The sequence below is a fragment of the Pseudomonas sp. CFBP 5748 genome, assembly GCF_053850495.1.
Genome location: NZ_JBSPTN010000010.1, coordinates 37730 through 153072, shown reverse-complemented (window position 1 = coordinate 153072; position 115343 = coordinate 37730). Strand labels below are relative to the sequence as shown.

The 115343-nt window shown below is 61.4% G+C and carries 98 protein-coding genes and 1 tRNA gene (1 of these 99 cut by a window edge); 55 read left to right on the top strand and 44 right to left on the bottom strand.

Annotated elements, in window-relative coordinates; translation table 11 throughout:
* The 5 genes from ACWNZ1_RS22235 to ACWNZ1_RS22215 form a co-directional block, all read right to left on the bottom strand.
* A protein-coding gene (locus ACWNZ1_RS22235; RefSeq protein ID WP_456027888.1) for a type VI secretion system Vgr family protein crosses the window boundary here: on the bottom strand, positions 1-572 show its 5' portion. The gene continues 736 nt to the left of window position 1, outside the view; only the first 572 of its 1308 coding nucleotides appear in the window; its start codon is at positions 570-572; its stop codon lies off the left edge, out of view.
* 234 nt (positions 573-806) lie between these two features.
* Positions 807-2720: an arginine decarboxylase gene (gene speA / locus ACWNZ1_RS22230; RefSeq protein WP_135843505.1), complete on the bottom strand. Its 1914-nt coding sequence runs from the start codon at positions 2718-2720 to the stop codon at positions 807-809.
* 211 nt (positions 2721-2931) lie between these two features.
* On the bottom strand, positions 2932-3303 hold the full coding sequence (locus tag ACWNZ1_RS22225; RefSeq protein ID WP_025211628.1) for a translation initiation factor Sui1: 372 nt from the start codon (positions 3301-3303) through the stop codon (positions 2932-2934).
* A gap of 170 nt (positions 3304-3473) precedes the next feature.
* Positions 3474-4031: an NUDIX hydrolase gene (locus ACWNZ1_RS22220; RefSeq protein ID WP_135843504.1), complete on the bottom strand. Its 558-nt coding sequence runs from the start codon at positions 4029-4031 to the stop codon at positions 3474-3476.
* A 4-nt stretch (positions 4032-4035) separates the two neighbouring features.
* Positions 4036-5103, bottom strand: coding sequence for a DUF2333 family protein (locus tag ACWNZ1_RS22215; RefSeq protein ID WP_135843503.1), 1068 nt, complete (start codon positions 5101-5103; stop codon positions 4036-4038).
* A 287-nt stretch (positions 5104-5390) separates the two neighbouring features.
* Between ACWNZ1_RS22215 and gcbA the strand changes: the two genes are divergently transcribed.
* The 5 genes from gcbA (at position 5391) to accC (ending at position 11674) form a co-directional block, all read left to right on the top strand.
* Entirely contained in the window at positions 5391-7061 is a 1671-nt protein-coding gene (gcbA, locus tag ACWNZ1_RS22210) for a diguanylate cyclase GcbA (protein WP_135843502.1), read from the top strand.
* A gap of 52 nt (positions 7062-7113) precedes the next feature.
* Positions 7114-9060, top strand: a complete 1947-nt coding sequence (locus ACWNZ1_RS22205; RefSeq protein WP_135843501.1) for a methyl-accepting chemotaxis protein — start codon at positions 7114-7116, stop codon at positions 9058-9060.
* 269 nt (positions 9061-9329) lie between these two features.
* Positions 9330-9782: a type II 3-dehydroquinate dehydratase gene (gene aroQ / locus ACWNZ1_RS22200; protein WP_024781400.1), complete on the top strand. Its 453-nt coding sequence runs from the start codon at positions 9330-9332 to the stop codon at positions 9780-9782.
* A 48-nt stretch (positions 9783-9830) separates the two neighbouring features.
* Complete coding sequence (gene accB, locus ACWNZ1_RS22195) at positions 9831-10295, top strand: acetyl-CoA carboxylase biotin carboxyl carrier protein (RefSeq protein WP_003197423.1); 465 nt, start codon at positions 9831-9833, stop codon at positions 10293-10295.
* Between the two features lie 17 nt (positions 10296-10312).
* Entirely contained in the window at positions 10313-11674 is a 1362-nt protein-coding gene (gene accC, locus ACWNZ1_RS22190; protein ID WP_135843500.1) for an acetyl-CoA carboxylase biotin carboxylase subunit, read from the top strand.
* Positions 11675-11751: 77 nt separating this feature from the next.
* Here the strand turns inward: accC and ACWNZ1_RS22185 are convergent, their stop codons facing one another.
* Positions 11752-15726, bottom strand: a complete 3975-nt coding sequence (locus tag ACWNZ1_RS22185) for a dermonecrotic toxin domain-containing protein (protein WP_456027887.1) — start codon at positions 15724-15726, stop codon at positions 11752-11754.
* A gap of 191 nt (positions 15727-15917) precedes the next feature.
* On the opposite strand from ACWNZ1_RS22185, the gene prmA reads away from it, so the two are divergent.
* The 7 genes from prmA to ACWNZ1_RS22150 all read left to right on the top strand — a co-directional run bounded on the left by prmA (position 15918) and on the right by ACWNZ1_RS22150 (position 25615).
* The gene (gene prmA / locus ACWNZ1_RS22180) at positions 15918-16796 is read left to right on the top strand and encodes a 50S ribosomal protein L11 methyltransferase (protein ID WP_135843498.1); all 879 of its coding nucleotides are present in this window, start codon (positions 15918-15920) and stop codon (positions 16794-16796) included.
* Positions 16797-16826: 30 nt separating this feature from the next.
* On the top strand, positions 16827-18056 hold the full coding sequence (locus ACWNZ1_RS22175) for a DUF3426 domain-containing protein (RefSeq protein ID WP_135843497.1): 1230 nt from the start codon (positions 16827-16829) through the stop codon (positions 18054-18056).
* Between the two features lie 184 nt (positions 18057-18240).
* Positions 18241-19248, top strand: coding sequence for a tRNA dihydrouridine synthase DusB (gene dusB / locus ACWNZ1_RS22170; RefSeq protein WP_135843496.1), 1008 nt, complete (start codon positions 18241-18243; stop codon positions 19246-19248).
* Entirely contained in the window at positions 19245-19565 is a 321-nt protein-coding gene (fis, locus tag ACWNZ1_RS22165; protein ID WP_025211617.1) for a DNA-binding transcriptional regulator Fis, read from the top strand. The genes dusB and fis overlap by 4 nt, the downstream gene beginning before the upstream one ends.
* Before the next feature lie 83 nt (positions 19566-19648).
* A complete protein-coding gene (purH, locus tag ACWNZ1_RS22160; RefSeq protein ID WP_135843495.1) occupies positions 19649-21256 on the top strand; it encodes a bifunctional phosphoribosylaminoimidazolecarboxamide formyltransferase/IMP cyclohydrolase in 1608 nt (535 codons plus the stop codon).
* Positions 21257-21441: 185 nt separating this feature from the next.
* Positions 21442-22737, top strand: a complete 1296-nt coding sequence (gene purD / locus ACWNZ1_RS22155) for a phosphoribosylamine--glycine ligase (RefSeq protein ID WP_256454181.1) — start codon at positions 21442-21444, stop codon at positions 22735-22737.
* A gap of 100 nt (positions 22738-22837) precedes the next feature.
* Positions 22838-25615, top strand: a complete 2778-nt coding sequence (locus ACWNZ1_RS22150) for a hybrid sensor histidine kinase/response regulator (RefSeq protein WP_135843493.1) — start codon at positions 22838-22840, stop codon at positions 25613-25615.
* A 38-nt stretch (positions 25616-25653) separates the two neighbouring features.
* On the opposite strand, the gene ACWNZ1_RS22145 is transcribed toward ACWNZ1_RS22150, so the two are convergent.
* The 3 genes from ACWNZ1_RS22145 to ACWNZ1_RS22135 form a co-directional block, all read right to left on the bottom strand.
* On the bottom strand, positions 25654-26304 hold the full coding sequence (locus tag ACWNZ1_RS22145) for a hypothetical protein (RefSeq protein ID WP_280944654.1): 651 nt from the start codon (positions 26302-26304) through the stop codon (positions 25654-25656).
* Positions 26301-27026: a hypothetical protein gene (locus ACWNZ1_RS22140; RefSeq protein WP_280944653.1), complete on the bottom strand. Its 726-nt coding sequence runs from the start codon at positions 27024-27026 to the stop codon at positions 26301-26303. The genes ACWNZ1_RS22145 and ACWNZ1_RS22140 overlap by 4 nt, the downstream gene beginning before the upstream one ends.
* A 62-nt stretch (positions 27027-27088) precedes the next feature.
* Positions 27089-27898 carry a hypothetical protein gene (locus ACWNZ1_RS22135; protein ID WP_256454179.1) on the bottom strand — a complete coding sequence of 270 codons (810 nt, stop codon included), beginning with the start codon at positions 27896-27898 and terminating at the stop codon, positions 27089-27091.
* 252 nt (positions 27899-28150) lie between these two features.
* Between ACWNZ1_RS22135 and ACWNZ1_RS22130 the strand changes: the two genes are divergently transcribed.
* Entirely contained in the window at positions 28151-28747 is a 597-nt protein-coding gene (locus tag ACWNZ1_RS22130; RefSeq protein WP_003186248.1) for a MarC family protein, read from the top strand.
* Here ACWNZ1_RS22130 and ACWNZ1_RS22125 read toward each other — a convergent pair whose 3' ends face one another.
* From ACWNZ1_RS22125 to cobG, 5 genes are all read right to left on the bottom strand, one after another.
* Complete coding sequence (locus tag ACWNZ1_RS22125) at positions 28748-35803, bottom strand: TcdA/TcdB catalytic glycosyltransferase domain-containing protein (protein WP_280944652.1); 7056 nt, start codon at positions 35801-35803, stop codon at positions 28748-28750. It abuts the gene before it with no gap.
* 221 nt (positions 35804-36024) lie between these two features.
* A complete protein-coding gene (gene cobJ, locus ACWNZ1_RS22120; protein ID WP_256454177.1) occupies positions 36025-37719 on the bottom strand; it encodes a precorrin-3B C(17)-methyltransferase in 1695 nt (564 codons plus the stop codon).
* A complete protein-coding gene (locus tag ACWNZ1_RS22115; protein ID WP_256454176.1) occupies positions 37719-38453 on the bottom strand; it encodes a precorrin-2 C(20)-methyltransferase in 735 nt (244 codons plus the stop codon). The genes cobJ and ACWNZ1_RS22115 overlap by 1 nt, the downstream gene beginning before the upstream one ends.
* Positions 38450-39076, bottom strand: a complete 627-nt coding sequence (locus ACWNZ1_RS22110) for a precorrin-8X methylmutase (protein WP_047227378.1) — start codon at positions 39074-39076, stop codon at positions 38450-38452. The genes ACWNZ1_RS22115 and ACWNZ1_RS22110 overlap by 4 nt, the downstream gene beginning before the upstream one ends.
* Positions 39069-40388 (bottom strand): precorrin-3B synthase, encoded by a 1320-nt coding sequence (gene cobG, locus ACWNZ1_RS22105; RefSeq protein WP_406550202.1) that lies wholly within the window; start codon positions 40386-40388, stop codon positions 39069-39071. The genes ACWNZ1_RS22110 and cobG overlap by 8 nt, the downstream gene beginning before the upstream one ends.
* A gap of 334 nt (positions 40389-40722) precedes the next feature.
* Between cobG and ACWNZ1_RS22100 the strand changes: the two genes are divergently transcribed.
* The 25 genes from ACWNZ1_RS22100 to ureC all read left to right on the top strand — a co-directional run bounded on the left by ACWNZ1_RS22100 (position 40723) and on the right by ureC (position 64625).
* On the top strand, positions 40723-41622 hold the full coding sequence (locus ACWNZ1_RS22100) for a zeta toxin family protein (protein WP_256454174.1): 900 nt from the start codon (positions 40723-40725) through the stop codon (positions 41620-41622).
* 95 nt (positions 41623-41717) lie between these two features.
* Positions 41718-42929 (top strand): precorrin-6y C5,15-methyltransferase (decarboxylating) subunit CbiE, encoded by a 1212-nt coding sequence (gene cbiE, locus ACWNZ1_RS22095; RefSeq protein ID WP_456027886.1) that lies wholly within the window; start codon positions 41718-41720, stop codon positions 42927-42929.
* Positions 42922-44019, top strand: coding sequence for a cobalt-precorrin-5B (C(1))-methyltransferase (locus ACWNZ1_RS22090; protein ID WP_256454172.1), 1098 nt, complete (start codon positions 42922-42924; stop codon positions 44017-44019). Before cbiE ends, ACWNZ1_RS22090 begins: the two co-directional genes overlap by 8 nt.
* Entirely contained in the window at positions 44016-44738 is a 723-nt protein-coding gene (locus ACWNZ1_RS22085; protein WP_256454171.1) for a cobalt-precorrin-6A reductase, read from the top strand. The genes ACWNZ1_RS22090 and ACWNZ1_RS22085 overlap by 4 nt, the downstream gene beginning before the upstream one ends.
* A gap of 359 nt (positions 44739-45097) precedes the next feature.
* On the top strand, positions 45098-45457 hold the full coding sequence (locus ACWNZ1_RS22080; RefSeq protein ID WP_053185407.1) for a DUF6124 family protein: 360 nt from the start codon (positions 45098-45100) through the stop codon (positions 45455-45457).
* A gap of 235 nt (positions 45458-45692) precedes the next feature.
* Positions 45693-45893: a helix-turn-helix domain-containing transcriptional regulator gene (locus ACWNZ1_RS22075; RefSeq protein ID WP_406822751.1), complete on the top strand. Its 201-nt coding sequence runs from the start codon at positions 45693-45695 to the stop codon at positions 45891-45893.
* 153 nt (positions 45894-46046) lie between these two features.
* Positions 46047-46445, top strand: a complete 399-nt coding sequence (locus tag ACWNZ1_RS22070) for a DUF2946 domain-containing protein (protein ID WP_265072644.1) — start codon at positions 46047-46049, stop codon at positions 46443-46445.
* Between the two features lie 46 nt (positions 46446-46491).
* Positions 46492-46971, top strand: coding sequence for a copper chaperone PCu(A)C (locus ACWNZ1_RS22065; protein WP_053185402.1), 480 nt, complete (start codon positions 46492-46494; stop codon positions 46969-46971).
* Positions 46972-47028: 57 nt separating this feature from the next.
* Positions 47029-47412, top strand: a complete 384-nt coding sequence (locus ACWNZ1_RS22060) for a DUF2946 domain-containing protein (RefSeq protein WP_265073084.1) — start codon at positions 47029-47031, stop codon at positions 47410-47412.
* 83 nt (positions 47413-47495) lie between these two features.
* The gene (locus ACWNZ1_RS22055) at positions 47496-49622 is read left to right on the top strand and encodes a TonB-dependent copper receptor (RefSeq protein ID WP_456027885.1); all 2127 of its coding nucleotides are present in this window, start codon (positions 47496-47498) and stop codon (positions 49620-49622) included.
* 130 nt (positions 49623-49752) lie between these two features.
* Positions 49753-51132, top strand: a complete 1380-nt coding sequence (locus ACWNZ1_RS22050; RefSeq protein WP_135843481.1) for a PepSY-associated TM helix domain-containing protein — start codon at positions 49753-49755, stop codon at positions 51130-51132.
* A 201-nt stretch (positions 51133-51333) separates the two neighbouring features.
* Entirely contained in the window at positions 51334-52122 is a 789-nt protein-coding gene (locus ACWNZ1_RS22045; protein WP_135843480.1) for an ABC transporter ATP-binding protein, read from the top strand.
* The gene (locus ACWNZ1_RS22040; RefSeq protein ID WP_256454166.1) at positions 52119-53066 is read left to right on the top strand and encodes an ABC transporter substrate-binding protein; all 948 of its coding nucleotides are present in this window, start codon (positions 52119-52121) and stop codon (positions 53064-53066) included. The genes ACWNZ1_RS22045 and ACWNZ1_RS22040 overlap by 4 nt, the downstream gene beginning before the upstream one ends.
* Positions 53063-54073 (top strand): FecCD family ABC transporter permease, encoded by a 1011-nt coding sequence (locus ACWNZ1_RS22035; protein ID WP_135843478.1) that lies wholly within the window; start codon positions 53063-53065, stop codon positions 54071-54073. The genes ACWNZ1_RS22040 and ACWNZ1_RS22035 overlap by 4 nt, the downstream gene beginning before the upstream one ends.
* 324 nt (positions 54074-54397) lie before the next feature.
* Positions 54398-55663, top strand: a complete 1266-nt coding sequence (gene urtA, locus ACWNZ1_RS22030; RefSeq protein ID WP_025211599.1) for an urea ABC transporter substrate-binding protein — start codon at positions 54398-54400, stop codon at positions 55661-55663.
* Between the two features lie 160 nt (positions 55664-55823).
* A complete protein-coding gene (urtB, locus tag ACWNZ1_RS22025; protein ID WP_135843477.1) occupies positions 55824-57326 on the top strand; it encodes an urea ABC transporter permease subunit UrtB in 1503 nt (500 codons plus the stop codon).
* A complete protein-coding gene (urtC, locus tag ACWNZ1_RS22020) occupies positions 57326-58405 on the top strand; it encodes an urea ABC transporter permease subunit UrtC (protein WP_256454165.1) in 1080 nt (359 codons plus the stop codon). Before urtB ends, urtC begins: the two co-directional genes overlap by 1 nt.
* The gene (gene urtD / locus ACWNZ1_RS22015; protein WP_135843475.1) at positions 58402-59262 is read left to right on the top strand and encodes an urea ABC transporter ATP-binding protein UrtD; all 861 of its coding nucleotides are present in this window, start codon (positions 58402-58404) and stop codon (positions 59260-59262) included. Before urtC ends, urtD begins: the two co-directional genes overlap by 4 nt.
* An 88-nt stretch (positions 59263-59350) precedes the next feature.
* Positions 59351-60049 carry an urea ABC transporter ATP-binding subunit UrtE gene (gene urtE, locus ACWNZ1_RS22010; RefSeq protein WP_135843474.1) on the top strand — a complete coding sequence of 233 codons (699 nt, stop codon included), beginning with the start codon at positions 59351-59353 and terminating at the stop codon, positions 60047-60049.
* A gap of 30 nt (positions 60050-60079) precedes the next feature.
* A complete protein-coding gene (locus ACWNZ1_RS22005) occupies positions 60080-60931 on the top strand; it encodes an urease accessory protein UreD (protein WP_135843473.1) in 852 nt (283 codons plus the stop codon).
* Between the two features lie 165 nt (positions 60932-61096).
* The gene (gene ureA, locus ACWNZ1_RS22000; RefSeq protein ID WP_047227360.1) at positions 61097-61399 is read left to right on the top strand and encodes an urease subunit gamma; all 303 of its coding nucleotides are present in this window, start codon (positions 61097-61099) and stop codon (positions 61397-61399) included.
* Between the two features lie 9 nt (positions 61400-61408).
* A complete protein-coding gene (locus ACWNZ1_RS21995) occupies positions 61409-61942 on the top strand; it encodes a GNAT family N-acetyltransferase (protein ID WP_135843471.1) in 534 nt (177 codons plus the stop codon).
* Between the two features lie 5 nt (positions 61943-61947).
* Positions 61948-62481, top strand: coding sequence for a GNAT family N-acetyltransferase (locus ACWNZ1_RS21990; RefSeq protein WP_135843470.1), 534 nt, complete (start codon positions 61948-61950; stop codon positions 62479-62481).
* Complete coding sequence (locus ACWNZ1_RS21985; RefSeq protein ID WP_014336352.1) at positions 62478-62783, top strand: urease subunit beta; 306 nt, start codon at positions 62478-62480, stop codon at positions 62781-62783. The genes ACWNZ1_RS21990 and ACWNZ1_RS21985 overlap by 4 nt, the downstream gene beginning before the upstream one ends.
* Positions 62784-62924: 141 nt before the next feature.
* Complete coding sequence (gene ureC, locus ACWNZ1_RS21980) at positions 62925-64625, top strand: urease subunit alpha (RefSeq protein WP_280944648.1); 1701 nt, start codon at positions 62925-62927, stop codon at positions 64623-64625.
* A gap of 140 nt (positions 64626-64765) precedes the next feature.
* On the opposite strand, the gene ACWNZ1_RS21975 is transcribed toward ureC, so the two are convergent.
* Both ACWNZ1_RS21975 and ACWNZ1_RS21970 read right to left on the bottom strand, forming a co-directional pair.
* The gene (locus ACWNZ1_RS21975; protein ID WP_135843468.1) at positions 64766-65065 is read right to left on the bottom strand and encodes a chaperone modulator CbpM; all 300 of its coding nucleotides are present in this window, start codon (positions 65063-65065) and stop codon (positions 64766-64768) included.
* 50 nt (positions 65066-65115) lie between these two features.
* A complete protein-coding gene (locus ACWNZ1_RS21970) occupies positions 65116-66054 on the bottom strand; it encodes a DnaJ C-terminal domain-containing protein (RefSeq protein ID WP_024617360.1) in 939 nt (312 codons plus the stop codon).
* Positions 66055-66349: 295 nt separating this feature from the next.
* Here ACWNZ1_RS21970 and ACWNZ1_RS21965 point away from each other — a divergent pair, with 295 nt between their 5' ends.
* A complete protein-coding gene (locus ACWNZ1_RS21965) occupies positions 66350-67624 on the top strand; it encodes an Hsp70 family protein (RefSeq protein ID WP_135843467.1) in 1275 nt (424 codons plus the stop codon).
* 127 nt (positions 67625-67751) lie between these two features.
* Here the strand turns inward: ACWNZ1_RS21965 and ACWNZ1_RS21960 are convergent, their stop codons facing one another.
* From ACWNZ1_RS21960 to ACWNZ1_RS21945, 4 genes are all read right to left on the bottom strand, one after another.
* Complete coding sequence (locus ACWNZ1_RS21960) at positions 67752-68765, bottom strand: AI-2E family transporter (RefSeq protein WP_092171427.1); 1014 nt, start codon at positions 68763-68765, stop codon at positions 67752-67754.
* A 212-nt stretch (positions 68766-68977) separates the two neighbouring features.
* Positions 68978-69259 (bottom strand): PsiF family protein, encoded by a 282-nt coding sequence (locus ACWNZ1_RS21955; protein ID WP_135843466.1) that lies wholly within the window; start codon positions 69257-69259, stop codon positions 68978-68980.
* A 207-nt stretch (positions 69260-69466) separates the two neighbouring features.
* Positions 69467-70357 (bottom strand): lipase family alpha/beta hydrolase, encoded by an 891-nt coding sequence (locus ACWNZ1_RS21950; RefSeq protein ID WP_135843465.1) that lies wholly within the window; start codon positions 70355-70357, stop codon positions 69467-69469.
* Between the two features lie 135 nt (positions 70358-70492).
* A complete protein-coding gene (locus ACWNZ1_RS21945; protein WP_135843464.1) occupies positions 70493-71131 on the bottom strand; it encodes an FMN-dependent NADH-azoreductase in 639 nt (212 codons plus the stop codon).
* Between the two features lie 123 nt (positions 71132-71254).
* Between ACWNZ1_RS21945 and ACWNZ1_RS21940 the strand changes: the two genes are divergently transcribed.
* Both ACWNZ1_RS21940 and ACWNZ1_RS21935 read left to right on the top strand, forming a co-directional pair.
* Positions 71255-72208: a LysR substrate-binding domain-containing protein gene (locus tag ACWNZ1_RS21940; RefSeq protein WP_178084293.1), complete on the top strand. Its 954-nt coding sequence runs from the start codon at positions 71255-71257 to the stop codon at positions 72206-72208.
* 57 nt (positions 72209-72265) lie between these two features.
* Positions 72266-72796: a ferritin-like domain-containing protein gene (locus ACWNZ1_RS21935; protein ID WP_265072641.1), complete on the top strand. Its 531-nt coding sequence runs from the start codon at positions 72266-72268 to the stop codon at positions 72794-72796.
* A 130-nt stretch (positions 72797-72926) separates the two neighbouring features.
* Here the strand turns inward: ACWNZ1_RS21935 and ACWNZ1_RS21930 are convergent, their stop codons facing one another.
* The gene (locus tag ACWNZ1_RS21930) at positions 72927-75002 is read right to left on the bottom strand and encodes an AsmA family protein (protein ID WP_265072640.1); all 2076 of its coding nucleotides are present in this window, start codon (positions 75000-75002) and stop codon (positions 72927-72929) included.
* Here ACWNZ1_RS21930 and ACWNZ1_RS21925 point away from each other — a divergent pair.
* From ACWNZ1_RS21925 to ACWNZ1_RS21890, 8 genes are all read left to right on the top strand, one after another.
* Positions 75001-75150 carry a hypothetical protein gene (locus ACWNZ1_RS21925; protein WP_158296346.1) on the top strand — a complete coding sequence of 50 codons (150 nt, stop codon included), beginning with the start codon at positions 75001-75003 and terminating at the stop codon, positions 75148-75150. The two genes, ACWNZ1_RS21930 and ACWNZ1_RS21925, sit on opposite strands and share 2 nt — an antisense overlap.
* Before the next feature lie 239 nt (positions 75151-75389).
* The gene (locus tag ACWNZ1_RS21920) at positions 75390-75941 is read left to right on the top strand and encodes a hypothetical protein (protein ID WP_280944646.1); all 552 of its coding nucleotides are present in this window, start codon (positions 75390-75392) and stop codon (positions 75939-75941) included.
* Positions 75942-76096: 155 nt separating this feature from the next.
* Complete coding sequence (locus ACWNZ1_RS21915) at positions 76097-76729, top strand: TetR family transcriptional regulator (RefSeq protein ID WP_135843459.1); 633 nt, start codon at positions 76097-76099, stop codon at positions 76727-76729.
* Positions 76730-76988: 259 nt separating this feature from the next.
* Positions 76989-77489 (top strand): urease accessory protein UreE, encoded by a 501-nt coding sequence (ureE, locus tag ACWNZ1_RS21910; protein WP_256454161.1) that lies wholly within the window; start codon positions 76989-76991, stop codon positions 77487-77489.
* Entirely contained in the window at positions 77486-78160 is a 675-nt protein-coding gene (locus ACWNZ1_RS21905) for an urease accessory protein UreF (protein ID WP_135843457.1), read from the top strand. Before ureE ends, ACWNZ1_RS21905 begins: the two co-directional genes overlap by 4 nt.
* A 9-nt stretch (positions 78161-78169) precedes the next feature.
* Positions 78170-78784, top strand: a complete 615-nt coding sequence (gene ureG, locus ACWNZ1_RS21900; protein ID WP_135843456.1) for an urease accessory protein UreG — start codon at positions 78170-78172, stop codon at positions 78782-78784.
* A gap of 31 nt (positions 78785-78815) precedes the next feature.
* Positions 78816-79388, top strand: coding sequence for a HupE/UreJ family protein (locus ACWNZ1_RS21895; RefSeq protein WP_135843455.1), 573 nt, complete (start codon positions 78816-78818; stop codon positions 79386-79388).
* 172 nt (positions 79389-79560) lie between these two features.
* Positions 79561-80694, top strand: coding sequence for an AGE family epimerase/isomerase (locus tag ACWNZ1_RS21890; protein WP_256454160.1), 1134 nt, complete (start codon positions 79561-79563; stop codon positions 80692-80694).
* A 119-nt stretch (positions 80695-80813) separates the two neighbouring features.
* Here ACWNZ1_RS21890 and ACWNZ1_RS21885 read toward each other — a convergent pair whose 3' ends face one another.
* The 8 genes from ACWNZ1_RS21885 to amaB all read right to left on the bottom strand — a co-directional run bounded on the left by ACWNZ1_RS21885 (position 80814) and on the right by amaB (position 90875).
* A complete protein-coding gene (locus ACWNZ1_RS21885; protein WP_135843453.1) occupies positions 80814-81578 on the bottom strand; it encodes an SDR family oxidoreductase in 765 nt (254 codons plus the stop codon).
* Between the two features lie 854 nt (positions 81579-82432).
* The gene (locus tag ACWNZ1_RS21880) at positions 82433-83149 is read right to left on the bottom strand and encodes an ABC transporter ATP-binding protein (protein WP_135843451.1); all 717 of its coding nucleotides are present in this window, start codon (positions 83147-83149) and stop codon (positions 82433-82435) included.
* Positions 83146-84018, bottom strand: a complete 873-nt coding sequence (locus tag ACWNZ1_RS21875; RefSeq protein WP_135843450.1) for an ABC transporter ATP-binding protein — start codon at positions 84016-84018, stop codon at positions 83146-83148. Before ACWNZ1_RS21875 ends, ACWNZ1_RS21880 begins: the two co-directional genes overlap by 4 nt.
* Positions 84015-85298 carry a high-affinity branched-chain amino acid ABC transporter permease LivM gene (gene livM, locus ACWNZ1_RS21870; RefSeq protein WP_135843449.1) on the bottom strand — a complete coding sequence of 428 codons (1284 nt, stop codon included), beginning with the start codon at positions 85296-85298 and terminating at the stop codon, positions 84015-84017. Before livM ends, ACWNZ1_RS21875 begins: the two co-directional genes overlap by 4 nt.
* Before the next feature lie 3 nt (positions 85299-85301).
* Positions 85302-86216, bottom strand: a complete 915-nt coding sequence (locus tag ACWNZ1_RS21865; protein ID WP_135843448.1) for an ABC transporter permease subunit — start codon at positions 86214-86216, stop codon at positions 85302-85304.
* A gap of 223 nt (positions 86217-86439) precedes the next feature.
* Positions 86440-87573, bottom strand: a complete 1134-nt coding sequence (locus tag ACWNZ1_RS21860; RefSeq protein ID WP_135843447.1) for an ABC transporter substrate-binding protein — start codon at positions 87571-87573, stop codon at positions 86440-86442.
* A gap of 370 nt (positions 87574-87943) precedes the next feature.
* Positions 87944-89227: an L-pipecolate oxidase gene (gene amaA / locus ACWNZ1_RS21855; protein WP_135843446.1), complete on the bottom strand. Its 1284-nt coding sequence runs from the start codon at positions 89225-89227 to the stop codon at positions 87944-87946.
* 157 nt (positions 89228-89384) lie between these two features.
* On the bottom strand, positions 89385-90875 hold the full coding sequence (gene amaB / locus ACWNZ1_RS21850) for an L-piperidine-6-carboxylate dehydrogenase (RefSeq protein WP_135843445.1): 1491 nt from the start codon (positions 90873-90875) through the stop codon (positions 89385-89387).
* A 178-nt stretch (positions 90876-91053) separates the two neighbouring features.
* On the opposite strand from amaB, the gene ACWNZ1_RS21845 reads away from it, so the two are divergent.
* From ACWNZ1_RS21845 to nadE, 3 genes are all read left to right on the top strand, one after another.
* The gene (locus tag ACWNZ1_RS21845) at positions 91054-91959 is read left to right on the top strand and encodes a LysR family transcriptional regulator (RefSeq protein ID WP_135843444.1); all 906 of its coding nucleotides are present in this window, start codon (positions 91054-91056) and stop codon (positions 91957-91959) included.
* A 148-nt stretch (positions 91960-92107) separates the two neighbouring features.
* Positions 92108-93334, top strand: a complete 1227-nt coding sequence (pncB, locus tag ACWNZ1_RS21840) for a nicotinate phosphoribosyltransferase (RefSeq protein WP_135843443.1) — start codon at positions 92108-92110, stop codon at positions 93332-93334.
* Positions 93335-93338: 4 nt separating this feature from the next.
* Positions 93339-94166, top strand: coding sequence for an ammonia-dependent NAD(+) synthetase (nadE, locus tag ACWNZ1_RS21835; RefSeq protein WP_135843442.1), 828 nt, complete (start codon positions 93339-93341; stop codon positions 94164-94166).
* A 110-nt stretch (positions 94167-94276) separates the two neighbouring features.
* Here the strand turns inward: nadE and azu are convergent, their stop codons facing one another.
* A complete protein-coding gene (gene azu, locus ACWNZ1_RS21830) occupies positions 94277-94723 on the bottom strand; it encodes an azurin (protein ID WP_135843441.1) in 447 nt (148 codons plus the stop codon).
* Positions 94724-95065: 342 nt separating this feature from the next.
* On the opposite strand from azu, the gene ACWNZ1_RS21825 reads away from it, so the two are divergent.
* Positions 95066-95653 carry an LOG family protein gene (locus tag ACWNZ1_RS21825; RefSeq protein WP_135843440.1) on the top strand — a complete coding sequence of 196 codons (588 nt, stop codon included), beginning with the start codon at positions 95066-95068 and terminating at the stop codon, positions 95651-95653.
* Positions 95654-95721: 68 nt separating this feature from the next.
* Positions 95722-95913: a hypothetical protein gene (locus tag ACWNZ1_RS21820; protein WP_135843439.1), complete on the top strand. Its 192-nt coding sequence runs from the start codon at positions 95722-95724 to the stop codon at positions 95911-95913.
* Between the two features lie 72 nt (positions 95914-95985).
* Here the strand turns inward: ACWNZ1_RS21820 and ACWNZ1_RS21815 are convergent, their stop codons facing one another.
* The 14 genes from ACWNZ1_RS21815 to rnr all read right to left on the bottom strand — a co-directional run bounded on the left by ACWNZ1_RS21815 (position 95986) and on the right by rnr (position 114778).
* Positions 95986-96363: an NUDIX hydrolase gene (locus tag ACWNZ1_RS21815; protein ID WP_256454157.1), complete on the bottom strand. Its 378-nt coding sequence runs from the start codon at positions 96361-96363 to the stop codon at positions 95986-95988.
* Between the two features lie 42 nt (positions 96364-96405).
* On the bottom strand, positions 96406-97299 hold the full coding sequence (locus ACWNZ1_RS21810; RefSeq protein WP_256454156.1) for a transglutaminase family protein: 894 nt from the start codon (positions 97297-97299) through the stop codon (positions 96406-96408).
* Positions 97299-99785, bottom strand: a complete 2487-nt coding sequence (locus ACWNZ1_RS21805) for a circularly permuted type 2 ATP-grasp protein (protein ID WP_135843436.1) — start codon at positions 99783-99785, stop codon at positions 97299-97301. The genes ACWNZ1_RS21810 and ACWNZ1_RS21805 overlap by 1 nt, the downstream gene beginning before the upstream one ends.
* Positions 99786-99873: 88 nt before the next feature.
* Positions 99874-103149, bottom strand: coding sequence for a transglutaminase family protein (locus ACWNZ1_RS21800; protein ID WP_135843435.1), 3276 nt, complete (start codon positions 103147-103149; stop codon positions 99874-99876).
* Positions 103150-103323: 174 nt separating this feature from the next.
* Positions 103324-103785, bottom strand: coding sequence for a hypothetical protein (locus tag ACWNZ1_RS21795; RefSeq protein ID WP_456027884.1), 462 nt, complete (start codon positions 103783-103785; stop codon positions 103324-103326).
* Positions 103782-104708, bottom strand: a complete 927-nt coding sequence (locus tag ACWNZ1_RS21790) for an NAD synthetase (RefSeq protein ID WP_135843433.1) — start codon at positions 104706-104708, stop codon at positions 103782-103784. The genes ACWNZ1_RS21795 and ACWNZ1_RS21790 overlap by 4 nt, the downstream gene beginning before the upstream one ends.
* Positions 104709-104988: 280 nt before the next feature.
* Positions 104989-107289, bottom strand: a complete 2301-nt coding sequence (locus ACWNZ1_RS21785; RefSeq protein WP_135843432.1) for a YgiQ family radical SAM protein — start codon at positions 107287-107289, stop codon at positions 104989-104991.
* A gap of 186 nt (positions 107290-107475) precedes the next feature.
* The gene (dnaB, locus tag ACWNZ1_RS21780) at positions 107476-108873 is read right to left on the bottom strand and encodes a replicative DNA helicase (RefSeq protein WP_135843431.1); all 1398 of its coding nucleotides are present in this window, start codon (positions 108871-108873) and stop codon (positions 107476-107478) included.
* Between the two features lie 136 nt (positions 108874-109009).
* Positions 109010-109456: a 50S ribosomal protein L9 gene (gene rplI, locus ACWNZ1_RS21775; protein WP_047227319.1), complete on the bottom strand. Its 447-nt coding sequence runs from the start codon at positions 109454-109456 to the stop codon at positions 109010-109012.
* Between the two features lie 18 nt (positions 109457-109474).
* Entirely contained in the window at positions 109475-110368 is an 894-nt protein-coding gene (locus ACWNZ1_RS21770; RefSeq protein WP_256454154.1) for a hypothetical protein, read from the bottom strand.
* A gap of 36 nt (positions 110369-110404) precedes the next feature.
* A complete protein-coding gene (gene rpsR, locus ACWNZ1_RS21765; protein WP_002551829.1) occupies positions 110405-110635 on the bottom strand; it encodes a 30S ribosomal protein S18 in 231 nt (76 codons plus the stop codon).
* 28 nt (positions 110636-110663) lie between these two features.
* Positions 110664-111092, bottom strand: a complete 429-nt coding sequence (gene rpsF / locus ACWNZ1_RS21760; protein WP_003186395.1) for a 30S ribosomal protein S6 — start codon at positions 111090-111092, stop codon at positions 110664-110666.
* A gap of 309 nt (positions 111093-111401) precedes the next feature.
* Positions 111402-112163 carry a 23S rRNA (guanosine(2251)-2'-O)-methyltransferase RlmB gene (rlmB, locus tag ACWNZ1_RS21755; RefSeq protein WP_135843429.1) on the bottom strand — a complete coding sequence of 254 codons (762 nt, stop codon included), beginning with the start codon at positions 112161-112163 and terminating at the stop codon, positions 111402-111404.
* Positions 112160-114778: a ribonuclease R gene (gene rnr, locus ACWNZ1_RS21750; protein ID WP_135843428.1), complete on the bottom strand. Its 2619-nt coding sequence runs from the start codon at positions 114776-114778 to the stop codon at positions 112160-112162. The genes rlmB and rnr overlap by 4 nt, the downstream gene beginning before the upstream one ends.
* Positions 114779-115005: 227 nt before the next feature.
* Here rnr and ACWNZ1_RS21745 point away from each other — a divergent pair.
* Positions 115006-115092 (top strand) — tRNA-Leu (locus ACWNZ1_RS21745).
* Positions 115093-115343 lie beyond the last annotated feature (251 nt).

Genomic DNA, 115343 nt, shown 5'->3' with positions numbered 1-115343 from the left:
GCCTCGCCGACAGGGGGAAAACTGCCTGTACTGTCCGCAAATACCAGGCAATGCCTGTCCCGAGCCTGCTCGAAATGGAAGTGGATGCCCGCCTGGGCGCACACCCGCTGGAGAAACTGCAAGTCCGACTCCCGATACTGGGTGCAGAAGTCCTGCAGCGGATAGTCACCGCTCAAATCCAGACACAGGCTGCGGCCACTGATGCCATGGGCCTTGAGCACCTGGCGGATGATCTGCGGCACCGAACGGGCATTGAACACACGCTGACTGAAGCGCTGCGCCAGGCAAGCCAGCTTCGGCCCGATACGCACCTGGCAGCTGGCGTCATGACGCAGTTGTACAAGCTCGTGGAGCTGACCATGAATGCCCCGGCCCGCAGCCCCGAAACTCAACCAGACGCTGCGGTACAACAAGCCCGCCAAGTCCAGGGTCGGATCGTTGATCAACAACTGCGCTTCATAGACAAAGGGTTCGCTGATGGCTTCGCTACCCGTGAAGGCCACGACGACAAAGGGTTCGGGCAGACCGGCTATCTCCAGACGAAATGCTGGCTCGCGGGCTGGATCGGACATCGGCGTTTCTCTACAGGAGGGGCGGCCGGGGATTCTCGCTGAGAGCCATGGCCGAGTAGAGGGCCCAAGTACAAGTTAGGAAAGGGACTACACGAAATAAGGACATCGCCGGTTAGATGAACCGAGTTGCGGAATGAACAGCCGGCACAAATAAAAACGCCCTCCGGGATTGTCCGAAAAAACCCGCAAAATACGGTGTATTTTCTGACAGCCCCGGAGGGCGTTAACGGCCCATCAGGAAGACAGGTAGGACGAACGCGTCAGCCCCAGGCGCAACGCATCCAGGAACTGGGTGCGTTCGGCGGCGCTGATGCGGGCACTGGCGCACTTGTCGCGGTAGTGCGTCATCAACTCCTCCGGCGACAGGTGCACATAACGCAGCATGTCTTCGATGGTGTCGTGGGTTTCGATACCGGCGTGGTAAACGCTGCCATCGGCGTTCTGGTAGATGTTCACCGAATCGGTGTCACCGAACAGGTTGTGCATGTCGCCAAGAATTTCCTGATAGGCGCCCACCAGGAAGATCCCCAGCAGGTAGTCCTCACCCGGATTGAGGGAGTGGACCGGCAGGCTGGTCTCGATGCTCTGCTCGTCGACGTACTGCTTGATCTTGCCGTCGGAGTCACAGGTCAGGTCTTGCAGCACGGCGCGGCGCAGCGGCTCTTCGTCAAGACGATGCAACGGCAGGATCGGCAGCACCTGGCCGATGGCCCAGGTGTCCGGCAGGCTCTGGAACACCGAGAAGTTGCAGATGTACTTGTCGGCGAGCTTGTCGTTGAGTTCATCCAGCACCTGGCGATGGGAACGCTGGCGAGCTTTCAACGAGTTGTGCAGGCGACGGCACACGGCGAAGTAGCATTGCTCGGCCAGGGCTTTTTCAGCCAGGGTCAGCTTGCCGTCGGCGTACTGGGTGGCCACGTCGCTCATGTAGTGGGTGGCGCGCCAGTAGGTCTCGGTGACCATCTCGATGTCGGTCGGGCCCAGCAGGTCAACCAGCCACTGCACGGTTTCCGGCAGGCTTTCCTTGTTTTCGATCACCGGCACGTCATCGTTGTGTTTCTCGACGTCGGTCACCTGCACCACCAGCATGGCGTGGTGGGCGGTCAGCGAGCGGCCGCTTTCGGAGAAGATGTGCGGATGCGGCAAACTCTGGGCATCGCAGAACTCCTTGAGCATGCCGACCACGACACCGGCGTAATCGTCCATGTCGTAGTTGATCGAGCTGGCATTGCGCGAGTGGGTACCGTCGTAGTCCACGCCCAGGCCACCGCCGACATCGATGTGATCCACCGGCAGGCCGAGGTTGCGCAGCTCACCGTAGTAACGGATCGCTTCCTTGAAACCGTGCTGGTAGTCCGCCAGGTTGGCGATCTGCGAACCCATGTGGAAGTGCAGCAGGCGGATACCCTGGTCCAGGCCGGCGGCGCGGAAGCGCTCTACCACCGACAGCAGTTGTGCGGCAGACAAGCCGAACTTGGACTTCTCGCCACCGGTGTCGGCCCACTTGCTCGACGCCAGGGACGACAGGCGCACCCGCAGGCCAACCTGTGGCTTGACCTTGAGCACGGCGGCCTCTTCGATCACCAGGCCGACTTCGGACTCTTTCTCGATGACGATGAAGACGTTGTGACCCAGCTTCTGGCCCATCAGCGCCAGGCGGATGAACTCACGGTCCTTGTAGCCGTTGCAGACGATGGTGCCACCCTTCGGTGCCAGGGCCAGCACCGCCAGCAACTCCGGCTTGGAGCCGGCTTCCAGGCCGATGGAGACGTTCTGGGTGGCGATGATGTTTTCGATCACCGCTTCCTGCTGGTTGACCTTGATCGGATAGAGCGCGGTGTACTGGCTCTGGTATTCCAGGCGCGCGATGTTGCTGTCAAACGCGCCGGTGAGCTGGCGCACACGGTCCTGCAGGATGTCGGGAAAGCGCACCAGCAAGGGCAGCGACAGGCCGCTCTGGCGCAGCTGGTCGACTTGCTCGAACAGGTCGATGGGCGAGCTGTCGGGGCCGTTGGGACGGACTTCGACGCGACCGGCGTCATTGATCGCGAAATACCCGGCCCCCCAATGGCGAATCCCGTAAACACTGCGGCTGTCCGCAACTGTCCATTGGCTGCCATCGTCTTTGCGTGTGCGTCGTACGGACATCGAAGTCCCCTATAAAGAAGTCAAAATGCACCATCCGGTCGGAGGCTGGCGCAGTCTAAAGAGTGAAAATGACGAATTGTCTGTCAGCAAGGTAGACCCTGCTCGCAGCGCTGAGTTTAGAAGCCCGTTCAGAACAGGCTCTGTGAAAACCATGTAGGCGACGCCGAACGTTGGGTTCGGATCAAGCCGAGGGTGGTTTTCACAGAGGCTGCTAGCCGCCGGATTTTTTCGCCTTGAAACCGTGCTTGGTCAGTTCCGCCAGCAACAGCTCGACGTGATCGCCCTGGATCTCGATGATGCCGTCTTTCAACGCGCCACCGGTGCCACAGCGTTTCTTCAACGTGGTGGCCAGTTCCTTGAGCGCGTCTTCGGCCAACGGCACGCCGGTGATCGTGGTCACCGTCTTGCCGCCGCGGCCTTTGCTTTCACGGCGCACGCGAGCGATGCCATCACCTTCAGGGATGGCGGTCTGTTTGCAGATGCAGGCATCCACCGGTTGACGGCAATCAGGGCAGTGACGACCGGCGTCGGTAGAAAATACCAGGCCGCCCAGGGCGGCGAAGGATGCGGCTTTTTTGGCCACCGGCAATCCTCTTGGGAGGACAAAGACTGGTCGAGGGGGAGAACGTACCTCGGCCGCGAAGCCCCACTCAGGCAGGGGCAGCGCTACTGGACCGCAGAGGCGATTCAGCTTGAAAAGTCGCGCAGTGTAACGGCAAAAAGCCGACTTGCTAAGGGCCAATCGGCGCCAATTTATAGCTTCTTTGCGACGCCATCGCCATGGACGCGCAAATAACGTTCCAGCGCCGCCAGCGAGTCCGGGCAGTAAGGCTTGCGCTGGATTTCATCGAGCACTTGGTCGACGGCCAGGAAACGCGCCTCGAGAACTTCCTCAGGTTGCAGGATCAGCGGACCGTCCCACACGGCCGAGAACGCCGAGCACCACAGGCGGCTGCCGGTGTCTTCGAAATAGAAATGGTCATGGGCCGTCAGCTCCACGCCGCTCACGCCCAGCTCCTCCGCCAGCTCACGGGCGGCCGACTCGGCGTAGGTCTCGTGCGCCTGGACCATGCCTCCTGCCGCCACGTCCCAGAAACCCGGGTAGATCGCCTTGCTCAAAGTCCGCCGGTGAACGCACAGCTCACCGGCCGAGTTGAACAGCAGGATGTAGGTGCCGCGGCCGATCAGGCCGCGCTCACGCAGATCGGAACGCACCAGGCTGCCGAGCGGGTTGTCGTGTTCGTCGACCCAAGCGATCAGCTCGGCATCCGAGGCCGCCCGATGAGCGACCTCCCGGCTGCTTTCGTCCATGGAATCAGCCCTGGTTCAGCAATTGCCGCAAGTCGATCACCGCCGCGTTGGCGCGGGAGATGTAGTTGGCCATCACCAGCGAGTGGTTCGCCAATACACCGAAGCCGCTGCCGTTGAGAATCATCGGGCTCCAGACCGGCTCCTGGGAGGCTTCCAGCTCACGAATGATCTGCCGCACGCTGACCGTTGCATTCTTTTTCGCCAGCACATCGGCGAAATCCACTTCGATGGCGCGCAGCAAGTGCGACAGCGCCCAGGCCTGGCCGCGGGCCTCATAGAACACGTTATCGATTTGCAGCCACGGGGTTTCGACCACCTCTTCATCTACCTGCGGCACTTGGCCCGGAATCGGGACTTCGGTTTTCAGCGAGGTATTGAGCTTGACCCGGCCGACACTGGCCGACAGGCGTTGGGACAGCGATCCCAGGCGAGTGCCGACATCACCCAGCCAGTTGTTCAGGTTGTCGGCGCGGGCGTAGAACAAGGCATTTTTCTGGGTCGGGTCGGACAGCCGGGCCTGATAGCGGCTCAGGGAATTGATACCCTCCTGGTATTCCGACTCGCTGGAGGGCAACACCCAGCTGCGGTTATCGAAGTTGAAACGCGGCTCGGCCTTGGCCAGGTCGGCGTCTTCGGCGGACTGGGACTGGGAACGGGCGAAGTCCTTGCGCAAGGCGCGGCTCAGGTCGCGAACCTGCACCAGCACGCCGTATTCCCAGCTCGGCATGTTGTCCATCCACAGGCCTGGCGGGAAGCGGTCGTTGGAAATGTAGCCGCCGGGCTTGTTCAGCAGAGTCCCGGCCACGGTCTTGAGGGTTTCGACGGTGGTGTAGCCCACCACCATTTGCCGGCCGTCCTTCTCGGCCGCCGCCTGGGCATTTTGCTGCACCGGGAACAGGGCGGGTTCCTGGCTCCAGTACCAGCCGACGGCAATGGTCACCAGCAGGTACAGGCCGATCAGCGTGGCCAGTGCCCGGCTGAAAAACAGCCCACCCAGGTAGCCGCGGGTAGCCGATTTCGGTTCGGCGGCACGTTCAGGCGCGCTGCCCGCGCGGTTTTTCCAGTCCAGCATGGCGATGTCCCTTCAAATCACTTGAGTTCACGGTTCGACCACAACCCTACGCCATCGTGCCTGATTTGAAACGCGATAATGCGGCGCAAATCATGCCGGCCACGACAGGGCAATCGATCTGCCACTATAAAGGAAGCGCCGTCATCGGCCTACGAGACTGATGGGTCATAAACTGAATTTCGCCCCTAGACATAATATTGACGTATGACACTCATGACGGGGAGAAAGAGGTGCTAGCATAGAGCCACCAGTCGATCTCAGCATGCACCCTAACTAGTAGTCAGGATATGACCGAGCCAGAAGACCCCAGCCGTGAGCGCCTCAAGCACCACTTTGCCCAGCGGGTAATTCATCAGGCTCGTCAGATCCTGGAGATCTGGCAGCGCCTGCAACGCAGTGAATGGTCCAGCACCGACCTGTCGGAACTCAGCGAAGCCAATCTGCGCCTGCTGCGTTTTGCCGAGCGTTTCGAACAGCCGGAACACTCCCAGCTTGCCGAAGGCATCAGCCAGTCACTGCAAGCAGTGGACGCCAATCGCGGGCGCCTGAGCAGCCACCTGATCACCGAAATCAACCGCTTGATGCAGCGCCTGTCCCGCACCGGCCTGCGCCACGGCGACCAGCTCGAACAAACCTTTCTGCCGCCGCTGCGCAAACCCATCTACGTAATGCTGCAGGACCATGACCGCGCTGAACGGCTGGCCAAGCAGCTGGAATTCTTTGGCCTCAGCGCCCTGGCCCTGGACAGCGTCGCAGCGTTTCGCACCTCGATGGTCGAGCGCCTGCCCGCGGCCATTGTCATGGACGTGGACTTCAGCGGCCCAGGCATCGGCCTGAAACTGGCCGCCGAAGCCCAGGAAGGCCTGGAGCAGCCGCTGCCGTTGCTGTTCTTCAGCCTGCTGGAAACCGACACCCCGACACGCCTGGCGGCCGTGCGCGCTGGCGGCCAGGAATTTCTCACCGGCACCCTCGAAGCCTCAAGCCTGCTGGAAAAAATCGAAGTGCTGACCTGCGTCGCCCAGTACGAACCCTACAAAGTGCTGATCATCGACGACTCCCGCGCCCAGGCCCTGCACACCGAACGCCTGCTCAACAGCGCCGGCATCGTCACCCGCACGTTGATCGAGCCGATCCAGGCCATGGCCGAGCTGGCGGACTTCCAGCCCGACCTGATCATCCTCGACATGTACATGCCCGCCTGCACCGGCACGGAACTGGCGAAGGTCATTCGCCACAACGACCGTTACGTCAGTGTGCCGATCATTTACCTGTCCGCCGAAGACGACCTGGACAAACAGCTCGACGCCATGAGCGAAGGCGGCGATGACTTCCTGACCAAACCGATCAAGCCCCGACACCTGATCACCACCGTGCGCAACCGTGCGGCGCGGGCCCGTAATCTCAAGGCACGGATGGTACGCGACAGCCTCACCGGGCTGTACAATCACACTCATATCCTGCAATTGCTCGAAGATTGCAGCTTCCGGGCTCGTCGCGAAGGCAAGCCCCTGAGCTTTGCGATGCTGGACATCGACCATTTCAAACGGGTCAATGACAGCCACGGCCACCCCATGGGCGACCGGGTGATCAAGAGTCTGGCGCTGTTTCTCAAGCAGCGTCTGCGCAAGACCGACTTTATCGGCCGCTACGGCGGTGAAGAGTTCGCCATCGTCATGCCCGATACCGATATCGATGCCGCCTGCAAGGTGCTCGATGAAATCCGCCAACGCTTTGCCGAAATCCATTATCCGGCTCAGCCCCAAGACTTGTGGTGCACCTTCAGCGCCGGCGTGGTGGAGATGAGCGACGACTCCGACAGCCTGATGATGGCCAGCCAGGCGGACGAAGCGCTGTACCGCGCCAAGCACGCAGGACGCAACCGCGTGCAGAGCGCCCGGCAATCAAAGCAAAGTGCCACCTTTTCATCAGAATCCACTGACTCGGTCATAAACCTGTAACGCAAACGCAATAACTTCAGGCACTTACGATTCTGCCCCTGGTAGACCTTTGATGCGCCTGAAGCTGCTGACCAATCTCAACACCCTCCTTTTAGTCGCCGTGTGCCTTGGCTTGGGCGCCACGCTGTGGTGGTCGCAAATCGCCCTGGAGCGCCCCTATCTTCTGATGGAACGTTACCTGGGCCTGTCGCGGCAGTTCCAGGGCGAGGTGGCGCGCAATATCGGGGCGTACCTGGACAGCGGCGACGCCTTGCGCCTGAGCGCTGCCACCCAGGCTTTGGAGACCCTGCAAAAAGACCTGGATCAATTCCCGCCGGAACTGGCCAAGACCCTGCGCCCGAGCCTGTCGAACCTTGACGGCTTCAGCAAGACCGATCTGCTGGCCGCCGGCAAACTGGCGGGCGATCCGCAGGCCTTGCTGCTTCAGGCTGAACGTGAACTGAGCGCCAGTCTCGACCAGCTCGCCCAATATGCCAATGCTGCCCCCGCTTACTTGCCCCCGCTGTTCGCCGCATCACAACACCTGGGCCGGTTGTCCCTGGCCCGGGACAAACTGGTCAGCAGCGGTCGCAGCGAACTGGCCGCCGACGTCGAACGGGAGCTGGCGAGCATCCGCGCGCAGGCCGAACGCCTCGATAGTCTGCCGCTACTGGGCGTGACAGCCAGCAGCGAATCCGGCAGTGATGATTTCGCCGCGCTGATGGGCCTGGAGGCCCAGGAAAAAGCCGCTGCCGAAGATGCCGGCATCGCCCTCAAGCGCGAACTCAATAGCCTGCTCAGCCGCTACCCCGCCGAACTGGGACGCACCCGCGAGCTGATCCAGAAGCGCAGTGAACTGAGCAGCGCCACCCACTTGAAAATCGCCGATGTACAACAGGCAATCGATGCCATGGAGCCTGCGGTTCGTGCTCAACATGGGCAGATTCAAGGAGAGGTTCGCGTGATCCAGGGCGTGATGATCGGCCTGATCCTGCTGATCGCGCTGCTGATCGACACCTTGCAGCGGCGCCTGGCCCGGACCTTGACGCAACTGGCACCGGCCCTGTCGACCTGGGCCGAAGGGGATTTCAGCCGCGACATCCATGTGGGCGCCAGCAATCGCGAGTTGCAGGACATCGAAGCGTCGCTCAATCGGCTGCGGGCTTATCTGGTGGACCTGGTGGGGACCATTCGCGTCAACGCCGAGCAGGTCGCCGGCAGCAGCCGAACCCTGGCCGAGTTAAGCGGCGAGCTGCACAGCGGTGCCGAGCACCAGGCCGGCGACACGGCGTTGATCCGCGACTCCCTCAGCGAACTGGAAGCGACCATCCAGCAAGTCGCCGGCGATGCCAGCCAGGCCGCCGACGCCAGCCGCAGCGCCGGACATGCCGTGGAGCAAGGCCAGAAGGTCATTGGCCTGAGCCTCACCGGTCTGCACGCGCTGGTGGGGGAAGTGCAAGGCAACGCGCAGATGATCGAACAACTGGCGGAGGAGTCCGCCACCATCGGCGGCGTGCTGACCGTGATTCGTTCGATTGCCGACCAAACCAACCTGCTGGCCCTCAACGCCGCTATCGAAGCCGCTCGCGCCGGAGAAATGGGCCGCGGCTTTGCCGTGGTGGCCGAGGAAGTCCGCTCCCTGGCCCAACGCACCGCCGGGGCCACGGCCGAAATCCAAACGCTGATCGCCCGCCTGCAACTGGCCGCACGCCAATCGGTGGATGGCATGCGCGCCCAGGTCGAACACGCCGAAGCCACCGCCAGCCAGGCACAAGCTGCCGACGGTGCGCTGGATAAAATCGTCGGGGCCATCCAGACCATTTCCGACACCGCAGTGCGCATCGCCGATGTCACCGCCCAACAAAGCGGTGCCGTCAGCGAAATCCGTGATCACAGCGAGCGGATTCACCAACTGGGTGGGGATAACCTGCTACGCATCGGCCAAGGCCGGGAACAGGGCGACAACCTGCTGGTGCTGGGTGGGCGGCTGCACACGGCGGTGCAGGCGTTCAGGGTTTAAGCACCACAGATCCATGGTGGGAGCGGGCTTGCTCGCGAAAGCGGTGGGTCAGTTTGCATCGGTGTTGGATGTACCGCCGCCTTCGCGAGCAAGCCCGCTCCCACAGGGTTCGATTTCAAACCGTATGACCGGATCAGAGACCTCGGTCACAAATTTCGCGCAAACATCGGTCATCGTGCTGGCTATTGCAGAGAACTGGACAGTCACAAAGACTTTGCGGCATAGTCGCCGGGTTCTGACACCTGCTCACAGATAACAAGGAACAGCAGATGGCGACCCTATTGGTCCTGCACGGACCCAACCTGAACCTGCTGGGCACCCGCGAACCGGGCGTCTACGGGGCCGTGACACTGGCCCAGATCAACCAGGACCTGGAGCAGCGAGCCCGCGCCGCCGGCCATCATTTGCTCTACCTGCAAAGCAACGCCGAATATGAATTGATCGACCGCATCCATGCCGCGCGCGGCGAAGGCGTGGACTTCATTTTGATCAATCCCGCAGCTTTTACGCACACAAGTGTCGCATTACGTGACGCGCTGCTGGCGGTGAGCATCCCATTCATCGAAGTGCATTTGTCCAACGTGCACAAACGCGAACCTTTCCGCCATCACTCTTACTTCTCCGATGTAGCGGTGGGAGTGATCTGCGGCCTTGGCGCCAGCGGTTACCGACTGGCCCTGGAGGCCGCTCTAGAGCAGCTTGAAAAACAGGCAACAGCTTGAACAACAAGCGTTAAACGCCCCTGACCGACCCTTGGGAGTTGATGATTCATGGATATCCGTAAAGTTAAGAAACTGATCGAATTGCTGGAAGAGTCCGGCATCGACGAGCTCGAGATCAAGGAAGGCGAAGAGTCCGTACGCATCAGCCGCCACAGCAAGACCCCGGCCCAGCAGTTCTATGCACCGGCACCGATGCACGCACCGGCCGCCGCCCCTGCTCCGGCAGCAGCGCCCGTTGCCGCCGCCGCTCCGGCAGCTCCGGCAGCACCAGCGCTCAACGGCACCGTGGCTCGCTCGCCAATGGTGGGCACGTTCTATCGCAAGTCCTCGCCGTCCTCGCCGTCCTTCGTTGAAGTCGGCCAGACCGTGAAGAAAGGCGACACCCTGTGCATCGTCGAAGCCATGAAGATGATGAACCACATCGAAGCTGAAACCAGCGGTGTGATCGAATCCATCCTCGTTGAAGACGGCCAGCCGGTTGAGTACGACCAACCGCTGTTCACCATCGTTTGAACCGCGGAGAGCTTTCGATGTTGAAACCTGCGAAGTTGGAAAAAGTACTGATCGCCAACCGCGGTGAAATTGCCCTGCGGATCCTGCGTGCCTGCAAAGAGATGGGCATCAAGACCGTCGCCGTTTACTCCAAGGCTGACAAGGAACTGATGCACCTGGGCCTGGCCGACGAATCCGTCTGCATCGGTCCGGCGTCGGCTGCGCACTCCTACCTGCACATCCCGGCGATCATCGCCGCTGCCGAAGTGACCGGCGCCACCGCCATTCACCCGGGCTACGGTTTCCTGGCGGAAAACGCCGACTTCGCCGAACAGGTCGAAAACTCCGGTTTTGCCTTCATTGGCCCGAAAGCCGACACCATCCGCCTGATGGGCGACAAGGTGTCGGCCAAGCACGCCATGATCGCTGCCGGTGTGCCTACCGTTCCGGGTTCCGACGGCCCGCTGCCTGAAGACGAAGAAACCGCCCTGCGCATCGGTCGCGAAGTCGGTTATCCGGTGATCATCAAGGCCGCTGGCGGCGGCGGTGGTCGCGGCATGCGTGTGGTGCACAAGGAAGAAGACCTGATTTCCTCGGCGAAACTGACCCGCTCCGAAGCTGGCGCGGCGTTCGGCAACCCGATGGTCTACCTGGAAAAATTCCTGACCAACCCACGCCACGTCGAAGTCCAGGTGCTGTCCGACGGCCAGGGCCAGGCCATCCATCTGGGTGACCGCGATTGCTCGCTGCAACGTCGTCACCAGAAGGTCCTCGAAGAAGCGCCGGCACCGGGCATCGACGAGCAGGCTCGCGAAGAAGTCCTGGCACGCTGCGTCAAGGCCTGCATCGACATCGGCTACCGCGGCGCCGGTACCTTCGAGTTCCTGTACGAGAACGGTCGTTTCTACTTCATCGAAATGAACACCCGAGTTCAGGTGGAGCACCCGGTTTCGGAAATGGTCACCGGTATCGACATCGTCAAGGAGATGCTCAGCATCGCCGCTGGCAACAAGCTGTCGTTCACCCAGGACGATGTGGTTATCCGCGGTCACTCGCTGGAATGCCGGATCAACGCCGAAGACCCGAAAACCTTCATGCCAAGCCCAGGCACGGTCAAGCATTTCCATGCCCCGGGCGGCAATGGCGTACGTGTCGACTCGCACCTGTACAGCGGCTATGCGGTTCCGCCGAACTACGATTCGTTGATCGGCAAGCTGATCACCTACGGGGCGACCCGCGAAGAAGCCATGGCGCGCATGCGTAATGCGCTGGACGAAATCGTCGTGGACGGGATCAAGACCAACATCCCGCTGCACCGCGACCTGGTCCGTGACGAAGGCTTCTGCAAAGGCGGCGTCAACATCCATTACCTGGAACACAAGCTGGGCAACCAGCACTGATGTTTCAAGTGATGTAAAAGAGACCCCGGTCATTGGCCGGGGTCTTTTTTTGCCAGTCTTTCAGACACGCGAATGAATCAACTCAGCGCCACGGTAGGGAACGCGTGCGCTTCGATCTGCGCCGCCGTCGCCGGCCTGCCCTGCGGGGTGTGAACCGCACCATTGGCATTGGCTACCAGTGGTTCGCTGCGCAAGCGCGTCATGAACCCACGGGCACGCACCGACACCGGATCAGAACTCTTTTTCGCCCTCGCCAGCACTGGGATGTAGTAGCGCTCAACCTGACTCTGTGAGGTCTTGAATACCGAGGTGACCCCACTGCGCAGATCCAGTGACACGCCGTAGGTATTCCCGAAGCAGGAAGAATACGACCAATGATCCCAGGTAGGCTGCAGCCCCTTGCGCCTCATCGCCGATCTCACCCGCCCGCCAATATCGGCCCCCGTCAACCAGTCTCCCCCCACTAGAGTGGCGCGGATATCCTTGGCGGCCCCTCCCAGGCGCTGCGTCACATCACGAACACTGCGCTCGATCAGCGCGCGGATATTGTGATCGAAATGAATGACAGCCCCCACCCTGGTGGTCGGGTTGTACAACGAAGCGATCACACAGGTCTGCGCGTTCAACGAGAACAGATAATTGTCCGCCGCCGCTTCGCTGAACCTCGCCACCACCGCCTCGCCTTGCAACGCGCCTCGCGCCACATCCGGGAAGATATGCCCGGGAAACGCCTCCCGCAGATCGCTCACTCGCCCCAGGTTGCGTACGTCATCATTGCCGCCGCTCATGCCGACGGTTTTACGTGCCCATTTGCCATTCGCCATCCGGTACACGGGCGGTTTGTAAAACGCGCCGGGCCGACGGGCATCCACCAGGCACAAACCATCGAAATAGATATCCCCCCTTACCTGGTAGTACCGGCCTTTATGCCGTATGTAGAAGGCATTTCGCGGCTGCGTTGCGCTGGACGGGCTGAGATAGGTGCCCTGGAAAGCCCCCTCGGTCACCCGCTGCAAATTCTTGGGCGGTTTCCTGACCGCTTGTTTCGGATTGAAACGGATGGGTTGGATCAGCGGCCCGGCTTCCCTGGCGGCGACCGATGGCACATGCCTCAAGCGCTGGGCGGCCAGTGACATCGGCCTCACGGCGAGCTTCAGGCTCCTGACAGCCTGTCCCAGCAATGGGGCCATGCTCGTTGCCCCCAGCATGCCGAACAGTGCCCCCCAAGTCGCTTGCAGCCAATGGCCGAGCGCCCGATCCGTGTCGCCCTGCACATGCGCCTCGATCGCCTGCCTGGAACTGAGGGCAATAAAACCGGCATCCAGCAGCAGGGCAAAGGGCGGATAAACCATGCACACGGGAGCGGAGGCAAAGAGCAGCCCCTTGATCACCTGATGCCTGATCACCTCGCCGCGACTGTTGGTGACGTCCTCCACGTCAGTGACAGCGCGTTCGATGTAGGCATCGAACTCCGCCGAGATATCCATCACCCGATTGAACTCGCGCACCGCATCGAGGCCGACGCTCGTTGCCGCCAACCCCATCAGCGAGCTCCTGGCGGCGGCACGGGCACCGACTGCCACGCGCTCCAGCACGTAATCACGCAGGCGTGCGGCGACCGCCCCGGGGAAGTCCTGGTATTGGCGAAACATGACGCCATCCGGAGCGTCGGGGGTGTACAGCCAATAGGCCCCCTTGGGATCAAAGTAGGCAAAGACATAGACACCCAATACGAGATGGCCGCCGACGGTAAACCTGAACACGCCTTCGCGCTGTGCGACGGCCGCTGAACTCACTGCACCGTTCACAGGCATCGACTCACTCAGGAGCGTGATTTGCCGAGTGAGCCACCAGAACTCACGAGCGTTCAGCAAGGACTTGCCCGTCGCGACACGCAGGTCGCGGTCCATTCTGGTCAGCAACAGGTTGCGATAGGCCGTGCGTCGCTTGGTGTATTCGGGAGCATTGGCATCGAGAAACCGGGCGCGAACCTGGCGCGCATACTGCTCGCCCACGTAAGCCCGTCGAATGTAGGTCGCCAGCTCCGCACTGCGGACCTGCCCCAGGTCCTGCCCAACCGATGAGCGCACGCCCTTCCTGGGGTTGTCGATGCCCCAATTGTCGTCATACCCATGGATGGCAAGTTCCAGCAGGCTGGCGACCTTCGTCTTGCCATCCGCCAGCCCCGGGCTGTAGTCGATGAGCACCGTTGCGGGGTCGACCACTTCCTGCACACCCGTGCTGCGCATGTACGGCGCGATGGCTTGGCTGACAGTACGCTTGGCGAAATCCACAAAGACTTCATAGCCCGCAAGCTGCTCGTTGAAGACCTGCTGATGAACCCGAAACTCCTGGCTCAAACTGCTGATGATGCGCCGGGAGTCAAGCGGCAGGGCGGCGTACCACCGAGGCGATTCGTCCTGCTCCACCTGCGCCAGGTTGTTGGCCAAGCCCATGGCAACGGACGCTTCGAGGCAGGCCTTGAAGGCAGTCGTCGTGGCCCTGGGATCTTTGTTCAGATCCCATGCCGTCGGCTTGTCCGCCACGGCGGCAAAGTACTCCCGGGCCACATCACGCTCGGCCACAGAGAGTTGCTGCAGCAGGTATTGGCGACCCGCTTCACGTTCAATCCATGCACCTATTTGCGCACTCACGGCCCGAAGCGAGGGCAACTCGATCCACTCCTGGCCATCAGGCTTGCCGGGGGCGTACAGCAACAGCTCGCTGAGCTCACCCGACCGGTCTTCGCGGTAGAACAACAGCAGGTCGGAACACTTCAGCTCGTTTGGAAGGGCAAGGCAGGACACACGCCAAACGGTGACCGATCGTCCCGAGGCCTCAGGTTCCCACAGGGCTTTCAGAGCCTCGTGGTGAGGCGCCTGCAAATGACCTGCACAACGAGCGATAAACGCGCTTTGCTCCAGTCGCGCCACGAACCAATCGAGCATGGCGTCTTTCAGATCCGGGCGTTCATATTGACTGAGCAATGCCGACAAGTACCCGGCAGGGGCATCCACATCCGCCAGCAGTTGGGTAATGAAGGCTGGCGAAAGTGGCTGGTTACGCAACATGCCGCCGTTTTCCACCAGGAATACCGACACGCTGTCCGGCCTTACCGGCCCTGCTGCCAGCAGCTCGCTCAGGCTGTGGACTTGCACCGGCTGGTCAATGATGGAGCGCCACTGCAATTGCACGCGAATGCTGTCGGGCTCGACCTCCATGTCCAGTTCGCGCCGGACATAGTCCTTGGCCAAGTGCCGGGCGAACGCACGCAACGAACCCAGGCCATCGAGCAGTTCATCCACCAGCACCTGAGCTTGCGAGGTCTGCTCCTGAAAAGCCCTCAACCTTTTATGTTCAGCTTTGCTCAGCCCCCGCAACCAATCAGGCAATTGCAACCGGGTTAGCGCCTTGAGATTCTGGCGCTCGCCAGCGGTTGCCAAGGCGGCCAATTGATTTGTCCGACGCCAGGAATCCTGGAGTTTTTCGATGTTTTCCCGTAACCCGTCGACATCCATGCCGAGCAACTGGTCAGGCTGGAACAGCCTGTCGATCGCGACCCTATGCTCGCCGAGCTTTTGTCTGATCAGCTCCTCAAGCGCAGCGTCGCCCTCTGTCATTTGCCAATGGCGGCGTAGATAGTCCTTGTAGTGCTGGATAAACCCCGCGGCGGTTCCCTCCACCGCCTGGGCGATAACCTCCCGGCGCTCGACCGGGAACCCCAGGTCAGCACCGTCCGGCCAGCGATAGGGCGCATTCTGTTCTTCGTCAGTGACCACAGGCTTGTGGTCGATCATGCGTTGCAACACCGTGTCGAGCAGGGTGCCAATGAAGTGCGGGTCAATGTTGCCCTGGTAATAGTGAGTGCGCAGCTCGACCAACACATACTCTTCGAGCACCTCCAGCAAGCTCATCTGGGTTTGCAGTCGCGCCTCGATAGCCGCCTGCCACCGGGACAATTTCTCCAAAGTTGCCTGTACCGTTGCCACCTGCGGGGAAGCTACCGGCCCCGCGCCGTTCACGTTTGTTTGCCGCTCGGCCGTGTTGTCCATCACATTCCTCCCTGTTGTGTGGACCCGCACCTTATCCGCCCGACAACACGGCCATGCCATACATATATATATCGAAACACCAACCCCGCCGGCACAGACTCACTTATCCACTTTGACCGCGACCTGGCGTACACTGCGCGCCTTTGCAGCCCTGCGCTGCCCCCTGTAGATTTTTTCCAAAGGTGCCCGCCATGCCTTGGCTGCAAGTACGTCTGGCCATCAGCCCGGAACAAGCCGAAACCTACGAAGACGCGTTTCTTGAAGTAGGCGCGGTATCGGTGACCTTCATGGACGCCGAAGACCAGCCGATCTTCGAGCCGGAGCTCAATACCACGCCGCTGTGGTCCCACACCCACCTGCTGGCCCTGTTCGAAGGCGGCACCGAGGCCGCCAGCGTGCTGGCCCATCTTGAGCTGCTGACCGGCAGCCCGCTGCCCGAGCATCACAGCGAAGTGATCGAAGACCAGGACTGGGAACGCAGCTGGATGGACAACTTCCAGCCGATGCGCTTCGGCCAGCGCCTGTGGATCGTACCGAGCTGGCACGCGGCGCCAGAGCCCGAGGCCGTGAACCTGCTGCTGGACCCGGGCCTGGCGTTCGGCACCGGCACGCATCCGACCACCGCGCTGTGCCTGGAATGGCTCGACGGCCAGGACCTGAAGGGCTGCAACGTCCTCGATTTCGGCTGCGGCTCGGGGATCCTGGCGATTGCCGCGCTGCTGCTGGGCGCCAAAGAGGCGGTCGGTACCGACATCGACGTCCAGGCCCTGGAAGCATCCCGCGACAACGCCGGACGCAACAACATTGCCGAAGCACTGTTCCCGCTATACCTGCCGCAGGACTTGCCACAAGTCCAGGCCGACGTATTGGTGGCCAATATCCTGGCCGGCCCGCTGGTGTCCCTGGCGCCGCAATTGTCCAGCCTGGTCAAGCCGGGTGGGCGCCTGGCATTGTCGGGCATCCTCGCCGAGCAGGGCGAGGAAGTCGCCGCCGCCTATGCCACGGACTTTGCCCTGGACCCGATCGCCAATCGCGATGGCTGGGTGCGCATTACCGGACGTCGGCGCTAGAATGGCCGCCTGTATCAACCGGATTGCCGCATGACTGACAGCTTCGTCACCCAGTGTCCGCATTGCCACACCAGTTTTCGCGTCAACCATGGTCAATTGACCGTGGCCCGCGGAGTGGTTCGTTGCGGCTCGTGCCTGCAAGTGTTCAATGCCGCGCGGCAATTGCTGGAACAACGTACTGGCAAGGAAACCGTCAGCCCCCTGGCGCCGCCGATCAAGACGCCTGCCGCAGAAACGCCACCTCGGGCGATCAGCCAGAAACAATGGACCGCCGCCGAGCTCGACCTCGATGATCTGGACAAGGAACTGGCACGCCTGGAACGGCGTGACAAGCGGGCACCGGACACCTTCGGCCGACGCCGCGAAGACAACCTGAGCGCGCAACGCGACCACCTCTCGAACGAGCAGGAGCCGTGGTCCGATAGCCTGTACAGCGAAACCACTACCGAGCGCGCCGAAGCCGTCACCCTGACGCCCGTCGAGTCATTCGCACCCCATGAACCCGCCCGGCCACCGCGCACCGAGCCGTCGTTGTCCCTGGCACTGGAACCGCTGGAGCCGGATGACGAGCCTGTCACCCTGCTGCGCCTGGAACCAGACGACGAGCCCCACGAACATCTCGAACGCCTGTCTGCCACCGACGATCACGACGAGGAACCGGTGCCGCCGGTGCCGTTGCGCAAGACGCGCGAGCGCCATGAACCGGGAATACGCGCCGAGGCCCTCCACGACCTGGACGACGACCCGCTGCAACTGGACTGGCGCAAACGCCGCTCGCCCTGGGGTCGACGCTTGCTGTGGGGCCTGTTGATACTGCTCGCCAGCGCAGCCCTGGCCGGCCAGTACATTGCCTACCATTTCGAAGAACTGGCCCGCCAGGACCAGTACCGCCCATGGTTCCTGCAAATCTGCCCGACCATCGGCTGCGACGTTCCGTCCAAGGTCGACATCGCCAAGATCAAGAGCAGCAACCTGGTGGTACGCAGCCATCCGGAGTTCAGCGGTGCCCTGGTGGTAGACGCGATCATCTACAACCGTGCGCCCTTCTCCCAGCCTTTTCCGCTGCTGGAGCTGCGTTTCGCCGACCTGAACGGGCACCTGATCGCCAGCCGCCGCTTCAAGCCCGGGGAATACCTGGGTGGCGATCTCGAAGGCCGCGGCGAAATGCCGCCGCAGACGCCCATCCACATCGCACTGGACATCCTGGACCCAGGACCTAAAGCGGTGAACTACAGCTTGAGCTTCCATTCGCCCGAGTGAAGCGGCCAGGGTCGGCCGATTGACGGCAGCTTTCTGACTGACCCCACCCGGACCAAACCGCTGGCGATAACAAAATAGCTGTTCAGATTTTATCCAATTCGACCTTTATCCAGTCATCGAGAGCGGGTATCATGCCAACCCTTTTTCGAAGTCTCATGATCCGGCCCCACTTCAGGGAAGTCCTATGTCGGCGGTACGCATCGGCCCATATACATTGCAGAACGGCCTGATTCTCGCCCCTATGGCGGGCGTCACCGACCAGCCCTTTCGTCAGCTGTGCAAACGACTGGGCGCAGGTCTGGTGGTTTCGGAAATGGTCACCAGCGACATGAGTTTGTGGAACACCCGCAAATCGCGTCTGCGCATGATCCACGAAGGTGATCCCGAGCCCCGCTCGGTACAGATCGCCGGTGGCGACGCCCAGATGCTGGCGGAGGCGGCCCGGGCCAATGTGGCACTGGGCGCGCAGATCATCGACATCAACATGGGCTGCCCGGCGAAGAAGGTCTGCAACAAGGCTGCCGGCTCCGCCCTGTTGAAAGATGAAACCCTGGTCACCGAGATCCTGCGGGCCGTCGTCGCCGCAGTCGATGTGCCGGTGACCCTGAAGATCCGCACCGGGTGGGACCGGGAGAACAAGAACGGCCTGACGGTGGCGAAGATTGCCGAACAGGCAGGTATCACGGCGTTGGCGGTCCATGGCCGCACCCGTGCCGACCTGTACACCGGTGAAGCCGAGTACGACACCATCGCCGCGATCAAGCAGGCGGTGTCGATCCCGGTCTTTGCCAACGGCGACATCGATTCGCCCGAGAAAGCCCGGTATGTGTTGGACGCGACCGGTGCCGACGGACTGTTGATTGGCCGGGCCGCCCAAGGGCGCCCATGGATTTTTCGTGAGATCGAACACTTTCTGCGCACCGGCGAAAAGCTCGCTGCGCCGCAGTTGTCCGAGGTGGAACGTATTCTGCTAGAGCATCTGGCCGCGCTGCATGCCTTCTACGGAGAAGTCATGGGTGTACGCATCGCTCGCAAGCATGTGGGCTGGTATCTCGCAACCCTGCCGGGCGCCAGGGAGTTTCGCGCCCGTTTCAATCGTTTGGATGGTACACAAGCACAATGCGCCGACGTTCAGGGGTTCTTCGCTGAGCGTTACAAGAGCCTGACAGGGGACGAAGGGGTGGCCGCATGACGATGATGACCGAGACTTTAGTGAGTGGAATAACACCCGTGAGCGACAACGTGAATTTGAAACAGCACCTCAACACGCCCAGCGAAGAAGGTCAGACCCTTCGCGGGAGTGTCGAGAAGGCGCTGCACAATTATTTCGCCCACCTTGAGGGCGCTGCCGTCACGGATGTGTACAACCTGGTGCTTTCCGAAGTCGAGGCACCTCTGCTCGAAAGCGTGATGAACTACGTCAAGGGCAACCAGACCAAGGCCAGTGAGCTGCTGGGCCTGAACCGCGGCACCCTGCGCAAGAAACTCAAGCAGTACGATCTGCTGTAAGCATTCAATCAAACCAGAAAGGCGCCCGCGTAAAAAACGGTCGCCTTTTTTGCTGACTTCCCTTGCTTTTGATGGAAATTGAAATGACCGACCAGACCACCCGCCTGCCGATCCGCCGCGCCTTGATCAGCGTCTCCGACAAGACCGGGATCCTCGAATTCGCCCGCGAGCTGCAACAGCTGGGCGTCGAGATTCTCTCCACCGGCGGGACTTTCAAGCTGCTGCAGGACAACGGCGTCGCCGCAGTGGAAGTCGCGGACTACACCGGTTTTGCAGAAATGATGGACGGTCGGGTCAAGACCCTGCACCCGAAAATCCACGGCGGGATCCTGGGTCGTCGCGGCATCGACGACGCCATCATGAACGAACACGGCATCAAGCCGATCGACCTGGTAGCCGTCAACCTCTACCCGTTCGAAGCCACCATCAACAAGCCAGGCTGCGACCTGCCGACCGCCATCGAGAACATCGACATCGGTGGCCCGACCATGGTCCGTTCGGCAGCCAAGAACCACAAAGACGTGGCCATCGTGGTCAACGCCAGCGACTACGCCAGCGTGCTGGACAACCTCAAGGCCGGCGGCCTGACCTACGCCCAGCGTTTCGACCTGATGCTCAAGGCCTTCGAACACACCGCCGCCTACGACGGCATGATCGCCAACTACATGGGCACAGTGAACCAGGCCGCTGAAACCCTGTCGACCGAAGGCCGCAGCGAATTCCCGCGCACCTTCAACACCCAGTTCATCAAGGCCCAGGAAATGCGCTACGGCGAGAACCCGCACCAGAGCGCGGCGTTCTACGTGGAAGCCAAGCCTGCCGAAGTCGGCATCGCCACCGCCACCCAACTGCAAGGCAAGGAACTGTCGTTCAATAACGTGGCCGACACCGACGCCGCGCTGGAATGCGTGAAGAGCTTCGTCAAGCCCGCCTGCGTGATCGTCAAGCACGCCAACCCATGCGGCGTGGCCGTGAGCCCGGACGCCGAGGGCGGCATCCGTCAAGCCTACGAACTGGCCTACGCCACCGACACCGAATCGGCCTTCGGCGGCATCATCGCCTTCAACCGTGAACTGGACGCCGCGACCGCCAAGGCTATCGTCGAGCGCCAATTCGTCGAAGTGATCATCGCCCCTTCGGTCAGCGAAGAAGCCCGCGCCATCGTCGCCGCCAAGGCCAACGTGCGCCTGCTGGCTTGCGGCCAATGGTCGGCCGACCGTGCACCGGCCTGGGACTACAAGCGTGTCAACGGCGGCCTGCTGGTACAGAGCCGTGACATCGGCATGATCGGTAGCGAAGACCTGAAAGTGGTGACCAAGCGCGCCCCGAGCGAACAGGAAATCAACGACCTGATCTTCGCCTGGAAAGTCGCCAAGTACGTCAAGTCCAACGCCATCGTCTACGCCAAGAACCGTCAGACCATCGGCGTCGGCGCCGGCCAGATGAGCCGCGTGAACTCGGCCCGCATCGCCGCGATCAAGGCCGAACACGCAGGCTTGCAGGTACAGGGCGCGGTCATGGCCTCCGATGCATTCTTCCCGTTCCGCGACGGCATCGACAACGCGGCCAAGGTCGGCATCACCGCGGTGATCCAGCCAGGTGGCTCGATGCGTGACGCTGAAGTGATTGCTGCGGCCGACGAGGCTGGCATCGCCATGGTCTTTACTGGCATGCGTCACTTCCGTCACTAACATCGATCAATGTGGGAGCTGGATTTGTGCGGGAGCAAGGCTTGCCCGCGATAGCATCACCTCGGTTCGCCTGATCAACCGAGTTGCCTGCGTCGCGGGCAAGCCTTGCTCCCACACAAACTCGCTCCCACAGAAAAGCATCTCTGTGGTGCTCAACAGAATCAGCGTCATCCGAGGTTTTTGAAATGAATGTTTTGATCATTGGCAGCGGTGGCCGTGAACACGCCCTGGCTTGGAAAGTGGCTCAGGATCCCCGTGTGCAGAAGGTCTTCGTAGCACCAGGCAATGCCGGCACCGCCATCGAAGCCAAATGCGAAAACGTCGCCATCGACGTGCTGGCCCTGGAACAACTGGCCGATTTCGCCGAGAAGAACGTCTCGCTGACCATCGTCGGTCCGGAAGTGCCGTTGGTCGCCGGTGTGGTCGACCTGTTCCGCTCCCGCGGCCTGGATTGCTTCGGTCCGACCGCCGGCGCCGCGCAGTTGGAAGGCTCGAAAGCGTTCACCAAGGACTTCCTGGCGCGTCACAAGATCCCGACCGCCGATTATCAGAACTTCACCGAAATCGAGCCGGCCCTGGCTTACCTGCGCGAGAAAGGCGCACCGATCGTGATCAAGGCCGATGGCCTGGCCGCCGGTAAAGGCGTGATCGTTGCCATGACCCTGGCCGAAGCCGAAGACGCCGTGCGCGACATGCTGGCCGGCAACGCCTTCGGTGACGCCGGTTCCCGGGTGGTGATCGAAGAGTTTCTCGACGGCGAGGAAGCCAGCTTCATCGTCATGGTCGATGGCAAGAACGTCTTGCCGATGGCCACCAGCCAGGACCACAAACGAGTCGGCGATGGCGACAGCGGCCCGAACACCGGCGGCATGGGTGCCTACTCCCCGGCCCCGGTGGTCACCTCCCAAGTGCATCAGCGGGTCATGGACCTGGTGATCTGGCCAACCGTGCGTGGCATGGCCGAGGAAGGCAACGTCTACACCGGCTTCCTGTACGCGGGCCTGATGATCGACAAGGCTGGTAACCCAAAAGTCATCGAATTCAACTGCCGTTTCGGCGATCCTGAAACCCAGCCGGTAATGTTGCGTCTGCAATCGAGCCTGGTGCTGCTGGTCGAAGCCGCCCTGGCCCAGGCGCTGGACAAGGTCGAAGCCCAGTGGGATCCGCGCCCAAGCGTCGGTGTCGTATTGGCAGCCGGCGGTTACCCGGGCGACTACGCCAAAGGCAGCGCAATCCGTGGCCTGGAAGCAGCGGCCCAGCTGGAAGGCAAGGTGTTCCACGCCGGTACTGCGTTGCAGGACGGCCAAGTGGTCACCGCCGGTGGTCGTGTGCTTTGCGCCACCGCCATGGGCGCCAATGTCGACGCTGCTCAGCAGCAAGCCTACAAGCTTGCCGCCGAGCTCGACTGGGAAGGCTGTTTCTACCGCAAGGACATTGGCTACCGCGCCATTGCCCGCGAGCGTGGCGAAAATCTGGAATAAATCCGGTCATTCAGCCAGACAAGGGTCTATGGCCCTTGCCTGTCTACTCGGGCGCCGCGCATAGTTATAATCTGGCATCAACCTACGAAGGGATTTCGCCGTGCGCTGGCTCAGGATTGCCATAGGCTTAACCGTCACCCTGCTGACGCTGCTCTGTATGTTCCCCGCACAGGCCGCGCCCGGTAGTGGCTGGGCGGTATTGCTCGACGAACAGGGCGACCTGAAGCTGAGCGACATCCGCTCTGCCCGCTACACCAATCAATTCAGCCCCATCGACCTCGACCGCCTCAGGGCCGCCGAGCCTGGCGGCGCACTGTGGCTGCGCTTCCGGCTGGCCCCCGACAGGCATGAACAAATACTGCGCATCTTCGCGCCCGACCTGTCTCGCCTGAATCTCTATGTGCTGGACGGCGACGCCCTGATTGACCAACAAGTCAGCGGCGATACCCTGCCACGTACCGAACTCCCCGTGCCCACCAGCGATTTCATGCTGGCGCTGCCCCACAGCGATAAACCGCTGGACGTCTACCTGCGACTGGCGTCCCGGCACGAACTGCGCCCCTACGTCACGCTGCAACCGGCGGTACTGGCGGCGGCGAATCAGAACCAGACGCTGATCTATGGGTTGTTGTTCGGCTGCATCGCCATGCTGATCCTGCACAACCTCACCCGCTACGCCTATACCCGTTCACGCAGTTGCCTGTGGCTGGCGGCCTGTGAAGGGCTGCTGATGCTGAGCCTGGTGCTGCTGCTGAACCTGGCGGGGCCCTGGCTGCCTGACTGGCCCGCGATCCAGACCCCCGGGGCCTACCTGGCCCTGCTGCTGACCGCGCCCTGCGGCCTGATGTTCGCCTACCGTTTCTTCGCGCCCCTGGGACCGCATCCGTTGAACCGGCTGCTGCTGGGGGACATTGTGTTCGTCATGCTGTGCAGCTTGCTGCTGTTGTTCGTCAACACCCTGCCGCTCAATATCATGACCTATGCCCTGGTGGCCCTGGCTGGCCTGAGCATGCTGTTCGTCAGCGCCTGGCATTGGCAAAAGGGTTACCGCCCGGCACGGCTGTTTGTCGCGGCGATGGTGGTTTTCAACCTCGGTACGCTGATCACCCTGCCGGCCCTGCAAGGGCTCACGGAAGTCCCTCCCCAGGGGCTGATCGTCACGCTGCTGGTATTTATCTGCATCAGCGGCCTGTTGATGAGTGTCGCCCTGGGTGAACGCCAGCGTTCCATCAACGAGAGCCGTTTCAGCATCAGTCGCGACCTGGCGGCCAGCAATGCCGAGATCAATGCCAAGGCCGAGTTCCTGGCCAAGATCAGCCACGAGATCCGCACCCCGATGAACGGGGTGCTGGGCATGACCGAACTGCTGCTGGGCACCCCCCTGTCGGTCAAGCAGCGTGACTACGTGCAGACGATCCACAGCGCCGGCAATGAACTGCTGACGTTGATCAACGAGATCCTCGACATTTCCCGACTCGAATCCGGGCAGATCGAACTCGATGATGTGCAGTTCGACCTCAATGCCCTGATCGAGGACTGCCTGAGCATCTTCCGCGCCAAGGCAGAACAGCAGAATGTCGAGCTGATCAGCTTCATCCAACCCCAAGTACCACGGGTCATCAGCGGCGATCCGACGCGCCTGCGCCAGGCACTGCTGAGCCTGCTGGAAAACGCCTTGAAAAAAACCGACGAGGGCGAGGTGTTGATCGTCGTGGCCCTCGACGAGCGCAGCAATCAGCCGCGCCTGCGCATTGCCGTGCAGGACAGTGGATCGCCGATGGACGCCGAAGAGCGCGACACGCTGATGCATGCCGAGCTGCACAGCAAGAATTTCCTCTCGGCCACGCGCCTGGGCGGCAACCTGGGCCTGGTCATTGCCCGCCAGCTGATCATATTGATGCACGGGGAATTCGGCATCAAAAGCGGCAGCAGCCAGGGCAGCACCTTATGGCTGACGTTGCCGCTGGACCCGGATCGCCTTGAACATCCGACCTCCGACCTCGATAGCCCGCTGCAAGGGGCGCGCGTGCTGATCGTCGACGACAACGACACCTGTCGCAAGGTGCTGGTGCAGCAGTGCAGCGCCTGGGGCCTGAATGTCAGCGCGGTGCCGTCGGGCAAGGAAGCCCTGGCGCTGCTGCGCACCAAGGCTCACTTGCGGGACTATTTCGACGTGGTGCTATTGGACCAGAACATGCCCGGCATGACCGGCATGCAACTGGCGGCCAAGATCAAGGAAGACCCGAGTCTGAACCACGACATCCTGTTGATCATGCTCACCGGCATCAGCAACGCGCCGAGCAAGATTGTCGCGCGCAACAGTGGGGTCAAGCGCATTCTCGCCAAACCAGTGGCCGGCTACACCCTCAAGACCACCCTGGCGGACGAGCTGAACCAGCGCAACAAAGGCCAGGCGCAGAACGTGCCGGTGAACGCGGGCCCGGTTACCCCGGTGAAGGTACCCAGCGACTTCCGCATCCTGGTGGCCGAGGACAACAGCATTTCCACCAAGGTCATCCGCGGCATGCTCGGCAAGCTCAACCTGCAACCCGACACCGCCAGCAATGGCGAAGAAGCCCTCAAGGCCATGAAGGAGCAGCGCTACGACCTGGTCTTGATGGACTGCGAAATGCCAGTGCTCGACGGTTTTTCCGCCACCCAGCAACTGCGCGCCTGGGAAGTGGGCAACCAGCGGACCCGCACCCCGGTGGTGGCGCTCACGGCGCACATCCTCGCCGAACACAAGGAACGTGCGCGTCAGGCCGGGATGGATGGACACATGGCCAAGCCGGTGGAGTTGTCGCAACTGCGCGAGCTGATCGAGCACTGGGTGGCCCAGCGCGATCAACAGAACAGGTCAGCGGCGCACACGTCCTAAGTGGCGACAGGACGGTCAACGGCGCGCCGCCACGCGGCTTAAAGTTCCAATGCGTGCAAATGGCGGTTGGTTTCAGCGATCACAGCGGCTGCAACTTTTGCTCTGAAGGTTGCGTAATGCAGCGTGCTAAATGTAACGACTGCCATTTCTTCCTGGCTGCTTTCCACCACTTCCTCTATTGGCCAAAACAGAAATCCGGAGACCGTTCTGCGGGTGCTGAACTGTTTGTGATAGAGGCCTATCTCTATTTTTCCGGAGGACTTGGACGTACAAGGAATCACCTGGAAGAATCCCGTATCACGCAGCAGGCTTGTTCTTTCGAACACCTCAAGGGCCTCGGGATTACGCTCCAGGGCTCCTAAGGCGTGACTCGCCTGCCGTGAAAAACTCCCGCCAAACGACTGGGATATTTGCCGTGAAACGCTATCGGCCATTAATCCCTGTCCAGCCTGCTCGGGCCTGACAGGACGCGCCGAATCCCATCCCAAGTACCTGAGCTTATTCTTGTAGTAGTCGAACCAGTTGCCTACCAGGCCGTCCCTGTATGCCGAACGTGTTGCCAATTGCGCGTACAGGTTGCTCAGGTAGATATCTTCTCGGTCCTGGAGGGACAGCCTCTCATCAAATGACACGATACTCCCGCCCACGACGGCAGCCCTCGGTACGTCACTGCGGCCCATGTCATTCATAAACACACAGCCCTCGACACCTGATGCTCAACAGCGTCAGAAATATCAAAAATATTCTCGGTCGCCTTACCCCCCAGTTTTTTGACAATCGCATCGCGCAGGGGCGCATAGAGCGCATCTGACAAATTCGCCTGGAAACACCTCAGCTGAATATTGCCCAGTACTTGATCGGTGGAGAAGAGTGCCCCAAGAGGATTGGAAGTCACCTGCCCGGCTTCAAAGTCGACGCAGACACTGTTCAGCACAGGACCTGGCTGCGCCAGAATGACTTGCAGCCTGACCCTGTAACCTCTTTCAACGGTTGTTTTGGCAGGCTCCGGCTGTCTAGGCCCCTGAACATGCTCGCGCAATAGATCAATGGCCGGCAGGGTGCAAGACAATTGAGCGACGCGATTCAATAAGCGAGTGACGTCCGTCACAATAGTTCGATCAACATGCGCCTCCAGTTGTTTTTCCACCCAGGCAATTATGTTGCATTTTTCTGAGGCATTAAGTGTAAATCTGTCCCACGCTACAGCCCTCTGCAACCAACCGTTCTGTAGAACTTCCCGATAGGCACCATACCATTCACCCGGCTGCGAAAGAGCTGGATATTTCTTGTTGGCGACCAGCTGCGCAAATAGCACCGAACTCAGTACATCACGCCTTTCCTGTTCCAGCATATCGTTTGCCAGCAAGACAACAGCCCCGGCATTAATAAAAACCGAATACTGATCTTTCATATCATCACCTGCTTCGCCAATGGATGGCGACTACTGTGTAGTCGCCAAAAGTTCACAAGAGATCAGATCTCGTACTCTTCGATTCTTTTCTGCGCACGATCACCCAACCTGGCAATTATCGTGGCTCGGGTACGATTAATAACTGCCGGTACCATGGTCATATGGCATTCGCCGCGATACAGATCGACCGAACCGCTGTCCCAGTCCACAAACAGAACTTTGGTCTGATTGGTCCGATTGATGAAGCGCACGGCGCCCAGGGCCAGAATAACTTCGCCGTCCGGAGTTTCGTGGCAGGCCGCCACACCAAATCCTCCCGCACCGGAGTCTCTGATGTTCTGATCAAAAACCCGAAGCGGTTTACCACCGGTTTGCAGCGCAGCTATTGCATCACCGGCCACTTTAAGCATCAGCATTGAGGTTGGGCCGGGAACAGTAGCTGCGGCCACGGCCGAACCCAGAATTTTCAACGCCAGCTGATCCATTTGGAAGCTCTTGCCGGAAGCCGCAACCGTGTCGTAATACCGTTGCAGAATAGTCCAGCCGCAATCCTGCATGACGTTAAGAAATAGTTGATACCACTCTTTACCCTGTTCGTCCCGCGGGTACTGCCTGTTAGCCACTAACGATGCAAACAGATAGGAGTGCTGAATATCCGCTTGATTCTGCTCCGTCATGCCCGATACAAATGCCAGGATACTGTCCCCGACAATGGAAGCACGGTCGGGTTTTTCGACAGTCTCATTGAACCCAACTAAACCCACCTTGGCGGCACGCGAAGAAACAACAACATTGTCCGACGTGACATCATAATTACTCAGGCGATCAAGACGGTCCGTCAACGTTACAACTGAATCAAAGTTAACGCTCATACATAGTTCCCTTATTCAATTAAGATCCTCCATGGATCCCAAGCACAAAATGACGTAATCCAGCCCCGAACAACAAGCGCAAAACTGTAACCACACATAATACCTGCGACACTAAAAACCCCCTGCCCTCCTGAAACAACATCGCCACAATAAAGAGAAGTTTTTCTGCACTTAAAACGCTCACGGTAAGCCGACAGGCACCCCGGCGCCTGATAAACTCCACGCCAATTTCATTCGTCGTGAGCCTCGACCATGCTCCATGTGCTGTTCAGCGTTTACCTGAAGATGTTGGTGCTCTACAGCCCCTTCTTCGTGTTGTCGTGTTTTATCGGCCTGACTCGCGGCTACTCACGCAAGGAACAACGCCGCCTGGCCTGGAAGGTCGCGACCGCGACGCTGGTGTCCAGCGTATTGCTGTACTTGTTCGGGCGGGTGATTTTCAGCGTGTTCGGCATCACCGTGGACGCGTTCCGTATCGGCGCCGGCAGCGTGCTGTTCATTTCGGCACTGGGCATGGCCCAAGGCAAGTCGGCGGTCCAGACCGACAACGTGCAGCAGGACGTGACCATCGTCCCGCTGACCATTCCATTGACCGTCGGCCCCGGCACCATCGGCGCCCTGCTGGTGATGGGCGTGAGCCAACCGCACTGGGACGATAAGCTCATGGCCATCATCAGCATCGCCCTGGCCAGCTTCACCGTCGGCGTGGTGCTGTACCTGTCCAGCCGCATCGAGAGGATTCTGGGCGACCAGGGCTTGCAGATCGTCAGTCGCCTGATGGGGCTATTTGTCTGCGCGCTGGCGGCGCAGATCATCTTTACCGGGGTCAAGGGCTATCTGGTGCCGTAATCAACCCACCTCATTGGTTTCCACCACAGACGACACGTTCGACAACGCCTTGAGCGTGACGCCGCCCTGGACATCCGGCAAGGCATCCAACCGCTCTATCAGGGTCGAAACGGCATAATGCCGATTCCCGCCAAAACTGAGCAGGACTTCCCCGCGCAAGTTGATATCTGCCGCATACACCTCGCGAACAATCACACTGTGCCCACTGTCTGGATCAATGATCACCAGGTGTTCATGGACGCGACTGAGCAACAACGGGTCAGGCTCATCCAGGTCCCAGATCAATTTGCCGGGGATTGTCACCGCGCTGCCCAGTGAATGTCGGCAGTCGAGGATGACCGACTTGACCCGCAACCAGGCCGCTCTTGACAGCCGGTAACTCACCGCGCCTTGCCCCATGCGCAGGATCAGGGTCGTGACATCGTCCGGCATCAGCGCCAGGAGATCATCGATCTTCACCTCCTGGCCCTCGACAACCAGCACCTCGCCTTCACGCTGGACATAACTGAGTGGTCCCATTTGCCCCGTGCCGGGCAAGGTCAACAGCTGTCCATTCTTGCTTTCATGAAGTAATACCTGGGTCTGCCGCTGGGTTCCCAATAACGCGAAGGATTCCGGAATGGCGGCCCTGGGAACCCGGATGACACGCCCGGTCCTGGCGACGAACCACTTCAGGCTCTCAGGCTCCTCCACCGACAGCAGTGCGCTATGGAACGGCTGGGCCGCCAATAGCCTGAGCCCCTCTTGCTCCCGTCCATCCTGTGCGACCACCCATTGACGAGTGACACCGGTAATCAACGCCGGCTCCTGGTCGCGTAACGCGAGCACCACCCCCTCGAATGTCACGCCACGCAGCCCCACACCTTCGGCCTTCAGCTCGACAAACTGCCAGGGCGCCCATTCACGTTCCGCGCGGGGCAATGCATCAGCCTGCAGCACGCGTGAGCCCTGGCCAAATATCGCCGCCAACTTCTGTGGATCGATAAAAGCCTGGCGATAGACTTCGCCACTCGAAACATCGAATAACCAGGCCGCCTCGCCATCCGGGGTGGCGCCGAGCAGGCGTACTTCCTTGGCGTGCCCCAGTTCAGCCAGCAACAGCCTGTTGCCGACATACCAGGCACACAACTTGGCGTCGTCATTGAAGTTGCTCAAACCGATAAGGGCAAAGCACTCGCTCGCGTATTGCCGGGCCAGCGACTCCAACGCCAACCACCAATGCACCCGATCCTTGAACCATGCCTCGTTCACGCCGCCCAGCTCGAGATCGCCCAGGCTCGTCAGGTTGAAGAACCGGCCATCGGATGTCAGCGCCACGTATCCACTCTCGACAGCGATCACATCCTCCAGCTTGTCGGACTGCAACCATCTGTTGGACCACTGCCCTTTGCCCGCGACCAAGGTTCGCTGCCTACGACAGAGTTCCTTTCTGAGCCGGTCATAAACCACGAACATATCACTGTCGTCGGCCAGCGTGAGCAGCGTCAGATCGGTCATGTTCTTGATCGAATCGGCCCAGCCACGGTGCTGGTTGGGTCTGGACGAAGGACGAATGATCAAGCCGTCTCTGTCGCGCACCCAGGCCATGTCCCGTAACTGCGCCTCACTCTTCCAGCAGACCGAAACGAAGGGCGCCGGTTGCCAATTGACGGTGGCAAAGCTGTCCTCGTTGCGAACATACGGGACAAAGGGGTAATCGCTGCCCAAGACCTGCGACCAGTCGGCCAGTGTCTCGCTGGCGCTGAAAATGGACTCCAACGCCGGATCCAGATCGCGCGTGACTGAACTGAGCAGCAATTGCCCCTCATGAATCACATACACCAGTACATCGTAGGTCTGATCCTCGCGAGTGATTTGCTGTACGACATGAATCACCCCCTGCGCATCCGCCTCGACACGCTGGATGGTGGCAGTCACATTCCTTGTGCTGCGCAACCAATAGCGATGGCTCAGCAGCCCGGTGACCGCGTCGGCTTGCCAGATGATCAGATTCTGCGGGTCGTAGAAATAGCAGGAACCGCCCGCCACCGCTCCCAGCACCGCTTCATCGACGCCCGGCAACTCGTCACGCATGAACAGGAAACGGTCGTCCTTGGCGTCATACCAGGCCGTGACGTAGCGGGGTTCGTCCGGCTTCTCGAACGGCACCAGGTAACGATGAACCGGTGTATACGGCATCACCAGGCGGTGCTGCCTGGCCAGGGTCTGGAAGTGCTCCTGCAACGCCTGCCGATCCATGCTCGCAGGCACCTCCTGCTCGACAACCACGAGCTTGCCCGCCTCCATCTTGAACACTTGATCCTGGCTGATCCGCAGCAGCACGTCATGACGCCCCGATCCACTGAGCGTCACTTGAACGTCACCGATGAACAGTCTTGCGTAACGCTCGATCCGGATATCACTCTCCTGGGCCCAAGGGGCGTCCAACACCCAACTCGAGTTCAACGGACGCGTCGTATCGAGGGTCAGGCTCACGCCGGGATGGAGCACCAATGCACAGCGCTTGCCGGCACCCTGGATCTCATAGGTGATTTTTCCGTGCCAATCCGGTGGCAGCACGGGCACCACCAGAGAGCGATCGATGCCATCGAGCAACACCTTGATCGCTGTCGGTCGATAATCCGGGACCAGGCGATAAAGGATGTAGTCACTGGGGAACGAGTAGAAGGAAAACAGAAACAGCCATCCTCTCTGCGCGGTCTTTTTCTCCAGGCGCCGCGCCGTGTCGAACCCGGTGTCATGGCGCAGTCTGGCGAAGGGTAATGCCTTGTACTCGTAGCGATAACAGGTTTGCGGTGTGCAGGGCAGGACGATGACTGAACCCGCGGGCGGCGCGAATTTGGCTCGCCCCGGTAGATTCAGATACCGACGGACATCGATCGCCCGCTCGTAATCGTCATCAAAGGTAGGCACCCCGAAATGATCGCGCAACGGATACAGTTTGGGGCTGTCCAGCATCAGCTCGGCGCGGGTCAGGTCCAGTGTATGAACGATCAGCGACGAACGCGGCAGCCATGCACCACCGCTGGCATCAGGGCGATAGGGCTGGAGATGGGCGGTTGCCACCTCATCGAAAAACAGCCCGACCTGCTTGGCTTCTTCGGCAATGGTGGCAAAACCTTGGGCCAGTGCCGCCACTCCCACCGCCAACCCGCCCAGCATCACGGCAGCACCGCCCAGCAATGCTCCAGCGGTGGTGGCACCGACGGCGTAGGCACCCACCGACAACATCAGGCTGGCCGAGTCGAACGCCAGTTGGGTACCGAACTGAGCGCGCTCGACTTCGGTTTGTGCAGCCGACAACTGGTAGATGTCGAATCCGACATTCGCCAATTGCAGCAATCCCCCGGTCGCTTCGCTCACGCTGCTTCCCACTGCCGCCTTGACCACTGGCGCGACGGTACGGGCAATCAGTTTCTCCTGGGCCAGTGCCTGTCGAACCAGGCCGACCAGGCCGGCGATATCGGCCACGTTGCCATGCACCCATTGCGCGTAATTGACATAGGCATGCAAGCGGACCGCCAGGCTCAATGGCCGCTCAGGCCCCTCTCGGCTCCGCAAGGCGTTCATCAGCGCTTGTATGGCGAAGCCGGCGTTCAAGGTGTGGACGCTGCCCACCTCGGTCGGATCGCTCGGCACGGAAGGTCTGTTGGCCAGGACCGAAAAGCGTTCCGAGAGGTAGTTCTTTATCCGCAGGAGTCGATGGTCGTCGGTCACGATCCGTACCAACTGCTCAGGCTTTTGCGGATCGATCAGGTTCATCCGGTACGACCCGTTCGACATGACCTCCAGGGTTTCGAACAACGGCACAAGGTGCGGCGCCAACTGATTGGCTTGCTGAAGATGGGTCGTCACTTGCTCGATCTGCTGGCCCCACCAATGGCCATCCAGCGCCAGCAGACAGCTACCCAGTCGAGGATTGCTTTGCAGCGATTGCCCACGTGCGTTGGCCACCCGCTGCCTGATGGGGCGTTGCGACGGTCCGGACAAAGCCCCGGGTTGCAGCAGGTGCTTGACCGTGAACCCATCGGAGAGTTGCCAGGCCGCGACCTTTTCACTTTGCAGGTCGATCAGATCGAATTCAGGCCGAGCTTCGCTGCCATAGGCGGCGTAATAACGAGCCATGCCCTCTTTCTGGAAAAAATGCTCCAGACCACGTCGGAACGCATCCGGCTGCTCGAATTTACACAAACCAAAATTGGGGTCGAAAAAATGATAGGTGGCGCGTTCCGCACTGACGGTCTTGGCCACCAGCATCGAATGATTGTCAGAGTTGAGCATCAGCGTACGCGGGCCGGCGTGTTTCTCCAGAGCGGCGGTGACCTGATCGAGGCTAGCCTGTCCAAGCGTGCGACCAACGTCACTCATCGGTACGTCTCGCAGCTCTTCCAACGCTTGTAGAAAGCCTTGGGAATCGTCTTGCCCCGGCTCCAGCACCGCCAGAAAGAAGCGCTCGCGCAAGTGCCCGGAGGCGGCATCACCCTGCGCAAGTGCCGCACTCATCACCAGCGCCAGGGGATAGCAACGCCCACCAATCGTTTCGCCATCGCGGTTGAGCAGCAAATCCTGGGGAACCATCTGCACACCGTTATGCCCGAACCCATCAAGCAATTGCCCTGACCGCTCGATGACCTGGATACGGTGCTCAAGGGTGGCCACCTTCTGGATCCGCCCGACATGCCGCCCCCATTGATACAGGGTCCGCGCCTCCTTCAAGGCGGTTTTTTTCAGTTCCAAAGCGCTGTCGGATGGCATCGACGCGTACGTCGGATCACTCCCCAGGCCACTCATGAACCTCGCGGCCTTGCGCTTGTACAACTGGCGCTCGATGACCGCGTAACGCCCGGAAACGCCCTGCTCGGCGACGCCATTGGCCAGGTTCTCCAGCTCACTGGTGGCCGCATTGAAATGTGGGTTGTCCAGGGAATCCAGCCCCAACAACACGCCCAGTGCCAGTCTTTGCAAAGGACTCGCTTCAATGAAACGACGAGAGCCATTGGCGATGTCACTCAGCACCTCATCGATCCCCTGGTCGCGCATTTTTTTGTCACTCAGGAAGACCGGAACAAGCGCGTCGGGCGCCTGACTCTTGATGAGCTCGCGATCATCGAAACTCAGCGGCAGCGGCTTTTCGAAGCGGATCTCACCGTCATGCCCCTGCCTCATCGCCTCGATGAATGGCTCGCCGAGCCCCTCGACCAGTCGCTCAAGCACATCGGTCAGCAGCACCGCGCGCCCTTCGATCAGCGGCCATCCCTGCTGAAACTCAATCGTCGAATGCTTGAGCAACTGCGCGATATCGCCCTTGTAGCGGGCCTTGTACTGACCTTCGCGCCAACGCGCCTGCTCATTGCTGACCCATTTCTCGGGATCGTTTCCATTCTCTTTCCAGGAGTGATCCTGCTCCTCTTCCGTGGCGCCATTGACCGTCAGATAAGGGGCAACGCCAGCCTCCTCGTGCAAAGTCTTGGCAACTGCCGCGCTCAAGTGCGCATTCGCGTAGTCGGCCATGCCGTCGCGCATGGCGCCGGGCCCCGTCAGATGGACAGTTCCTTCGCTTTCGAAGCGAATGCCGTCGCCGAAGTGGGTCGCTACGCCCGATATCCGCGCTATCGCCCTGAGCACTTCGCCCATCGGCAGGCGGCTCAGCGGCCCATGGTTTTTTTCGAATACTTCTTCCACCAGGGTCAACATGCCGGCAACGTCGCTCAATGCGACATCGCGCTGGGCAGCCAACTGGACCGACGCGTCAACCAACTCGTAGTTGGAGCGCAGACGGTCGATCACGCTTTGAAGAATCTCGGCGCCCGGATGGGCCATCAGAAATGCATTGGATAACGACAGTTCCATGCTCAGGGCACGCAACGCGAAAGGTCGGGCCGACCGCTGCGCCGGCAACTCGAAGACCTCACTCAAGCTTGGCCGGCTTCGCGCGAACGCTTCCAGTGTTGGCAGATGTTCGGCGGGAATATGCGCGCGATAACGGGAGGAAGCCTGGCGGCCGGGCATCCATTCGGGATTCTCGTTCAGCAGTAATTGCAGGGTCCCCAGACGGGCATCATGGCCAAAACCGCTGATGTCGACTCCGCCCAGGGTTGCCGATAACGGCGGAAGGTGGTCGATATCGGTATACCCGCCACCTTCGGCAAACAGGACTTCCGCGCGCACGACATCCGATGCCGACGCCATATTGCCCAGCAACCGCATCTCCCGGTCATAGACATCCTGCAACTGCAACGAAACTGCACCGGCAGCAAGGTCACGCAACTTGAAGCCGTCCATGCCCAGGATACTGCGACGATTGCGTTCCAACTGTTGGCGCAGCACTTGCGCATCCTGACCATAGGCGCGGGTCAGTAAATCCAGCCGGGCTTCGTCGGCTGATCCGCCCTTCGCCACGGCGGCATTGATATGGGCTTGCATCTGTTGTTTCAGGACAATGGCCCGTTCGTTATACAGGGCACCCAGATCAACTTCGGCAATACGCTCATCTACATCATGTAAAAAGACATCGGCCTTGGCGGCTTCGACAATAAGCTTATTGGTTTGCCACGCCAGTAACGCATCACTGTCATACCAAAGATTCAGGGCATAGCCGTGCCGTGCCAACACCTGTCGCCATACATTGAGATAATCGCGCTGGATGTCGCCAAGTCCGCCACCGAGCCAGACGAAGTGCAACGTCTTGGGCACCTCCGCTGGCAACTTTCTCATTTGCTCGCTACTGAATTGAAGGCGTGCTTCGTGATGCTCGATTTTGTCGTATATCTGCGCCAGATCCACACCAGCCCCGGCGGGACCAGACACACGCCCGTCCTGGCTACGCTTGACCCTGCGGTTGCCCAATAGCTGGGCCAGCGTCTGTTTCAAAAGCCCCAATGGTTCGAGCAGCCTGTGGGATTCCGGCGTAGCGATACAGGCAAAGTAATAACGGAGGACCGCCTCGTATTGTTCGCTTTTTTTATACGGCGACAACGCCTGTTCAAGATCTGACAACTTGAAAAGACTGATGAACTTTACCAGGCCGTCGCTGTTTTTAACTTCTGCATCCTGCATAAAAACACTCCTCGTCCAACTTGAATAATAGCAAGACTAAAATAAATAAAGATCCACCGCCGCACCAGGCAGAATTAAGAAACGATAGAAGGCAGACAAACTAACGCCTAAAACCCAACAACTCAAACAGGAAGGCTTTCAATGCATTTCAAAGATTCAAGATTCAATGACGAGAATCGAGAGTTGCAATCGAACAGGGCGGCCAGGCAGGCCGCCCTCATTCAGGAGGCTGGCTTGGATCCATACCAGCGAGGCGTATAGACCCAGCTGGCGCCGGACGCGCGAGGGAACACGCAGGTAGTGGAGGAACCGATCAGCACCATGGTGCGCATGTCCACTTGATCCGGGGTCAATGCCCCCAGCGTGGTGACACGCAACGTCTGCCCCGGACGACCGATATCGCGCCCCAGCACCACAGGCGTTTGCGCCGTGCGATGTTGCCCGACGATCTCCAGCGCCCGACCCAACTGCCATGGCCGGGAACGGGAGATCGGGTTGTAGAAGGCCAGGGCCAGGTCGGCTTCGGCCGCCAGGTCGAGACGCTTCTCGATGATCGACCAGGGCTTGAGATTGTCCGACAGCGACATCACGCAGAAGTCATGACCCAGCGGAGCACCGGCTTGGGCGGCGGTGGCCAGGGAGGCGGAGACACCCGGCAGGATCTGCAAATCGACGTTGTGCCAATGGGAATCCGTCGACTCATGCAATGCTTCCAGGACGGCGGCAGCCATGGCGAACACGCCCGGGTCGCCGGACGACACCACAACCACTGACCGCCCCTGGGCCGCCAGTTCAAAGGCGTGTCGGGCCCGCTGCATTTCTTCGCGGTTGTCGGTGCAGTGCTGCACCTGATCGCCCCGGAAGGGCCCGGCCATGCGCACATAGGTTTCATAGCCCAGTACATCGGTGGCACGGTCGAGTTCGGCGCGCACCGCCGGCACCATCAACTCCGCAGCGCCCGGGCCGAGGCCGATCACGGCCAGGCGCCCGCGCGGGCGACCGATCTGCTGCGGATCGAGGGGTTGCTCGGTCACGGCGATGGCATGACTGCCCATGACCTGTAGCGATGCCGGTTGGCCGAGGACGTCGCTCAACCACGTTTCGAGGTTGCTATTGGCTGCGGCAAAACGCAGCGGCACACCCAAGGTCGAAGCCATTTCGTGCAACTCAGGACGGGCCATGTCGCTGTCCGCCGCCAACAGGCACGCCAGCGACTGCGGCGCGAGGCCGGCCTCCTCCAGGATCGTGCCAATGTCCGCCGACGCCCCTGCACTCAACGCCACCAGCACATTGCGCGGATAAATCCGCAGCTCATCCGCCGCTGGTGTTCCCGCAGCACTGTCGATACGGATCGCCAGCCGTGCCTGTATATCCTCAGGCAACTGCGCCTGATCCAGCCACGGCGCGGCGCCTTCGATGCGCACCGATTCACCGGCCAGCAGATCGGAGACAAAACGCTTGCCTTGCTCCAGGTCGCCGAGGCTGTAGCCACTCGGCGGATTGAGCAGGCAAGTGCCAAAACGCAATTCGCCGCTGGTGGTGATCGCCGGGGCGACTTGCAGCGCGGCGGCGATTTCCCGGGCCATGACATTCACCCCGCCCAGGCCGCCCAGCAGCGGGACCACGGCGCTGCCATCCTCGGCCACCGCCAGCACCGGCGGCTCGACGCCTTTTTCCAGCAGTAGCGGCGCCAGGGTGCGGATGACGATGCCGGCCGCGCACAAGGCGATGATCGGCGTGTCCTGTTGGTAGAGCTCACGCAACGTCGCGCCGAATTCGAGGTATGAACGATCCGCGCCCTCGACCCGTCCGCTCAGGCCGTGAATCAGGGCATCAGGGTAGCGCTGCTGGATCCGCCGGGCGGTGGCGAGGCTGCCCGGGCCGAGGATGACGATGGCCGCTGTCTTGGATGTCATCAGCCTTGCCACCGTTCGCCCGGCACGATGATCAGCGAGAAGTACGGCGAGGACATCGGCTCGACGTCATCCAGCGGGACGATTTTCTGGTTGGCCATGGTCGCCCGTTCGACGTACAGCGCGCGCCCGTCCAGGCCCAGTTCCTGGAGCACCTGTCGAACCTTGGGGAAATTGCGCCCCAGTTTCATGATCACCGCCGCATCGGCATCGGCCAAACGCCGCTTGAGTTCTTCATGGGGCAGAACACCGGAGAGCACCGACAGGCTCTGGTTGCGATAGACCAGCGGCGCACCGAGCACCGAGGCGCCACCGAGCATCGAGCACACGCCGGGAATGACTTCGGCGTCATAGCGCTCGGCCAGGCGATCGTGCAGGTACATGTAGGAGCCGTAGAAGAACGGATCGCCCTCGCAGATCACCGCCACGTCGCGCCCGGCATCCAAGTGCACGGCCAACTGTTCGGCGGCGGTGTCGTAGAAATCGGCGATCACTTGCTCATAGGACAACGGCGCCGGCAGGGCTTCGGTGGTGACCGGGTAGACCAGCGGCAGCAAGGTCTGCGCCTCCTGCAAATGCGCCTCGATGATGCCGAAGGCATTGCCCTTCTTGCCCTTGGCGACGAAGTACGCCACCACGGGCGATTCGCGCAGCAGGCGCAGGGCCTTGACGGTAATCAGTTCCGGGTCACCGGGGCCCACGCCGAGGCCAATCAGACGTCCAGGCTGCTGCATCATTCAATCTCCGTGGCGAGGGCATTGACGGCCGCGGCGGCCATGGCGCTGCCGCCGAGGCGGCCTTGCATGATCACGAACGGCACGCCACGGCTGTTGGCCGCCAGCATCGCCTTGGATTCAGCGGCGCCGACGAAGCCCACCGGAAAGCCGAGGATCAGCGCCGGTTTCGGCGCGCCAGCGTCGAGCATTTCCAGCAGATAAAAAAGCGCGGTCGGCGCGTTGCCGATGACCACGACGCTGCCTTCCAGGTGCGGACGCCACAATTCCAGGGCGGCGGCCGAACGGGTGTTGCCCAGTTCAAGGGCCAACGCCGGCACGCTCTCGTCGCGCAAGGTGCAGATCACCGGGTTGTTCGCCGGCAGCCGAGCCCGGGTCACGCCTTCGGACACCATCCGCGCATCGCACAGGATCGGCGCACCCGCGGCCAACGCCTGGCGCCCCGCCGTGCCCGCGCCTTCGGAAAACTGCAGGCCATCGACGGCCTCGACCATGCCGCAAGCGTGGATCACTCGCACCGCGAGTTTTTCCAGGTCGGCCGGAATGCGCGCCAGGTTGGCCTCGGCGCGAATGATCGCGAAGGAGTTGCGATAGATCTCCTGACCGTCGCGGATGTAATCAAGCATCAAGGGGGCTCCGGGGGCGAGCGTCGAGCCAGTGGCCGAGCGCTTCAATAGTCAGATTGTGTGCCTGCAACGCGCCGAAACCCGGCAGCGTGGCATCGCGAAAATACAGGTCGTAACGACCGGGGGCGACCGCCAGCAAGGTGGCAGGCGCGATATGAGCCGCCGCGCAGGAACGCGGGCAACCCGATAGATGGACCTTCAGGGCATGACCCTGGCGTTGCAGCAGCTCGGCCAGTCGGCGGGCATCGGCCTTGGTATCGGCCAGGGCTTTGCCGCAGCCACTGGAACCGGTGCAGGCGATGAGTTGTGCCAGGGGCTGATCGACCGAGCACAACAGGCCCAACCCCTCAAGCCGCGCCAGCACTTCGTCGGCGTCCTCGCGGCGCACGTTGGGCAGCAGCAGGCTTTGCCAAGGGGTGAAACGAAGGCTTGCGTCGCCCTTCTCCCGCGCCAATTGCGCCGCCTCCCGCAGCATACCGGCATCGAGTCGGCCAAGGGGCGCCGCCGCGCCGACGTAGACGCGATCGTCATGCTGGGGATGAACGCCGATGTGCAGTCCGTCGTTGGCCCCGCCCCGTTGCCAATCCAGGCAAGTTTGCAGCGGCACGCGGCGGGCCAATCGGGTCATGAATTCATCGGTGGGGATTTCAGCCAACAAGTGACGGATGCGGATCTGGTCCGGGCGCGCCAGGTCGAGGAACAGTTCCAGCACCGCCACCACCAAGGCATGCCCCTGGGCCAGGGGCACCCTGCCCGCCGGTTTATCCAATGGGCAACCGGCCAAGCCGAAGGCCAGCCAAGGCTCGCCATCACGGACCAGCGCCGACAACCACAGGTCGTGGTGATGTTCGAGCATCGCCAACGCTTCCCCACCGTCCAGTTGCACGGCGAACTTGGCCGACAGCTCATGGAAGCGCTCGTGGGTTTGCAGGGTGAAGAGGATCTGCTCCGCCAATGGACGGGTGTCGAACAGCATCTGCCGGTCGATCCCGGCCGAGGGGCTGAGCATCAGGTTGCGCACGTCATCGCCGGCCGGGTTGCGCGGGCCAAGCCCGGCGGCCAGCAACGGCTCGATGAGGGCCTCGTGGCCAAGGCCAATCCCGCGGATCTGCAGGTTAGCCCGGTTGGTCGCCTCGATCACGCCACTGGCGAACCGCCCGGCCACAGAGGCCACGGCGTCGGCCTGATCCGCCAGGATGGCGCCGCCATTGAGCTTGATCCGACAGATCCCCCCGTCCAGCGCCTGGACGACACGCAGCAACCCCGGGCAACCGGAGGGGCGTACAACGCTGGGGAATGGACGTTCGCTCAAGGCAGGACCGGCAGGTAAGAAAACGCCACGACGGCGAGGGGTCATCATTATGCCTGCTTTGCCGGGGGTCATGAAAAGCTTGCTGGTCGGATTGCTGACAATGGGTTGAATTGCCAAGCGCGCCCTTTTCTAAAAGGTCGTGCGAACTCGCTCGCAATGGATGTTTTCCGTTCACCGAATCGCAACTGAGCGTAGCGCGTGCACCTTCGCATCGTAAGAATTTTTACCTTTAAAAACAAAAAGATATCTTGAAATCCATTCGCACTTGAACCAGCAGCGAAAAACCGCTGTATTCAGTGGGCAGTCACTTCATCTTCGATAAGGAAATCAGGATATGTCACAAACTCAGAATTACACCCCCCAACAGCTCACAGCAGCATTCGATGAGATCGCCCTCTCACTGTTCAACGACATCACCGCCGAGCCGGTCCCCAAAATACTTGTTGTCGCGGGCCTCCAAAGCTCGGGTAAAACCTACCTGTTGGAAAAAAACCTGCTGCCCTCCGGGCGCTACAATAATTATGTCCGGCTGTACCTGCCCGAGTATCGAGAAAAACATCCCTACTACAAGCAATTGATGGAAAAAGGCATCCTGTACGCTTATGAGCACACCGAAGCATTCATTCGGGACATCGGCAAGAAAATCTTCGAGAGGGCCTTCACCCAAAAATACAACATCATCATGGAGGCCGCGTTCGACAGTCAGGGTTTTGCAGATTTTCCTCCGTTGGCAACGGCGGTCGGTTATCAGTTCGAAACGCATGTCGTCGCCTGCTGCAAGGACTTCGCTCATTTGTCCAGCATCAAGAGAGCGTTTAAAAGCATTCAGGCGGGGGAAATGGAAAGGTTCGTCACCGTGCCGATGCTCGACGCAAGCCTGGACCTCGCCAAAGCGGCCCTTCCGGCGCTGGAGATGGCCGCTCAAGCAGTCAGCGGTTCGAGGTTCTATTTCTACGAGCGGGGGTTTGGCGCGCTCAAAGAACGACAACTACGCGCGCAAAGCACCTATACCAGGGACGCGGGGGGAACCTTGACCCTAACCGGGGACCAGCAAAATTATGCAAGCCTTTTTGAAAAAACCACTCGTCGCCCTCTCTACGAATTGAAAGACCGCGAAGAAATGGTCAAGGAATGTCATCAGGCTCTGCTCGCCGCTCAGATATCCACCACACCGGTGCCCGACTCGCTCTATCACGATCTCTACAGTTATATCCTCAGGTACGTATACCGATAACGCCGACCCAACCTTCGGAGGGGCACGGTATGATGGCGGCCCGGTCGACTGTGGGATAAGCCCGCCGACCAACCCCATCCATTCGAGGAACAGAGATGACCCCCTGGCTGACCGTAGTGGGCATCGGTGAAGACGGCTTCAAGGGCCTGGGCCGAACGGCTCGCCATGCCTTGCTGCGGGCGTCACGCATTGTCGGCAGCGACCGGCAACTGGCGCTGCTGCCACTGTGTATCCGCGGCGAACGGGCGCTGTGGCCGAGCCCGTTTTCCCTGGAACCGTTGCTCGCGCGGCAAGGTGAACCAGTGTGTGTACTGGCCAGCGGCGATCCGATGTTCTACGGCGTGGGCGCCAGCCTGGCGAAACAGCTGCCGAGCGAGCAGATGCGGGTCATCCCGGCGCCCTCCTCCTGTTCACTGGCCGCGGCGCGCTTGGGCTGGCCGTTGCAGGACGTGGTCACGCTGTCACTGGTGGCGCGTCCCCTGGCGGCGCTCAATGGGTATTTATCCACAGGCGTCAGGCTGTTACTGCTGAGCAATGACCGCCACAGCCCCGCCGCCGTGGCGACCTTGCTGCGCGAGCGGGGATTCGGCCCGAGCACCATGACCGTGCTGGAGCATCTGGGCGGTGCGGCGGAACGACGGATCGACGGTTGCGCCGCGCAATGGTCCGCTGACAGCGTCGCCGACCTGAACCTCATCGCCATCGAATGCCGCGCCGAACCGTCGACACCGCGCCTGTCACGCCTGGCCGGTTTGCCCGATACCGCCTTCGAACATGACGGCCAGTTGACCAAACGCGACGTGCGCGCCATCACCCTCGCCCGCCTCGCCCCGACCCCCGGCGAGTTGCTCTGGGATGTCGGCGCCGGCAGCGGCTCCATCGGCATCGAATGGATGCGCACCCACCCCAGTTGCCGGGCCCTGGCCATCGAAGCTGACGAAGGCCGCCAAGGCTTGATCGAACGCAACCGCGACACCCTCGGCGTGCCCGGCCTGCAACTGATTCGCGGCAGCGCCCCGCTGGCGCTGGCGAACCTGGAGCGGCCGGACGCGGTATTCGTCGGCGGCGGCGTCACCCGCGAAGGCGTGCTCGACGCCTGCTGGACCCAGCTCAAGCCCGGCGGTCGACTGGTCGCCAACGCCGTGACCCTGCAAAGCGAAACGACCCTGATGCACTGGCGCGAACGTCACGGCGGTGAACTGACCCGCATCCACATTGCCCAGGTCCAGCCCTTGGGCGAGTTCGACACCTGGCGCCAGGCCTTGCCGATCACCTTGCTCGACCTGGTCAAACCCCTCGATGCGTGACGAAACCGCCGAACAACCCGCCCCCTTGCGCAGCGGCCTGACCACCGGCAGTTGCGCCACGGCCACCAGCCTGGCGGCCGCTCGATTACTGCTGCGCGGCACCGAAGCCGATGCCGTGGAAATCGTACTGCCCAAGGGCAAGCAGGTGCAGATGCGCCTGGAGTTCTGCCGGCTGACCGAACAAGGCGCCGAAGCCGGGACGATCAAGGATGCGGGCGATGACCCGGACGTGACCCACGGCGCCCTGTTGTTTTCCCAGGTGCGCTTGACCGCCGAGCCCGGTGTACGTTTCGTCGCGGGTCGCGGCGTCGGCACGGTGACGCGACCGGGGTTGGTGCTGAACGTCGGTGAACCGGCGATCAACCCGGTGCCGCGCAAAATGATCAACGATCACCTGGGCCGTCTGGCCGAGGAAAGCGGTTATACCGGCGGTTTCGAAGTCACGGTCAATGTCGAGGACGGCGAAGCCCTGGCGCTGAAAACCATGAACCCGCGCCTGGGCATCCTCGGCGGCCTGTCGATCCTCGGTACCAGCGGCATCGTCCGGCCGTTCTCCTGCGCGGCCTACATTGCCTCGATCCACCAGGGCATCGACGTGGCGAAAACCAACGGCTATCTGCACATCGCCGCCTGCACCGGCAACGCCAGCGAAGACACCATGCGCCGGGTCTACAACCTGCCGGAAATCGCCCTGATCGAAATGGGCGATTTCGTCGGCGCCGTGCTCAAACATGTGCGCAAGGTCCCGGTGGATAAGCTCAGCCTCTGCGGCGGCTTTGGCAAAATCAGCAAACTCGCCGCCGGCCACATGGACCTGCACAGCCGTCACTCGAGCATCGACCTGCCACAACTGGCCGAGTGGGCCGCCGCCATCGGTGCCGATGAGGTTTTGCAGCAAGGCATCCGCGCGGCCAACACCAGCCAGCAAGCCCTGGCAATGGCCAGCGCCGCCGGCATCGCCCTTGGCGATGCTGTGTGTGAGCACGCGCTGGCCTTCGCTCGCAGCGTGGTGCCGGCCCAGGTCCAGGTCGAAGTCTTCGCCATCGACCGCCAGGGCGGGATCGTCGGTCACGCCGGAGCCTTGTTATGAAACGTATCCTGCTGCTCGGTGGCGTCACCGAGGCCCTGGCCATCGCCCGCACGCTCGGGCCCCAGCACATCTACAGCCTGGCGGGCATCGGCCGCATCCCCACCGACCTGACCTGCCAGGTGCGCGTCGGCGGCTACGGCGGTGCCGAAGGGCTGGCGCACTTCATCCGCGCCGAGGGCATCGACCTGCTGCTGGACGCCACCCACCCCTACGCCGCCCGGATCAGCCACAACGCCGCCCACGCCGCCCGCGCCTGCGCCATCCCCTGCTGGGCCCTGCGCCGCCCGGCCTGGCAACCCCGGGCCGGCGATGACTGGCGCGAAGTGGCCGACTGGGCTGAACTGATCCAAGCCCTGCAACCCTTCCACCGCCCCCTGTTCACCCTCGGTCGTGAGCCGCTGCAACACCTGCATGAAATCCCGCCCGAGCAATTCTGGACCTTGCGGGCGCTGGAGGTTTATCCGGGTAACGAACGCTGCGAAGTGATTGGGGCCCGTGGGCCGTTTCACATTGACGGTGAACGCGAACTGTTCGAACGACGGCAGATCGATGTGCTGGTCAGCAAGAACAGCGGCAGCACGGCTACCGAGCCGAAACTGGAGGTGGCGCGGGAGCGAGGGGTGCCGGTGTTGGTGTTGAAGCGGCCGGTGTTGCCGGAGGTGGATCGGAAGTTTGGGACGGTGGATGAGGTGTTGCGGGGGCTGCGGCAGTTGGTCTGACAGAAAACTGCACCGTCCTACAAGCCTGTCCTGTCAGAACTACGTCAGCAGGCTACATCACCTTGCGTCGCTGCCTACAACTACGCCAGAATCCGCCGGCTTGTGCGCCTTGGAGGCCCTCGGTAACTTGATTCCCGTCACTGCCCTTCAGTGATCGGGTTTAGTCGCCCGAGGTTTTCAGCGGGTTCACAAGCTTCGTCAGTCAGGTATTTCATCCCTGCACTTGATGGTGGTTGTGCGCAGGGCGCCTTCGGGCGCGCCGGTAATGCTGGACTCCCCGGTCGACTAACCTGCGCACAGCCGCCGCCCTTCGTTTAGTCGCGAAACGGTTGCGGCTCCATAACATGGAGTTTCCAGCAATGTTCAAGAACACACCGAATCCCCCAACCCCAGACGACCACACATCCCGTTGCCAGTCGGCCAACGCCAAAAAACTCGACGATGCGGCCACCCGCGCCTTGGACTATTACCTCAAGCCGTCAGCCGACAAAGAACCATCCGACAGGCTAGATACACTTTTCGTCATCGCACCTAACATCGACGCCGAATGCCTGCTCGCCAACCTCAGCGAAACCCTGGCCTCGGCCAATGCCATGGTCAGCGACCTCGCATTCGATCTGGAGGGCTCGCGACGACATATCGCGCAAGGGGTCCAGCAGATGATTGAGCTGGGCCAGTTGTTGGCGAATCGGGCATTGGATGTGGTCGACCCGAGATAAGCGACAGGACGTTGGGTTTGATCAAAATCGATTGGTCAAACCCACCCCTGTGGCGAGGGGATTTATCCCCGCTGGGCTGCGAAGCAGTCCCAAAACATAAGCTCACAGTTTTGTCTGGCGGACTGCATTCACTGCTCTTGGGGCTGCTACGCAGCCCAACGGGGATAAATCCCCTCGCCACAAGGATCTCATGCACCGTCAGAAGGTGGATGACATTACCAATGGAGAGTCAGTCATGGTCGAAAAACTCACGCGTTTCGACGCTGCCACCTATCTCAATACACATGAGGAAATGGTCGCTTATCCGGTTGCGTGTTTCGAAGAGGATGCCGGTGATGGGATACTGATTCGCGCGGCCCTTAACGACGTCGTTCAGGCAACAGGGAGGATGCAAGTTGCTACCAATGAGGATATGGAACGATCGAGAGCCAACTGATCAACATCCCTCGCCACAAAAACACTCACTCGAAGATCTGTTGCTACTGTTAACACCAGCCCTGCGACCCTACACCGCACGTGGCCTTTTTACTTCTCAACCCCGATCAGGCTAAATACCGCCACCTGATCGCCCAACCGAGCGGATTGCCCCATGTCCCGACAACGGCTTGCATTTGCCTGGATCGCCTGCTTCGCAGTGCTGTTCAACATGCTTGCCATGCCGCTTTCCAACAGCGGTGGTGCGACCGCCGATGCGTCAGCCGAGCAACTGCTGTGGGGCAGTTTCTGTTCCTCCAGCGGCACAAAGATGCTGGCGATTTCCCTGGGCAAACTCGAACAAGACACACCGCAGAAAGACAGTCACTCGACCATGCAGCATTGCTGGTGCTGCTCAGGCTCAGCGCCGTTGGTGGCGCTCGCCGGGCATGTCCCGCAGTTGTATCTGGATGCACAACTGGCCCATCGCAGTGCCGCTCACTCGACGCTCGACAGCCCCACGCCACGCCAGCAATGGCCCAGCCTCAACCCCCGCGCCTCGCCTCTGGCCTGATTCTTCCCGCATCAAACTGCGCCCTGAATCGTTCCGGAGAATCGCCATGTTGAACAGACTTATCCTGCTGGCTGCCCTATTGCTTCCCGTCGGCTTCGCCCAAGCTCACCAGTACAAGGTGGGCGAGCTTGAGATCGCCCATCCGTGGTCCCAGGAGTTGCCGCCCAACGCACCGACCGTGGCCGCGTATTTCGTGATTCACAACGGCGGCACCACCGCCGACAAGCTGCTCAGCGTCGACTCGCCGATTGCCGGCAAGGCCGAGCTCCACGAGCATGTGATGCAAAACGACCTGATGAAAATGCAGCCGGTGCCCATCGTTGATATCGCCCCCGGTGCGACCGTCACCTTCGCGCCGATGGCGTATCACGTGATGCTGCTGGACCTGAAGGACCGCAGCCTGCTCAGCGATGGCAAACGCTTTGCCATGACCCTGCATTTTGAAAAAGCCGGGGATGTCACGGTCGACGTCGCGGTGCAGAAAAAAGCACCCGACGGCACCAAGACGCACATGCACGCCCAGTAGTCGTAGCCGCCCGTGCAACCTCTTCGCGCCAGGCAGTCCATGCCCCGCCGTCAGCCCATGAGCCTGACACGCGGCAGCTGGATCAGCCTGTTCGCCATGCTGATGATCTTTATCGGCCCGCTGATTTCCCAGTCGATGCCGATGGGTCAGCGTATGTCCATGCCTGTGTCCATGGACATGAACATGGAGATGGGCATGTCGGCGCACGAAGCGCCGGCAGCCGAACACTGCCCGCCCCAGAGCGAGCACCATGCATTGTGGGAAAAGTGCGGCTATTGCAGCCTGCTGTTCAATTGCCCCGCACTGCCTGGCGGTCACACCTTCGCGGTCTTCGACACACCCCACACCAACACCTACACCAGCCCTTCCCCACGCCTGGGCCATGCCCGGCCTGCGTTCTTCCCCGGTGCCCGCACCCGCGCACCGCCCCTCGACGCGTAAGCCCGACACTTACCCAACCCGGTCGTACAAGACAGCCCCAGGCTGCCCGACCGCGTCGTCTACGTTTGTTCGATGGAATCATCATGTCCAGGTTTTCTGCTGGCATCGCTTTGGGCGCTGCCCAGGTTCGCTGCCCCCTGAACGAGCCACGAGTTCGTTTACGCCAAACCATCGCCGCCCTGTGCGGCCTGCTGCTCACCCCACTCGTACTTGCCGATGAGCACGAGCATCACGACAAGCAGGTCGAAGAACTGAGCCCGACGGTCATCACCGCCATCGCCCCCAGCTCGCCCCTGACCGTCGTCACCAATCCCAAGGACCCGCGCCAACCGGTGCCGGCCAGTGACGGCGGCGACTACCTCAAGACCATCCCCGGCTTCGCCCTGGTGCGCAACGGCGGCACCAATGGCGACCCGGTGTTGCGCGGCATGTTCGGCTCACGGCTGAACATCCTCACCAACGGCAGCATGTTGTTGGGTGCTTGCCCAGGCCGGATGGACGCGCCGACGTCCTACATATCGCCGGAAACCTACGACAAGCTCACCGTCATCAAAGGCCCGCAAACCGTGCTCTGGGGCCCCGGCGCATCGGCCGGGACGGTGCTGTTCGAGCGCGAGCCTGAGCAGTTCGGCGAACTCGGCACCCGGGTCAACGCCAGCGTGCTGGCCGGCTCCAACGGCCGTTTCGACAAAGTGGTGGATGCCGCCGCTGGTGGGCCGCTGGGTTATGTACGGGTGATTGGCAACACCGCCCATTCGGACGATTACCGCGACGGCAACAACGACACCGTACCGTCGCGCTACGACAAGTGGAACGGCGACGTGACGCTGGGCTGGACACCGGACGCCGACACCCTGTTGGAGCTGACCGCCGGCAAAGGCGACGGCGAAGCGCGCTACGCCGGGCGCAGCATGGACGGCTCACAGTTCAAGCGCGAAAGCCTCGGGCTGCGTTTCGAGCGTTCGAACATCGGCGAGGTGCTGGATAAGGTCGAGGCGCAGGTCTACTACAACTACGCCGACCATGTGATGGACAACTACACCCTGCGCACACCGTCCGGCACCGGGATGATGGCCGGGCCCATGGCCTCCAACGTCGACCGCCGCACCCTGGGGGCGCGTATCAAGGCCACCTGGCGCTGGGCCGATGTGCAATTGATCAGTGGCCTGGATGCCCAGACCAACGAGCATCGCCAGCGCAGCAGCATGGGTGTCGACACCTACAAGGACCTGCCGCGCACCAAGGACGCCGATTTCCATAACTACGGCGTGTTCGGTGAGTTGACCTGGTACGCCGCCGACCGCGACAGAGTGATTACCGGCGCCCGGCTCGACCGCGCCTCGGCCAAGGACTATCGCCAGAGCATCGGCTCCGGCATGTCCGCCCGGCCCAATCCGACTGCCGACGAGACCCGTGCCGATACTCTGCCCAGCGGTTTCGTCCGCTATGAACACGACCTGGCCGACAGTCCCACCACCCTCTATGCCGGCGTGGGCCACGCGCAACGCTTCCCCGACTACTGGGAGCTGTTCTCGCCGAACGCCGGCCCCAGCGGTTCGCTGAATGCCTTCGACTCGATCAAGCCGGAGAAAACCACCCAGCTCGACTTCGGCCTGCAGTACAAGACCGAAACCCTCGAAGCCTGGGCGTCGGGTTATGTCGGGCAGGTGCGCGATTACATCCTGTTCGACTACACCCCCGGCATGATGGGCACCACCTCCCGGGCCGAGAACATCGACGCGCGGATCATGGGCGGCGAACTGGGCGCGGCCTACAAGCTGACCGAGCGCTGGAAAGCCGATGCGACCCTGGCCTACGCCTGGGGCAAGAACAGCAGCGACGGCAGCGCCCTGGCGCAAATGCCACCACTGGACGCACGCCTGGGCCTGACCTACAGCGAAGACCGCTGGAGTGCCGGCGCTTTGTGGCGTGTGGTGGCGGCGCAGCACCGGGTCGACGAGAACAAGGGTAACGTGGTGGGCAAGGACTACGGCAAAAGCTCGGGCTTCGGCGTGTTCTCACTCAACGGCGCCTACCGCATCAACCAGCACTGGAAGGTCAGCAGCGGCGTGGACAACCTGTTTGGCAAAGCCTACGCCGAACACTTGAACCTGGCCGGCAACGCCGGGTTCGGTTACCCGGCGAGCGACCCGCAAGCCATCAACGAACCGGGGCGCACGCTCTGGACCAAGGTGGATATGAGTTTCTAACCAGCACCGGAGATCTGTCAGCGAGGACACCCACTGTGGGAGCGAGCAAGCTCGCTCCCACAGGGTTTTCGGTCCACCTTGACTGACCGCACAACATAACAACCCAATTTGCCCTGCGGAGCGCTTTGCAATGAGCCAACCGAAACCCAATTTCTACAACCTGGCCTGGCGCTGGCATTTTTACGCCGGGCTGTTCGTGGCGCCTTTCATGGTGATGCTGGCCCTGACCGGCATCATTTACCTGTTCAAGCCGCAACTCGACCCGTTGATGTACGGCAGCCTGCTGAACGTGCCCGCCGGCCATCACACCCTGGCGGCGGACGACTTGCTCAAGCAGATCCGCCAGGCCTACCCCGAAGGCCAGGTCAAACAGTACCTGCCGCCGCCCAACGCCGAGCGCAGCGCGCAGTTCGTGGTGATCGACAAAGGCCGGGAACTGAACGTGTTCATCGACCCGTACCATGGCGATGTCCTCGGCGAGCAGGATGCGAAAAACAACCTGCAAGCCATGGCCCGGGCCATCCATGGCGAGTTGCTGATCGGCACCGTCGGTGATCGCCTGGTAGAAATGGCCGCCGGCTGGGGCGTGGTGCTGGTGGTGTCCGGGCTGTTCCTGTGGTGGCCGCGCGGACAATCGTCGGCCGGTGTGCTGTGGCCACGCTGGAGCAGTCGTGGCCGCTTGTTCTGGCGCGACCTGCACGTGGTCATCGGCTTCTGGGGGGCGGCGCTCCTGCTGGTGATGCTACTCAGCGGCATGACCTGGACCGGCTTCTGGGGCAAGCAATACGCCAACCTCTGGAATCGCTTTCCGGCGGCGATGTGGAACGACGTGCCCAAGTCCGACGTGGAGGCAGGCAGTCTCAACAACGCCCACCGCCAGACCGTACCCTGGGCCGTGGAAAACACGCCGATGCCAATGTCCGGCGACCATGCCGAACACATGGCCCACGGCGGCATGCACGACGGCCCCGCCGCCCCGACCGTCAGCCTGCAAGCGGTGCAGGACATCGCCAGCGAACGCCAGGTCACGCCCGGCTACAGCATCACCTTGCCGACCACGTCCACCGGTGTGTTCACCATCGCCGTGTTCGCCGACGACCCGCGCAATGACGCCACCCTGCACGTGGACCAGTACACCGGCAAGGTCCTGGCCGACGTGCGCTGGACGCACTACAGCGTGGTGGCCCGCGCCACCGAAACCGGGGTGATGCTCCACGAAGGCAAGATGTTTGGCCCGCTGAACCAGATCATTGTGCTGCTGATTTGCCTGATGATCCTGCTCAGCGCTGTCAGTGGCGTAGTGATCTGGTGGAAGCGCCGGCCAGAGGGCAAGTTCGGCGTACCGCCACTGCGTCACGATCTGCCGACGTGGAAAACCGGGGTGTTCATCATGCTGGCCCTGGCGGTGGTGTTCCCGTTGGTTGGGGCTTCGCTGGTGGTGGTGTGGGTGTTGGATCGGCTCGTCACCCGCTTCAATCGCCAGCCTGAGGTTGTCTCATCTTCAAGCTGAAGACGGTGCATTAACGGAAGGCACGCGAAACCTCTACAATCGCGCCCGTCTTTCGAACTGTGAACACCATCCAAATGTGGGAGCGGGCTTGCTCGCGAAAGCGGTGTATCTGTCACATTAATGTTGGATGTGCAGACGCCTTCGCGAGCAAGCCCGCTCCCACAATGGGATTGTGTTTCGGCCCAATAATTGAGTGTATGCATGACCTCGCTAACCCTCTCCCACCTCGCCTGGACGCCCCTGGGCCATGGCCACTGCCATCACCAGTTCCAGCTGCGTGACGTGACGTTGCAGGTGGCGGCCGGGGAGTTCGTCGGGTTGATCGGGCCCAACGGCAGCGGCAAGACCAGCCTGCTGCGCTGTGCCTACCGTTTCAGCCGGCCGGAACACGGCGAGGTCAAACTCGAGCATCACAACGTCTGGAAACAGTCCTCGCGCTGGTGCGCCCAACGCATCGCCGTGGTGCTGCAAGAGTTTCCCGACGCCTTCGGCCTGACGGTGGAAGAAGTGGTCGCCATGGGCCGCACGCCCCACAAAGGCCTGTTCGATGGCGACAACCTCGAGGACCGCCGCCTGGTCCTCCAGGCCCTGCAATCGGCGGGGCTTGAAGGTTTTGGTGAGCACGGCTTCGCCACCCTTTCGGGCGGTGAAAAGCAACGGGTGATCCTCGCCCGGGCCCTGGCCCAGCAGCCGCAGTTGCTGATCCTCGACGAACCGACCAATCACCTCGACCCCCACTATCAATTGCAATTGCTGCAACTGATCAAAGGCCTGGGCATCGGCACCCTCGCCAGCCTCCATGACCTGAACCTCGCCGCCGCCTTCTGTGACCGACTGTACGTGATCGAACACGGGCGCATCGTTGCCAGCGGCACACCCAAGGATGTCCTGACCACCGAGCTGTTGCGCGAGGTGTTCGGCGTCGACGCGCTGGTGGATGAACACCCGCTGTCCGGCTACCCACGAATTACCTGGATAACCCAACCATGACCCTGCGTTCCCTGCTGTCGCTTGCCCTGCTGCTGGTCAGCGCCCATGCCCTTGCCGAAGCGACCCGTTACCCATTGACGGTGCAGAGCTGCAACCGCCAGGTGGTGTTCAACGAGGCACCTCGGCACGCCGTCAGCCATGACATCAACATGACCCAGATGATGCTCGCCCTGGGCCTCAAGCCGCGCATGGTCGGCTACAGCGGCATCAGTGGCTGGAAGTCGGTGACGCCCGAGATGGCGAAGATTCTCGATGGCCTGCCGGAACTGGCGGCCAAGTACCCGTCGGTGGAAACCCTGCTCAGTGCCAACGTCGATTTCTTTTTTGCTGGCTGGGACTACGGCATGCGGGTGGGCGGCGACCTGACGCCACAGACCCTGCAACCGCTGGGCATCAACGTGTATGAGTTGACCGAATCCTGCGCGTTCGTGATGAAACGTCCGCCAGCCTCGCTGGAAGACACCTACAACGACCTGCGCAATCTCGGCAGGATTTTCGACGTACAGGATCGCGCCAACGCACTGATCGCCACGATGCAGGCCCAGGTGGCCGATGTGCGCAAACATCTGCCAGCCGACCAGCCGCGAGTGTTCCTGTATGACAGCGGCGAAGATCGCGCCATGACTTCCGGCCGCCTCGGCATGCCCCAGGCCCTGATCGACGCGGCTGGTGGACGCAACATTCTGGATGACGTGGAGACCAGTTGGACCCGGGTGAACTGGGAGAACGTGGTGGAGCGCAACCCGCAGGTGATCGTGATCGTCGACTACGGCGAAGTCAGCGCCGAGCAGAAGCAGCAATTCCTGCTGGACAACCCGGCCCTGCAATCGGTGGAGGCGATCAAGCACCGACGCTTCATCGTGATCCCCTACGTGCAGGCCACGCCGGGCATCGATAACGTGCTGGCGGTGCAAACCCTGGCGCGGGGTTTTCACCGCCAATGAACGGTCGTCGCTATGGCGCCCTGCTGGTGCTCCTCGGCGCGCTGATGCTGGTGTCGTGCGTGGTGTCCCTGGGTTTTGGTCCAGCGCGGGTGCCGGTGGCGGTGGTCTGGGACATTTTGCTGAACAAGGCTTTTGGTGTCGGTAACGCCTATTGGACTCCAGGCCAGGAACATATCGTCTGGCTGATCCGTGTACCGCGCTTGCTGCTGGGTGCTTTGGTGGGCGCGGGGCTCGCGCTGATCGGTGCGGTGCTGCAAGCGGTCACCCGCAACCCGCTGGCCGATCCGCACCTGCTGGGAGTCACGTCCGGCGCGACCCTGGGCGCGGTCATCGTGGTGCTGCATGTCGGCGAGATCATCGGCTTGCTGACCCTGCCACTGGCCGCGTTCATCGGCGCGCTGCTGAGCATGCTGCTGGTGCTGGCCATTGCCAGTCGCCAGGGTCGCCTGGAAAGTGATCGGCTGTTGCTGTGCGGCGTGGCGGTGTCATTCGTGATGATGGCGGCGGCCAATCTGCTGCTGTTTTTGGGTGACCATCGCGCCAGTTCCGCGGTGATGTTCTGGATGCTCGGCGGCCTGGGCCTGGCGCGCTGGGAACTGCTGGCTGTGCCGGCCACCAGTGTGTTGCTGGGGCTGGTGTTACTGCTGGGCATGGCCCGCCCGCTGAATGCGCTGATGGCCGGCGAACAGACCGCCGTGACCTTGGGTTTGAACGCGGCGAAAGTACGGTTGTGGATCTTTTTGATCGCGTCGCTGATGACCGGTGTGCTGGTGTCCATCAGCGGCTCGATTGGTTTTGTCGGGCTGATGGTGCCGCACATTGCCAGGCGGCTGGTCGGTGCCGAACATCGGCGGCTGTTGCCGGCCTGCGTGCTGCTCGGCAGCCTGTTCCTGGTGTGGGTGGACGTGGCGGCGCGGACACTGATCGCCCCCGAGGATTTACCGATTGGTGTCGCCACCGCCGCCATCGGCGGCCTGTTCTTCATCGGCCTGATGCGCCGCCGCTGAGCTCTACCTGACTTGCAAAACAACCTGTGGGAGCGAGCTTGCTCGCGATAGCGGTAGATCAATCAGATTAGAAGTGACTGACACACCGCCATCGCGAGCAAGCTCGCTCCCACAGGGGACTTGCAACCCTCTCGCCCCAATGTGGCGCACCTCCTCGCACCAGCCCCCGCAATGCGTTCATTCATGGTGCATTACCTCGCGCGCATCCCCCGCCAACCCCGCATTTCCAATGCCTTTTGCCGACCGGGCACACCCCTTGCAAAAGCGCCTTCAGCGTTTGCATCTGCCCTCGAAAAAAACTCAAAAGACCACGGAGATCGCACAATGAAGCGTCGTAGCTTGATCAAGGCTTTTACACTCTCGGCAAGCATTGCCGCGATGGGCATGGCCTGGACCGTCCAGGCCGCCGAAACCATCAAGGTCGGCATCCTGCATTCGCTGTCCGGGACCATGGCGATCTCCGAAACGTCCCTCAAGGACATGGCGCTGATGACCATCGATGAGATCAACGCCAAGGGTGGTGTGAACGGCAAGAAGCTCGAAGCGGTGGTCGTGGACCCGGCGTCGAACTGGCCGCTGTTCGCGGAAAAGGGCCGTCAACTGCTGACCCAGGACAAGGTTGCCGTGGTGTTCGGCTGCTGGACGTCGGTGTCGCGTAAATCCGTGTTGCCGGTGTTCGAAGAACTCAACGGCCTGCTGTTCTACCCAGTGCAATACGAAGGCGAAGAGATGTCGCCAAACGTGTTCTACACCGGCGCGGCGCCGAACCAGCAGGCGATTCCGGCGGTGGAATACCTGATGAGCGAAGAAGGTGGCAGCGCCAAGCGCTACTTCCTGCTGGGCACCGACTACGTCTACCCGCGCACCACCAACAAGATCCTGCGCTCGTTCCTGCACTCCAAAGGTGTGGCGGACAAGGACATCGAAGAGGTCTACACCCCGTTCGGCCACAGCGATTACCAGACCATCGTGGCGAACATCAAAAAGTTCTCGGCCGGCGGCAAGACGGCGGTCATTTCCACAGTCAACGGCGACTCCAACGTGCCCTTCTATAAGGAACTGGCGAACCAGGGCCTGAAGGCCACCGACGTACCGGTCGTGGCGTTCTCCGTGGGCGAGGAAGAACTGCGCGGCATCGACACCAAACCGCTGGTGGGCAACCTGGCGGCGTGGAACTACTTCGAGTCCGTGGATAACCCGGCGAACAAGAAATTCGTTGATTCCTGGAAGGCCTATGCCAAGGCCAAGAACCTGCCAGGCGCGGATAAAGCCGTGACCAACGACCCGATGGAGGCCACTTACGTTGGTATCCACATGTGGGCGCAAGCGGTGGAAAAAGCCAAGTCCACCGACGTCGACAAAGTCCGCGAAGCCCTGGCCGGCCAGACCTTCGCCGCGCCGTCGGGCTATACCCTGACCATGGACAAGACCAACCACCACCTGCACAAGCCGGTGATGATCGGCGAGATCCAGGCCGACGGTCAGTTCAACGTGGTCTGGCAGACCGAAGGCCCGATCCGCGCCCAACCGTGGAGCCCCTTCATCGCCGGCAACGACAAGAAGCCTGACTATGCGGTGAAGAGCAACTGAGCCCATGGGTGTCGGCCCCGGATATCGAGGCCGACACAACTCCCTTGTGGGAGCGGGCTTGCTCGCGAATGCGGATTCACATTCAACATTTGAGTCGTCTGACACACCGCCTTCGCGAGCAAGCCCGCTCCCACAAAAAGCACTGCGCAAGGCCTAGCATATGCCCACCGCCCTTTACCGCCTCATCCTCGCCCTGGTGCTGCTGTTGCCGCTGGAGGCCCACGCCGGTGACACCGAAGACTTCGTCGCCGCCAATCCGACCCAGCAGGCCAAGCTCCTGGAAACCTGGGCCGCGCAGCCTGAGCCGGAGCGTGTCGAACTGATCAATGCCTTGCAGCAAGGCCAGTTGACCGTCGACGGCCAACCCAAGACTCTGCGCCTGAACAACCGCTTGCGCGGGCTGATCGAAACCGCCCTCGCCAGCCATCAACTGCTTGCCGTCGATGCCCACGTGCGCCTGGGCGCCGCGCAGCAATTGCAAAAAAGCGCCCGTCCAGCCCAACTGGCTTTCCTCGACCGACAACTGGCCGGCGAGCAGGACGAAGACGTGCACGCCGCCCTGAGCCTGGCCCTGGCAAACCTGCAACTGGTGGACGCCAACCCGAGCGTGCGCCTGGCCGCCGTGCGATTGCTGGGGGAAACCGGCGACCCACTGGCCCGTACCCGCCTCGAAGGCCTGCTCGAACCCGGCGTCGAAACCGATGCCAACGTACGCACCGCCGCTGAAACCAGCCTCAGCCAGGTCAAGCGCAAACTGTTGGTGGGCGAGTTGTTGGGCCAGGCCTTCAGCGGCATGTCCCTGGGCTCGATCCTGCTGCTCGCCGCCCTCGGCCTGGCAATCACCTTCGGCTTGCTGGGGGTGATCAACATGGCCCACGGCGAGATGCTCATGTTGGGGGCCTATTCCACCTACGTGGTGCAGATGCTGTTCCAGCGCTTCGCCCCGAACGCCATCGAGTTCTACCCACTGATCGCCCTGCCGGTGGCGTTTTTCATCACCGCGGCCATCGGTATGGCTCTGGAGCGCACGGTGATTCGCCACCTCTACGGGCGTCCGTTGGAAACCCTGCTCGCCACCTGGGGCATCAGCCTGATGCTGATCCAACTGGTGCGCCTGCTGTTCGGCGCGCAGAACGTCGAAGTCGCCAACCCGGCCTGGCTGTCGGGCGGGATCCAGGTGTTGCCGAACCTGGTGCTGCCGTACAACCGCATCGTGATCATCGCCTTCGCCCTGTTCGTGGTGGTGTTGACCTGGCTGCTGCTGAACAAGACCCGCTTGGGCCTGAACGTGCGCGCCGTCACCCAGAACCGCAACATGGCTGCCTGCTGCGGCGTGCCCACCGGCCGCGTGGACATGCTCGCGTTCGGCCTCGGCTCGGGCATCGCCGGACTCGGTGGCGTGGCCCTGAGCCAGATCGGCAACGTCGGCCCGGACCTGGGCCAGAGCTACATCATCGACTCGTTCCTGGTGGTGGTGCTCGGTGGCGTCGGCCAGTTGGCCGGTAGCGTGTTCGCCGCCTTCGGCCTGGGCATCGCCAACAAGATTCTCGAACCGCAGATCGGCGCCGTACTCGGCAAGATCCTGATCCTCGCGCTGATCATTCTGTTCATCCAGAAGCGTCCGCAAGGCCTCTTCGCGCTCAAAGGACGGGTAATCGACTGATGAACCAGCCCCTGATGCTCACGGCCACGCAAAAGGCCGGTCCCAAAGTCACTCTCGCCGTCGGTGTGCTGATCCTGGCCGTGCTGCTGAGCCTGCCGCTGCTGTCGCTGTTGGCGGCGGACAACCCGCTGCATGTTTCGGCATATACCCTGACCCTGGTGGGCAAGATTCTCTGCTACGCCATCGTCGCCCTGGCCCTGGACCTGGTCTGGGGTTATGCCGGCTTGCTCTCCCTCGGTCATGGCCTGTTCTTCGCCCTGGGCGGCTACGCCATGGGCATGTACCTGATGCGCCAGGCTGCCGGTGATGGCTTGCCGGCGTTCATGACCTTCTTGTCGTGGACCGAACTGCCCTGGTACTGGGCCGGTACCGACAGCTTTATCTGGGCCATGTGCCTGGTGGTGCTGGCACCGGGGTTGCTGGCGTTGGTATTCGGTTTCTTCGCCTTCCGCTCGCGGATCAAGGGCGTGTATTTCTCGATCATGACCCAGGCCCTGACCTTCGCCGGGATGCTGCTGTTTTTCCGCAACGAAACCGGGTTTGGCGGCAACAACGGCTTCACCAACTTCCGCTCGATCCTGGGCTTTGGCATCACCGAGCCGGGCACCCGGGCGGTGCTGTTCCTGAGCACGGTATTGTTGCTGGTGGCGAGCCTGTTCATCGGCTGGCGCCTGGCCCGCAGTAAATTCGGTCGTGTGTTGACCGCCCTGCGCGACGCGGAAAACCGCCTGATGTTCTGCGGCTACGATCCCCGTGGCTTCAAGCTGTTCGTCTGGGTGTTGAGCGCGGTGTTGTGCGGCCTGGCCGGGGCGTTGTACGTACCGCAGGTGGGCATCATCAACCCCAGCGAAATGTCACCGACCAACTCCATCGAAGCTGCCGTGTGGGTCGCCCTCGGCGGGCGCGGAACGCTGATCGGACCACTGCTGGGCGCCGGTGTAGTCAACGGCATGAAGAGCTGGTTCACCGTGGCGTTTCCCGAGTATTGGCTGTTCTTCCTTGGCGCGCTGTTCATCGTCGTGACGCTGTATCTGCCTAAAGGCGTGATCGGCTTGCTGAAGAAGAGAGGCGAACAATGAGAATCACACCGACGGCCGATTTCATGCTCGAACCCATCCTCGAACCCAACAAAGACCAGGGCAGCAGCCGCGACGCCATCGGCCTCGGCCAGGCGGCCGGCGTTGGCCTGAACACCCGTCACGGCACGATCCTGACCCTGGAAGACATCAGCGTCAGCTTCGACGGCTTCAAGGCCCTGAACGATCTGAACCTGTACATCGGCGTCGGCGAATTGCGCTGCATCATCGGCCCCAACGGTGCGGGCAAGACCACACTGATGGACGTGATCACCGGCAAGACCCGGCCCAGCCATGGCAAGGCCTGGTTCGGCGAAACCCTGGACCTGACCAGCATGAGCGAGGTGCAAATCGCCCAGGCCGGCATCGGTCGCAAGTTCCAGAAACCCACGGTATTCGAAGCCTTGAGCGTGTTCGAAAACCTGGAACTGGCGCTCAAGACCGACAAATCGGTATGGGCCAGCCTGCGGGCCAAACTCACCGGCGAACAACACACGCGCATCAGCGAAGTGCTGGAGACCATTCGCCTCACGTCGTCGGTCAATCGCGCCGCCGGGTTGCTGTCCCATGGGCAGAAGCAGTTCCTGGAGATCGGCATGCTGCTGGTGCAGGACCCACAACTGTTGCTGCTCGACGAGCCGGTGGCGGGCATGACCGACGCCGAAACCGAGTTCACCGCCGAGCTGTTCAAATCCCTGGCGGGCAAGCACTCGCTGATGGTGGTGGAACACGACATGGGCTTCGTCGGCGCGATTGCCGACCACGTCACCGTGCTGCACCAGGGCAGTGTGCTGGCCGAAGGGTCGCTGGAACAGGTGCAGGACAATGAGCGAGTGATCGAGGTGTATCTCGGTCGGTAGCCCTGCGAACACATTCCCTCTGTGGGAGCGGGCTTTGCTCCCACAGAAAGCCATTGTTCCCAAAGGGGACTTGAGAGGGATTCAAGACATGCTGCAAGTCGACAAACTGCACCAATACTACGGCGGTAGCCACATCCTGCGCGGCTTGTCGTTCGACGCGAAGGTTGGCGAGGTGACGTGCCTGTTGGGTCGCAACGGCGTGGGCAAGACCACCTTGCTCAAATGCCTGATGGGCCTGTTGCCGGCCAAGGAAGGCGCGGTGAGTTGGGAAGGCAAGCCCATCACCACCTTCAAGCCGCATCAGCGGGTGCATGCCGGCATCGCCTACGTGCCCCAGGGCCGGGAGATTTTCGGGCGGCTGACGGTGGAAGAAAACCTGCTGATGGGCCTGTCGCGTTTTCCCGGTTCCGAGGCCAAGGAGGTGCCAGCGTTTATCTACGAATTGTTCCCGGTGCTGCTGCAGATGAAGCAGCGCCGTGGCGGCGACCTGTCCGGCGGGCAGCAACAGCAACTCGCCATTGGTCGGGCCCTGGCCAGCCGTCCACGGCTGCTGATTCTCGACGAGCCCACCGAAGGCATCCAACCGTCGGTGATCAAGGAGATCGGCGTGGTCATCAAGAAACTGGCGGCCCGGGGCGACATGGCGATTTTGCTGGTGGAGCAGTTCTACGACTTCGCCGCCGAGTTGGCCGATCAATACCTGGTGATGTCCCGGGGCGAGATCGTGCAGCAGGGGCGCGGAGAAAATATGGAAGCCGAGGGTGTGCGCGGGCTGGTTACGATCTAGTCTGTAACGTCCTGACGATAAGCAGAAATCATGAATCTACCTGTCTCTGCATTGGTGCCTTCGGGCCTGTTCACCCCCAGCTGGCACGCTGAGCTGGAATTGGGCTACGCCCGATTCGGCGACTGCACGCGTCCGGTACAGCGTCGCCACAAAGGCCCGCTGCGGGTGCAGAAGCACCTGTACGCCGAAGGCCCCGAAGTGTGCCAACACATCATCGTCCACCCGCCTGGCGGGATTGCCGGCGGCGACCGGCTGGACATCTCGGCCCACGTCAGCCCGGGCGCCTGGGCGCAACTGACCAGCCCCGGCGCGGCGAAGTGGTATCGGGCTGCCGACCCGGCGTATCAGCAACTGACCCTGAGCGTGGCCGCCGGTGCGACGCTGGAATGGTTGCCCCAGGAGACCATCGTCTTCAGCGCGGCCCAGGCCGAACTCAGCACGAGCATCGACCTGCACGGCGATGGGCGGCTGTTCTACTGGGACATGGTTGCCCTCGGCCGGCCGGCCAGCGGCGAGCGATTCGACCTGGGGCATTTCCAGTCACGGCTGGACATCCGTCGCGACAGCCAGTTGCTGTGGCATGAACGCCAGCGCATTGTGGGCGGTGATGGCTTGCTCGACTCGCCCATCGGGCTGGGCGGCGATCCGGTGTTCGCCACGCTGTTGGTGACTGGCGAGATCGACAGCGAGCTGCTGGAGCAGTGCCGATCCCTGGGCCATGACGTGCGCGGCGACCTGACCCAATTGCCCGGCCTGGTCGTGGCTCGGTGCCTGGCGAAAGAGGCGTTGCTGGCGCGGGGGTGGTTGATTGCGTTGTGGCGTTTGCTCAGGCCTGCGTTGCTTGGAAGAGAGGCCGTACCACCCAGAATCTGGAGTACCTGAATTTGCTTTTCTGTGGGAGCAAAGCTTGCTCGCTATGAACAATAACCCGGTCCTTCTGATCGACCGAGGCGCTGCTATCGCGAGCAAGCTTTGCTCCCACAGGGTCGATCCCACAGGTATTTGTGTTTTGAGTTTGAATTTTTTATCTGCCCTTATGGATTGCACATGGACCTGACCCCACGCGAAAAAGACAAGCTGCTGATCTTCACCGCCGGCCTCGTTGCCGAACGGCGGTTGGCCCGTGGCTTGAAGCTCAACTACCCAGAGGCCATGGCCTACATCTCCGCAGCGCTGCTCGAGGGTGCCCGTGACGGCCAGACCGTGGCCGAGCTGATGCATTACGGCACCACGCTGCTGACCCGCGAGCAAGTGATGGAAGGCATCCCGGAAATGATCCCGGAGATCCAGGTCGAGGCGACGTTTCCCGACGGGACCAAACTGGTCACCGTCCACCAGCCCATCGCCTGAGGCCGCGCCATGACTTACCACGTTCGTGACGCCCTACATACGGACCTTCCAGCGATCCGTGACATCTACAACGAAGCCGCCCTGAATACCACGGCGATCTGGAACGAACAGGCCGTGGACCTGGGTAATCGCCAAGCCTGGCTCAGCGCCCGGCAATCCCAGGGCTACCCGGTGCTGGTGATCGTCGATGCCGATGAAAACGTGCTCGGCTATGCTTCGTTCGGCGACTGGCGACCATTCGACGGGTACCGGCACACCGTGGAGCATTCGGTGTATGTGCGCAACGATCAGCGCGGCAATGGTCTCGGCCCGCGGTTGATGAGCGCACTGATCGAGCGTGCCAGGGCCTGCGGTAAACACGTCATGGTCGCCGCCATCGAAAGCGGCAACGCCGCCTCGATTCGCCTGCACGAGCGAGCCGGCTTCATCACCACCGGGCAGATGCCCCAGGTGGGTACCAAGTTCGGCCGCTGGCTGGACCTGACTTTCATGCAGTTGGTCCTCGATCCCGGGGCGCAACCGCCTGCCTTTGACAAGGAGTGATGCCTATGAACCCCGCCCAGTTGCGTCGAGTCCACGCTGAAAGCTTTGCCCATTATCGCCAGGGCCTGATCGATCTGTTGCTCGACGCCGTCGGCTATGGCGCCAGCGTGGGGTTCATGGCTGACCTCAATGCCGCCCAGGCACGCGCCTACTTCGACGAGGTCCAGGCCAGTCTTGACCAGGGCAGCCTGCTGCTGTGGGTGGTGGTCAAGGATGAGCAAGTGCAGGCCAGCGTCCAGCTTGCCCTGTGCCAGAAGCCCAACGGGCTCAACCGTGCCGAAGTACAAAAACTGCTGGTACGCGGCGATGCCCGCCGCCGGGGCTTGGGCCAGCAATTGATGAGCGCCCTGGAGCTCGGCGCCCGCCAGCACAAGCGCGGCCTGCTGTACCTCGACACCCAGGCCGGCTCCGAGGCCGAGGCGTTCTACCGCGCCATGGGTTACACCCGCGTTGGTGAACTGCCGGACTACTGCCTGAGCCCGGACGGGACCTCCACTCCGACCGCCATTTACTACAAGACTTTGGGGCAACCGCAATGATTCCAGGCCAATACCAGGTCCAGCCCGGCGACATCGAGCTCAACGTCGGCCGCCGCACCTTGACGCTGAACGTCGCCAACAGCGGTGACCGGCCGATCCAGGTCGGCTCGCACTATCACTTTTTCGAAACCAACGATGCCCTGACCTTCGACCGCGCCGCCAGTCGTGGCATGCGCCTGAACATCCCGGCTGGCACCGCCGTGCGCTTCGAACCCGGCCAGAGCCGCGAAGTGGAACTGGTGGACCTGGCCGGGCATCGCCGGGTGTTCGGGTTTGCCGGGCGGGTGATGGGCGACCTTTAAGCCATGGAGGCCTGTACTGGCCTCATCGCGAGCAAGCTCGCTCCCACATTTTGATCGCGTATCCCTGTGGGAGCGAGCTTGCTCGCGATAAGTGAGCGCAGCGAACGGTTTCAACATTCAATTGAATCTCAAGGCAAGCACATGAAAATCTCCCGCCAAGCCTACGCCGACATGTTCGGCCCCACCGTCGGCGACAAGGTCCGCCTGGCCGACACCGAACTGTGGATCGAAGTGGAAAAAGACTTCACCACCTACGGCGAAGAAGTGAAGTTCGGCGGTGGCAAGGTGATTCGCGATGGCATGGGCCAGAGCCAGCTGTTGGCCGCCGAGGTCGTGGACACCTTGATCACCAACGCGCTGATCATTGACCACTGGGGCATCGTCAAGGCCGATGTCGGTCTCAAGGACGGGCGCATCGCGGCCATCGGCAAGGCCGGCAACCCGGACATCCAGCCCGACGTAACCATCGCCATCGGCGCCAGCACCGAAGTGATCGCCGGCGAAGGCATGATCCTCACGGCGGGCGGTATCGATACCCACATCCATTTCATCTGCCCGCAGCAGATCGAAGAAGCATTGATGAGCGGCGTCACCACCATGATCGGCGGCGGCACCGGCCCGGCCACCGGGACCAACGCCACCACCTGCACCTCCGGGCCATGGCACCTGGCGCGCATGCTCCAGGCCGCCGATGCCTTCCCCATGAACATCGGCTTCACCGGCAAGGGCAACGCCAGCCTGCCGGAGCCGTTGATCGAACAGGTCAAGGCCGGGGCCATCGGCTTGAAGCTGCACGAAGACTGGGGCACCACGCCGGCGGCCATCGACAACTGCCTGAGCGTGGCCGACCAGTACGACGTACAGGTGGCGATCCACACCGACACCCTCAACGAGTCCGGTTTCGTCGAAACCACCCTGGCCGCGTTCAAGGGCCGGACCATCCACACCTACCACACCGAAGGCGCCGGTGGCGGTCACGCACCGGACATCATCAAGGCCTGCGGCTTCGCCAACGTGTTGCCCAGCTCCACCAACCCGACCCGGCCGTTCACCCGCAACACCATCGACGAACACCTGGACATGTTGATGGTGTGTCATCACCTGGATCCGAGCATCGCCGAAGACGTGGCGTTCGCCGAAAGCCGCATCCGTCGCGAGACCATCGCCGCCGAAGACATTCTCCACGACCTCGGCGCGTTTTCGATGATCAGCTCCGACAGCCAGGCCATGGGCCGCGTCGGCGAGGTCATCACCCGAACCTGGCAGACCGCCGACAAAATGAAGAAGCAACGCGGCGCCCTGCCCGGCGATGGCGAAGGCAACGACAACTTCCGCATCAAGCGCTACATCGCCAAGTACACCATCAACCCAGCGATCACCCACGGCATCAGCCATGAAGTGGGCTCCATCGAAGTCGGCAAGTGGGCCGACCTGGTGCTGTGGCGCCCGGCGTTTTTCGGGGTCAAACCGACGCTGATTCTCAAGGGTGGGGCCATTGCCGCCAGCCTGATGGGCGACGCCAATGCCTCGATCCCGACGCCGCAGCCAGTGCACTACCGACCAATGTTCGCCAGCTACGGCGGCTCGCGGCACGCCACCAGCCTGACCTTCATCAGCCAGGCCGCCGCCGAGGCGGGACTACCGAAGCAGCTTGGGCTGAAGAAGAGAATCGCCGTGGTCAAGGGCTGCCGCGATGTGCAGAAGACCGACCTGATCCACAACGACTATCTGCCGAGCATCGACGTCGATCCGCAGACCTATCAGGTCAAGGCCGATGGGGTGTTGCTGTGGTGCGAGCCGGCTGACGTGCTGCCGATGGCGCAGCGGTATTTTCTGTTTTGAATGGAATGAGGGCCTGAGAGCAAGACTTGTGGGAGCAAAGCTTGCTCGCGATACAGGCGCCTCAACTCTTGAGAACCGAGTTGAACTCATCGCGGGCAAGCCTCGCTCCCACAGGTTGGCGCTTGCTTATAGACCGCTTTTCACTCCACCAACCGCCCCAACCGCTGCTTGAGCATGCGGTTTTCGCTGCGCAGTTGCTGCACCTCTTCCAACAGATCCAGCGCCAGGGCAACGCCTTCCCACTCCAGATCCAACTCGCGGCGCAGCTTGGCGGCGCGGCGGGCCAGGACCAGTTCGTAATCAGTGAAACGCCAATCGGTCGGCGCAGTACCGTGGGGTTCGAGGATGCCATGGGCGACGATTTCGATCACATGGATATCTTGCAAGGCGGCGGCCTCACAAAACTCCATCAGGTTCAGTTCAATGATCGGGTTGTTCATGGTCTGCTTCTCCCAATGCTTTAACTGTCGAGTCTAGCCCCTCAAAACAGTCAAAAGTTCTCCCGCGGATCGAACGCAGCCTTCTTCGCCAGTTCCGCCCACAACGCCTTGACCGCCTCGTCGCTGGCCTTGGGCATCACGGCCTTGAGCTGCACGAACAGGTAGCCGCGCTCGCCGGCCTTGTTGCGCAGGCCGTGGCCCTTGGCGCGCATGCGCTGGCCATTCTGGCTGCCGGCCGGGACCTTGAGGTTGATCTTGCCAGTGAGGGTCGGGACTGCCACTTCGGTGCCCAGCGCCAATTCCCACGGTGCCAGGGGCAAGGTGATGATCAGGTCCTGGCCCTCGACGTCGAACTTGGGGTGCGGAGCGAAGCGAATCGTCAGGTACAAATCACCGTTGGCGCCACCGCCGATACCTGGCGCACCCTGGCCCTTGAGGCGGATGCGTTCGCCGTCGGTCACCCCCAGCGGAATCTTCACGTTCAGGCTTTTGCTGGTGTTGCTCACATGCTGGCCGGCCGCGTTGTACTGCGGCACCTGGAAGCTGACTTTTTTCGACTCGCTCGACAGGGTTTCTTCCAGGAAGATCGGTAATTCCATTTCCACGTCTTGCCCTCGACGGCCGGCGCTGCGACCTGACTGCCCGCCACCGAAACCCGGCCCGCGATTACCGAAAATCGAACTGAAGAAGTCCGAGAAATCCCCTGTGTCCTGACCGCCAAAACCGCCACGGCTTTGCCAGCCTGGCGGGCCCTGGAACGGCTGGCCGTGCTGGCCATAACGACGCAGATCGTCGTACTCGGCGCGCTTGTCAGCGCTTTTCAACGCTTCATAGGCTTCGGAGACGTCCTTGAACTTAGTCTCGGCGTCCTTTTCCTTGCTCACATCCGGGTGGTACTTGCGCGCCAGTTTGCGATAGGCGGCCTTGATCGTGGCGTCATCCGCCGTCGGCTCCACACCCAGGATCTTGTAATAGTCTTTGAAGTCCATTGAAGGATCACCATCCGTTATCGATATCGCACCGCCACCCGCAGCATGCTCGTGGTACAAGTCCAGGGGTTTGACCGATCTCAAGGTTTGTGACCGGGCGGCGCTTCAGAAGTTTATCGGCAGCCGGCGGCGGTTCTTGTATCGCCCTGTGCTGCCAGGCCCATGCCAGCAAGTTTGGGGGTAAAAGAGCCGCTTTCAAGGCCAACGGTTATGAATTAGCGGATAACCGGCCTTCGAATCCGCGCCGCACTGACATACACTGCGCGGCCGTTTTTTCAACTGGAACCCGAAAGACATGAAAAACGCATCCCCGGCCCGTGCCTGCGGCATCGACTTTGGCACGTCCAACTCCACCGTCGGCTGGCTGCGCCCCGGCATGGAAACGTTGATCGCGCTGGAGGACGACAAGATCACCCTGCCCTCGGTGGTCTTTTTCAATCTCGAGGAGCGCCGCCCGGTCTACGGCCGCCTGGCGCTGCACGAATACCTGGAAGGCTATGAAGGCCGACTGATGCGCTCGCTCAAGAGCCTGCTGGGTTCCAAGCTGATCAAGCACGACACCAGCGTGTTGGGCACGGCCATGCCGTTCAAGGATCTGCTGGGGCTGTTCATCGGCCAACTGAAGAAACGTGCCGAGGCCACCGCCGGTCGGGAATTCGAAGAAGTGGTACTGGGCCGTCCGGTATTTTTCGTCGATGACGACGAGCTGGCTGACCAGGAAGCGGAAAACACCCTGGTGGACGTGGCTCGCGCTATCGGCTTCAAGGAAGTTTCATTCCAGTACGAGCCTATCGCGGCGGCCTTCGATTATGAATCGACCATCGAGAAAGAAGAGCTGGTGCTGATCGTCGACATCGGCGGTGGTACTTCGGACTTCTCCCTGGTGCGCCTGTCACCCGAGCGGCGCACCCATGACAACCGTCACGCCGACATCCTCGCCACCGGCGGCGTCCACATCGGCGGTACCGACTTCGACAAGCAACTGAGCCTGCAAGGTCTGATGCCCCTGTTCGGCTACGGCAGCCGCATGAAAAGCGGCGCCTACATGCCCACCAGCCATCACATGAACCTGGCGACCTGGCACACCATCAACGCCGTGTACTCGCAGAAATCCACCCTGGCCCTGGGCAGCATGCGCTACGACATCGAAGACACCGGCGGCATCGACCGGCTGTTCAAGTTGATCGAACAGCGTGCCGGGCACTGGTTGGCGATGGAAGTGGAAGAAACCAAGATCCAACTGACTCACGCCGACCAGCGCCATGTGCCACTGGACCGGATCGAGCCGGGCCTGAGCGTAGACTTGAGCCGGGCGCTGTTTGAATCGGCCATCGACGGCTTGCTGGAGCGGGTACGCGGCAGCGTCACGCAACTGCTCAACGATGCCAACGTGCGCGTCGATCAGGTGGACACGGTGTTCTTCACCGGCGGTTCCAGCGGCATCCCGGCCCTGCGCAACAGCGTCTCGGCAATGCTGCCCCAGGCCCGGCATGTGGAAGGCAACATCTTCGGCAGCATCGGCAGCGGGTTGGCGATCGAGGCGATGAAGCGCTACGGCACCCAGGTCTGATCCAAGACCGAGGCGCGGCCTTCGCGAGCAAGCCCGCTCCCACAGGAGACCGAGTTCCTTCAGAAAGAATGCGGTTCAAATGTGGGAGCGGGCTTGCTCGCGAAGATCAGCCAACACATTTGCTGGATCAAACCATCCCTACCTGCTTCAACTCACTCTTCAAATAGGCATAGTAAATCGGCCCCGCCACCACCCCTGGCAAACCGAACGCCGCCTCGAACACCAGCATTGCCATGAGCAATTCCCAGGACTTGGCGCTGATCTGCCCGCCAACGATCCGGGCGTTGAGGAAGTATTCGAGCTTGTGAATCACGATCAGGTAACCCAGCGCCGCCACGGCGACCCAGATCGACAGCGACAACGCGACGATGGTGATCAGGGTATTGGACATCAGGTTGCCAATGACCGGCAGCAACCCCAGCAGGAACGTCATGACGATCAGGGTCTTGGTCAATGGCAGGTGGATACCGAACAGCGGCAGCACCACCGCCAGGAAGATCCCGGTGAAAAAGGTGTTGAGCAGGGAAATCTTGATCTGGGCGAAGACGATGTTGCGAAACGCCTTGACCAGTAGATTCAAGCGATCGAACAGCGCGGCGGCCAGGGGCTTGCGCTTGGTCAGGTCGGGGATGCGTTGCAAGGCGACGATCGCCCCCAGCACCATGCCGATCAGCAACGTCACGAACATGTGTGCCGCGTCCTTGCCCACCAGTTGCAGGTCGCTCAGGTGCTTGCTCACCCAGTCGCCGATCGCCACCCGGAACTCGGCGGCACTGGCCGGCAGATAGGCGTCGATAAACGGCGGCAACTGCCCACGTGCACGGTCGACCACCGCCATGAACTTGTCCAGGGAAGCGCCTGGATTTTCCGCTTCATGCAGCAGGAAGCTGAAGGCACCGGCGAAAATCAAGGTCAGCACACTGACCACCAGCGTGCCCAGCAACGCCACCGCCAGCCAGCGTGCGCGCCGGCCTTCGATCAATCGTTGCAACTGTGGGGTGAGCATGTTGACCAGTTCGAACACCAGCAACCCGGCCAGCAGGCTCGGCAACAGGCGCAGCGGCAGTACCAGCAGCAACCCACCAAAAATGATCACCCAACTGATCACCAACAACACATGACGCTGAGAAAACGTTGGCATACAGCCTCAGGACGAAACGGCGTAAAAGGATTGGCAGTCTGCCAGCCTTCCACCAGCAGCACTAGAGATTGTATCGGCCGACCTTGATCGCAGTTCAGAAGTTTCTGGCCGCGCCTGCAAGGTCTCATCGCGAGCAGGCTCGCACACAATGGACCGTGCAACGCAGATCTACTGTGGGGGCCTGCTCGCGATGGGGCCCCCACAGGCGCCATTTATTTTTTCTTCAGGCAATCACTCATGAACGCCTTGCGGGCATCGCCCTTCAATGCCTGCTCAGTCGCCGTGGCGTTGCAGGTTTTCATGCGTTCCTGGGGCGTAGCAGGGGCAGCCTTGAGGCAGGTGCTCATGAAGGCTTTGCGCTCATCGCCTTTGAGGGCCTTGGCGGTGGCATCGGCGTTGCAGGTGGTCATCTTGGTTTGTTGAGCGGTGGCGGCGAAGCCTTGGGAGCACAACAGCAAACCGATCATCAACAAAGGGACACGCAGCATCTTCATGGTGTTTCTCCTGGTTGCCGCACGATGGGTGGGGCGATGAGCTGCATTGTAGACAAAGCCTGTTACACCTTCATCTGTGTTCAGTCGTAGACCCGCGGTGCCCTGACTGACGCTATCGCGAGCAAGCTCGCTCCCACAGGGGATTTGTGAACGCCATCAATGTGGAAGCGGGCTTGCTCGCGAAGAACGATAACCCGGTCCGCCTGGCTATACACCGGCAGCCTTCAACCGCTCGGCATGCTCGACAAACAACCGGACCGGCTCGGCCCCTTTGCCCACCAGCCCCAGCGATTGGTTGACGATGTCGAAGTGATCCAGCGGATAGTCATCCCCAATCACCGTGCCCAAGTGCGAGCTGTAGCGCCCGACCAGACCGTCGCAGTGCCCCGCCTCGCGCACAAAGGTGCGGGCGAATAGCCGGCAGCTGCGATTAGTGCCGTCGAACAGGTTGCCCCCCTTATCGGTCCTGCCCGGCTGCAAGGTCCCGGACCAGGAGTAATAACGCACACCGTTGACCTCTTCCGGCCCCTGCCCGCCCCAGGTTTGTGGCAAGCCCTGTGGATAACGTTGGTTGAACAGCGCCGCGCCCGCACTCGTGAGAGAGGCATGGGAAGCCTGGATATCCACCGGCAGCTTCGGCCCGCGATAGCCGGTTTCCATCAGGCTCATCAAGGCATTGATCAGCCGCAGCAAGATACTGAGCAGGCGGCCCCGGGCACTGTCGGCCGGGTAGTGGAGTTGCAGGTAGTCGGCCAGTTCTGAGCCGTGATTGGGGCCGGCCACCGATGTGACCGACGCCACCAGGTCCGGGCGTTTGGCGGCGGCGTAGCGGGCGGTGAGACTGCCCTGGCTGTGGCCGATCAGGTTGACCTTCTGCGCACCGGTTTGTCGCAGGATCTGCTCGATCTGCGCCAGCAACTGCTCGCCACGTACTTCGGATGAATGCAGCGGCGAAACCTTCACCGCCACCACCACCGCCCCACCCCGACGCAACGCCGAAACGATCCCATACCAGTACGGATACAACACCAGGCGGATGAACCCCAACATGCCCGGGACCAATATCAGCGGGTAGCGCGTGGCGCAGCGTTGCGACATGGAGACATCCTTGTGATCAAGAGGTGGTCAGCATCGATATCGATGATGACCAGTCTATGACACTCGCGCCACTTCAAGTACGTGTGAATCCGTGGCCAGGGTCTGCTCCCGGTTGGGCTGCGTAGCAGCCCCCTTTCAAAAGGTCCGCGCCAGCGCCAGCAAGCGCTCCTCGGCCTCGGCGCAAGACAAGGCAAAGCTGCGCTCGGCCGACTCTTCGCCTTCGGCGGCAACCACCGTCACATCAGTGATGCCGATAAACCCCAGGACCGTACGCAGCAGCGCATCGGCGTGATTCATCCCCTCCAACTGACCGCCGGGACCGAAACCGAAATCGCCGCGGCTGGTCACGATCAGGGCTTTTTTGCCCAATACCAGCGGCTCGTAGTGAGACACACCGTTATCCAGGCTGTGGTTGAACGTCAGCCCGATGCGCACGATCTGGTCGATCCAGGCCTTCACGCCGCTGGGCACGCTGAAGTTGTGCATGGGCGCGGAAATCACCAGCCGGTCATGGGCCTGCAGTTCCGCGACCAACGCGTCGCTCAGCGCCAGGTCCGCCTGCATGGTCAATGATCGGGCTTGGGGTTCGGGGTGGAACGCCGCCGCGATGAAGGCCTCATTGACCGGCGGAATCACCGTCCGTCCCACTTCGCGACGAGTGGGTTGGGACTGCGGATGGGCGGCCTGCCAGGCGGATAAAAATGTTTCGGCCAGCCGCCGGGAGTGCGAGCGCTCGCCACGGGGACTGCCATGTACCACAAGAATTTTGCTCATCTGAATCTCCTTTGCTACGGCTACAATCAATACTGCTTGTGGCTTTTAGCTTGAAGCTCAGCGCCGTCAGCCGACAAATGAGCGTAAGTTCACCTGGATGAGTTAATTTCATCCATTGTAATTCTGGAGATTGCCATGTTCGCCAACCTGCCCCTCAATGCGTTACGCGCCTTCGAGTCCGCTGCGCGCCTGCTCAGCTTCAAGGCGGCTGCCGCGGAGCTGTCGGTGACACCCACGGCGGTCTCCCATCAGATTCGCTCGCTGGAAACCTGGCTTGGCTTGATGTTGTTCGAACGCCTGCCACGCCAGGTGCGACTCACGGAAGGCGGGCAACGCTTGTTCCAGAGCCTGCACGGGGCGCTGCTGGAAGTGGCGCAAAGCGTCGACACCCTGCGCCCGCAACGCAGCAACAGCCACCTGACACTCTCCACCACCGCAGCGTTTGCCGCTCTGTGGCTAGTGCCACGCCTGGGCCGGTTTTATGCCCGCCATCCGAACATCAACGTGCGCCTGGACACCCATTGCGAAGTGATCGACCTGCACCAGGACGCCAGCATCGACCTGGTGGTGCGCTACAGCCTGGATAGCTACCCGAACTTGTACGGTCAGTGCCTGTTCGACGAAAGCTTCGGCGTCTATGGCTCACCGGAACAGGTGGCCATGGCGGCCCGGCGGCCGCCGACCTTGATCAGCGTGCACTGGCACAACTCCAAGCTGTATGCCCACGGCTGGGATGCCTGGTGCGCCCAGGCCGGAGAAAACTGGCTCGCTTCGCAGCCCTGCGTGCGCGAGTACGACGAGGAACATTACGCCCTGCAAGCGGCGATTGCCGGGCAGGGCCTGGTGTTGGCGAGCAATATCCTGGCTTCCGAAAGCGTCGCTAGCGGTTTGCTGGTGGGTTATCGCCCGCAGATCCAGGTCAACGGCGCCGGCTACAGCGCCCTGTGCGTACCAGGTCGCGAACGCCATCCGCCGGTGCGGGCGTTCTTCCAGTGGCTGGGGGAAGAGGCGCGGCTGTCCGGCTACCCGCTGAAAAACCCAGTAAAACTTTTTCAGGACCGCATCACTCAGATTTAGAGTGATCGCGCCTGCAGAGCGTGACGCCTCAACCGGATCAGCCTCCAGGAGAACGAGATGAGCGACATGCACTTATCCGACGTAACCACCCTGCGCGAACGCGCGCGGCAAAACGTGCAGAACGGCGCGGTGACCGAGGGCTACAGCGCCGATCGACAAGAAGTCATCCGCCTGCTCAACGAATCATTGGCCACCGAACTGGTGTGCGTGTTGCGCTACAAGCGCCACTACTTCATGGCCACCGGACTCCGGGCCAGCGCGGCCGCCAGTGAGTTCCTCGAACACGCAACCCAGGAAGCCGAACACGCCGACAAACTCGCCGAACGCATCGTGCAACTGGGTGGCGAGCCAGAGTTCAACCCCGACCTGTTGAGCCGCAATTCCCATGCTCAGTACGTGGCGGGCAATACCCTCAAGGACATGGTCTACGAAGACCTGGTAGCGGAGCGGATCGCCATCGACAGCTATCGGGAAATCATCCAGTACATCGGCGAAAAAGACCCCACTACCCGGCGCATCTTCGAAGACATCCTGGCCCAGGAAGAAGAGCATGCTGATGATATGGCCGACATTCTGGCCGACCTTTAATACACTTGAAGGCCCCTTCGCGAGCAAGCCCGCTCCTACACTCGACCGCGCTCCTTCAGACAAAACTCGGTTGAATGTGGGAGCGGGCTTGCTCGCGAAAGGGCCCTAAGCCTCACAACAAATCCGGCGTTTAACGAGTGGGCTTCACCGTCACCGGCGCCTTGCCCGCCTTCATCTGCTCCAACAACGGCGCGCACTGGTTTGGCTCGCCACCGCTGGGGGCAACCAGCGCCAGCAACCCGGCCGCCGGCGCCGCAATCACACCCAGTGCCACCATCCCGGCACCGCGCAGCATCAGCGGCACCGCCTTGACGCCAGCGGCGGGCTTGGCGAACGTGCCCCGCACGTACAATGGCGAGCGCAAGGAAATCAGCCGCCAGCCCTTGGACTCAGGCGTGACGGTCAGGTCGAGTTTTTCCGTGGCCATGTTCGCCGTGCCGTCGATGTAGATGATCGCGTTCTCGGTATCGAATACGAACAGGCGAGTGGTCGCCAGGCCCGTCTTGATGTCGAAGTCCGCCGCTGCGCAATTGATCTTCACTTCCTTGTCGCCAAAGATTTTCCCCACCACGTAGTTGCCGACGTTCAGCCCGGCCAGCTCCATCAACTCACGACTGATAGCACCATCGTTGATGAGCATTTTCAGCGTGCCGTTGGACGTACCCAGCAACGCCGCCACCGAATTGCCACGCCCGCTGATATCGGCATCGCCGTTCAGCTCGCCGAAACTGGTTTTCATGGGTTCAAAACCTGGGAACAGTTGCTTGAGCTTGAAGCCCCGCGCAGTCAACTTCGCCTGGCCTTCCAGGGGTTGAGTGTGTCCATTGAGGCGGATCTGCGCGTCGAGACGACCACCCGCTACGCCGAAGCGCAGCGGCTCAAGGCTTAGCTGACCATCGTTGAGCACCAGGTGAGTGTAGAGATCCGTGAACGGCAATTGCTCGCTGTGGACGATGCGTTTGCCGGTGAACTCCACATCGGCGTCCATCGCACTCCAGCGCTCGGTGCGAAACGCCTCCACGGGCAAGACCTTGTCGGTCGGCTGCTTGCTGGCGCCGCCACGGGCCTTTTGCTCGGCGTTGGAATCGGCGCCGATCAGCGGTGCCAGGTCACTGAACAACAGTTGATTGGAGACCAGCGCGCCACTGAGTTTCGGCCGCGGCTGGCTGGCCACGTAGGCCAGGTCGCCATGGATATCGCTGTCGCCGATCTTGCCGTTGAACGCCTCATAGCGAAACAGCGCCCCGTCAGGCTCATGGAGCTTGGCGATCAGGCGCCCATCGGTTGAATAAGGTGGCGAGTCCGGCAGGGTCACACCGGTCAATGGATAGAGATGGGCCAGGCTGGTGCCGGCCAGTTTCAAACGCAAATCCAGGGCCCCGAGGTTCATCGGGTCGGTGAGAGTGCCGGCCAGTTCAACGCCGGTCTGACCAATCTTCGCCTGGGCCTGAAGCGGAAAGGGTTGTGAAGCGTCCTGCAACGCCAGCAAACCGCCAACCTTGCCGGAACCGGTGAGGTTTTGCCCGTGGTACTGCCCGTTGACCTTGAAGGCAAACGCGTAGTCCTGGGGCGCCGCCCCCTGGTCCAGGGCTTTTTTTGCGGCCTTCTCACCGACGATATCGCTGAACGGGATGGGTTTGCCCAACGGGTCGATCAACAAGTCCAGGCGGGTCTTCAGCGTCTGGTCATCAAGAATGACGTGACCTTTGTCAAAGCCGATGGCACCGATGTCCACCACCCAACTGGACGGCTCGGCATCTGGATCTTTGGGGTCGAACTGAAAGGTCCAGTTGGCGCGGCCGTCGGCCAGGCGTTGCAGGTTGGCGTCGGGCTCAGTCAGGTCGATACGGGGAATCGCCACTCGCCGGACCAGCAAGGCCAAGGGCGAGATGCGCAATTCAACACGCTTGAGCGTCGCCATCTGTGGAGTCTTGGACCAGTCCGGATTACCCAGGCTCAAGTCTTCGGCCACCACATGGGGCCACGGCACCCAAGCCCGCCAGCCTCCCTCCTGCGGCTCACGCTGCCAGATCACCGCCAGATTGCCGTTGATCGCGAACGGTCGGTGCAACTCCTCGGAAACCTTGGCGTTGAGCGGGGGCTTGATCCGGTTCCAATCGAAGAACGCGATGACCAGCACCAGCACCGCCAGCAGGACAACAAGGCTGGCAAAGCTCCAGGCGAGGATTTTTGAGGTGCGCGTCATGCACAAGGCTCCTGATGACAATACGGCGTCCGAACTGCAACGCTTTTCGAAAGACGAACCTGTAGTCGGCTCGTTGTTAATGGTAGGACTGGCGAAACGGCCAACAGGTTTAACACCAAGGGCGATGAACGGTACAAAAAAAGCCTGAAATCCTGACCAATCAGACAACCAACTGTTACCTCCCCCGCACTTTTACGAGGCGAACATGGGTACAAAATACCCACCACGGTGCAAAGCAGCACCTCGGAAACGCCCGTTCTAGAGCCTTCCCCCAGAACAATCAATTCCGTTGATTATTACCATTGCGTTTATGAACTTTTATATCGACTTATCGAGAGTAGCATTGCCCTCGTACCCACTTTATCGCCCCCCCAAGGAGCAACGATCATGAAACGCCAATTACTGATGAGCCTTTCCCTTTCACTGCTGGCCTCGACTGCTTTTGCACTGCCAGCCTCCGAACAAGCCACGCCACAGGTCAAGGACAGCCATTCTGTCTACAGCCAGACCGTTGCCGAAGGCGGTCGTGATCGCCTGGAACAAAACGGCTTGGTTGAAGATGGTTCTGACCGTACCCCACAAGGCCAAACCGTGGCCGCTGATGGTTCCGACCGCACCCCACTGGGCCAGACCTTGGCAGCTGACGGTTCCGACCGCACCCCACAAGGCCAGACCTTGGCAGCTGACGGTTCCGACCGCACCCCACAAGGCCAGACCTTGGCAGCCGACGGTTCCGACCGCACTCCACAAGGCCAGACCTTGGCAGCCGACGGTTCCGACCGCACCCCACAAGGCCAGACCTTGGCAGCTGACGGTTCCGACCGCACGCCACAAGGCCAGACCCTGGCAGCCGACGGTTCCGACCGCACCCCACTGGGCGAAACCCTGGCAGCTGACGGTGGTGACCGTGTGATCGAACGCAACAGTGCAGTGAGCTGAGCCCATGGTGGTCCTGAAAAAAGCCCGATTCCTCCAATCGGGCTTTTGACTTTTAAAAGCTTGGTCTTCCCCGCTTGACCCCCTTCTACCGTTCGACGCCGGCAAAGCCGATTTGCTAGAGTGCATCGCTCCCGTAAACCAGAAGTCAGCCCGCAATGCTGCCCCGTGCCGAACAGAAACAACAGACCCGAATTGCCCTGATGGATGCAGCCCGTCATTTGATGGAGTGCGGCCGGGGGTTCGGCAGCCTGAGCCTGCGGGAAGTCGCCAGGACGGCGGGCATCGTGCCCACCGGATTCTACCGGCACTTCGACGACATGGATCAACTGGGCCTGGCATTGGTCAGCGAGGTCGGGCAGACCTTCCGCGAAACCATCCGCCTGGTGCGCCACAACGAATTCGTCATGGGCGGCATTATCGATGCGTCGGTGCGGATCTTTCTCGACGTGGTGCAAGCCAACCGCTCGCAGTTCCTGTTCCTGGCCCGTGAACAATACGGCGGCTCCCTGCCGGTACGCCAAGCCATCGGCCGGCTGCGCGAAGGCATCAGCTCGGACCTGGCCGCCGACCTGGCACTCATGCCAAAACTGCAGCATCTGGATCTGGCCGGGTTAAGCGTGATGGCCGACCTCATCGTCAAGAGTGTGTTCGCCACCCTGCCGGACATCATCGACCCGCCTGCCGAAGCCTTGCCCGAGCACCTCACCCCGCAGGTGAAAATCACCCAGCAACTGCGGTTTATCTTTATTGGGCTCAAGCATTGGCAAGGGTTGGGCAGCACCGAGTAACCCCTGTGGGAGCGGGCTTGCTCGCGAAGACGGTGAGTCAGGCAACATTGATGTGGCATGGGACACCGCCTTCGCGAGCAAGCCCGCTCCTACCCGTTACCTGCAAGCCACAAAATGGCGCACCACCACTAGGCCAAGCACCAAAAAAGCGCACCAAAAAGCACCTTCTCCGGCCTTCCTAGCGCTATTTCCTACACCCCCTTCGATTGGCAAGCCCCTTGCTCTAAACACAGCACCGTTCATTGCTGGAAGCCTTCCGATGTTGGTGATTCACCGCAGAATCGACACTCAACCCCGCTGGGACGCCGAGCTGCACCTGGCCTTCGACGCCCGCAGCAAAAGCCGCCTGCGCTGTTTCAGTGCCGAGGGGGAGGACGTTGGGTTGTTTCTGGAGCGAGGCCAGCCGCCGCTGCACGATGGTGAATGCCTGCAAGCCGAAGACGGTCGCATCGTGCGTGTCTGTGCCCGCCCCGAACAATTACTGCATGTTACCTGCACCAGCGCGTTCGAACTGACCCGCGCCGCCTATCACCTGGGCAATCGCCACGTCGCCCTGCAAGTGGGCGATGGCTGGTTGCGCCTGCTGGACGATTACGTGCTCAAGGCGATGCTCGAACAACTGGGCGCCGTCGCCGAACCCATCGAAGCACCGTTCCAGCCGGAACATGGCGCCTATGGTGGCGGCCATCATCATTCGCGGCACGGCGACGAAGACTTCAACTACGCGCCACGCCTGCATCAATTCGGCGTGCGCACATGAACCCGGCCTGGGCGCTGCTGCGCCTGGCCAGCCCGCAACTGCCTATTGGCGGCTACAGCTATTCCCAAGGGCTGGAAATGGCGGTGGATAACGGCCAGGTCAAAAACCCCGACGACGCACGCCGCTGGATCAGCGATCAACTGTTGCTGAACCTGGCGCGCTTCGAAGCGCCCTTGCTGTTGGCGCACTGCAGCGCAGCCGCCGCCGACGACTGGGACACCCTGCTGCAACACTGTGAAGAACACCGCGCCAGCCGGGAAACCCGCGAGCTGTATCAGGAAAGCCGGCAGATGGGCTACTCGTTGCAGCAGTTGCTTGGCGGCCTGCCGGAACTGGACGCCGCCGCCCGGGGCTTCCTCGAACAACGCAGCGAACCGCACCTGGCCCTGGGCTGGGCCCTGGCTGCCCGCGCCTGGCATATCAGCCCCCAGGACGCCCTCGCCGCCTGGTTATGGAGCTGGCTGGAAAACCAACTGGCGGTGCTGATGAAAACCCTGCCCCTGGGCCAGCAAGCCGCCCAGCGCCTGACCAGTGAATTGCTGCCACTGCTGCAACAGGCCCAGCACAACGCCTCGAACATCGACCCCGATCAATATGGCAGCGCCGCGTTTGGCCTGTCCCTGGCGTGCATGGCCCATGAGCGCCAGTACAGCCGCTTGTTCCGTTCCTAGGAGAGACCCATGAATACACAACCTCTGCGCGTCGGTATCGGCGGCCCGGTGGGTTCCGGCAAAACCGCCCTGACGCTGGCCCTGTGCCTGGCTCTACGTGAACGCTACAACCTGGCGGTCGTCACCAACGACATCTACACCCGCGAAGACGCCGACTTCCTGGTGCGCAACGAGGCCCTGGCGCCGGAGCGGATCATCGGCGTGGAGACCGGCGGTTGCCCGCACACGGCGATTCGCGAAGACGCGTCGATCAATCTCGAAGCGGTGGATCAGTTGAACCGGCGCTTCCCGGGCCTGGACCTGATCCTGGTGGAGTCCGGTGGCGACAACCTTTCGGCGACCTTCAGCCCCGAGCTGTCGGACCTGACCATCTACGTGATCGACGTCTCGGCCGGCGACAAGCTGCCACGCAAGGGCGGGCCGGGCATCTGTAAATCCGACCTGCTGGTGATCAACAAGATCGACCTGGCGCCGCTGGTGGGCGCGTCCCTGGAAATGATGGACAGCGACACCAAACGGATGCGCAACGGCAAGCCGTTCGTGTTCAGCAATCAGAAGACCGGCCAGGGCCTGGACGCCATCATTGCGTTCATCGAGCGCCAAGGCCTGCTGACCGCTGCCTGATTTTTTCCACTGACAACAAGGAAGCTCATCCATGACATTCAAACGCATCCTCGGCGCCCTCGCCCTGCTCCTGACTCCAGCCCTGGCCTTCGCCCACCCTGGCCACGGCGACAATGGCCTGATCGCCGGCCTCGGCCACCCGGTCGGCGGGCTCGATCATTTGCTGGCGATGCTGGCGGTTGGCTTGTGGGCCGCGCAACAACAAGGCGCGGCGCGCTGGGCACTGCCGTGCACCTTCGTTGGCGCCATGCTGATCGGCGGTTTGCTGGGCTTTGAGGGCCTGAACCTGCCAGCGCTGGAAAGTGGGATTGCCGCTTCGGTACTGGCCCTCGGCCTGGCGGTGGCATTGGCGGTGCGTCCGCCGTTGAGCCTGGCGGTTGCTGCAACGGCTATGTTTGCGCTGTTCCATGGCGTGGCCCACGGTTTGGAGCTGCCAGCCATGTCGAGCCCGTGGGCCTATGCCGCGGGCTTCGTCGCAGCCACGGCGGCGCTGCATGGCGCTGGTTTCGCCCTGGTTCGCGTGTTACCGCGAGCGGCTGCACCTCTGGTGCGGCTGGCCGGGGCGGCTTCGGCGGCGACTGGGGTTTGGTTGTTGGCGGGCTGATTCTTTAGCGCCTGCCCGGCCGCTATCGCGAGCAAGCTCACTCCCACAGTTTGGTCGATCCCTGTGGGAGCGAGCTTGCTCGCGATGACGGACTTACAGGCACCACCTCTCTGGAGTCGGTCACTCTGCTACCATGTCGCGCAATCGCCCCCTGCCGTGACGACGTCCGCCAATGCCTGATGCTTCCCGCCCCGCTCCCCAGCCTGAATTGACCGCCCTGTTCACAACGGTGCGTCAGCATTTTCACGACGTGATCGTGCCAATGTGGCAAGGCCCGGGCTGGAATGCCGAATTGGCATTGCCCTATGAATCCCTGGACGCCGAACACACGCCGCTGCCCCCCCAGCGCTACCGCGCCATGGCGTGTGCGCGGCAGTTGTATGTGTTCGCCAGCCTGATCGGCGAAGTACCCCAGGCCGAGGAACGAGCTGGCGCCCTGTTCCGCTCGCTGCAACGGCATTTCCACGATGCCGAGCACGGCGGCTGGTTCTACAGCATCGACCCGCAAGGCGCGCCGCTGGACACCGGCAAAGACCTCTACACCCACGCCTTCATCCTGTTCGCCTGCGCCCATTACTGGGGCAAAGTCCGCGAGCCGCTGGTGGAATCGGTGCTCAACGCCGCTCTGGAAGTCATCGCCCGACGCTTTGCCACCGGCGACGGCCTCTACGAAGCCAGCCTCAAACGCGATTGGTCAACGCTCGGATCCGGCCCGTTGCAAAACCCGTTGATGCACCTGGCCGAAGCCTTCCTCGCCACCCTCTCGGTTCGCGAAGACACCCATGTCCGCCAAGCGTTGCTGAGCCTGTGCGACGGAATGTTCAAGCGCTTCATCGACCCGCAGCAGCGCGTCATGATGGAAAAGCCGCTCAAGGCTGTGGATAACTGGTTCGAGCCGGGACACCAGTTCGAGTGGTATTACCTGCTCGCCTCATCGCCCCTATTGCGCAACGGTAAGCTGCACACCGCCCTGGAACGCAGCTTCAGCTATACCGAGCAACAAGGTGTAAACCCGCAGTCGGGCGCAGTGTGCGCCATGCTGGGCCTGGAATCGCAAGGCACGCCACGCGACGCCAGCCAGCGCATCTGGGCCCAGGCCGAGTACCTGCGCGCGCTCACATTGCGCCCGGGCAGCCAGTCAGCGTTGCTGCGTCAATTGCAGGCGCTGCAACAACAGTTCCTGCATGCCAAGGGCTGGAATGAATGCCTAGACACCGACGGCATCGTCAGCCGTCGGGACATGCCGTCCACCACGCCGTATCACCTGCTGACCTGCTATCGCGGGTTGGCCGAATATCTAGGCTGATCGGTAAATCGCTATCGCGGGCAAGCCTTGCTCCCACAGGGATTCGGACAGCCCGGCTCCCCAGAGATGAATCTGGCCTGTGGGGGCAAGGCTTGCCCGCGATGAACGATAACGCGGTCTTATCCCTTATTGCGCTCGATCGCAAACCCACCCCAAGTCTGGCTCACCGGCATCAGCTCCAGTCTGTTGATGTTGATGTGCGCCGGGGCGTTGAGTACCCAGAAAATCGTATCGGCGATGTCCTGCGGCTGGATCGGCTCGGCCCCCGCATAAGTGGCGTTGTAGCGCTCCTGGTCACCACCGAAGCGCACCAGGGAAAACTCGCTTTCGCACAGGCCCGGCTCAATATTGCTCACTCGCACGCCCGTGCCCTGCAGGTCGCAACGCAGGTTCAGGGAGAACTGTTTGACGAACGCCTTGCTCGCGCCATACACATGGCTGCCGGGGTACGGATAGTTGCCAGCGATGGAACCCAGGTTAATGATCCCGGCGCCACGACCATGGGCAATCAGCCGCGGTAGCAACAGGCGAGTGCTGTAGATCAGGCCTTTGACGTTGGTGTCGACCATCGTGTCCCAATCATCAAGGTCGCACTTGGGCGCCGGGTCAACGCCCAGGGCCAGGCCGGCGTTATTGATCAGCCCGCGCAACTTGGCGAAGGACGGAGGCAGGTTGGCAATGGCTTCTTCCATGGCCTTGCGATCACGCACATCCAACACCAGGCCATGGACTTCGGTCTGCTTCGACAACTCGGCACACAGGGCACTAAGGCGCTCTTCACGACGACCGGTCAGCACCAACTTCCAGCCTGCCTCGGCAAACCGACGGGCACAGGCTTCACCAAAACCGGAGGTCGCACCGGTGATAAACAGGGTGTTGGACATCGTGTTCTCCTTGCTTCGGGCTTAAGGCAGCCATTTGAATGGAAATCGGCCAACAGCATGCCCGGCCTGACAGGCTACGGGCAAGGCTTGTGGAAACGCACTTTTTGCAAAGCGACTGCTCATAAAACAACCAACTGCCGCCAAGCCTTATCAAACAAGGCTCGCAGCCAATTGCCCGCACCTTATCCACAGGCACGTCCACAGTAATCGGGGGCAAGTGCAAACTCTGAAAGCCGCTGTGCATAAGGCTTTGCGGGGTGTTTGGAAAATTTTTTCGCTTGACCGTGCAACACAGGTTGTGCAGTTCAGGTTATCTGCTATAAGTCGGCGCCCTGGGAGGGATGGCTCCAAGCCAGTAACGACGGCCCTCAGCGCGGTCTTTCCAGAGTTTAGTCACAGACTTATCCACAGGCTCGCACACCGGTTTTCGAGCCCTTTGCTGTGTGCATAAATGTGTTGACAAGCCTCACTCCAGCCCACTCAAAAACGCCTGATCAAAAAACGATCACATGCCTGAAAGCCACGGTTTTAAAGGCTTACAGCCAGCTACTCCCACGTTACCCACAGTCGGTTCCACAGCAAACGGGGACAAGTCAAAACTGTGACAAAACAACTATTTGCGGTGACTTTATGTCGCGGTTTCGCAAGGGGTCAGGATTGTTGTCCACAATTCTTCACTACAAAAAAAATCCCTGTGGGAGCGAGCTCGCTCGCGAAGGCGGTGGGTCAGTGCCCCATCAAGTGACTGACGTTCCGCTATCGCGAGCAAGCTCGCTCCCACAGGAGATTTTTGGTGGATTCGAGAGGTAAAAAAACCGGCGATCACTCGCCGGTTTGTCATTGCTGCCCCCGCCTCAATGCCCGCCCAGATACGCGTTGCGCACCTCTTCGTTGGCGAGCAGTTCCTTGCCGGTGCCGGTCAGGCGGATTTCACCGTTAACCATCACATAGGCTCGGTCCGACAGCTTGAGGGCGTGGTTGGCATTCTGTTCCACCAGGAAAATGGTCATCCCGGTGGCCGCCAGTTCACGCAGGGTGGCGAAGATCTGTTTCACCACGATCGGCGCCAGACCCAGGCTCGGCTCATCGAGCAGCAACAACTTCGGCCGGCTCATCAATGCCCGGGCGATGGCGAGCATTTGCTGCTCGCCGCCGGACATGGTCATGGCCCGCTGGTTGCGGCGTTCCTTGAGCCGTGGGAACAGCTCGAACATGCGCTGCATGTCTTCGCTGGCGTACTTGTCACCGATGGGGATGGTGCCCATCAGCAGGTTTTCCTCGACGGTCATGTCGGGGAATACCCGCCGCCCTTCCGGTGACTGCGCGATGCCGTGGGACGCGATGTAATGGGACGATTTGTGGGTGATGTCCACGCCCTGGTAAATGATCTGCCCGCCCGCCGCTCGCGGTTGGCCGAAAATCGACATCAGCAGCGTGGACTTGCCGGCACCGTTGGAGCCGATCAGGCTAACGGTCTCGCCTTCGCCAATGTGCAGCGAGACTTTTTTCAAGGCCTGGATCGGCCCGTAGAACACGTCCAATTCCTTGAGTTCGAGGATAGGTCCACTCATACCAGCTCCTCTTCGTCGGCACCCAGGTAGGCCGCGATCACTTTCGGATCGTTGCGAATCGCCTCGGGACCGCCCTCGGCAATCACGGTGCCGTGGTCCAGCACCACGATGTGGTCGGAAATGCTCATTACCATGCCCATGTCGTGTTCGATCAGCACCACGGTCAGATCGTGCTCGTCGCGCAGCAGCCGGATCATCGCGCTCAGCGCTTCGGTTTCCTGAGGGTTGAGGCCGGCGGCCGGTTCGTCGAGGCAAATGATTTGCGGACGGGTGCACATGGCCCGGGCAATCTCCAGGCGCCGCTGCTGGCCGTAGGAAAGCTCCCCGGCGAGGCGGTTGGCACAATCCACCAGGTCCACCACTTCCAACCAGTAGAAGGCGTGGTCCAGGGCATCGCTTTCGGCCTGGCGGTAGCCCTTGGTGTTAAGAATGCCCGCCACCAGGCTGCGGTTGACCCACATGTGCTGGGCCACCAGCAGGTTTTCCAACACCGACATTTCCTTGAACAGGCGAATGTTCTGGAAAGTGCGCGCCAGGCCGGCGCGGTTCACCAGATGGGTGCCGCCGAACATCTTGTAGTACATCCGGCTGGCGAAGGATTTCGGCGACACGAAGTCGGTTGGGCGAAACGCCTCGCCCAACAACTTGATGACATCGGTCTGCTCACCACGCACGTTGAGTTCGATCTTGCCGCCCGTGGCCTTGTAGAACCCGGTCAGGCAGTTGAACACCGTGGTCTTGCCCGCGCCGTTGGGGCCGATCAGGGCGAAGATCGAGTTACGTTTGACTTGCAGGCTGACGTCGTTGAGGGCCTTGATCCCACCGAATTGCATCATCAGGTTTTCAACGCTGAGTACGACTTCGCTCATGGCGCTACTCCTTTACGCGGCGTCACACCCGTGCGGCTGATGCGGATCAGGCCGCGAGGCCGCCAGATCATCATCAACACCATCAGTATGCCAAACAGCAGCACCCGATATTCCGCGAAGCCGCGCAGCAGTTCCGGGGCCACGGTCAGCACAAACGCCGCAATCACCACGCCGATGGTCGAGCCCATACCACCCAGCACTACGATGGCGAGAATCAGGGCCGACTCGAAGAAGGTGAACGATGTCGGGTTGACGAAGCCTTGGTAGGTGGCGAAGAAAACCCCGGCCAGGCCAGCCGTCGAGGCGCCGATGGTGAACGCCGAGAGTTTGACCAGGACGTGGTTCAGGCCCATTGAGCGGCAGGCGATCTCATCTTCGCGCAAGGCTTCCCAGGCGCGACCGACCGGCATGCGGGTCAGGCGATGCTTGATGTACAGCACAGCCAGCACGACGAGGAACAACACCGCGTAGATGAAGTAGTACTTCACGTCCGGGTTGTAGGCGATGCCGAAAAACTCATGGAAAGGTACGCCACCGTCCTTCGCCCTTTTGCCGAATTCGAGACCGAAAAAGGTTGGCAACGGCGCCGGCATGCCGTTCGGGCCGCCAGTCAGGGACAACCAGTTATTGAGCACCAGCCGAATGATTTCACCGAAGCCCAGGGTCACGATCGCCAGGTAGTCTCCGTGCAGGCGCAGCACCGGGAAACCAAGGATGCAACCGGCCAGGCCCGCCGTGATCGCCGCCAGGGGCAGCACCGTCCAGAAGCCCAGCCCCAGGTATTGATACCCCAGTGCCAGCCCATAGGCGCCGATGGCATAGAACGCCACATAACCGAGGTCAAGCAGGCCAGCCAGGCCGACCACGATGTTCAAGCCCAGGCCCAACAGCACGTAGATCAGCCCAAGGATGACCACGCCCAGCAGATACGAGTTGGAGAAAAACGGAAACACCACGGCAATGACGATCACCAGCGGGATGATCCAGCGCAACCGGGTTTTGTAATCGGGCGGCAGTACATGAACCCCGGAGCCCGTGCTTTCGAAGCCGTCAAGAATCTTCAGGCCCTTGGGGCTTTGCAGGAACAGGCTCAGGGCAAAACGGCCCGCCATGACGATGGCGACAATCCACGCCACACGGGTCGGTTGCAGGTTGAAGCCGTAGCCGTCCAGGACCACGCCGACAATCGGGCCGAACACAATCAGGGCGACAAGGCCGGCAAGAATCGCGTCAACCAGGCTTCTTTTGATATCAATGGTTTTTTTAGTGGTTGATGACATCGCTTACACCTTCGACACAAGAGGACGGCCGAGCAGGCCTTGGGGCCGAAAGACCAGAACGAGAACGAGCAGCGAGAAGCTGAAGACGTCTTTGTAGTCCGAATTGACCAGGCCGGAGAACAGCGACTCGGAGATCCCAAGAATGATCCCGCCGAGCATCGCACCAGGCAGTGAGCCGATGCCGCCGAGTACCGCTGCGGTAAATGCCTTGATCCCGATGATGAAGCCGGCATAGAAGTCGAACGTGCCGTAGTTCATGGTAATCAGCACGCCGGCCAGTGCGGCCATCGCGGCCCCGATGATGAAGACGTAGGAAATCACTCGGTCGGTGTTGATCCCCAGGATCGAGGCCATCTTGCGGTCTTGCTGGGTCGCGCGGCACATGCGGCCGAGCTTGGTGTACTTGATGACGTAGGTCAGCAGGGCCATCCCGGCAAACGCTGCTACCAGAATGAAAACCTTGGTGTATGTCAGTTGCACGAAGCCTGTGCCGACTTCGACGCGCCAGGCACCCGTCAGCAAGGTTGGAACGCCTTGCTGCTTCGCGCCCTGGGCGATCTGTGCATAGTTTTGCAGGATCAGCGAAATACCGATGGCGCTGATCAGCGGTGCCAGTCGGGTGGAGTTACGCAGGGGTTTGTAGGCGACACGCTCGATGACCCAGCCATACACCGCCGTGACGACGATGGTGAAGATCAGTGTGCCAAGCATCAGTAGAGGGAAGGATTCAATACCGAAGTATGCCAGCAGAGCCAGACTGATCGCCGCGAGGTACGCAGAGATCATGTAAACCTCGCCATGGGCGAAGTTGATCATGCCGATGATGCCATAGACCATTGTGTAGCCGATGGCGATCAGGCCATAGACCGACCCGAGGGTCAGGCCGTTGACCAGTTGCTGCAGGAAAATACCATCCATAACGCAATCTCACGCAGTGAGAACCTGCACACCCTTGAGTGTGCGGTTCTTCTAAGGAAAATACAGATTTACGTCGGAGCAATGTCAGTCAGAACACTACATCCCTTGTGGAGGCTGGCCTGCCAGCGAGAGCGGACGGACATTCAACAAAGATGTCGCCTGTCAGTCCGCCATCGCGAGCAAGCTCGCTCCCACACGGAATCGGGGATCTAGCCGATCGCGTTTACTTCTGTTTTTCCAACTGGTGGTATTTGCCGTCCTTGTCCCACTGGTAAACCACGTAGTCGGAGACTTTCAGGTCGCCCTTGGCGTCCCAGGTCTTCTCGCCCATCACGGTTTTAACCGGGTTTTTCTTCAGCCACTCAGCCGCAGCTTCGCCCTTGTTGGACTTGGCGCCATTGAAGGCCGCTGCCAGGGTCTGGACCGAAGCGTAGGCATACAAGGTGTAGCCTTCCGGCTCAGTGCCCTGGGCACGGAATGCGTCCACTACAGCCTTGCTGTCTGGCAGCAGGCGCGGGTCGGCACCGAAGGTCATCAGCACGCCGTCGACAAATTGCGGGCCGCCAGCGGTAGTGACCAGTTCGTCAGTCACGATACCGTCGTCGGACATGAACTTGACGTCCTTGAGGCCTTGCTCACGCAGTTGACGAACCAGGGGACCGGCTTCCGGGTGCAAGCCACCGAAGTACACAACATCGGCACCGGCGCCACGGATCTTGGTGACAATGGTGCTGAAGTCTTTTTCACCACGGGTCAGGCCTTCGTACAGCACTGGCGTAACGCCGCGCTTGGCCAGTTGAGCTTTGGTCGCATCCGCCAGGCCCTGGCCGTAGGTGTCCTTGTCGTGCAGCACGACGACTTTCTTGCCCTTGAGCACGTCGACAATGTAGTCGCCGGCGACGATGCCTTGCTGGTCGTCACGCCCGCACATACGGAACATGGCGCTCAGGCCGCGCTCGGTAACAGCCGGGTTGGTAGAACCCGGGGTGATGGCGATGATGCCTGCTTCGTCGTAGATCTCGGAGGCCGGGATGGTGGAGGAGGAGCAGAAGTGACCGACCACGCCCGCCACTTTCTGGTTGGTCAGGTCCTTGGCTACCGTAACAGCCTGCTTCGGTTCGCAAGCGTCATCGCCCTTGACCAGTACGATCTTCTCGCCGTTCACGCCGCCCTTGCCATTGATCTCGTCTGCCGCGGCCTGTGCACCCTTCATGTACTGCTCGCCAAATGCCGCGTTGGCGCCTGTCATGGGACCCGCTACGCCGATCTTGATGTCGGCCTGGGCAAACGCAGAAACACCCAGCGCAGTTGCCACTGCGAGGGCCAGAAAGCCTTTCTTGTAAAACGTCTGGGACATGAGGTGGTGCTCCAAGGTTTTTTTTAGTTGGCACTGCGACTTCATTTCACTGAGAAGCTAAGAGCAAGGGCCGTGCCATCGGTTTTTTATTCTGAAAAAAGTCGCTGCTTTATTGTTATTTCGACTGTTTCTGACCCTTTTTCACAGGGCGTGCAACCGTCTAAACCGCACGAGGTGCAACCTTTTATTTAAATAGGTGAAACCCTCCATGAGCCATCATTGCAACCATCGTACGAATCGACGTGCAACCGCTGTGTAACAACCTGCGTCACCGAACTGCACACTGTCGGTGCGTGACTGCTACAACCCGCACCATAACAGGCTAGACGCTGCGCCGGAAAACGTCGGTTCCGGCAACATTTTTCAACACTCAAATAACGATCCGCAGGCACTGGCCCGCGTGATACAGCGAAAAGCCCGCCTCATACAAGCAACTGCGCAACCCTACCCCGGCCAGTGGCTGCATGGGCGCGAAGGGGATCGGCAACGCCTTGGCGTCACCGTGACACAGGTAATCGGCGAAAGCCTTGCCCACCACCGTACCGGTGGTCACACCCCGGCCGTTATAGCCCGTCACCGCCACCAGGCCCGGGGCAGGTTCGAACAGGCGCATCAAGTGATCGGGAGTGAAGGCAATGCAACCAGTCCAGGTGCACTCCCACTCCACCGGCTTGAGGTAGGGGAAATAGTGCTGTTGCACCCGGTCGGCCCAGGCCTTGAGGAACCAGGTCGGCTTGCGGTTGCCATTGCCCAGGCTACCCAGCAATAGGCGGCCGTCCTTGTCCCGGCGGATGCTGCTCAGCACCTGGCGGGTGTCCCACGAACCTTGCCCACCCGGCAGAATGCGTCGGGCCGCCTCGTCGGTCAGTGGAGCGGAGGCGACCTGGTAGTAATAACCGGGGAAGAAATTGCGCCGCAGCTCAGTCCAATCGCCCTCGGTGTAAGCGTTGGAGGCGATCACCACCTGCTCGGCCAGTACCGAACCCTGGGCAGTCTGCACTGACCAGCGTTGGCCCTGGCGCTCCAGGCGTGTCACGCCTGAATGGTCGAACAGCTGGCCACCCAGATCCTTCGCAGCCTTGGCCAATCCGCTGGTGTAGGCCATCGGGTTGAGCGTACCGGCGCGCCGATCCAGCAACGCAGCAGCGATTTTCGACGTGCCAGTAGCCTCGGCGCAGGCCGCTCCGGTGAGCAACTCCACCGGAGCGCCACGGCGTTTCCATTGCTCTTCGCGACTGCGCAGGTCCGCCTCGCCCCGGGCGTTATGGGCCATGTGCAAGGTGCCTTCGCGGCGAAGTTGGCAATCGATGTTGTATTTGTCGACGAGGCTGAACACCAAGGCCGGCGCGGCGCCCAGCATGCGGTTGAGCTGGCTGCCCACCGCTTCGCCGAATCCAGCCTCGATGTCGTCCGGCGGGATCCACATACCGGCGTTGACCAGGCCGACGTTACGTCCCGACCCACCGTGCCCGGCCCGATGAGCCTCCAACACTGCCACGCGCTTGCCTTGTTCCAGCAAGTGCACCGCCGCCGACAGCCCGGTGAAACCGGCACCGATCACACAGACGTCAACGGTGATTTCACCCGTCAGCGCGGTATTTTCAGGCCTTTGCGGCGTCAGCTTTTCCCACAGACACTCTTCGCGTAACGGCATTGCCAGACTCCGGAAATGAAACCCAACCACTACACATTCCCTTTGTGGGAGCGGGCTTGCTCACGAAGGCGGTGGACCAGTCGACATTAATGTTGAATGACCGTCCGCCTTCGCGAGCAAGCCCGCCCCCACATGGGGTCACCGCTTGGCTCAAGCCTTAATCAAAGGTAATCCCCTGCGCCAACGGCAGCTCCAGCGAGTAGTTCACGGTGTTGGTCTGGCGGCGCATGTAGCCACGCCAGGCGTCGGAGCCGGATTCGCGACCGCCGCCAGTTTCTTTCTCGCCGCCGAATGCGCCGCCGATTTCCGCGCCGCTCGGGCCGATGTTGACGTTGGCGATGCCGCAGTCGCTGCCCACCGCCGACATGAACTGCTCGGCCTCACGCACGTCGGTGGTGAAGATGCACGACGACAAGCCCTGGGGCACAGAATTGTTCAGTTGCAGGGCCTCGGCGAAGGTTTTGTAGCCGACCACGTACAAGATCGGCGCGAAGGTTTCGCTGCGCACGACGTCGCTCTGCTCCGGCATCTCGACGATGGCCGGGGACACGTAGTAAGCATTCGGGAACTGGTCTTCGAGCTGGCGCTTGCCACCAAACACCCGCCCGCCTTCGCTCAAGGCCTGCTCCAGCGCGTCCTGCATGTTGTCGAAGCTGTGCTTGTCGATCAGTGGCCCGACCAGGTTGCCCTCCAACGGATGGCCGATGCGCACTTTCGAATAGGCGGCCTTGAGGCGGGTGACGATTTCTTCCTTCACCGATTCATGGGCGATCAGCCGGCGCAGGGTGGTGCAACGTTGGCCGGCGGTGCCGACGGCACTGAACAGGATGGCGCGCACGGCCATGTCCAGGTCGGCGCTCGGGGCCAGGATCATGGCGTTGTTGCCGCCCAGCTCGAGGATGCTGCGGGCGAAACGCGCGGCGACTTTCGGCGCCACTTCACGGCCCATGCGGGTGCTGCCAGTGGCGCTGATCAACGCCACGCGCGGATCGTCCACCAGTGCTTCACCGGCATCACGGCCGCCGATGATCACTTGGCTCAGGTACGGCGGCGCATCGCTGAAGTTTTTCAGCACACGCTCGAACAGCGCCTGGCACGCCAGGGCGGTGAGCGGGGTCTTTTCCGACGGTTTCCAGATCACCGAATTGCCGCAGACCAGGGCCAGTGTGGTGTTCCAGGCCCAGACCGCGACGGGGAAGTTGAAGGCGCTGATCACCCCGACCACGCCCAGGGGATGCCAGGATTCACGCATGTGGTGGCCTGGGCGCTCGGAGGCAATGGTCAGGCCGTACAGCTGGCGGGACAGGCCGACGGCGAAATCGCAGATGTCGATCATCTCCTGCACTTCACCCAGGCCTTCCTGGGTGATCTTGCCGGCTTCCCACGACACCAATTCGCCGAGATCGGCCTTGTACTCGCGCAGCAGGTCGCCGAACTGACGCACCAGCTCGCCACGACGCGGGGCCGGCACCTGGCGCCACAGATCGAAAGCATGTTCGGCGCGGCTGACTTGTTGCTCGACCTCAGCGGCACCTTCCCAGTTCACGGCGCCAATGCGGCTGCCATCGATGGGTGAATGCACCGCTTGTGTGCCGTTCTGGTAAAGGGCCGGGCTGACGCCGAGACGATCAAGCAATGCAGCAACCATGGGGAGTTTCCTCAAACGAAAGACAAAGAATGGGCAGCCGGACGATCACGGCTGATCAGACCTGTAGTTGTAGCTGGCCTGAGTCTTGCCAACAAACGACCTTTAAGCGAGATATCATTCCGTTTATTCATGCTGCCTCCCTCTAGATAAGCAGAGCGACAAGAAATAAGGCCTCATCATGCTCAATAAACGCTATTTGCCGTCGATCACGGCGTTGCAGTGCTTCGAAGCGGTGACCCGTCACCTGAGCTTCACCCGCGCCGCCGAAGAGCTGAACCTGACCCAGAGTGCCGTCAGCAAACAGGTCGCGCAGCTGGAGGAATTGCTGCAGCACCTGTTGTTCCGGCGCGTGCGCCGACGCTTGCAACTGACACCGGCCGGGGATTTGTACTTGGGGGAGGTGCGAAAGATCCTTACGCAGGTGGAAATGTCCACCCACTACCTGCGCTCCTACGGCGGCGATACCGAAGTCCTGCGAGTGTCTACGCCACCGACCTTCGGCGCCCGCTGGCTGGTCCCACGCCTGAAGGGCTGGCGCCTGCGGCATCCGACGATTCATCTGGATCTGTGCAGCGAGCAGGAGGCCGATGACTTGCTGCAAGGGCGCAGCGACTTGGCGTTCTACTTCGGTCAAGGCTCGCGGGCCGGCACCGAATCACTGAAGCTGTTCGGCGAAGAACTGGTGCCGGTCTGCGCGCCGGGCAGCCTGCCGGACCAGCCCTTCACCGACCCGACCCAACTGGCCGACCTGGTACTGCTGCAAAACGCCTCGCGCCCCCAGGCCTGGCACGACTGGTTCGACAGCCAGGGCTACCACACCGAACACAGCTACCACGGGCCGCGCTTCGAGACCTTCTACATGTGCATCCGTGCCGCCCAGGTCGGCTGCGGTGTCGCCCTGCTGCCGAAGTTCCTGGTGGAAGAAGAACTGGCCGACGGCAAACTGATCATCCCCTGGCAACACGCGATGCCCAGCACCAATGCTTATTACCTGGCCTACCCGGAACATTCGGCAGAGGTGCCCAAGGTACGACTTTTTGTGGAGTGGATGCTGGAACAGATCGATAGCTCTGACACGCCGTAGGAGCTGCCGAAGGTAAAACCACCCTCACAGAAGAAGAGTGACGAAAAATCGCTGGCAATACCCACCAAGGTTATGCGCCACTAGCCCCTTCACCACAAACCGCTGCACCCCGCTGCCCAGCGCAGCGGCCTGTCTGGAGATTCCCGTTATGAGCGAGAGTGTGTTTGCCGATCGCATCGTGCAGAACCTGCTCGACACCGACTTCTACAAGTTGACGATGATGCAGGCGGTGCTGCACAACTACCCCAACGTCGAAGTCGAATGGGAATTTCGCTGCCGCAACAGTGAAGACCTGCGCCCGTATCTGGCGGAAATCCGCTTCCAGATCGAACGCCTCGCCGAGCTGAACCTGAGCGCCGACCAGTTGAGCTTCCTGGAGCGCATCAGCTTCCTCAAGCCGGACTTCCTGCGCTTCCTCGGACTGTTTCGCTTCAACCTGCGCTACGTCCACACCGGCATCGACAACGGCGAGCTGTTTATCCGCCTGCGCGGGCCGTGGTTGCATGTGATTCTGTTCGAAGTGCCGTTGCTGGCGATTGTCAGCGAGGTGCGCAATCGCTATCGCTACCGTGAAATTGTCCTGGAACAGGCGCGGGAGCAGTTGTATCGCAAGTTCGACTGGCTGACCGCCAACGCCAGCACCGACGAATTGTCCGAATTGCAAGTCGCCGACTTCGGCACCCGTCGTCGGTTTTCTTACCGCGTCCAGGAAGAAGTCGTGAGCGTACTCAAGCACGACTTCCCCGGGCGCTTCGTCGGCACGAGCAATGTGCACCTGTCCCGAGAGCTGGCCATGAAGCCCCTGGGCACCATGGCCCATGAATGGATCATGGCTCACCAGCAACTGGGCCCGCGGCTGATCGACAGCCAGATCGCCGCCCTTGATTGCTGGGTGCGTGAGTACCGCGGCCTGCTGGGGATCGCGTTGACCGATTGCATCACCATGGACGCGTTCCTGAAGGACTTCGATCTGTTCTTCGCCAAGCTGTTCGACGGTTTGCGCCATGACTCCGGCGACCCAGTGATCTGGGCCGAAAAAGCCATTGCCCACTACCACAAGCTCGGCATCGACCCGATGAGCAAGACCCTGGTGTTCTCCGATAGCCTGACATTGCCCAAATGCCTGGAAATATTTCGGGCCTTGCGCGGTCGCATTAATGTGAGCTTCGGTATTGGCACCAACCTGACCTGTGATATTCCGGGTGTGGAGCCGATGAGCATCGTGCTTAAAATGATCAGTTGTGACGGGCAACCCGTGGCCAAGATTTCAGACGAGCCCGGCAAGACCCATTGCAAAGACCCGAATTTCGTCGCCTACATGCGACATGTTTTCCAAGTACCTGCCGCCCTTTCTGACACATCAAGCAAGGAGTGAATTCATGCAAGCCGTACAGCGTGAGATTGCTGAACAGCTCAAGGTCCAGCCACCGTTCGTCGATGACGCCGCTCTGAAGGCCGAAATCGCTCGCCGGGTGAGCTTTATCCAGGATTGCCTGGTCAACTCCGGACTCAAGACCCTCGTATTGGGCATCAGCGGCGGGGTCGATTCATTGACCGCCGGCCTGCTGGCCCAGCGTGCCATGCGCCAATTGCGGGAGGAAACCGGCAACGCGGCCTACAAGTTCATCGCCGTGCGCCTGCCGTACGAAACACAGTTCGACGAGCATGAAGCGCAAGCCTGTGTGGACTTCATCGACCCCGACGAACGCCATACCGTCAACATCGGCCCGGCGGTCAAGGCCTTGGCCGATCAAGTTGCGGCGTTTGAAGGCAAAGCAGCGCTCTCACGGGATTTCGTGCTGGGCAATACCAAGGCGCGGATGCGCATGGTGGCGCAATACACCATCGCGGGTACCGAGCAGGGCCTGGTGATCGGCACCGACCACGCGGCCGAAGCGGTGATGGGCTTCTTCACCAAGTTCGGCGACGGCGCCTGCGACCTGGCGCCGTTGAGCGGGCTGGTGAAAAACCAGGTCCGAGCCATCGCCCGTGACTTTGGCGCGCCGGAATCGCTGGTGGAAAAAATCCCCACCGCCGATCTCGAAGACCTGTCGCCAGGCAAGCCGGATGAAGCGTCCCACGGCGTGACCTATGCCGAGATCGATGCGTTCCTGCACGGCGAGCCGGTGCGGGACGAGGCATTCAGGATCATTTGCGAAACCTATCGCAAGACCGAGCACAAGCGAGTGATGCCGTACGCGCCGTGACTTCTGAGGTGCCTGGCCTGACGCCATCGCGAGCAAGCTCGCTCCCACAGGGGGTGTTTGTAGGCACAAAAAAGCGCCCTGAAACGGGCGCTTTTTTGTGCCTGGTAGGATTACTTCAGGGTAACAGTGCCTTTCATCATCGAGATGTGGCCCGGGAACGAGCAGAAGAAACCGTATTTTTCACCGGCAGCCAATTTCGACACGTCGAAGGTCACCGAATCGCTTTCCTTGGCACCAATGAGTTTGGTGTGGGCGATGATGCGAGCGTCACCGTCCTTGAGGTAGTTCTTGTCGATACCAGCGGCCAGGCCATCGGTGGCGATCGGCTGCATGTCCGCCTCTTTGCTCAGCACCCAGTTATGGCCCATGACGTTTTTCGGCAAGCTGCCCGAGTGCGTCAGCTCAACGGTGAACGTCTTGCAGCTCTTGTCGATCTCGATGGCCTTGGTGTTAAAGGACATCTGGTCGGTCGAGTCGATGGTGGTCTTGCACTCCGCTGCCATCAGTTGGCTGCTGGCCAGCGTCAACAGGGATACTGCAACAATTTTGGCAAACATCGTGAATCTCCAAGGCATGGTTAACAAAATTCCGTCAAAGGGGAAGACTGCCTGAATTTGAGACAAGTTCCTATGACCTGAATCAAAAATTGTATACAACTTAAGGCTATCAGCCTGATGGACACAATCAACCAGCCAGACGTATGACACCCCTCTATGATCGACTCCATCACCTCTCTGGAGCGCCCTTCATGAACGTCAACAGCCTGTTATGCAGCTTGCTCGCCGCCTACGCCTGCGGCGCCAGTGGCACCTACGAAAAACCCCAACGCGAGGTTTAATCGCTTTGCGCAACCAAGGCCAAGCTTTACTCTGGATCGGTTACCGATCATGGAGTAAAGCATGTCCATAGCGTCTGTTTGTGTATTTTGCGGCGCCAGCACCGGCACCCATCCAGCCTATCGAGAAGCGGCACAGGCCCTGGGACGAGCGTTGGCGGAACGAAAGCTGACCCTGGTCTACGGCGGTGGCGCCGTGGGCCTGATGGGCATCGTCGCCGATGCGGCCCTGGCGGCCGGCGGCGAGGTCATCGGCATCATCCCGCAAAGCCTCAAAGACAAGGAAATCGGCCACAGCGGCCTGACCCGCCTGGAGGTAGTGGATGGCATGCATGCGCGTAAGGCGCGCATGGCCGAACTCAGCGACGCCTTTATCGCCCTGCCCGGCGGCCTCGGCACACTGGAGGAGCTGTTCGAAGTCTGGACCTGGGGCCAGCTCGGTTACCACGGTAAACCGCTGGGTCTGCTGGAAGTGAACGGGTTCTACAGCCAACTCACCGGTTTTCTCGATCATATCGTCGGCGAGGGCTTCGTCCGCGCGCCGCATCGTGACATGCTGCAAGTGAGCGAGTCGCCCCACAGCCTGCTCGATGCGCTGGACGAGTGGCAACCGTCGGTGCAGCCAAAATGGGCCGAACAAAAACCCAGCTAACGGCTTGGCCCCAATACAGGGCAGAATACGCGCCGCTCAACCTCACCTTCGACCCCAGAGGATCGCCCATGGCTAAACCCAATTATTCCTTCGCCAAACGTCAGAGAGACTTGGCCAAGGAGCAGAAGAAAGAGGAAAAGCTTCAGCGCAAGAAAGCTACAGCTGAAGAAGAAGCAGCAGCACTGACCCCGGATACCGAAGGCGAAGTGACGGCAGAAGATGATGTTGATGCACCGAAAGACCAGGCGCCCGACGCCTGAGCCCCTCCGGGCCCGGTGATGTAATCCGGCCCCACGGTTTGTGTCCAGGGCCGGCAGCCTCGCTGCCGGCCCTCACAACCCCAGCGCTTTGATAATCGACTCGCGATAACCCCATGGCAGATTGACCGGCAACTGGCCCGGCTCGAACAGCCCGATTTCCTTGTGCTCATGACTGACCGTCGGCACAAAACCGCCCAACAACTGGCAGCGGTAAGTGGAAATGAAGACGTGCTTGCCGGGAATGACCTCGAACAAGTACGAATCCAGCGGTTCCCCCACACTCACCGCAACAGCCAGCTCCTCGTCGATTTCCCGTGCCAGGCATTGCGCCGCCGTTTCACCCAACTCGATCCGCCCGCCGGGCAACTCCCATTCATCCCGTTCGTTGAGCATCAGCACGACCAGACCTTCGGGGGATTGCAGCACGCCTTTGATGGAAACCGGGCACATGCACCTTCCTCATCAATTCAATACATACCCTGTGGGATCTGCTTACGATTCAAGCGGCATCACCGTCACCCGCACCTCGGGATCATGACTACCGCCCCCCAGGATCACCCCCCGCAGCGGCGACACATCGGAAAAATCCCGGCCCCAGGCCAGGGTGATGTGCTCCAGGGCCGGTTGCACGTTGTTGGTCGGGTCGAAGTCCACCCACCCCAGCACCGGGCAATACACCGAGACCCAGGCGTGGGACGCATCGGCGCCAATCAGCCGGGGCTGGCCGGGCGGTGGCTGGGTCAGCAGATAGCCACTGACGTAACGCGCCGCCAGCCCGCGAGAACGCACGCAGGCCAGCATCAGATGGGCAAAGTCCTGGCACACACCCCGCCGCCGCTCCAGCACTTCCACCAGGGGCGTCGCCACCTGGGTCGCTTCGGCGTCGAAGGTGAACTCCTCGAAAATCTTTTCCATCAGCGCCCGGACGCCAAGCATCAACGGGCGCCCCGGCGGGAAGCAACTTTCGGAAAACTCGACAAAGCTGCGCTTGAGGTGCACATAGGGCGACTCGAAACGGTAGCGGCAAGCGTCCAGCAACGACGCGGCGAGCGGTCGGCTGCTGTAGGTCAACGCTTTACAGGTCGACTCCCAGGCGGGGGACAGGGTGAAATCCAGTTCAGGACGGGCCAGGACTTCGACGCTCAGGCGGGCATTGACCAACAACTCGTCATGGGGCCGCTCGAAGGCCAGGCGGGTCAGCGGGTTGCCGAACACATCCTGCTCATCGCGCCGGGTCGTCGGCTCCGGACTGATCAGCAACAGCTGCTCGGTGCAACGCTGCCAGTCACAGGGCCGCGGCCACAGGTGGGCAAGCTGCTGGGCCAGGGACACCGGGCTGTCGTAGTGGTAATGGGTATCGTGGAGAATCTGGTAGCGAGCGTTCATCAGACGGACACCGTGCGTTGGCTGACGTCATCGACGTGAGCGAAATGACGCAAGGCCAGGCGATCGGAAACCTGGCCACTGACATCGGCCACTTCCTGCAACAGATCGGCCAGCCCGTCGAGGGCTGCGCGCAGGCTGGCTTCGCCAAACAGTGGATTTTCCAGGCAGCGCAGATCAAAGCGTGACAGGCGCGTCACCAGTTCAGGCAGAGCAGTCTCCCGCGGCGCGCCAAAATCATCGTTCAGGCGCTTGAGGGTACGGGTCACCAATTTCAACTGGAAGAGCACCGCGTGGGGGTTCTGCTCGTCCAGCAGCAACAGGTCGAGCACCGGGATCAATTGCGCGACGGCCAGATAACGCGAGCGGTAGGTGATGCTGCTGTTGCCCAGTTCCAGCAACCACTCCAGGCCGGCCTGGTCGAACACCGCTTCACCGCGAAGGAACGCGGCCAAGCTGCTGCTGAGAAACTGCAGGCGCTCCAGGCGTCGGCCGATCATCAGGAAGCGCCAGCCCTCGTCACGGGTCATGTCGTCCAGGGCGAACCCGGACAACGCTGCCAGGGACATCACCAATCGGTTGAGGAAATCCAGCAGTTCGCCGAAATCCGGTTCCTCGGTTTCCAACTCCATGGCTTCGCGCTGCAACTCCACCAGCGCCTGCCAGTTTTCCCGGGAAAGCTTGCCGCGAACCTGCGAGGCCGCCCACTGCAAGCGTTGCAGGTTGGAGCGCAGGCTGAACGACCAGTCGTCCCCCAGCAACGCCGCCAGCAGACGCTCGGGCAATTCGCCCTCATCGGGCAGCAGCATCAAACTTTCACCCAGGGACACCGCCGATTGCAGGGCCAGCGGATCGTCGCCATCGACATAGCGCGCCAACATGATCCGCAGCAACCTCGCGCTGTCGTCGCAGCGCTCGCAGTAACGGCCGAACCAGAACAGGTTTTCCACCACCCGCGAAGGCAGGTACGGATCGCGCCGAACCAGATCGTGGACCCCTACGGTTCGCTGGGCCGTCCATTGTTCACCGCCGGGCGCCTGCTCCCCCAGCACCCAAGTGTCCTTGCTGGCGCCACCGCGTTGCATCGACACCACTTCGGCGTCAGCCTCGGCGGCCACGCGGGTCAAGCCACCCGACAGCACCCGGTAGTCGTCCTTCCCGGCCACGGCATACACGCGCATGCCAATGGCCCGAGGCTGGATGTGACCGTCTTCGGCCTGCCAGACCGGTGCCTGGGACAGTTGCGCCAACTCCTGGGCGACATAGGCGTAGGGCCTTGCCTGCATACGCGCCGCCAGTTGGCCGCGCTGCGCTTCGTTCAGGTCGCGACCGAACACCGGGCTGAAGCTTTGGGAGGGAAACGCCGGCTTGATCAACAGCTGGGGCAACTTTTCCAAGGCCTGGGCCAACACCGGCGGCTCACCGCACCACCAGGTGGCAATGGACGGCAGCATCAGCTCTTCACCGAACAGAAACTGGTTGATCTTCGGCAGGAATCCCAAGAGGCCTGGTGACTCCAGCACGCCGCTGCCCAGGGCATTGGCCACCAACACCCGGCCCTGGCGCACGGCCTCCAGCAACCCCGGCACGCCCAGGGCCGAATCGGTACGCAGCTCCAGCGGGTCGCAGAAATCATCGTCGAGCCGGCGCATGATCGCGTGGACCCGGCGCAGCCCGCTGAGGGTCTTGAGATAGACCGTAGCGTCCCGAACCGTCAGGTCGCCCCCTTCCACCAGCGGATAACCAAGCTGGCGCGCCAGGTAAAGATGCTCGAAATAACTTTCGTTGAACCGCCCTGGCGTCAACAGCACCACCAGCGGCGCCTCACCATCGCTGGGGGCTTGCCGCGCAAGGGTTTCCTGCAAGGTGCGGAAGAAACCGGACAGGTGTCGCACCCTCAGGTCGCGATACAGGTCGGGGAAGGCGCGGGAGACGATCATGCGGTTTTCCAGCGCATAACCCGCCCCGGAAGGCGCCTGGGTCCGATCCGCCGTGACCCACCAGCGCCCATCAGGTGCGCGCGCCAGATCCACGGCATACAAATGCAGGAAGCTCCCGTCCGGCGGGGCGATGCCTTGGCAGGGCCAGAGGAAATTGTTGTGTCCGAATACCAGCTCCGCCGGCAACAGCCCTTCACTGATCAGCCGCTGCGGCCCGTACAGGTCGGCCAGCACCGCATTGAGCAGGCGTGCGCGCTGGGCGATCCCGGCCGACAGATGCTTCCATTCCTGGGCATCGATCACATGGGGCAGCAGGTCCAGCTCCCATGGCCGATCCGCCCCTTTCGGGTCCGCATAGACGTTATAAGTAACGCCGTTTTCCTGGATCTGCCGGGCCAGCAGCGCCTGGCGCTGAACCAGCTGGGCCGGCGTACTGCGCTGCAATTGGTCGAACAAGCGCCGCCAGTGCGGACGCACGGCGCCGTTGTCGTCCAGTAGTTCGTGATAGGTGCCCGTCGTCAGCGGGTAACGGTCAAGCAGGTCAGGCATGGAAAGCTCGGCAGACAGCAATGAACGGTCAGACTAGCGCAAGCAGATGACGCCCGGATAGTTGAAATATCCGGGTGTCGTGTAGGCGTTAAAAACGTCGCAGATCGAGAGTGAAGGGAAACTCGTCATCCATTGCCAGGTTGGGTATCGGAAGTTTCCCAGGCGTGTGTCCGATGCGGAAAAAACGCGCCATTCGCCGACTCTCCGCCTCGTTGGCATTCACCGGCAGGCTGTCGTAGTTACGCCCGCCCGGATGGGCCACATGGTACTGGCAACCGCCCACGGAGCGTTGCATCCAGGTGTCGAGCACATCGAAGACCAGCGGCGCATGGACCGGGATGGTCGGTTGCAGGCAGTTGGCCGGTTGCCAGGCGCGGAACCGCACCCCGGCGACGAACTCGCCGACCCGCCCGGTGGGTTGCAACGGTACCGGCACGCCATTGCACGTCAGCAGGTAGCGTTGCGGCGCCAGGCCGCTGAGCTTGACCTGCAAGCGCTCCAGGGATGAATCCACATAACGCACGGTGCCGCCCACCGCGCCCTCTTCCCCCAGCACATGCCAGGGTTCGAGGGCCTGGCGCAATTGCAACTCGATGCCACTGACCGCGTAATCGCCCACCTTGGGAAAGCGGAACTCCAGGTGCGCGGCGAACCACTCGGTCCGCAGCGGGTAGCCGGCAGCGTTCAGCTCCTCGATGACGTCGGCAAAATCCTGCTCGATAAAGTGTGGCAACAGGAAGCGGTCATGCAACTCGGTGCCCCATCGCGCCAGTTTCGCCGGTGCATAGGGCTCACGCCAGAACCGCGCCACCAGCGCCCGCAGCAACAGTTGCTGGGCCAGGCTCATGCGCGCGTGAGGCGGCATTTCGAAAGCGCGTAACTCCAACAGGCCCAGGCGCCCGGTGGCGCCGTCCGGCGAATAGAGTTTATCGATACAGAATTCGGCGCGATGGGTGTTGCCGGTCACGTCGATCAACAGGTTGCGCAACAGCCGGTCAACCAACCAGGGCGGGCATTCCTCACCGGGCTGAGGCATTTGCGCGAAAGCGATTTCCAGCTCATACAACGCGTCGTTGCGCGCCTCGTCCACCCGAGGTGCCTGGGAAGTCGGGCCGATGAACAATCCGGAAAACAGGTAGGACAATGACGGGTGGTTATGCCAGTAACTGATCAGACTGCGCAGCAGATCGGGACGCCGCAGGAACGGTGAGTCAGCCGGTGTCGCCCCCCCCAGTACGAAATGGTTTCCGCCGCCGGTGCCGGTGTGCCGACCGTCGATCATGAACTTCTCGGTGGTCAGTCGGGTTTGTCGCGCCTCTTCGTATAGAAATTCGGTGCGCTCGACCAGCTCATCCCAGGTCGCCGATGGCTGCACGTTGACCTCGATCACACCCGGATCGGGGGTGATGCGGAAATTGCTCAAGCGCGGATCGCTCGGCGGCTCATAGCCTTCCAACAGCACCGGGCATTGCAGCTCTTCGGCCGTCGCCTCGATGGCGCTGACCAGTTCCAGGTAATCCTCGACCCGCTCCAGTGGCGGCATGAACAGGTACAACCGGCCTTCCCGGGCCTCGGCACAGAAGGCGGTGCGCGTCAGCCAGTCCGCGGACTTATCGATCTGCGGAACACGATCCAGTTCGACGGCCGGCTCGCCATGACGCGCCAGTCGCTCGGTGTCGGGCAACTCGGGCAAATCCTGGTTCGGGTCGGTGGGATGGATAAACGGGTACTCGGCCGCCGTCACCCAAGGCTGGGACGCCAGTGGCAAGCGATAGCCCAGAGGCGAATCCCCCGGCACCAACCGGCAGTGGTTGTCCCGCAGGTACCACCGACCACTTTGCCATTGATCGCCCTTGGCGGTGCGCGCCAGCGGCAGGACCTGCCCGATCACTTTGTCCAGGCCCTGGCTGAAGACCTTGCGCAGGCGTGCCCGCTCCAGGGCGTCTTCCAGACGCGGATCCTCGGCCGTGACATTCGACGGCAACGCGCCTTCGCGCCATAGGTAATAGAAATTGTCTTCGTAGGCCGGGAACACGAACCGCGCAGGAATGTTCAGGCGTTCGGCGACGCTCGTCAGAAAACGCCCCGCCAATTCGCCATCGGCGCCGTAGTCCTGCTGCTCGTCGGCGATCAATGCGCCGTTGTGCCAGATCGGCACCCCATCACGCCGCCAATAACAGTTGAGCGACCAGCGCGGCAGTTGCTCGCCCGGATACCACTTGCCCTGGCCGAAATGCACCAGCCCCTTGGGCGCGTAGTGACTGCGCATGCGCTGGAACAGCTCGGCGGAGAGCCGGCGCTTGTCCGGTCCAAGCGCGGCGGTGTTCCATTCGGCGCCGTCCGGGTCATCGATGGACACGAAGGTCGGTTCGCCGCCCATGGTCAGGCGCACGTCGCCCTCCAGCAGGTCGGCATCGATCTGGTGACCCAACGCCTGGATCGCCAGCCATTGTTCTTCGGTGTAAGGCTTGGTTACGCGAGGAGCTTCCCAGATCCGCTCCACGGACATTTCATGGCTGAACTCGCACTCGCAAGGCTCCACCAAGCCACTGATGGGCGCTGCAGAAGACGGATCGGGACTACAGGCCAATGGGATGTGTCCTTCGCCAGCGAACAACCCGGACGTCGCATCCAGGCCGATCCAGCCGGCACCGGGCAGGTATACCTCGCACCAGGCATGCAGGTCGGTAAAGTCCACCTCGGTTCCGGACGGGCCATCGAGGCTTTTCACATCGGCGGTCAACTGGATCAGGTAACCGGACACGAACCGCGCGGCCAGGCCGAGGTTGCGCAACAACTGCACCAACAGCCAGGCCGAGTCGCGGCAGGAGCCGGACGCGTGCTCCAAGGTGTGCTCCGGGGTCTGGACGCCGGGCTCCATGCGGATCAGGTAGTTGATGTCTTCGCTCAGGCGCTGGTTGAGCGCCACCAGAAAATCCACCGCCGGCAGCGGCGTGCGGTCGATGCCGTCCAGATAAGCCTGGAACTTCGGCGTCAGCGGCAGGGTTTCCAGATAAGGCGCCAACTCCTTGCGTTCATCGGCCGCGTAGGAGAACGGGATCTTTTCGGCGTAGGGCTCGAGGAAAAAATCGAACGGGTTGAACACCGCCATTTCCGCCAGCAGATCGACTTCGATCCGCAGCTCCCGGGTTTTCTCGGGAAACACCAGTCGCGCCAGATAATTGCCCTGGGGATCCTGCTGCCAGTTGATGAAATGTTGGTCGGGCGAAACCTTCAGCGCATACGAAAGAATGCGCGTGCGGCTATGGGCCGCCGGGCGCAGGCGAACGATCTGCGGGCCGAGCTCGACAGCGCGGTCGTAGCGGTAATGCGTGACGTGATGCAATGCGACATGGATCGACACAGCGTGCCTCCTGCGAGCCTGGGCGTTATCGAAAGCGGCGCAAGACTTATGCCATGCAGGCAGGCCGGACACTTTCTTCGTCTACATACCGCAGTAGAGCACTAAAAACGCGCGATGCTCGCATTCGGGTGCAAAGAGGCGCACATAAATGTGGCGCCGAGGTAGCGAATCGACTCAGCGGCGTGTGCGTTCAGCTTTGGCGGCCTGGATGATGAGCTCACGCTGGCGACGGATTTCTATCAGTTTGCTGCGCATTTCCCGATGGCGTTTGCTATTGAGCAGCAACAGCCCCAGCAGCGGCAGTAGCACAGCGAACAGGTAGACGCCTTGATGCGGTCGGTAGGCAAACATCGGCAACACCGCTGCCAGGCATAACAGGAAATAGCCGGCCACCCACCAGACCGCCCAGGCGCGCCCGCGAGCGATCATGAGGTTGCCCAAGACCAAAATGACCACCAGAGCCAAAGTGCCGAGCCCGACATAATCAACCCTGACGGAAGCCTCCAAGGCACGCCAGTAAGTCGTCCCAGCCAAGACGAGCAGCGTTGATCCTGAAAAGCACCCGAGCAGAATGGTGCCCATGAAAACCGGAAAATAGCGGGCAAGAAAGCTCCTCAGTGAGCCCCCGCCGATCACTCCGTGAACTCCTCGTACAGGCCGACGGCGACGGTTTTCACATGGCCGCCCCCTGTATAACTGCCGATAACGCCCAGAGCGCCACCCAGGGAGTCTTTAATCTGGGTCAGCGTAGCGTGCCTGATTTCCGCAGAAGAATAACGCTTGGGGACGGCCCCCGCTCGTTGCTGCAGCTTGAGCAATTTTGCGGTCAGGCTAGGGTCCTTCAGCGTCAACAGTTCCTTGGTTAACTTGCTTCGTTCCTGCCGGTTCAACCCCTTGAGCAACTGGTACCAGCTTTTTCCGGTGGCAGACGCTTTATTGGCCTTGAGCAGACGAACAGTCGTCAGGGCTGACCCGCCGACGCCCACCAGGGAAACCCCGTCAAGGACCGGGGATACGATGTTGTACCAGTCAGCGTCGTTCATCTCATCGTTGCCAGTCGGGTTGGTCAGCTCATTCGCCACCCGCATCCCGCCAATGACGCATTGCGCGGTACTGGCCGTCGCGGCAGCGGCGCCCAGGGCAACGACAAAGGCACTTGCCCCCGCCGTAAAGGGCACAGCGACGCTTCCACTGAACACCACCACCCAACCAATCACCGCGGCGACACAGGACAAGCCGGCGTTGGTTGCTTCAAGTCCAAGCTTGGACTCGCGCGGGCTGCTTTTTACCTGATCGATGAATTGCTGCGGCGCGATGTATTTTTTCGCCTCGCGCAAAATGATGCGCTTGGGCGCGATGCTGCAAATCGGCTTGAATTCGCGCAGGGTCACGACGTTGTATTCGGAATCGACATACACCACGCCCGCCCCGGCAATGCCTGGATCGGCGTCGATGGCCGCGAACAGGCGTGGCAGGTTGATCTGGCTTTCGATGCGTTTGCGGGCCATGAACTGGGAGAAGTTCAGGTCCATGCCGATGCCCGTTGAAGCGCTGCTCATATGAATCGTCCTTGAGAATCGGAGGGTGAGACTTTTATCCACACTGAACCCTGTGGCAAGGGAGCTTGCTCCCGCTGGGCTGCGAAGCAGCCCCAAACAAACCAATGCAATTTTCCCAGATAGACCGTGCCAGCCGGTTTACGACGGCTTCGCCGCCGAGCGGGAGCAAGCTCCCTCGCCACAAGGGCTATGCGGGCGCCACGATAACAAACGGCCAGCACCGCCGCTAGAAAGCAAAACGCCAGCACTCAGGCTGGCGTTTTACGTTGTCGCTCAAGGATCAGCGCGGCACGACAGGCTTGCGCGCCGGCTTCGGACCTTTGCCCTTGGCGGCATCCTTGCGTTCTTTGGCGGCCTGCTGGTTGCGGGCGAATGCCGCGGCCTTGGCTTGCTCGCGCTTGTCCCACGCGTTGCCGCCGTCGCTGGCGCGTGGTGGCAGGCCGGTGTGCTGGGTCAGGATCTTGGTGGTTTCCTTGCCCACCTTGTGGCTGCCGGCCGGTGTCGAGTTCTTGCGACGGGCGCTCTGGTAGCTGTCGGTGGCCGGCTGATGCAACGGGATCAACTGGTTCTTGCCCGGCCCGATCAGGTCGGCGCGGCCCATGCGGGTCAGCGCTTCGCGCAGCATCGGCCAGCCCTTGGGATCGTGATAACGCAAGAACGCCTTGTGCAGGCGGCGCTGCTCCTCGCTCTTGACGATGGTCACCGCGTCGCTCTTGTAGGTGACCTTGCGCAGCGGGTTCTTGCCCGAGTGGTACATGGCGGTGGCCGTGGCCATCGGCGACGGATAGAACGCCTGCACCTGGTCGGCCCGGAAACCGTTGCCCTTGAGCCACAACGCCAGGTTCATCATGTCTTCATCGGTGGTGCCCGGGTGGGCGGCGATGAAGTACGGAATCAGGTACTGCTCTTTCCCGGCTTCCTTGGTGTACTTCTCGAACATCCGCTTGAATTTGTCATAGCTGCCGATGCCCGGCTTCATCATCTGGTTGAGCGGACCTTCCTCGGTGTGCTCCGGGGCGATCTTCAGGTAACCGCCGACGTGGTGGGTCACCAGCTCCTTGACGTATTCCGGCGACTCGACCGCCAGGTCGTAACGCAGGCCGGAGGCGATCAGGATCTTCTTCACCCCAGGCAAGGCCCGGGCGCTGCGGTACAACTGGATCAGCGAAGAATGGTCGGTATTGAGGTTCGGGCAGATCCCAGGGAACACACAGGATGGCTTGCGGCACGCGGATTCGATTTCCGGGCTCTTGCAGGCGATGCGGTACATGTTCGCGGTCGGGCCGCCGAGGTCGGAAATAACGCCGGTGAAACCCGGAACCTTGTCGCGGATTTCTTCGATCTCGCGAATGATCGATTCTTCAGAGCGGTTCTGGATGATCCGGCCTTCGTGCTCGGTGATCGAGCAGAAGGTGCAGCCGCCAAAGCAGCCGCGCATGATGTTCACCGAAAAACGGATCATCTCGTAGGCCGGGATCTTTTCCTTGCCGTACGCTGGGTGCGGAACACGCGCGTAAGGCATGCCAAACACGTAGTCCATTTCCTCAGTGGTCATCGGAATGGGCGGCGGGTTGAACCAGACATCGACGTCGCCATGCTTCTGCACCAAGGCACGGGCGTTGCCCGGATTGGTTTCAAGGTGAAGTACGCGGTTGGCGTGGGCGTACAGCACCGCGTCGCCGCGAACCTTTTCCACCGATGGCAGACGAATCACGGTTTTGTCGCGGGTCATCTTCGGGCTCGCCAGGATCTGCACGACCTTGGCTTCGCTCGGATCTTCAACCGGTCCCTTTTCCTGCTCGATAGCGCAAGCCTGGGTGTCCTGGGTGTTCACGTACGGGTTGATGATCTTGTCGACCTTGCCCGGACGGTCGATGCGCGTGGAATCGACTTCGTACCAGCCTTGCGGGGTGTCGCGGCGGATGAACGCCGTGCCGCGCACATCGGTGATGTCTTCGATCTTATGACCGTAGGACAGACGCTGGGCGACTTCGACAATCGCACGCTCGGCGTTGCCGTAGAGCAGGATGTCGGCGCAGGCGTCGATCAGGATCGAGTTACGCACCCGGTCCTGCCAGTAATCGTAATGCGCGATGCGGCGCAGGGACGCTTCGATGCCGCCGAGCACGATCGGCACGTGCTTGTAGGCTTCCTTACAGCGCTGGCTGTAGACCAGGCTCGCACGGTCCGGCCGCTTGCCCGCCAAACCACCGGGGGTATAGGCGTCATCGGAACGGATTTTCTTGTCGGCGGTGTAGCGGTTGATCATCGAGTCCATGTTGCCGGCCGCGACGCCGAAAAACAGGTTGGGCTCACCGAGCTTCATGAAATCGTCTTTGGACTGCCAGTTCGGCTGGGCGATGATCCCGACGCGAAAGCCCTGGGCTTCCAGCAAACGGCCGATGATCGCCATGCCGAATGACGGGTGATCGACGTAGGCATCACCGGTCACGATGATGATGTCGCATGAATCCCAGCCAAGCTGATCCATCTCCTCCCTGCTCATGGGCAGGAATGGCGCTGGGCCGAAACATTCGGCCCAGTACTTGGGATAGTCAAATAACGGCTTGGCTGCTTGCATGTCGATGACCGGTATAAAAGATGAAAAATCGCGGGCGCGGAATATAGCACAAAAATTAACCAATTCCGACGGCTATGGTCGGAAATTGCGCTCCCCCCTGTGGGAGCGGGCTTGCTCGCGAAGGCGGTGTGTCAGTCGACGCTGAGGTTGCCGGGCACACCGCTTTCGCGAGCAAGCCCGCACACGTTACTCGTCGTCATCAAAATTGTAGCTACCCGGCGCCAGGTTCTCGAATCGGGTGTATTTACCGATGAACGCCAGACGAATGAAGCCGATCGGGCCGTTCCGCTGCTTGCCGATGATGATCTCAGCGATGCCCTTGTGTTCCGTCTCGGGGTGATACACCTCGTCGCGGTACACGAACATGATGACGTCGGCGTCCTGCTCGATCGCTCCGGATTCCCGCAAGTCGGAGTTCACCGGGCGCTTGTTGGGGCGCTGTTCCAGGGAGCGGTTCAACTGGGAAAGCGCCACCACCGGGCAGTTGAATTCCTTGGCCAGGGCCTTGAGGGAACGAGAGATTTCAGAAATCTCGTTGGTCCGGTTGTCGCCGCTGGAGCCTGGGATCTGCATCAATTGCAGGTAGTCGATCATGATCAGCCCGACCTCACCGTGCTCACGCACCAGGCGCCGGGTTCGGGCACGCATTTCCGACGGGCTGATACCCGCCGTATCGTCGATGAACAGCTTGCGATCATTGAGCAGGTTGACCGCTGAAGTCAGGCGCGGCCAATCGTCGTCTTCCAGCTGGCCGGAACGAACCTTGGTCTGATCGATACGCCCCAGGGACGAGAGCATACGCATGATCAGCGATTCGCCTGGCATCTCGAGGGAGTACACCAGGACCGCCTTGTCACTGCGCAACACGGCGTTTTCCACCAGGTTCATCGCAAAGGTGGTTTTACCCATGGACGGACGGCCGGCGACGATGATCAGGTCGGATGGCTGCAGGCCGCTGGTCTTCTCGTCGAGGTCGGTGTAGCCGGTGGACAGGCCGGTGATGGCATTGTCGGTGTTGAACAAGGTGTCGATGCGGTCGATGGCCTTGGTCAGCAGGTCGTTGACGCTGACCGGGCCGCCGGTTTTCGGCCGGGCCTCGGCGATCTGAAAGATCTGCCGTTCGGCTTCATCGAGGATCTCGGCAGCGGTGCGGCCTTCCGGGTTGAAGGCGCTGTCGGCGATTTCGGTGCTGATGCCGATCAATTGGCGCAAGGTCGCCCGCTCGCGCACGATCTGGGCATAGGCCTTGATGTTGGCGACCGACGGCGTGTTTTTGGCCAATTCGCCCAGGTAACCGAGACCGCCGACCTGGGATGTCTGACCTTCCTTGTCCAATTGCTCGGACAGGGTCACGACGTCGATCGGCATGTTCTGATCGGCCAACTTGGCGATCGCACGGAAAATCAGGCGGTGGTCATGTCGATAGAAATCGCCGTCGGAAACTTGATCGAGCACCCGCTCCCAGGCGTTGTTGTCCAGCATCAGGCCACCGAGCACGGCCTGTTCGGCCTCGATGGAATGCGGAGGCACCTTCAGGGCAGCGGTTTGCAGATCGTATTGCTCTGGAGCGGTGATTTCGTTCATGGCCACTTGATTCTTTGGGAAACCCAGGGGGTTATGAAAATCAGCAATTGCAGAAAGACAAAGGGCACGACCTGTAAACAGGATCGTGCCCGATGTTACCGGCTAGCACCCGAGGGTGCCAACCGACAGGTGTTGCTTAGGCTGCTACCACGACAACGCGTACGGTGGCTTCAACTTCGGCGTGCAGGTGCACGGCTACGTCGAATTCGCCTACGTTGCGGATGGTGCCGTTCGGCAGACGAACTTCGCTTTTCGACACTTCAACGCCGGAGGCGGTCAGTGCGTCAGCGATGTCGTGAGTACCGATCGAACCGAACAGCTTGCCTTCGTCGCCAGCGGTGGCAGTGATGGTCACTTCCAGCTCGGCCAGTTGGGCAGCACGGCTTTCAGCCGAGGTCTTACGGTCTGCTGCGGCTTTTTCCAGCTCAGCGCGACGCTCTTCGAACGCAGCCAGGTTGGCAGCGGTCGCAGCGGTGGCTTTGCCGTAAGGCAGCAGGTAGTTACGACCGTAACCGGCCTTAACGTTTACTTTGTCACCCAGGTTGCCCAGGTTGGTGACTTTTTCCAGAAGGATCAGTTGCATGTGAAAATCCTCTAACTTTTAACCTTCACCGTTCGCGTTGTCGGCGTCTTTCGGCGCCATACGACCGCGAAAATCAATCAGGCTGTCGACGATGGCCAAGACCACCAGCAACGGATAGATCAGTTGCATGAACAGCAACAACGTGACGTACAACCCCACCAGCCAGAACCTGGCCAGTCGTTTTTGCCCCACCAGCCCGTGCATCAGGGCCAGCGCGGCGAATACCAGCGGTACACTGCACAGCGGCGTAAGCATGGCCATCTGCGGACCGAAGTTCGGCCCCAGAAGCATGCCCGCCAGCAGCAACATCGCCAGCCCAAACGGGAATCGGATGGCGCGAAACTCGCGACCAAAACCACCCGGGTTGTACAACAACGCCTGCCAGTAGCGCCCGACAATCAGGCTCAGCACACTGACGATTTGCAACAAGGCCGCAATCAGGCCGGTCAGGACCGGTGCGATCAGGGACGCGAAACGCGCCTGCTCCTCTACCGACATCTGCTGGTAGAGATCACCGAGGGCCTCGGGCAGGATTTTTATCAAAGCCTGCGACAGCATCTCGATCTGGGGCGCAAAAGCCACCCCGAGCACCACTGAAAACACCACTCCCATCGCTATGCTGACCAGCAGCACGCGGTTCCAGGATTCGCTGGCGCGCAACACCAACGCCAGCGCCGAAGACCCCAGCAGCACCATGAGTGCCCGCGGGTCAGCGGAATACAACCACCAGAACAAGGCTGGCAGCAGTCCCAGAGCAAGAACGCCCAAGGCGTCCTTCAATCCGCGCCGCAGGAGTACAAGACTCACCGCGGCAGCACCCAACCAATACAACAACGGCAATGCCGCGCATCCAGCCACTACCAGAGTGGCCTGCATACGGCCGCGCATAATGAACTCAGCTATGGCGCGCATGCATTCAATCCTTTGCTACGTATCGACTGCCCGGTCTCAGCGGCCGTGGCTGTCGGTGTAGGCCAGCAGGGCCAGGAAGCGGGCGCGCTTGATAGCGGTGGCCAGCTGACGCTGATAACGAGCTTTGGTACCGGTGATGCGGCTTGGAACGATTTTGCCGGTCTCGGATACGTAGGCTTTCAGAGTGTTGAGATCTTTGTAATCGATCTCTTTCACGTCTTCAGCGGTGAAGCGGCAGAATTTACGACGACGGAAGAAACGTGCCATGTGATTGGCTCCTTAAAAGGTCCGTGGATTACTCGTCAGCGTTATCGCTGTTGTCGCTGTCGCTATCGCTGTCATCGCCATCGGCGCTGTCAGAGTGCTCAGGACGGTCGCGACGCTCACGGCGCTCACTGCGGTTTTCTTCAGCCTTGAGCATCTCGGATTGGCCGGTAACGGCTTCTTCGCGACGGATGACCAGGTTACGGATCACTGCATCGTTGTAGCGGAAGTTGTCTTCCAGCTCGGCCAGGGCCTTGCCGGTGCACTCAACGTTCAGCATCACGTAGTGAGCCTTGTGAACATTGTTGATTGCGTAGGCCAGTTGACGACGGCCCCAATCTTCCAGACGGTGGATTTTGCCGCCGTCTTCTTCGATCAGCTTGGTGTAACGCTCAACCATGCCGCCGACTTGCTCGCTTTGATCCGGGTGGACCAAAAAGATGATTTCGTAATGACGCATGAATGCTCCTTACGGGTTGTAGCCTGCCGCTCAAAAACGGTCAGACAAGGAGTGAATGACACTTATGGACTTGTGGACGCTAGACACATAAGTGCCTGCCATCACAGCAAGGGGCGCAATTGTAGAGAAGGGCCGAGGGCGGCGCAAGGTGATTGGTGATTATTTGAACAACCACCAGTCTTCATCCATACACAAAAACCAATGTGGGAGCGGGCTTGCTCGCGAATGCGGTCCGACATTCAACAAATAGGTTGAATGACACTGCGCTTTCGCGAGCAAGCCCGCTCCCACATTTGACTTGCGTCCGGCTTAAGGCTTCTTGGCGGTAGTCTTGACGCTACGCTGGCGCAGCGCCTCGAACAGGCACACACCCGTCGCGACTGAGACATTGAGACTGCTGACGCTACCAGCCATCGGCAGCTTGACCAGGTAGTCGCAATGCTCGCGGGTCAGGCGGCGCATGCCCTTGCCTTCGGCGCCCATGATCAGGATGGTCGGGCCAGTCAGGTCCTGGTCATAAATGCTGACCTCAGCCTCGCCCGCCGTGCCCACGACCCACAGGCCGCGCTGCTGGAGTTTTTCCAGGGTGCGCGCCAGGTTGGTCACGGCCACCAGCGGAATCACTTCCGCCGCGCCGCAGGCAACCTTACGCACCACTGGCGTCAAGGTTGCCGACTTGTCTTTAGGCACGATCACCGCCAACGCACCGGCGGCATCCGCCGAACGCAGGCAGGCGCCGAGGTTGTGCGGGTCGGTCACGCCATCGAGCACCAGCAACAAAGGCGCGCCTTCGGTGCGATCGAGCAGTTCGTCGAGCATTGCTTCGCCCCAGACCTGGCTCGGGCTGACCTCGGCCACGACGCCCTGGTGCACGCCCTCAACCCAGGCGTCCATCTCCCGCCGTTCGGCCTGGCCGACCGCAACACGGCTTTCGTTGGCCAACTCGACCAGGGTCTGGACTCGCGGATCGCTACGACCCTCCGCCAACCAGATCTGCTTGACCCGCTTGGGATGATGACGCAGCAACGCTTCCACGGCATGCACGCCGTAGATTTTTTCCAACTGACTCATGACTTGGCCTTGGGTTTACGCGCCCCGCCGCTTTTAGCTGGGGCCGAGCCCGCTTTGGGCGGGCCTTTACGGTGTTTGCTCGGTTTGCTGGTCGCGCTGTCCGGGGCCGACCTTCCGGTCTTTCCCCCAGACGCCGCTTTACCACCGCTCTTGGCTTCGGCGAGCAACGCCTGCTTCATCTCACGGCTTTTGCGCAACTCGGCGTTTTTCGCCGCCGCATCGCTTGGGCGATAGGCCTCGACGGCTTTTTCCTTGGCCGGACCGCGACGCCCGGACTTGGACGACGCAGGCTCGGCGGCGGTCTTGGCCGCAGGCGCAGCGGTTTCGCTACCACGTTTTTTGCGGCCAATCGGCGCACTGATGGTTTTTTCCGCCATCTCGAAATCGATCTTGCGCTCGTCGAGATCGACGCGCATCACCCGCACTTCGACGGTATCGCCAAGACGGAAGCTGCGACCGGTGCGCTCGCCTGCCAGGCGATGATGCACAGGGTCGAAGTGGTAGTAATCGCCCGGCAGCGCAGTGACATGCACCAGGCCTTCGACGTAGATATCGGTCAGCTCGACGAACAGGCCGAAACCGGTCACGGCAGTGATCACACCCGGGAACGACTCACCGACGCGATCCTTCATGTATTCGCACTTGAGCCAGTTCACCACGTCGCGAGTCGCTTCGTCGGCACGCCGCTCGCTCATCGAGCACTGCTCGCCGAGCTGCTCCAGGGCTGCCTCGTCGTACGGATAGATGCGCGCCTTGGGAATACTCATCGCACCAGCACGCTTGACGTGCGGGGTGTTCGCCTTCGAATGGATCACACTGCGGATCGCCCGGTGCGTGAGCAGGTCGGGGTAGCGGCGGATCGGCGAAGTGAAGTGGGTGTAGGCTTCGTAATTCAGGCCGAAGTGGCCCTGGTTATCGGCGCTGTACACCGCCTGGCTCAGCGAGCGCAGCATGACGGTCTGGATCAGGTGGAAATCCGGACGATCCTTGATACTGGCCAGCAAGGCCTGGTAATCCTTGGGCGACGGACCGTCCTTGCCTTTGTGCAGGGACAGGCCAAGTTCACCGAGGAACGCCCGCAGTTTTTCCAGGCGCTCCGGCGGCGGGCCGTCGTGGACCCGGTACAACGCAGGGATTTCGTGTTTCTTCAGGAACTCGGCAGTGGCCACGTTGGCCGCCAGCATGCATTCCTCGATCAGTTTATGCGCGTCGTTACGAATGGTCGGACGGATTTCAGCGATTTTGCGCTCGGTACCGAAGATGATCCGGGTTTCCTGGGTTTCGAAATCGATCGCACCACGCACATGACGCGCCCCCAGCAGCACCTTGTACAGCGAATAGAGCTGTTTGAGGTGCGGCACCACATCGGTGTATTCGCCGCGCAGCTTGCGCGACTCGGCCAGTTTTGGCGTCTCCAGCATCGCGCTGACCTTGTTGTAGGTCAGACGGGCGTGAGAATGGATCACCGCCTCGTAGAAGCAGTAGTCGGTCATTTCGCCGGATTTGGAGATGCTCATCTCACAAACCATGGCCAAGCGATCGACGTGGGGGTTGAGAGAGCACAGGCCGTTGGACAGTTGCTCTGGCAGCATTGGCACGACGCGCTCGGGGAAATACACCGAGTTGCCACGCACCTGGGCTTCGGCGTCCAGCGCCGAGCCGAGCTTCACGTAACTGGAGACGTCGGCGATCGCCACGTACAACTTCCAGCCGCCGGAGAACAGGCGCAGCTTGCCAGGCTTGGCTTCGCAGTAGACCGCATCGTCGAAGTCCCGGGCGTCTTCGCCGTCGATGGTGACGAACGGCAGGTGACGCAGGTCGATGCGCTTCTCTTTGTCTTTCTCTTCAACTTCCGGCTTGAGCTTGGCGGCTTCTTTGAGCACCGCTTCAGGCCATACGTGCGGGATGTCATAAGTACGCAGGGCGACATCGATTTCCATGCCCGGCGCCATGTAGTTGCCGACCACTTCCACCACATCGCCTTGGGGCTGGAAGCGCGGGGTTGGCCAGTGGGTGATCTTCACCTCGACGAACTGACCAACCTTGGCGTTGGCGTTACGCCCCGGAGTGACCAGCACTTCTTGCTGGATCTTCGGGTTGTCCGCGACGACAAAGCCGATGCCGCCTTCTTCGAAGTAACGGCCGACAATGCTTTCGTGGGCACGGGACACCACTTCGACGATCACGCCTTCACGACGACCACGGCGGTCCAGGCCGGACACGCGGGCCAGGGCCCGGTCACCGTCGAACACCAAGCGCATTTGCGCCGGGCTCATGAACAGGTCATCACTGCCATCGTCCGGGATCAGGAAGCCGAAGCCGTCACGGTGGCCGGCGATGCGACCCAGGATCAGGTCGAGCTTGTCCACGGGAGCATAGGTGCCGCGCCGGGTGTAGATCAGCTGTGCGTCGCGCTCCATGGCGCGCAGACGGCGGCGCAGGGCCTCGAGCTGGTCTTCGGTGGTCAGACCGAACTCTTCGACCAGTTGCTCGCGGCTAGCAGGCGAACCCCGATCGGCGAGATGCGCCAGGATCAGTTCGCGGCTAGGAATAGGGTTTTCATATTTTTCCGCTTCACGAGCGGCCTCGGGATCGAGGGACTGCCAATCGGCCATTAGAGAGTTTTCACCTTGTCTATATGCGGGTTAGTTTGGCATAGGCTTAATGAAACGGGAAATTTCAAGCACGCGATGTCTTTTCTAAAGTCTTTTGCGCCACCTTTTGAAGCCCGAAAAAGCACCGCTCGTGAAATTTAGCGGTTTTTTTGCCGTGAGGGGTTTACAGTTAAAAACACGCTCCGTATAGTGCGCGCCATCGACGACGTACACACGTTGCCGATACTGCCCAGATGGTGAAATTGGTAGACACGCCAGCTTCAGGTGCTGGTGACCGCAAGGTCGTGGAAGTTCGAGTCTTCTTCTGGGCACCAATTTCAAGCAGCAGATCAACGGTCTGCAAGCTTCACAAAAACCCGCGAAAGCGGGTTTTTGCGTTTCTGGCCCCTGCAATTTCGTTTGGCAATTACCAAAACAAAAACAGGGGTTTACAGATTAAAACGCGCTCCGTATAGTGCGCCACATCAACAGCGGCAACGCTGAAGATGCTGCCCAGATGGTGAAATTGGTAGACACGCCAGCTTCAGGTGCTGGTGACCGCAAGGTCGTGGAAGTTCGAGTCTTC

What these genes read in the sequence shown, in the direction of transcription:
- speA (WP_135843505.1), bottom strand. Translation starts at nt 2,720, where the DNA reads ATGTCCGTACGACGCACACGCAAAGACGATGGCAGCCAATGGACAGTT.
- ACWNZ1_RS22220 (WP_135843504.1), bottom strand. Translation starts at nt 4,031, where the DNA reads ATGGACGAAAGCAGCCGGGAGGTCGCTCATCGGGCGGCCTCGGATGCC.
- ACWNZ1_RS22215 (WP_135843503.1), bottom strand. Translation starts at nt 5,103, where the DNA reads ATGCTGGACTGGAAAAACCGCGCGGGCAGCGCGCCTGAACGTGCCGCC.
- gcbA (WP_135843502.1), top strand. Translation starts at nt 5,391, where the DNA reads ATGACCGAGCCAGAAGACCCCAGCCGTGAGCGCCTCAAGCACCACTTT.
- ACWNZ1_RS22205 (WP_135843501.1), top strand. Translation starts at nt 7,114, where the DNA reads ATGCGCCTGAAGCTGCTGACCAATCTCAACACCCTCCTTTTAGTCGCC.
- aroQ (WP_024781400.1), top strand. Translation starts at nt 9,330, where the DNA reads ATGGCGACCCTATTGGTCCTGCACGGACCCAACCTGAACCTGCTGGGC.
- accB (WP_003197423.1), top strand. Translation starts at nt 9,831, where the DNA reads ATGGATATCCGTAAAGTTAAGAAACTGATCGAATTGCTGGAAGAGTCC.
- accC (WP_135843500.1), top strand. Translation starts at nt 10,313, where the DNA reads ATGTTGAAACCTGCGAAGTTGGAAAAAGTACTGATCGCCAACCGCGGT.
- ACWNZ1_RS22185 (WP_456027887.1), bottom strand. Translation starts at nt 15,726, where the DNA reads ATGGACAACACGGCCGAGCGGCAAACAAACGTGAACGGCGCGGGGCCG.
- prmA (WP_135843498.1), top strand. Translation starts at nt 15,918, where the DNA reads ATGCCTTGGCTGCAAGTACGTCTGGCCATCAGCCCGGAACAAGCCGAA.
- ACWNZ1_RS22175 (WP_135843497.1), top strand. Translation starts at nt 16,827, where the DNA reads ATGACTGACAGCTTCGTCACCCAGTGTCCGCATTGCCACACCAGTTTT.
- dusB (WP_135843496.1), top strand. Translation starts at nt 18,241, where the DNA reads ATGTCGGCGGTACGCATCGGCCCATATACATTGCAGAACGGCCTGATT.
- fis (WP_025211617.1), top strand. Translation starts at nt 19,245, where the DNA reads ATGACGATGATGACCGAGACTTTAGTGAGTGGAATAACACCCGTGAGC.
- purH (WP_135843495.1), top strand. Translation starts at nt 19,649, where the DNA reads ATGACCGACCAGACCACCCGCCTGCCGATCCGCCGCGCCTTGATCAGC.
- purD (WP_256454181.1), top strand. Translation starts at nt 21,442, where the DNA reads ATGAATGTTTTGATCATTGGCAGCGGTGGCCGTGAACACGCCCTGGCT.
- ACWNZ1_RS22145 (WP_280944654.1), bottom strand. Translation starts at nt 26,304, where the DNA reads ATGAATGACATGGGCCGCAGTGACGTACCGAGGGCTGCCGTCGTGGGC.
- ACWNZ1_RS22140 (WP_280944653.1), bottom strand. Translation starts at nt 27,026, where the DNA reads ATGAAAGATCAGTATTCGGTTTTTATTAATGCCGGGGCTGTTGTCTTG.
- ACWNZ1_RS22135 (WP_256454179.1), bottom strand. Translation starts at nt 27,898, where the DNA reads ATGAGCGTTAACTTTGATTCAGTTGTAACGTTGACGGACCGTCTTGAT.
- ACWNZ1_RS22130 (WP_003186248.1), top strand. Translation starts at nt 28,151, where the DNA reads ATGCTCCATGTGCTGTTCAGCGTTTACCTGAAGATGTTGGTGCTCTAC.
- ACWNZ1_RS22125 (WP_280944652.1), bottom strand. Translation starts at nt 35,803, where the DNA reads ATGCAGGATGCAGAAGTTAAAAACAGCGACGGCCTGGTAAAGTTCATC.
- cobJ (WP_256454177.1), bottom strand. Translation starts at nt 37,719, where the DNA reads ATGACATCCAAGACAGCGGCCATCGTCATCCTCGGCCCGGGCAGCCTC.
- ACWNZ1_RS22115 (WP_256454176.1), bottom strand. Translation starts at nt 38,453, where the DNA reads ATGATGCAGCAGCCTGGACGTCTGATTGGCCTCGGCGTGGGCCCCGGT.
- ACWNZ1_RS22110 (WP_047227378.1), bottom strand. Translation starts at nt 39,076, where the DNA reads ATGCTTGATTACATCCGCGACGGTCAGGAGATCTATCGCAACTCCTTC.
- ACWNZ1_RS22100 (WP_256454174.1), top strand. Translation starts at nt 40,723, where the DNA reads ATGTCACAAACTCAGAATTACACCCCCCAACAGCTCACAGCAGCATTC.
- cbiE (WP_456027886.1), top strand. Translation starts at nt 41,718, where the DNA reads ATGACCCCCTGGCTGACCGTAGTGGGCATCGGTGAAGACGGCTTCAAG.
- ACWNZ1_RS22090 (WP_256454172.1), top strand. Translation starts at nt 42,922, where the DNA reads ATGCGTGACGAAACCGCCGAACAACCCGCCCCCTTGCGCAGCGGCCTG.
- ACWNZ1_RS22085 (WP_256454171.1), top strand. Translation starts at nt 44,016, where the DNA reads ATGAAACGTATCCTGCTGCTCGGTGGCGTCACCGAGGCCCTGGCCATC.
- ACWNZ1_RS22080 (WP_053185407.1), top strand. Translation starts at nt 45,098, where the DNA reads ATGTTCAAGAACACACCGAATCCCCCAACCCCAGACGACCACACATCC.
- ACWNZ1_RS22075 (WP_406822751.1), top strand. Translation starts at nt 45,693, where the DNA reads ATGGTCGAAAAACTCACGCGTTTCGACGCTGCCACCTATCTCAATACA.
- ACWNZ1_RS22070 (WP_265072644.1), top strand. Translation starts at nt 46,047, where the DNA reads ATGTCCCGACAACGGCTTGCATTTGCCTGGATCGCCTGCTTCGCAGTG.
- ACWNZ1_RS22065 (WP_053185402.1), top strand. Translation starts at nt 46,492, where the DNA reads ATGTTGAACAGACTTATCCTGCTGGCTGCCCTATTGCTTCCCGTCGGC.
- ACWNZ1_RS22060 (WP_265073084.1), top strand. Translation starts at nt 47,029, where the DNA reads ATGAGCCTGACACGCGGCAGCTGGATCAGCCTGTTCGCCATGCTGATG.
- ACWNZ1_RS22055 (WP_456027885.1), top strand. Translation starts at nt 47,496, where the DNA reads ATGTCCAGGTTTTCTGCTGGCATCGCTTTGGGCGCTGCCCAGGTTCGC.
- ACWNZ1_RS22050 (WP_135843481.1), top strand. Translation starts at nt 49,753, where the DNA reads ATGAGCCAACCGAAACCCAATTTCTACAACCTGGCCTGGCGCTGGCAT.
- ACWNZ1_RS22045 (WP_135843480.1), top strand. Translation starts at nt 51,334, where the DNA reads ATGACCTCGCTAACCCTCTCCCACCTCGCCTGGACGCCCCTGGGCCAT.
- ACWNZ1_RS22040 (WP_256454166.1), top strand. Translation starts at nt 52,119, where the DNA reads ATGACCCTGCGTTCCCTGCTGTCGCTTGCCCTGCTGCTGGTCAGCGCC.
- ACWNZ1_RS22035 (WP_135843478.1), top strand. Translation starts at nt 53,063, where the DNA reads ATGAACGGTCGTCGCTATGGCGCCCTGCTGGTGCTCCTCGGCGCGCTG.
- urtA (WP_025211599.1), top strand. Translation starts at nt 54,398, where the DNA reads ATGAAGCGTCGTAGCTTGATCAAGGCTTTTACACTCTCGGCAAGCATT.
- urtB (WP_135843477.1), top strand. Translation starts at nt 55,824, where the DNA reads ATGCCCACCGCCCTTTACCGCCTCATCCTCGCCCTGGTGCTGCTGTTG.
- urtC (WP_256454165.1), top strand. Translation starts at nt 57,326, where the DNA reads ATGAACCAGCCCCTGATGCTCACGGCCACGCAAAAGGCCGGTCCCAAA.
- urtD (WP_135843475.1), top strand. Translation starts at nt 58,402, where the DNA reads ATGAGAATCACACCGACGGCCGATTTCATGCTCGAACCCATCCTCGAA.
- urtE (WP_135843474.1), top strand. Translation starts at nt 59,351, where the DNA reads ATGCTGCAAGTCGACAAACTGCACCAATACTACGGCGGTAGCCACATC.
- ACWNZ1_RS22005 (WP_135843473.1), top strand. Translation starts at nt 60,080, where the DNA reads ATGAATCTACCTGTCTCTGCATTGGTGCCTTCGGGCCTGTTCACCCCC.
- ureA (WP_047227360.1), top strand. Translation starts at nt 61,097, where the DNA reads ATGGACCTGACCCCACGCGAAAAAGACAAGCTGCTGATCTTCACCGCC.
- ACWNZ1_RS21995 (WP_135843471.1), top strand. Translation starts at nt 61,409, where the DNA reads ATGACTTACCACGTTCGTGACGCCCTACATACGGACCTTCCAGCGATC.
- ACWNZ1_RS21990 (WP_135843470.1), top strand. Translation starts at nt 61,948, where the DNA reads ATGAACCCCGCCCAGTTGCGTCGAGTCCACGCTGAAAGCTTTGCCCAT.
- ACWNZ1_RS21985 (WP_014336352.1), top strand. Translation starts at nt 62,478, where the DNA reads ATGATTCCAGGCCAATACCAGGTCCAGCCCGGCGACATCGAGCTCAAC.
- ureC (WP_280944648.1), top strand. Translation starts at nt 62,925, where the DNA reads ATGAAAATCTCCCGCCAAGCCTACGCCGACATGTTCGGCCCCACCGTC.
- ACWNZ1_RS21975 (WP_135843468.1), bottom strand. Translation starts at nt 65,065, where the DNA reads ATGAACAACCCGATCATTGAACTGAACCTGATGGAGTTTTGTGAGGCC.
- ACWNZ1_RS21970 (WP_024617360.1), bottom strand. Translation starts at nt 66,054, where the DNA reads ATGGACTTCAAAGACTATTACAAGATCCTGGGTGTGGAGCCGACGGCG.
- ACWNZ1_RS21965 (WP_135843467.1), top strand. Translation starts at nt 66,350, where the DNA reads ATGAAAAACGCATCCCCGGCCCGTGCCTGCGGCATCGACTTTGGCACG.
- ACWNZ1_RS21960 (WP_092171427.1), bottom strand. Translation starts at nt 68,765, where the DNA reads ATGCCAACGTTTTCTCAGCGTCATGTGTTGTTGGTGATCAGTTGGGTG.
- ACWNZ1_RS21955 (WP_135843466.1), bottom strand. Translation starts at nt 69,259, where the DNA reads ATGAAGATGCTGCGTGTCCCTTTGTTGATGATCGGTTTGCTGTTGTGC.
- ACWNZ1_RS21950 (WP_135843465.1), bottom strand. Translation starts at nt 70,357, where the DNA reads ATGTCGCAACGCTGCGCCACGCGCTACCCGCTGATATTGGTCCCGGGC.
- ACWNZ1_RS21945 (WP_135843464.1), bottom strand. Translation starts at nt 71,131, where the DNA reads ATGAGCAAAATTCTTGTGGTACATGGCAGTCCCCGTGGCGAGCGCTCG.
- ACWNZ1_RS21935 (WP_265072641.1), top strand. Translation starts at nt 72,266, where the DNA reads ATGAGCGACATGCACTTATCCGACGTAACCACCCTGCGCGAACGCGCG.
- ACWNZ1_RS21925 (WP_158296346.1), top strand. Translation starts at nt 75,001, where the DNA reads ATGCACAAGGCTCCTGATGACAATACGGCGTCCGAACTGCAACGCTTT.
- ACWNZ1_RS21930 (WP_265072640.1), bottom strand. Translation starts at nt 75,002, where the DNA reads ATGACGCGCACCTCAAAAATCCTCGCCTGGAGCTTTGCCAGCCTTGTT.
- ACWNZ1_RS21920 (WP_280944646.1), top strand. Translation starts at nt 75,390, where the DNA reads ATGAAACGCCAATTACTGATGAGCCTTTCCCTTTCACTGCTGGCCTCG.
- ACWNZ1_RS21915 (WP_135843459.1), top strand. Translation starts at nt 76,097, where the DNA reads ATGCTGCCCCGTGCCGAACAGAAACAACAGACCCGAATTGCCCTGATG.
- ureE (WP_256454161.1), top strand. Translation starts at nt 76,989, where the DNA reads ATGTTGGTGATTCACCGCAGAATCGACACTCAACCCCGCTGGGACGCC.
- ACWNZ1_RS21905 (WP_135843457.1), top strand. Translation starts at nt 77,486, where the DNA reads ATGAACCCGGCCTGGGCGCTGCTGCGCCTGGCCAGCCCGCAACTGCCT.
- ureG (WP_135843456.1), top strand. Translation starts at nt 78,170, where the DNA reads ATGAATACACAACCTCTGCGCGTCGGTATCGGCGGCCCGGTGGGTTCC.
- ACWNZ1_RS21895 (WP_135843455.1), top strand. Translation starts at nt 78,816, where the DNA reads ATGACATTCAAACGCATCCTCGGCGCCCTCGCCCTGCTCCTGACTCCA.
- ACWNZ1_RS21890 (WP_256454160.1), top strand. Translation starts at nt 79,561, where the DNA reads ATGCCTGATGCTTCCCGCCCCGCTCCCCAGCCTGAATTGACCGCCCTG.
- ACWNZ1_RS21885 (WP_135843453.1), bottom strand. Translation starts at nt 81,578, where the DNA reads ATGTCCAACACCCTGTTTATCACCGGTGCGACCTCCGGTTTTGGTGAA.
- ACWNZ1_RS21880 (WP_135843451.1), bottom strand. Translation starts at nt 83,149, where the DNA reads ATGAGTGGACCTATCCTCGAACTCAAGGAATTGGACGTGTTCTACGGG.
- ACWNZ1_RS21875 (WP_135843450.1), bottom strand. Translation starts at nt 84,018, where the DNA reads ATGAGCGAAGTCGTACTCAGCGTTGAAAACCTGATGATGCAATTCGGT.
- livM (WP_135843449.1), bottom strand. Translation starts at nt 85,298, where the DNA reads ATGTCATCAACCACTAAAAAAACCATTGATATCAAAAGAAGCCTGGTT.
- ACWNZ1_RS21865 (WP_135843448.1), bottom strand. Translation starts at nt 86,216, where the DNA reads ATGGATGGTATTTTCCTGCAGCAACTGGTCAACGGCCTGACCCTCGGG.
- ACWNZ1_RS21860 (WP_135843447.1), bottom strand. Translation starts at nt 87,573, where the DNA reads ATGTCCCAGACGTTTTACAAGAAAGGCTTTCTGGCCCTCGCAGTGGCA.
- amaA (WP_135843446.1), bottom strand. Translation starts at nt 89,227, where the DNA reads ATGCCGTTACGCGAAGAGTGTCTGTGGGAAAAGCTGACGCCGCAAAGG.
- amaB (WP_135843445.1), bottom strand. Translation starts at nt 90,875, where the DNA reads ATGGTTGCTGCATTGCTTGATCGTCTCGGCGTCAGCCCGGCCCTTTAC.
- ACWNZ1_RS21845 (WP_135843444.1), top strand. Translation starts at nt 91,054, where the DNA reads ATGCTCAATAAACGCTATTTGCCGTCGATCACGGCGTTGCAGTGCTTC.
- pncB (WP_135843443.1), top strand. Translation starts at nt 92,108, where the DNA reads ATGAGCGAGAGTGTGTTTGCCGATCGCATCGTGCAGAACCTGCTCGAC.
- nadE (WP_135843442.1), top strand. Translation starts at nt 93,339, where the DNA reads ATGCAAGCCGTACAGCGTGAGATTGCTGAACAGCTCAAGGTCCAGCCA.
- azu (WP_135843441.1), bottom strand. Translation starts at nt 94,723, where the DNA reads ATGTTTGCCAAAATTGTTGCAGTATCCCTGTTGACGCTGGCCAGCAGC.
- ACWNZ1_RS21825 (WP_135843440.1), top strand. Translation starts at nt 95,066, where the DNA reads ATGTCCATAGCGTCTGTTTGTGTATTTTGCGGCGCCAGCACCGGCACC.
- ACWNZ1_RS21820 (WP_135843439.1), top strand. Translation starts at nt 95,722, where the DNA reads ATGGCTAAACCCAATTATTCCTTCGCCAAACGTCAGAGAGACTTGGCC.
- ACWNZ1_RS21815 (WP_256454157.1), bottom strand. Translation starts at nt 96,363, where the DNA reads ATGTGCCCGGTTTCCATCAAAGGCGTGCTGCAATCCCCCGAAGGTCTG.
- ACWNZ1_RS21810 (WP_256454156.1), bottom strand. Translation starts at nt 97,299, where the DNA reads ATGAACGCTCGCTACCAGATTCTCCACGATACCCATTACCACTACGAC.
- ACWNZ1_RS21805 (WP_135843436.1), bottom strand. Translation starts at nt 99,785, where the DNA reads ATGCCTGACCTGCTTGACCGTTACCCGCTGACGACGGGCACCTATCAC.
- ACWNZ1_RS21790 (WP_135843433.1), bottom strand. Translation starts at nt 104,708, where the DNA reads ATGAGCAGCGCTTCAACGGGCATCGGCATGGACCTGAACTTCTCCCAG.
- ACWNZ1_RS21785 (WP_135843432.1), bottom strand. Translation starts at nt 107,289, where the DNA reads ATGCAAGCAGCCAAGCCGTTATTTGACTATCCCAAGTACTGGGCCGAA.
- dnaB (WP_135843431.1), bottom strand. Translation starts at nt 108,873, where the DNA reads ATGAACGAAATCACCGCTCCAGAGCAATACGATCTGCAAACCGCTGCC.
- rplI (WP_047227319.1), bottom strand. Translation starts at nt 109,456, where the DNA reads ATGCAACTGATCCTTCTGGAAAAAGTCACCAACCTGGGCAACCTGGGT.
- ACWNZ1_RS21770 (WP_256454154.1), bottom strand. Translation starts at nt 110,368, where the DNA reads ATGCGCGCCATAGCTGAGTTCATTATGCGCGGCCGTATGCAGGCCACT.
- rpsR (WP_002551829.1), bottom strand. Translation starts at nt 110,635, where the DNA reads ATGGCACGTTTCTTCCGTCGTCGTAAATTCTGCCGCTTCACCGCTGAA.
- rpsF (WP_003186395.1), bottom strand. Translation starts at nt 111,092, where the DNA reads ATGCGTCATTACGAAATCATCTTTTTGGTCCACCCGGATCAAAGCGAG.
- rlmB (WP_135843429.1), bottom strand. Translation starts at nt 112,163, where the DNA reads ATGAGTCAGTTGGAAAAAATCTACGGCGTGCATGCCGTGGAAGCGTTG.
- rnr (WP_135843428.1), bottom strand. Translation starts at nt 114,778, where the DNA reads ATGGCCGATTGGCAGTCCCTCGATCCCGAGGCCGCTCGTGAAGCGGAA.